We start from the raw sequence: 100,509 nt of genomic DNA, 5'->3' as shown, positions 1-100,509 counted from the left end.
GGGTCTGGTCGGAACCGTAGGTGAACCCGCCATTGAGGAAGTCTTGCTGCTTGGGCAGCTTGCTCACCAGGTTCAGGCTGCCGCCTGCCGAACCGCGTCCGCCGAAGGAGGAGTTCGGGCCTTTGCTGACCTCTACCGATTCGATGTCGAAGATTTCACGGCTCTGGCCGCCGGTGTCGCGCACGCCGTCGAGGTAGGTATCGCCCTGGGCGTCGAAGCCACGGATGAACGGACGATCGCCCTGGGGGTTGCCGCCTTCACCGGCACCGAAGGTAATCCCCGGAACGGTACGCAATGCATCTTGCAAGGAGGTCGCAGCGGTGTCCTTGAGCACTTGCTGGGGAATCACCGTGACCGACCTGGGGGTATCCACCAGCGGAGCGGTGTACTTCTGCGAGGATGCCTTCTCCACCTGATAGGACGTCGAGTCCTGCGCTTCACCGGTAATGCTGGTGGCGTCCAGGGCAATCGCCTTGCTCGGGGCTTTCTGGTTGGTGTCTTCGGCGGCCTGGACCATATGGCCTGCGGAGCCGGCGGTGATCGCCACGCCAATCGCAGAGGCCAGCAGGCGCGGTGAACTGACAGCGGACAGTGGTTGTTGACGTGACATTTTTATTCCCCTCCCCAGGGATTTGAGGCGGCGGAATATAGGGGATGAAAGTATTGGTTATCAATTGCGAAACATTACTATTCGCACCAAATTTACATTCTTTACAATTTATCTTTACGGTTTTTTCAGTCTCGTTCGTCCCTTGGGTTTTACACAGTCAATAAGAATCAATATCATTGGCGGTCTTTTGGTTCTCAGGTACCTGGCCATGCTGCTGCACATTCCTGGCGTATTCACCCGTGATGAAGTGGGGCGCATTCGTGAAGCCCTGGAGCAGGCCGATTGGGCGGATGGCAAGATCACCGCCGGGTACCAGTCGGCCAAGGCCAAGCACAACCTGCAATTGCCCGAAGGGCACCCGCTGGCCCAGGAGATCGGCGCGGCGATGCTGGACCGGCTGTGGAAGAACCCGTTGTTCATGTCCGCCGCCTTGCCGCACAAGGTGTTCCCGCCGCTGATCAACTGCTACACCGCCGGTGGCAGCTTCGACTTCCACATCGACAACGCCGTGCGCCAGCCCAAGGGCAGCCCGGAGCGGGTGCGCACCGACCTGTCGTCGACCCTGTTCTTCAGCGACCCCGAGGACTACGACGGCGGCGAGCTGGAGATCCAGGACACCTACGGCCTGCAGCGGGTCAAGCTGCCGGCGGGGGACATGGTGCTGTACCCCGGCACCAGCCTGCACAAGGTCAACCCGGTGACCCGCGGCGCCCGCTACGCTTCGTTCTTCTGGACCCAGAGCCTGGTGCGCGAGGACAGCCAGCGGGCCTTGCTGTTCGAAATGGACGGGGCGATCCAGGAACTGACCCGGGACATGCCCGACCATCCTTCACTGATCCGCCTGACCGGCACCTACCACAACCTGCTGCGTCGCTGGGTCGAGGTGTAAGCCGTGACTTTTCAACTTCGCCGCGAGGAATTCCTCGACGGCGCGCAACTGAGCGCCATGCTCGAAGAGAGCCCGGCCCGTGCCGCCCAGGCAGTGCTGGTTGCCGCTTCCGAGGGCTTGCTGGAGGCCCAGGCATTGCTGGGGCAGATCCTCCTCGACGGTCGGGGCATTCAGCAGGACCCGCCCCTGGCCGTGCGCTGGTTCGAGATCGCCGCGCAGCGCGGGCACCTGATGGCGCGCAACATGCTCGGGCGCTGCCTGGAGCATGGCTGGGGCTGTACGGCGGATGCCGCCTTGGCTGCCGGGCATTATCGCCAGGCGGCCGAAGCGGGGCTGGACTGGGGCTTGTACAACTACGCCAACCTCCTGGCCACCGGCCGCGGCGTGGTGCAGAACCATGTCCTGGCCCTGGCCTGCTACCGCCGTGCGGCGGACCTTGGGCATGCCAAATCGATGAACCTGCTGGGGCGCTACCTGGAGGAAGGTCTGGTCTGTCCGGCGGACCCTGATGCGGCCCGGGACTGGTATCGGCGCTCGGCCGAAGGCGGGGATTTTCGCGGGCAGTTCAGTTACGCCGCAGTGCTGGCCGATGCCGGGCGTGTTGGCGAGGCGGTGGAGTGGCTGCAACGGGCCCTGGCCGGCGGCAACCTGAATTTCCTCCGGGTGGCCTGCGCCGCGCTGCTCAATGCCACGCACCCGGAGATTCGCGAACTGGCTCTGGCCTATCAGCAGCGCGCAGCGCAATTGGGTGATGAGCGGGATGTAGAGCGGCTTGCTGTCTTGGCTTAAATCACTATGATTCAAAACAAATCGCTTTTAATCATTCTGATGCAGGTCTTGCCTCATGCCCTCGACAAAAGTACTGACCGCTCATATTCCCTTGGATCTGGCTGATAAGGTCGATCAACTGGCTTCTCGCCTGGAGCGCTCCCGTGCCTGGATCGTGAAGCAAGCGTTGGTGGCCTGGGTTGACCAGGAAGAAGAGCGCCGCCGACTGACGCTTGAGGCCTTGGCAGATGTTGATGCTGGAAGGGTTGTCGATCATCAGTCAGTGCAGGCTTGGGCGGAGAGTCTGTCTGGCGACAACCCTCTACCGTTACCGCAATGAGACAGCTGCAATGGACGAGCAAGGCCTTGTCCGATCTGGCTCGGCTTTTTGAGTTTCTCGCCCAGGTCAATCGCTCCGCTGCTGCTCGGACCGTGCAATCTCTCGTACAGACTCCAGATACTCTTCTATATAACCCTCGATTGGGGGAACAGTTGGAGGAGTTCAAACCAAGGGATGTTCGACGACTGCTGGTGGGGCATTACGAGATACGTTATGAGATTCAAGGCATGACCTTGTCCATCCTGCGTATTTGGCATACCCGGGAAGATCGTTGAACCGTTGAGCCACGCTCATAACAAAGCCCATGACACGTCATGGGCTTTTTCTTACCGCTGGCAGCTCAAGGCTTGCCGCTGCCGTCAGACGTAGAAGGCCTTCAGCGGTGGGAAGCCGTTGAATTCCACGGCGCTGTAGCTGGTGGTGTAGGCACCGGTGGACAGCCAGTACAGGCGGTCGCCGATGGCCAGGTTCAGCGGCAGGCCGTACTTGTAGTTCTCGTACATGATGTCGGCGCTGTCGCAGGTCGGACCGGCGATCACCACTTCTTCCACTTCACCTTTCTTCTCGGTCCAGATCGGGAACTTGATGGACTCGTCCATGGTTTCGATCAGGCCGGAGAACTTGCCCACGTCGGTGTACACCCAGCGCTCCACGGCGGTGCGGGATTTGCGCGCCACCAGCACCACTTCACTGACCAGGATGCCGGCGTTGGCGATCAGCGAACGGCCAGGCTCAAGGATGATTTCCGGCAGTTCGTCGCCGAAGTCTTCCTTGAGGAAGCGGATGATTTCCTCGGCATAGGTTTCCAGGCTGTTGGTGCGGGTGATGTAGTTGGCCGGGAAGCCGCCACCCATGTTGATCAGCTTGAGGTGGATGCCGTCTTCTTCCTTGAGGCGCTCGAAGATCACTTTGACCTTGGCGATCGCCGCGTCCCAGACGCTGATGTCGCGCTGCTGGGAGCCGACGTGGAAGGACACGCCGTAAGGCACCAGGCCCAGGTCGCGGGCGAGGATCAAGAGGTCCATGGCCATGTCGGTCTGGCAGCCGAATTTGCGCGACAACGGCCAGTCGGCGGTGGTCGAGCCTTCGGTGAGGATGCGCACGTAGACCTTCGAACCCGGGGCGGCCTTGGCGATGTTGCGCAGGTCGGCTTCGGAGTCGGTGGAGTACAGGCGCACGCCCTTCTCATAGAAGTAGCGGATGTCCTTGGATTTCTTGATGGTGTTGCCGTAGCTGATGCGGTCGGGGCTGACGCCCTGGTTCAGCACTTTGTCCAGTTCGTAGATCGAGGCGATATCGAAGCTCGAGCCCTTGTCACGCAGCAGGTCGATGATCTCGACGGCCGGGTTGGCCTTGACCGCGTAGTAGACCTTGGCGAATTCGAAACCGGCGCGCAGGTCGTCGTAGGCCTGGGCGATCATCTGGGTGTCGATGACCACGAACGGGGTTTCTTGCTGGTCGGCGAAGGCTTTCATCTTTTGAAAGGTTTCGCGCGCGAAATAGTCTTCGACGTTAATCGACATGCGTTGGAAGCTCCTACTGGCAAACATTGATCATCAATGGGTGTAAGGAGGTGTCATGAATGACTCCTCCTAGTGAACGTCCTCCGTATCCCCACTTTGGTTCGCCTACTTCCCAAGGCATGTCGCCGAAAGCAAAAAGGCCATGGGAAATCTGCCCTTGGCCTTGCTGTCTCGTCGTCAGTACTTGAGCCGGATGGATCGTTTCCAGCATGGACGTTCGGCGCGAACTTTAGGCGGTGAGGGGGCTGAGATCAACAAAAAATGTCGCGTTTTTGCACTTGTCTGACGTGCGTTATCGACACCTCTCTTTGTAGCCGACTCAGATGACGGACAGATGTTCCCGAAGAATTCCCGGGTGTTAAAAATACCTGCACGTTCGACGCCTTTGTCTACCTGATCACCGTAAACAACGAAGTCGCCAACATCGGCGACGTTGCCTGCGAAACGCTCCATCAGAGGGTCATTTTGATCATTGCGGCCCCTGCTTGACGTGGCCGCGACAGGTCCGGGTGTTCATATTTCTTGCCGCCCCCGTAGGAGCCGGCTTGCCGGCGAAAAAGGCCCTTGAACCTTGCGCAGTTCTGGCGGGCGCCTTTGCTGGCAAGCCAGCTCCTGCGGGGGAGGGCTGTGGCTATCAGGCAGAGGCTGTTTCCGCGGGGGAAACGATGCTGGTCTTGGCCCCTCGCGAACGTCCGGAGCTCAGGTAGGCCGCAATGGATTCCTGGGTCACCTCGCCGAGGAACACCCGCTCGGCGTCCATCACCGGCAGCCATGAGCGGTTGAACTCGTACATGCGCGACAGCAGGATGCGCAGGTGTTCGTCGTAGGCTGCGGTGGCGTTGAACTCGCGCAGGTACTGCTGGCAGGTGCCGGTCTGACGATGCAGGTCACGGCGGCGTACATAGCCCAGGGCCTTGTTCTCGGCGCAGGTCACCACCACGTAGCGGCGGTCGTGCTCGTCCATCAGTTCCAGGGCCTCTGCCACCGGGGTTTCCGGGCTCACCGACGGCGCGTTGTCGGCGGCGTCCTCGGCCTTGACCAGCAACAGGCGTTTCAAGGTGCTGTCCTGGCCGACGAAGTTGCTGACGAAGTCGTCCGCCGGGTGCGCCAGCAGGGTGTCCGGGTGGTCGATCTGCAGCAGTTTGCCGGCACGGAAGATGGCGATCTTGTCCCCCAGCTTGATGGCTTCGTCGATGTCGTGGCTGACCATGATCACAGTCTTGTTCAGCGCCCGCTGCATCTCGAAGAACTCGTTCTGGATCATCTCGCGGTTGATCGGGTCCACGGCGCCAAAGGGCTCATCCATCAACAGCAACGGAGCATCGGCCGCCAGGGCGCGGATCACCCCGATGCGTTGCTGCTGGCCCCCGGACAGCTCCCGTGGGTAGCGGTGCAGGTACTGCTTGGGTTCGAGCTTGATCATGCTCATCAGCTCGCGGGCTCGGTCGTGGCATTTCTGCTTGTCCCAGCCCAGCAGCTTGGGCACCACCACGATGTTTTCCTCGATGGTCATATTGGGGAACAGGCCGATCTGCTGGATCACGTAGCCGATGTTGCGGCGCAGGGTCACTTCATCCAGGTCGGTGGTGTCTTCGCCGTTGATCAGTACCTTGCCCGAGGTGGGCATGATCAGGCGGTTGATCATCTTCAGGGTGGTGCTCTTGCCGCAGCCCGAAGGTCCGAGGAACACGCAGATCTCGCCTTCGTTGACGGTCAGGCTTACCGAGTCGACGGCTTTGACATCTTTGCCGTTGCTGCGAAAGGTCTTGGTCAGGTTTTGAAGTTCGATCATTTCAGGAGTCCTTTTGGAGTCAGCGTGCGTTGCAGCCATTGCAGAAGCAGGTCGGCGAAGATGGCCAGGAGACTGACCAGCACCGCGCCGACGATCAGCATCGACATGTCGCTGCGGCTGATGGAAGCAAGAATGAGTACGCCCAGGCCGCCGGCGCCGATGGTGGCGGCGATGGTCATGACGCCGATGTTCATCACCACCGCGGTGCGGACCCCGGCCAGGATTACCGGCACCGCGATCGGCAATTCGACCATGCGCAGGCGCTGGCCGAAGGTCATGCCGATGCCCCGGGCGGCTTCACGGATGCCCGGTTCGACGCCGGTCAGCGCCAGGTAGGTGTTGCGCATGATCGGCAGCAGGGAATAGAGGAACACCGCGGTGATCGCCGGCAGCGGGCCCAGGCCTTGGCCGAACTTGGAATAGAACGGCAGCAGCAGGCCGAACAGCGCGATGGACGGAATAGTCAGCAGTACGGTGGCGCTGGCCTGCAGAGGGCCGGCGAGGGCGGGGAAGCGGGTCATCAGCACGCCCAGCGGTACGCCGAAGACGATGGCCAGGGTGACGGCGATGCCCACCAGGGTGATGTGCTGCCAGGTCAGTTGCAGGACTTGGGCCCAATCGAGATGGGAAAAGGCGTTCAGGAATTCCATGTCTTCTCCTCTTTAGTTGATCGGGTGCTGGCGCAGGAAATCTGCGGCCACGGCGGAGGGGCTTTCGTGGTCGACGTCGACCCGCGCGTTCAGCTGGCGCATGGTTTCATCGTCGAACAGCGCCGCCAGCGGCTTGAGCTCGGCAGCCAGTTGCGGGTGGGCGTCGAGGTAGACCTGACGCACCACGGGAGCGGCGGTGTAGTCCGGGAAGTAGTGCTTGTCGTCGTCCAGCAGTTTCAGCTTGAAGGCGTTCAGGCGCCCGTCGGTGGTGTACACCAGGCCGGCAAACACCTGGCCATTGCGCAGGGCGGTGTAGACCAGGCCGGCGTCCATCTGCCGGGTGTTCTTGCGGGTCAGGGCCATGTCGTAGAGCTTGACCATCCCGGCCATGCCGTCGGAACGGTTGGCGAACTCGGTGTCCAGGGCCACCAGACGGTTTTCCTTGGTGTTTTCGGCCAGGGCCTGGGTCAGGTCGCTGATGCTGTTGATCTGTGGATGTTCCTTGGCCACGTTTTCTGGCAGCGCCAGGGCGTAGGTGTTGCTGAACTTGGACGGCGACAACCAGACCAGGCCTTTTTTCGCGTCGAGTTCTTTCACTCGGGCGTAGGACTGTTCGCTGTCGAGTTTTTCGTCCACATGGTTGTAGGCCACCAGGGACACACCGGTGTATTCCCAGATGAGGTCCAGTTGCCCGCTTTCCTGGGCGCTACGCGCCAGGTTGCTGCCCAGCCCGCCGGTGACACGGGTGTCATAGCCCTTGCTGCGCAGGTACTGGGAGGTGATTTCCGCCAGCAGGGTCTGTTCGGTGAAGACCCGGGCACCAATGCGGATCAGCGGTTTTTCCGCGGCTTGAGCCAGTCCGGCGAGGAGCAGGACGCAGCCGAGTATCAGGCTTGTTTTCTTCATGTCATTTCCTTGGCTGAGGCCGGCTTAAGAAGGTCGCAGACCACGTTCCAGCCAGAGGCGGCTGGCCAGGGTCACCAGGCCGTCGAGGAGCAGGGCCAGCAAGGCGGTACAAGCGGCGCCGAGCAGCAGTTGCGGCTGATTGTTCAGGGCGATGCCGGGGAAGATCAGGCTGCCCAGGCTGTTGGCACCGATCAAAAAGGCCAGGGGCGCGGTGCCGACGTTGATCGCCAGGGCCACCCGCACGCCACCGACGATGATCGGCACGGCGTTGGGCAGTTCAACTTTCCACAGCACCTGGCGCGGGGTCATGCCGATGCCGACGGCAGCTTCCTTGAGTGAACCCTGGACGTTTTTCAGACCTTCGAAGGTGTTGCGCACGATGGGCAGCAAGGAGGCGAGGAACAAAGCGAAGATGGCCGGCCCGGCGCCGATGCCAAGGATCCCCAGGGCGATGGCCAGGACGGCCAGAGGGGGAACGGTGTTGCCAATGTTGAAGATTTGCATGAAACGTTCGGCGCGCCCGACCATCGAGGGTCGGCTGAGCACAATGCCGGCGGGGACTCCCACCACCAGGGCGGCGAACATTGAAGCGAGTACCAGGTACAGGTGGGCTTGCAGGTAAAACAACAGATCGTCGCGGTAATGTTCGATCGTACTGATGCCGATCCAGTGGACCAGCAGGGCCAGGAGGGCGATTACCGCAGCGCCTCCTATCAGCCCTTTGCCATAGCGAATAGCCACAGGCGGACTCCTTTTTGTCGGTCGGCGGGCACTTTCCCGTGTGGCAGGGCCATTCCTGGCTGCCGGGAAAATACGCGCGAAAAGCAGCTCGTCGAGCGCCGGCAGAGCGGCGGGTGAACGAGCCATGAGCGCAGCTTCGTCAAGCTAACTTGCTGATATTTCAGCCCCTGACGACAGCGCGTGACAGGGGAGTGGACGTCTCCACGTTTTAAAAGGTTCCATAATTGGCAGCATTTAGCCACCGTTAATCTGCCATCCGGTCGCCCGGGCGACGGGGGCAGCTGTGGCCCGCAAGGCTATGTCTGGGCTATAATCTGCGCCCTTTTTTGATCACCGCCAGGCGATTTCCCATGACCCAACAGGCCGCCGAAGTCGCGAAACGCCGCACTTTCGCCATTATTTCCCACCCGGATGCGGGTAAGACCACCATCACCGAGAAGCTGTTGCTGATGGGCAAGGCCATTGCGGTGGCGGGTACGGTCAAATCGCGTAAGTCCGACCGCCACGCCACTTCCGACTGGATGGAGATGGAGAAGCAGCGGGGTATTTCCATTACCACGTCGGTCATGCAGTTCCCCTACCGCGAACACATGATCAACCTGCTGGACACCCCCGGCCACGAAGACTTCTCGGAAGACACCTACCGCACCCTGACCGCGGTGGACTCGGCGCTGATGGTGCTCGACGGCGGTAAGGGCGTTGAGCCACGGACCATCGCCCTGATGGACGTCTGCCGCCTGCGGGACACGCCGATCGTCAGCTTCATCAACAAACTCGACCGGGACATTCGCGATCCGATCGAACTGCTGGACGAGATCGAAGCGGTCCTGAAGATCAAGGCTGCGCCCATCACCTGGCCGATCGGTTGCTACCGCGATTTCAAGGGTGTGTACCACCTGGCGGGCGACTACATCATCGTCTACACCCCGGGCCACGGCCACGAGCGCACCGAAACCAGGATCATCGAGAAGCTCGATTCCGACGAAGCCCGCGCCCACCTGGGTGACGAATACGAGCGCTTCATCGACCAGCTGGAGCTGGTACAGGGCGCCTGCCACGAGTTCAACCAGCAGGAATTCCTCGACGGTCACCTGACCCCGGTTTTCTTCGGTACCGCCCTGGGCAACTTCGGTGTCGATCATGTGCTCGACGCCGTGGTCGACTGGGCGCCGTTGCCGTTGCCGCGGGTGGCCAACGAGCGCACCGTGGCGCCCCAGGAAGAGAAATTCAGCGGTTTCGTGTTCAAGATCCAGGCGAACATGGACCCCAAGCACCGCGACCGTATCGCCTTCATGCGCATCTGCTCGGGCAAGTACGAGAAGGGCATGAAGATGCGCCACGTGCGTACCGGCAAGGACGTGCGCATCGGTGACGCCCTGACCTTCTTCTCTTCCGAGCGTGAGCAGTTGGAAGAGGCCTATGCCGGCGACATCATCGGCCTGCACAACCACGGCACCATCCAGATCGGCGACACCTTCACCGAAGGCGAGGCCCTGGGGTTCACCGGGATCCCGCACTTCGCTCCGGAACTGTTCCGCCGCGTGCGCCTGAAGGACCCGCTCAAGTCCAAGCAGTTGCGCCAGGGCCTGCAACAGCTGGCCGAAGAGGGCGCGACCCAGGTGTTCTTCCCGGAGCGCAGCAACGACATCATCCTCGGCGCCGTCGGTGTGCTGCAGTTCGATGTGGTGGCCAGCCGCCTGAAAGAAGAATACAAGGTCGAGTGCTCCTACGAGCCGATCACCGTGTGGTCAGCGCGCTGGATCGACTGCAGCGACAAGAAGAAGCTGGAGGAATTCTCCAACAAGGCGGTGGAGAACCTCGCCCTCGACGGCGGTGGCCACCTGACCTACCTGGCCCCGACCCGGGTCAACCTGGCGTTGATGGAAGAGCGCTGGCCGGACGTGAAATTCCGCGCCACTCGCGAACACCACTAAGTTCGCCGGTCACCCCGAGCCCCGCTGTGCAGACAGCGGGGCTTTTTTTTACCCGATGGATTCCCCGATCGGTTTGGCACCTCTCCCTGTAGGCGCTGGCTTGCCAGCGAAAAGGGCAAACGGAACGCAACACAAGCCATGGCCTGTAAAGGCAATGGCCGCGGGTCTTTCGCCGGCAAGCCGGCTCCTGCGGGTTGCGGTGTTTTCGGGGGCTGGACGCCGTTAGTCGGAAGGGCCTGGCAGGTTGGGCTATCGATAGCCTGCTATCTGGAAAAGCCGGGATATCGGGACTAGGTTTCAGTCAGTGCTGCGGCCACTGCAGGGCAGGGCTAGCAGCCTTCGATGATTCACCTACGTAAGGATGGAATCGGCTATGAGAATTTTCCAACGCGTTGTGCTGCTGATCAAAGTGCTGGTGATGCTGTCGTTGGGTACCTCGGCGGCCTGGGCCCATAACCTGATGCAGGTCAGCGAGCCCGGTTACTCCTCTACCAAGAGCATGCCGGTGCAGATGTTGGCCAAGTCCGAGTCGGAGCCGGGCGATGAAGGGCAGGGCGGCAGCAAGGGCGACGATGACCAGACCACCGATGATGACGATGATGGCGAAAGCCAGGGCTGAGAGGTTTTTCGGAGGTAAAAAAAACCTCTCCAGCCGGACTGATGCGCAATCCTGAAGGAGAGGGGGTTGGAACAGGCTTCAAGCGCCTTCGGCGGTTCTGCGAAGGCGCTTTTTCATTGGCGCTTCAGACGACGAACTGCTCGGCGAAATGGCAGGCCACCTGACGGCTGTCGAGCTGGCGCAGGGCCGGCTCTTCCTTGCTGCACAGCTCGGTGGCATAGGGGCAGCGCTTGTGGAAGGCGCAGCCGGGCGGCGGGTTCAGCGGGTTGGGCAGCTCGCCGACGATCTTGATCTTCGGCTTGTCCGGGTCCGGGTGAATGGTCGGGGTCGCCGACAATAGCGCCTGGGTGTAAGGGTGCAGGGGACGGGTGTAGATGTCCTCCTTGGGGCCCATTTCCACCGGCCGGCCGAGGTACATCACCAGCACCTGGTCGGCGACGTGGCGCACCACTGCGAGGTTGTGGGAGATGAACACGTAGGCAGTGTTGAACTCCTGCTGCAGGTCCATGAACAGGTTCAGCACCTGGGCCTGGATCGATACGTCCAGGGCCGAAGTGGGTTCGTCCGCCACCAGCACCTTGGGTTGCAGCATCATGGCCCGGGCCAGGGCGATGCGCTGGCGCTGGCCGCCGGAAAACATGTGGGGGTAGCGCTGGTAGTGCTCGGGGCGCAGACCCACTTGCTTCATCATCGCCTGGACCTTTTCCCGCCGCTCGGCCGCCGACAGCTTGGTGTTGATCAGCAGCGGCTCGGCCAGCTGATCGCCAATCTTCTGCCGTGGGTTGAGCGAGGCGTAAGGGCTCTGGAACACCATCTGCACATCTTTGCGCAGTTGCTTGCGCTGGGCCTTGTCAGCGCCGGCGACTTCCTGGCCGGCGATTTTCAGCGAGCCCGACGAGGGTTCTTCGATCAGGGTCAGGGCCCGCGCCAGGGTCGACTTGCCACAGCCGGACTCGCCGACCACGGCCAGGGTCTTGCCGGCTTCCAGCTCAAAGGACACGCCGTTGAGGGCGCGCACGGTGGCGTGGCCCTTGAACAGGCCTCGGGACACTTCGTAGTGACGGGTCAGGTCGCGGGCGGTAAGAACGACGGCCATTACGCCACCTCCTGATTGAGCGGATAGAAGCAGCGCACCAGGCTGGCGGCTTTCGGATCAAGGCTGGGGCGCTGCTGGCGGCAGCTGTCCTGCACATAGGGGCAGCGCGGCGACAGCAGGCAGCCCTGGGGCCGGTCGTAGCGACCGGGAACGATGCCCGGCAGGGTCGACAGGCGCGAGGCGCCCAGGCTGTGCTCGGGAATTGCCGCCAGCAAGGCTTCGCTGTAGGGGTGGGCCGGGATGTCGAACAGTTCTGGCACCTGGCCCACTTCCACGGCCTGGCCGGCGTACATCACGCACACCCGCTGGGCGGTCTCGGCGACCACGGCGAGGTCGTGGGTGATCAGCACCAGGCCCATGTTCTGCTCTTTCTGCAGGTTGAGCAGCAACTCCATGATCTGCGCCTGGATGGTCACGTCGAGGGCGGTGGTGGGTTCGTCGGCGATCAGCAGCTTGGGTTCGCCGGCAATCGCCATGGCGATCGCTACCCGTTGGCTCATGCCGCCGGACAGTTGGTGCGGATAGGCATCCATGCGGCTTGCGGCGCCGGGGATCTCGACCTTCTCCAGCAGTTCGATGGCGCGCTTGCGGGCTGCCTTGCCGGACATCTTCAGGTGCAGGCGCAGCACTTCCTCGATCTGGAAGCCCACGGTGTAGCTGGGGTTGAGGGCGGTCATCGGGTCCTGGAAGACCATGGCCAGGTCCTTGCCGACGATCTGCCGGCGCTGGCGGGCGCTGAGCTTGAGCATGTCGCGGCCGTCGAAGCTCAAGGCATCGGCGGTGACGATGCCGGGGTGCTCGATCAGGCCCATCAGGGCCATCATGGTCACCGACTTGCCGGAGCCGGACTCGCCGACGATGGCCAGGACTTCGCCCTTGTCGACCTTGAGGTCGAGGCCGTCGACTACTGGCACGGCGGTGGCGTCGCCGAAGCGGACATTGAGATTCTTGATTTCTAGCAATGACATGGGAATCTCCTCAGGCGGCGTTCTTGAGTTTCGGGTCCAGCGCATCGCGCAGGCCGTCGCCCATCAGGTTGATTGCCAGCACGCTGAGCAAAATGGTCAGGCCGGGCAGGCTCACCACCCACCAGGCGCGTTCGATGTAGTCGCGGGCCGAGGCCAGCATGGTGCCCCACTCGGGGGTCGGCGGTTGCACGCCGAGGCCGAGGAAGCCCAGGGCGGCGGCGTCGAGAATCGCCGAGGAAAAGCTCAGGGTGGCCTGGACGATCAACGGCGCCATGCAGTTGGGCAGCACGGTGATGAACATCAGGCGCGGCAGGCCGGCACCGGCCAGGCGGGCAGCCGTCACGTAGTCGCGGTTCAGCTCGCCCATGACCGCGGCACGGGTCAGGCGCACATAGGACGGCAGGGACACCACGGCGATGGCGATCACGGTGTTGATCAGGCCTGGGCCGAGGATGGCGACGATGGCCACGGCCAGCAGCAGGGACGGCAGGGCCAGCATGATGTCCATCAGGCGCATGATGGTCGGGCCCAGCAGGCGCGGGAAGAACCCGGCGAACAGTCCGAGGAGGATCCCCGGGATCAGCGACATCACCACCGACGACAGGCCGATCAGCAGCGACAGGCGCGAACCCTGGATCAGTCGCGACAGCAGGTCGCGGCCCAGCTCGTCGGTGCCCAGCAGGAATTGCATCTGTCCGCCTTCAAGCCAGGCTGGCGGCGTCAGCAGGAAGTCGCGGTATTGCTCGCTGGGGTTGTGCGGGGCGACCCAGGGCGCGAACAGCGCGCAGAAGACCACCAGCAACATGAACATCAGTCCGGCCACTGCGCCCTTGTTGCGGGAGAAGTGCTGCCAGAATTCTTTGTACACGGACGGATAGAGCAGGCTTTGATCGACTGCTACTGAGGGAGTTTGAGTGCTCATTAGTCTTGATCTCAGCGCTGGTGACGGATGCGTGGGTTGGCAAAGCCGTAGAGGATGTCCACCACGAAGTTGACCATGATCACCAGGCAGGCGATCAGCAGGATGCCGTTCTGCACCACGGGATAGTCCCGGGCGCCGATGGCTTCGATCAGCCACTTGCCGATGCCCGGCCAGGAGAAGATGGTTTCGGTCAGGACCGCACCGGCCAGCAGGGTGCCGACTTGCAGGCCGACCACGGTCAGCACCGGGATCAGCGCATTGCGCAGGCCGTGGACGAACACCACTCGCGCCGGCGACAGGCCCTTGGCCTTGGCGGTGCGGATGTAGTCTTCACGCAGCACTTCGAGCATCGAGGAGCGGGTCATCCGGGCGATCACCGCCAAAGGAATGGTGCCCAGGACGATGGCCGGCAGGATCAGGTGGTGCAGGGCGTCGAAGAAGGCCCCGGTGTCATCGGCCAGCAGGGTGTCGATGAGCATGAAGCCGGTCCTGGGCTCGATGTCGTAGAGCAGGTCGATGCGCCCGGATACCGGGGTCCAGCCCAGGCTGACGGAGAAGAACATGATCAGGATCAGGCCCCACCAGAAGATCGGCATCGAGTAACCGGTGAGGGAGATGCCCATCACCCCATGGTCGAACAGCGATCCTCGCTTCAGGGCGGCGATCACCCCGGCCAGGAGCCCGATGACACCGGCGAACAACAGGGCGGCCATGGACAGTTCCAGGGTCGCGGGGAACAGCGAGGTGAATTCGCTCCAGACACTGGTGCGCGTGCGCAGGGACTCGCCCAGGTCTCCGTGGGCGAGCTTGCCGATGTAGTCCAGGTACTGGGCGTACAGCGGTTTGTTCAATCCAAGGCGTTCCATTGCCTGGGCATGCATCTCAGGGTCGACCCGACGTTCGCCCATCATGACTTCCACGGGATCGCCGGGAATCATGCGTATCAAGGCAAAGGTCAGCAAGGTGATGCCGAAGAATGTGGGGATCAACAACCCCACACGGCGGGCAATAAAACTAAACATCTTCTGAAGTACCTCAGTCAGCCGGTTAGGCGTTCCTGCCGCCCCTGGGGTCAGGGGCGGAGGGCGTTTCTTATTACTTCACTTGGGTGGTAGCGAAGTTGTTCGTGGTCAAGGGACTGATGTGATAGCCCTCGACGTTCTTGCGCATGGCGGTGAACATTTTCGGATAGGCCATGGGAATCCATGGCTGGTCCTGGTCGAACACCAGCAAGGCTTTTTCATAGAGCTCTGCACGCTTGGCAGGTTCAGATTCGCCCCGGGCCTGATCGATCAGCTCCTGGAACGACTTGTTGCACCAGCGGGCGTAGTTTTCGCCGTTCTTCGCCGCGTCACAACTCAGGTTCGGGGTCAGGAAGTTGTCCGGGTCACCGTTGTCTCCGGCCCAGCCGGCCGACACCATATCGTGTTCGCCGTTTTTCGCACGCTTGAGCATCTCGCCCCACTCCATGACGCGGATGTCGAGCTTGAGGCCGATTTTTGCCAGGTCGGCTTGCATCATCTGGGCGCCGAGCAGTGGGTTGGGGTTGGTTGGGCCGCCGCCATTGCGAGTGAACAGGGTGATCACCGTGCCTTCCGACACACCGGCTTCCTTGAGCAGGGCGCGTGCCTTGTCGAGGTCGCGGGGCGGGTTCTTCAGGCTGGAGTTGAAGCCCAGCAGGGTCGGCGGATAAGGGCCGGTGCCTACCAGGGCATTGCCCTTGCCGTACAGGCTGTTGACGTAGGCTTCCTTGTCGAAGGCGATGTCGATGGCTTTGCGCACCCGCACATCGCTCATGTATTTGCGGGTGGTGTTCATGGCGATGTAGGCGGTGGTCATGGCCGCCAGTTCGTCGACCTTGAGGTTGGTGTCGGCCTTGATGCTGGGAATGTCATCGGGCTTGGGATAGAGGGCGATCTGGCATTCGTTGGCCTTGAGTTTCTGCAGGCGCACGTTGTTGTCGACGGTGATCGCCAGTACCAGCGGGTCGGCCGGTGGCTTGCCGCGGAAGTAGTCGGGGTTGGCCTTGAAGCGTACCTGGGCGTCCTTGGCATAGCGGGTGAAGATGAAGGGGCCAGTGCCGATGGGCTTGCTGTTGAGGTCGGCGGTCTTGCCTTCCTTGAGCAGCTTGTCGGCGTACTCGGCCGGGAAGATCGACGAGAAGGCCATGGCGATGTCGGCCAGGAAAGGGGCTTCGCGACGGGTCAGGGTGAAGACCACGGTGTGGTCGTCGGTCTTCTCGACGCTTTTGAGCAGTTCCTTGAAGCCCATGCTTTCGAAATAGGGGAAGCCCACGCTGGACTTGTCATGCCAGGGGTGCTTCGGGTCCAGCTGGCGCTGGAAACTCCAGAGTACGTCGTCGGCATTCAGGTTGCGGGTCGGGGTGAAATAGTCGGTGCTGTGGAACTTGATGTCGTTACGCAGGTGGAAGGTGTACTGCAGGCCGTCCGGGCTGATGTCCCAGGATTCGGCCAGGGCCGGCTGGATATCCGTGGTGCCTGGCTTGAAGTCCACCAGGCGGTTGAAGATGGTTTCCGCCACTGCATCGGCCGTGACTGCTGTCGTGTACTGGACCATATCGAAGCCTTCCGGGCTGGCTTCGGTACAGACCACCAAGGGCTTGGCTGCCGCGCCCAGGGCGACGCTCAGCAGGGCGGCGCCAACGGCCGCTTTCAGGGGAAGCATTTTCATCAGTTACCCTCTGCAATCGATTGAACCAGATTAGCTTGAATGGCGGATTCGTCATGAATCCGCCCTTCAACTGGTGGCTTAGAGAATATTGAACGGGATGGTGGTCACCAGACGGAACTCGTTGATGTTGCCGTCGGCCTGGTTCTCGCTCGCGCGGTGGGTGGTGTAGGTGGCACGGATCGCGGTGGCTTTCAGGGGGCCGCTCTGTACGGCGTAGGAAGCACCGATGCCGTATTCGTAGTGGTGCTCGCCGTCCATGGTGCGTACGCCATAGACCGTACCGTCTGCCTTGACCCCGCTGTAGGCGGTGCCGTTGTAGTGGGTACCGTCGATGCCCCAGCCACGGGCCTGGTAGATGTTGAACTTGAGGCCGGGCACGCCGTACTCGGCCATGTTCAGGCCGTAGGCGATCTGGAAGGATTTCTCGTTCGGGCCGTTGAAGTCCGAGAGCAGGGAGTTGGCCAGGTAGATGCCGTTGGTTTCGTGCAGGTAGTCGAAGTACTCGTTACCGTTGATTTCCTGGTACGAGAAGGTCAGGCTGTGGGCCTGGTGGGTCAGCCCCAGGGACAGCGAGTAGGTGTCGTTGTCGATCTCGCCCATCTTCTTCTTGCCGGTATCGACGGTCTTGTAATAGTTCAGGCCGGTGGTCAGGCTCAGCACCGAGCTGTCGCCCAGCTCGTGGGTGGCGCCGAAGTAGTACTGGTTCCAGAAGTCTTCCACCTTGGAGGCGTAGAGGCTGGTCTTCAGGCTTTTCAGCGGCTGGTAGTTGGCGCCGACCAGGCTTACGCGATCGGTCTCGGCACCGTTGCTGTTGTACTCGGAGCTGAACTTGGACAGGCTCTGTTCGGTCCGTGGCGATACCCGGTCGAAGCTGCCGGCGTCGAACGACAGGTTGTTGAACTCTTCGCTGTGGATGCTCACCCCTTCAAAGCTCGAAGGCAGCGGACGGTTGCCGATGACGTCGACGATCGGCGTGCTGAAGTTCTGCCGGCCGGCGGTCAGGGTGGTGTTGGACACGCGGAACTTGACGTTGGCCAGGCCCAGCTTGCTCCACTGGCCCACGGCGTCGCCGTCGGAGTGGGTCAGGGTGCGGTTGTTCTTGCCGGCGATGTCCTTGCGGTCACGATCCAGAGCAATAGCGTTGTAGGCGGCGACTTCGGTGCTGACGCCCACGGTGCCTTCAGTGAAACCCGAGGTGTAGTTGAGGATAGTGCCCTGGACCCAGTTGATACGGCGAGGGGTCGAGGTATCTACACCATTGTGCTGGTACGAAAAACGGTCGTTACGACGCTTCAGCTCGTTGGCGTACCAGTTGCGCGTGGTACCCGACAGGCTCTGCCCTTCGATAAAACCCTTGGTCTCAGCCTGGGCACTGGTGGCGTTCAGTTCAGTCGGGACGAAGTCCTGGCTGACATTCTCCGCATAGGCCGTGGCGGTGATGCTACTGATAGCCAAGGCTAACAATGCGCTGCTGCTCAGTTTCATGGGTGACGCTCCTTTGCTTTCTTTTTTAAATGCCGGTTTTTTTGGGCCGGCTGTTTTTTGGAACTCATTCAAGGCATCGCAAACGTTTGCATGGGGCTTGTTCACCAAATTCAGGCAAAGCGTCTGCGTGAGGGCGAAAATCGCCCTCAGGGTTTTGGCTCACGGTTATGGGGCTAGGCTGACACCCGAGAAGTTGTTGCGGCCGAAGGGACTGACCTTGAAACCTTCGACTTTCGCGCTCAATGGCTGGTTGATTGTCGAGTGGGCCACGGGGGTGATCGGCACTTGCTGCTTGAGCAATTGCTGGGCCTGCTGGTAGAGCGCGGTGCGCTGCCCAATGTCGGTGACGGCCTTGGCCTGCTTGACCAGCTTGTCGTACTGCGGGTCGCACCACATGGAGTAGTTGTTGCCACCGATGGCGTCGCAGCTGTACAGGGTGCCGAGCCAGTTGTCGGGGTCACCGTTGTCGCCGGTCCAGCCGATCAGGCTGATGTCGTGCTCGCCGTTCTTGGTGCGCTTGATGTACTCGCCCCATTCGTAGCTGACGATCTTCACCTTGAGGCCGATCTTCGCCCAGTCGGATTGCAGCATCTCGGCCATCAGCTTGGCATTGGGGTTGTACGGGCGTTGTACGGGCATCGCCCAGAGGGTGATCTGCGTGCCTTCCTTGACCCCGGCGGCCTTGAGCAGCTCACGGGCTTTTTCCGGGTTGTAGGGGGCATCCTTGATGGTTTCGTCGTAGGACCACTGGGTCGGCGGCATGGCGTTGACCGCCAACTGGCCGGCGCCCTGGTAGACGGCGTTGAGGATGCTGGCTTTGTTCACCGCCATGTCCAGGGCCTGGCGCACTTCGAGGCGGTCGAAGGGTTTGTGCTGCACGTTGTAGGCGATGTAGCCGAGGTTGAAGCCGGGTTTCTCGATGACCTGCAGCTTTGCGTCGCTCTTCAGCGCGTCGATGTCCGCGGGGCGTGGGTGCAGGGTCACCTGGCATTCGCCGGCGCGCAGTTTCTGCACGCGCACCGAGGCGTCGGTATTGATGGCGAAGATCAGCCGGTCAAGCTTGACCCGGCTCGGGTCCCAGTAGTGTTTGTTGGCGGTGTAGCGAATCTGCGAGTCTTTCTGGTAGCGCTGGAACACGAACGGCCCGGTGCCGACGGGTTTCTGGTTGATCTGGCTGGGGGTGCCGGCCGCGAGCAGTTGCTCGGCGTACTCGGCGGAGAGGATTGCAGCGAAACTCATGGCCAGGTTCTGGATGAACGCGGCGTCCACGCTGTTCAGGGTCATGACCACGGTCAGCGGCCCGGTCTTCTCCACCTTGGCGATGTTCTTGTTCAGGCTCATGCCGGTGAAATAGGGGAACTCCGTCGGGTAGGCCTTACGGAACGGGTGTTCGGCATCGAGCATGCGGTTGAAGGTGAACAGCACATCGTCAGCGTTGAGGTCGCGGCTCGGCTTGAAATACGCGGTGCTGTGGAACTTCACCCCTTCGCGCAGGTGGAAGCTGTACTGGAGGCCGTCCTCGGAAATATCCCAGCTCTTGGCCAGGGCGGGCACCACATTGGTCGCGCCCTTTTCGAACTCCACCAGGCGGTTGTACAGCGGCTCGGCTGCATCGTTGTCGGTGGCGGTGGTGTATTGCGCGGTATCGAAGCCTGCCGGGCTGCCTTCGGAACAGAACACCAGGCTACGGTCTGCGGCGGCACTGAACGAATTGGCGGCCAGCAGGCCAGTGCCCAGCAGGGCCGAGAAAATCAGGGAATGACGCATGACGCTCCTTCTCCATTTTTATTGTGATGATCAATGGACCATGGCTCCTTCCTGGAACCTGAACAGGTCACTGATGCCAACCCATGGCTTGCAGCAAATGCCCGCCGGCAGACGCAGGTTTGCCTCACGTCGACCCTAGGGATCGAGGGCTGGGCCGTACATGCGTTGAACCTGAAAGCCTTGTAGGAATCGGCCCTAAACTCGGTAACCCCCGTACTGAAGGACGGTGTTTCGAAAATGCGGGCGGATTCTTCCGGTGCGGGCCGGTCAAACAACGGCGACGTCAGGGACGCCGCCGTTGCATAACCTTATTTGCCGATGCTCACGCCGTAGAAGGAGTTCAAGCCAAAGGGGCTGATCTTGAAGTCCTGCACGTTGGCGCGCATGGGTTGGAACACCGTCGAGTGTGCGATAGGTGTCATCGGGACTGCATCTTTGAGGATGTGTTGCGCCTGCTTGTACAGCTCGGTGCGTTTGGCCACGTCCGAGGTGGACTTGGCTTGCTTGATCAGCGCGTCGTAAGGCTTGTCGCACCATTTCGAGAAGTTGTTGCCGTTCATGGCGTCGCAGCCGAACAGGGTGCCGAGCCAGTTGTCGGGGTCACCGTTGTCGCCGCTCCAGCCGATGATCATCGCCTGGTTCTCACCGCCCTTGGAACGCTTGATGTACTCGCCCCACTCGTAGCTGACGATGTTCACCTTGAGGCCGATCTTGGCCCAGTCGGACTGCAGCATTTCGGCCATCAGCTTGGCGTTCGGGTTGTACGGACGCTGTACCGGCATGGCCCACAGGGTGATCTGGGTGCCTTCCTTGATGCCGGCTTCCTTGAGCAGCTGCTTGGCTTTCTCGGGGTCGTACTTGGCATCCTTGATGGTGGTGTCGTAGGACCACTGGGTCGGCGGCATGGCGTTGACCGCCAGCTGGCCGGCGCCCTGGTACACCGAATCGATGATCTGCGGCTTGTTCACCGCCATGTCCAGCGCCTGGCGCACCTTGAGGTCGGCCAGCGGGTTGGCGTCGGTGCGGCCCTTGAGCACCGGCATCACGTTGTAGGCGATGTAGCCGAGGTTGAAGCCTGCCTGTTCAGGCATCTTCAGGGTCTTGTCTTCCTTGAGGGCCTTGAGGTCGGCCGGACGCGGGAAGAGGGTGACCTGGCATTCGTTCTTCTTCAGCTTCTGGATGCGCACCGACGGGTCGGTGGTGATGGCGAAGATCAGGTTGTCGATCTTCACGTCTTCAGGCTTCCAGTAGTCCTTGTTGCCGGTGTAGCGGATGTTCGAGTCTTTCTGGTAGCTCTTGAACACGAAGGGGCCAGTGCCGATCGGCTTCTGGTTGATGTCGCTGGCCTTGCCTTCCTTGAGCAGCTTGTCGGCGTACTCGGCGGACTGGATCGAGGCGAAGCTCATGGCCAGGTTCTGGATGAACGCAGCGTCCACGGTCTTCAGGGTGAACTTGACGGTCTTGTCGTCGACTTTCTCCACCTTGGTGATGTTGGTGTCCATCCCCATGTCGGTGAAGTACGGGAATTCGGTGGGGTACGCCTTACGGAAGGGGGTGTCCTTGTCGATCATGCGGTTGAAGGTGAACAGCACGTCGTCGGCGTTGAAGGTACGAGTCGGGGTGAAGTACGGCGTGGTGTGGAACTTGACGCCTTCACGCAGGTGGAAGGTGTAGCTCAGACCGTCGTCCGAGATGTCCCAGCTGGTGGCCAGGCCTGGAATCACTGCGGTGCCGCCACGTTCGAACTGGCTCAGGCGGTTGTAGAGGGTTTCGGCTGAGGCGTCGAAGTCGGTTCCGGTGGTGTACTGGCCAGGGTCGAAACCGGCTGGGCTCCCTTCAGAGCAGAACACCAGGTTAGTCGCCGCTTGGGCGAAGGGTGCGCTGGCGAGTAGGCCGGCGCTGACTAAAAACGGAAGGACTGCTTGTTTGAACATGGTGGCCTCATGATTTGTTGTCATTTTTGGTGTAGAGGGCGACCTTGTGAGTCGACCCATCGATACTTATGCAGGCCCCATACCCAATGCAAGATGCAGGGCCGACACAAGTCTCAAAGAGTGGAACGGACGTACAAGAATGACGCATTTGTATAAATTTTGACGCATTTGACCGTTTGCGCAGGGTTTTTATGCTGCATTTGCCGCCCTGTTAGGAGGCGCGCCGCAACCGTAGCGCTCCCCGCTGGTGCGCCGCTGCTGGCGCTGGCCGGCGGTGTTTGCGGGCGTTGCACGGCCTTGCTTTCCTTGCGCACAGGGCTGGCGTAATTGCCTGGCCGAGTGAGGCAGGGCGACTGGGATGCACAGAGCGTAGGCAACGAATGCCCGGGTGTGGGCTGGCGTTGGCGGGGAAACAGCATATCGTCGGCGACGTTGGCGTCGCGGTACGCAGTAAAAGCGCCGGCGTGGAGGTTGCTGGTGGCGCGTGATCGCGGGGTGCTGAGGATCAGACCAGCTGTCTGCCAAACCTGAAGCGAAAAGGTCTTACGCATGCAAACCTCATTTCTTCTTTTTCTAGGGCATACCTGAGGATTGGCCTTGTGGGCCATGGCAACTCGCCTATTCATGGGGAGTGGATGCAGCCCCATGGACCCTGTGCGGCGACGGCGATCGCTTTTTGTGTTCTTGGTTGTCGATTCGCCGATGCCGAAATTAAGTCATGCTGAAATCAGGGTCAACGAAAATTAAGCGTGACTAACATTTCTCCTTGCGCAAAGGCTTGTCATCGAGGTCAGTCAGGCTTTCATGGGGTGGGCTCAGGCCGCCGAATGGTCATCGAACAGGCCCATGGTCGTAACGGTCAGGACTTCCGCCGGACCGTTGCCGACGTTGGCCAGGCAATGCTGCTTGGTGGCGTCGAAGTGCACCGAGTCGCCGGCGCCGAGGGGGTATTGGCGGCCCTCGATGGTGTAGATGATCTGTCCCGAAAGGACGTAGGAGAACTCCGAACCGTCGTGGGAAATTAGTTCCGATTGGTAGCCCACGGAGATGTTCATCTTCACCGCGTTGATCAGGTTGCCAGGAAAGGAACTGGACAGTCGCTCGTAGGCCAGTGGCTGGCCTTCGATGGTGTAGCGCACTCGCTTGCCGTCGTGGGAGTCGGGTTGTACCTGGGTCGGCTGGTCGAACAGGGCGTTTAGCGGAACGTTCAGGGACTTGGCGATATTGACCAAAGAAGAGATAGAAACACCGGTGAGATTGCGCTCGGCCTGGGAGAGGAAACTGGCGGTAAGGCCGGATTCACTGGCAATTTGGCGCAGGGTTTTCTTGGCGGCGCGACGATAGCGGCGCAGGCGTTCGCCGATGCGGTCTGCGGTCATTGAAGAGACTCTTATAGGAAAGGAGTTGTTAACCCAACGGACGTCAATGACGCCTGGCAGGTGCAATACCAAGGTTCGTCACTTTAGCATCACCGATGCAGCGAACTCATGCCTGCGGCGCTGAGTTCCCCGGTTTGGGGTGAAATGGTTGGTAACGAAAAACGGCGGTAACCTCAGCTTCATGCTGAAGGTTACCGCCGTTGGGGGAGGCTGGGAAAACTTTATGGCATCAACACTTCGATGGCGCCATCGGCCGTCATGCTGACCTGGCTGGTACCGGCTTCCACTTCCGGGGTTACCGGCGCCGAATCCATGCTGGCGGCTTTCATCATCATCGGCGCACGCAGGTAGGGCTGTGGATAACCGTTGCTGTTGAGGTTCAGGTTGACGATCTTGTAGCCCTTGCCGCCCAGGGCCTCGGTGGCCAGCTGCGCGCGGGCCTTGAACGCCTTGACCGCATCCTTGAGCAGTGCGTCTTCGCTGGCCTTGCGGGTCGGATCGGCGATGGCGAAGTCCATGCCGCCCATTTTCAGGTCCGTCAGCAGCTCGCCGGTGAGTTTGGACAGGGCGGCAAAATCAGCACTTTCCAGGCGCAGCTCGGCACGTTCGCGCCAGCCGGTGATCTTCTGGCCCTTGCCGTCGTAGATCGGGTAGCTGTTGCGGCTGCCCTGGCGCAGGGTCACGTCCTTGACCTGGCGTGCCTGGCCCAGGGCCTTGTTCATGGTGGTGGTGACTTCGGCGGCCAGCTTGGCCGGGTCGGTGTTCTGCGACTCGCTGTAGAGGGTCACGATCATCAGGTCGCGTGCCACTTCCTGGCTGACTTCAGCGCGCAGGGAAATCTGGTTGTAGTGCAGTTCATCGGCGGCCAGGGCGGGCAGGCTGGTGAGAGTGCCGACGCTGAGGGCGAGAAGGGCGACGCTACGACTGAATTGCTGCATGGAAACTCCTTGAGTGCGATCTGCAAGCCTAAGGTTCGCGCCTGCGTGAGCGATAAGACTCTAGCTTTTATTCCTCGTTGCAGCCCATTACAACTTTGATACACATCAGCCCTCTCTTGCTTCAAGGCTTGAAGCTTGTAGCTTAAAACCAGCCGCTTGCCGCAGCTTTTCCTGTGGCGCTTTGCCGCAGTTTTGCCTGTGCCGGGGGCTGCTTGGTTATACTCCCGGCGATTGCCCTGGAGCGCTCATCAGGAGAGCTCATGCTCGCCCCCGTAAAATTGCTGTCCGCGACCCGTCAGAACCTCTGGCGCCTGACCTTCATCCGCACCCTGGTGCTGGCTGCCCAGGCCGGTTCGGTGGGGATCGCCTATTGGCTGGACCTGCTGCCGCTGCCCTGGCTGCAGCTTGCCATCACGCTGATCTTCTCTACGGTGCTCTGCGCCTTCACCGCCATTCGCCTGCGTACCTCATGGCCGGTGACGGAGCTGGAATATGCCCTGCAATTGGCTTGTGACCTGTTTATCCACAGCGTACTGCTGTATTTCTCCGGCGGTTCCACCAACCCCTTCGTCTCCTATTACCTGGTGCCCCTGACCATTGCCGCGGTGACCTTGCCCTGGCGCTACTCGGTGGTCCTGTCGGGAATTGCCCTGACCCTCTATACCCTGTTGTTGGCGCGCTTCTACCCCTTGCAGACCTTCCCCATCGCCCGGGAGAACCTGCAGGTCTATGGCATGTGGCTGAGTTTTGCCCTGGCCGCCGCAGTGATCACCTTCTTTGCCGCGCGCATGGCCGAAGAGCTGCGCCGCCAGGAAGAACTGCGGGCGATTCGCCGCGAAGAAGGGCTGCGTGACCAGCAACTGCTGGCCGTGGCAACCCAGGCCGCCGGCGCTGCCCATGAACTGGGCACGCCGCTGGCAACCATGAGCGTGCTGCTCAAGGAAATGCGCCAGGACCATCCCGATCCGCTGTTGCAGGATGACCTCAGCGTGCTTCAGGACCAGGTCAAGCTGTGCAAGGAAACCCTGCAGCAACTGGTGCGCGCCGCTGAGGCCAATCGGCGTCTGGCAGTAGACATGCAGGACGTCACCCAGTGGCTGGACGAAGCCTTGAATCGCTGGCACCTGATGCGTCCCGAGGCCAGCTATCGCTTCCACCTGCTGGGCGAAGGGCCGATACCACGCCTGGCGCCACCCCCAGATTTGACCCAGGCCCTGCTCAACCTGTTGAACAATGCAGCCGATGCCTGCCCCGAGGGCCTGGAAGTGCGCCTGGACTGGGACATGGAAAATATCACCATCAGTATTCGTGACCACGGCCCCGGAGTACCCTTGGCTATCGCCGAGCAGATCGGCAAACCGTTTTTTACCACCAAGGGCAAAGGCTTCGGCCTGGGCCTGTTTTTGAGCAAGGCCAGCGTGACCCGTGCTGGCGGCTCAGTGAAACTCTACAGTCACGAGGAAGGCGGCACGCTCACCGAGCTGCGCCTGCCCCGTGCGGCCCGAGGAGACGACCATGAGTGAAGAGATCCAAGTCGAAGGCGAGGAACTGCCGCATCTGTTGCTGGTGGATGATGACGCTACCTTTACCCGCGTGATGGCCCGTGCCATGAGCCGCCGTGGCTTTCGTGTCAGTACCGCAGGTTCTGCCGAGGAAGGCCTGACCATCGCCCAGCAGGATCTGCCGGACTACGCGGCACTGGACCTGAAGATGGACGGCGACTCCGGCCTGGTGCTGCTGCCCAAGCTGCTGGAGCTGGACCCGGAAATGCGCGTGCTGATCCTCACCGGCTACTCGAGCATCGCCACTGCGGTGGAGGCGATCAAGCGCGGTGCCTGCAACTACCTGTGCAAGCCGGCGGACGCCGATGACGTGCTGGCCGCGCTGCTTTCCGAACACGCCGACCTGGACACCCTGGTGCCGGAAAACCCGATGTCCGTGGACCGTCTGCAGTGGGAGCACATCCAGCGCGTGCTGACCGAACACGAAGGCAACATCTCCGCCACTGCCCGGGCCCTGGGCATGCATCGCCGCACTTTGCAGCGCAAATTGCAGAAACGTCCGGTCCGTCGCTGAATCGCGACTGAACGAATGTCCGCTGGACGTCGTGAAAAAGCGTGCCGATCTACTATGATCGGCTCAACGCTTGCCCTCTCCCAATCGAGCCTCAACGATGAATCAGAACGCTGAATACTCTGCGGTCAACGATGCTGTGCGCGGGCAATTCTTTCGCCGGGTCTGGGCCATGACCACGCCCTACTGGCGCAGTGAAGAGAAGGGCAAGGCCTGGCTGCTGCTGATTGCCGTGATTGGCCTGTCGCTGTTCAGCGTGGCGATCTCGGTGTGGATCAACAGCTGGTACAAGGACTTCTACAACGCCTTGCAGAAGAAGGACGAAGCGGCGTTCTGGCACCTGATCCTGTATTTCTGCGGCATTGCCGCGGTGGCGATCCTGGGGGCGGTGTACCGCCTGTACCTGACCCAGATGCTGACCATCCGCTGGCGGGCCTGGCTGACCGAGAAGCACTTTGCCCGTTGGCTGGGCAACAAGAACTACTACCAGCTGGAGCAGGGCGGCTACACCGACAACCCGGACCAGCGGATTTCCGAAGACCTCAACAGTTTCACCAGCAATACCCTGTCCCTGGGCCTGGGGCTGATTCGCAACGTGGTCAGCCTGGTGTCGTTCTCGATCATTCTCTGGGGCGTGTCGGGCAGCATCGAGGTACTCGGCTACACCATTCCCGGCTACATGTTCTGGTGCGCGCTGGTGTATGCCGCCGTCGGCAGCTGGCTGACCCATCTCATCGGCCGCCGCCTGATCGGCCTGAACAACCAGCAACAGCGCTTCGAGGCCGATCTGCGTTTCTCCATGGTGCGGGTCCGCGAGAACGCCGAAAGCATCGCGCTGTACGACGGCGAGAAAAACGAGAACCAGCGTTTGAGCAGTCGTTTCGGCAAGGTCTGGCACAACTTCTGGGACATTATGAAGGTGTCCAAGCGCCTGACCTTTTTCACCGCCGGTTATGGCCAGATCGCGATCATCTTCCCCTTCATCGTTGCGGCGCCCCGTTATTTCGCCGGCAAGATCGAGCTGGGCGAGCTGATGCAGATCAACTCGGCTTTCGGCAACGTCCAGGAGAACTTCAGCTGGTTCATCAGCGCCTATTCGGACCTGGCGGCCTGGCGCGCCACCTGTGACCGTCTGCTGAGTTTTCGCCAGGCCATGAGCGACAACGAGGAGCGTCCGCCGGCCATCGATGTGCAGCATCAGGGGGAGCAATTGCAGGTGCGTGACCTGGGCCTGGATCTGGCGGATGGCCGTCATTTGCTGGCCGGGGCGCAGATGACCGTGAACCCTGGCGAGCGCCTGATGCTCAGTGGCCGCTCCGGCAGTGGCAAGAGCACCTTGTTGCGGGCGATGGGGCGGCTGTGGCCTGCCGGGCAGGGGAGCATCCTGTTGCCGGCCCAGCGTTACCTGTTCTTGCCGCAAAAGCCGTACCTGCCCATTGGCAGCCTGCGTGAAGCCTTGAGTTATCCACAGTCCGGCGACAGCTACCCCCAGGAGCGCTACGAGCAGGTCCTGGAAACCTGCCGCCTGCCCCATCTGGTAGCACGCCTGGATGAGCACAATCACTGGCAGCGCATGCTGTCTCCAGGCGAGCAGCAGCGCCTGGCGTTTGCCCGGGCACTGCTCTATGCGCCGCAATGGCTGTATATGGACGAGGCCACTTCGGCCATGGATGAGGAAGATGAAGCGACCTTGTACCAGGCACTGATCGACCAGTTGCCGGGCTTGAGCATCGTCAGCGTCGGCCATCGCAGCAGCCTCAAGCGTTTCCACCCGCGGCATATCCGTATCGACCAGGGGCATCTGGTGGATCAGGGCCTGACGGCCTGAGTGATAGCTTCGCTCAGGCCGCCACAGGCTGTTGCCTGACCTGTGCTCGCAGGCGTTTGCCTAGGGCTTGCGCAACGGTGCGCCAGGGAACAGGTACAGCACTAGATTGCAGGAGGGTACGAGGTGGCCCGCTTGCGGGCCATCCGGCGCCTGCAACAGGGGCGGGTAGGCCTGGATCAGGACGTATGCAGGATCGTGCGATCTACCCTCACGGCCAGCTGGCCGCTCCCCGGCTTGGCGTTGAAGGCCACATTGCCTTGCTCATCCACGCGAGCCCGGGCAATGGGGGCGCCATTGAGCAACAGCTCCAGAGGTGCGTCCTTGAGGGATTGGCCCGAGGCCAGTTGCAGTTTCAGGTTGATAGCCATGGTGATCTCCTTGTCAGGCGTTGCTGTCGATGAAACGGTTGGCGTTCTTGTCGATGGAGCCGATCAGCTCCGGCGAGCCGCCGCGGAACTGGCGGAACACATTGCGCCCGGTGGCGCTGCTGTTGCTGGTGCCGGCCGGGATTGCCAGGGTCGGCTGGAAGCTGTCGCTCAGTTCCACATAGGCTGACCAGGGACCAATGTAGGACTCGTTCAAGCCGTTGGTTTCGCTCAGCGCATAACGCACGCCATGACCCGGCAGCCAGTTGGGCTCACTGGGGGTGTGGCTTTGCCAGCCGTCGGCCAGCACCACGGGTACAGCGCTGGGGGTCTCCAGGTAGCCCGCCGGCTTGTTCGGGCTGTAGTTCTGCAGCAGCAGGTAGGTGCTCCAACCCCACCAGTTGTCGATGGTCTTGCTGTCGTTGAGGTTGTTGACGTCGCTGCGGCGCAGCACCTTGTTGCCACTCATCACGAACAGCGGTGAAAAGTTGCCGGTTTTCGCGGCATTCAGGTCCGGCAACGCTTTCAGTGCTGCATAGCTGCCCGGAGCCGGGAGGCTGCCGCTCAGGTAGCTGGCAAAGACTTCGTCTGCCGAGCTCTGCACGGCAAGCTTCACTTGCTGGCGATTGCGATGGTCGACGCTGTCGAAGTAGCGCTTGTCGCCATAGGCATGCCAGCGCTCGCCCTGGGCGTTGCTGACGTCGAGCCCGAACTTGCTGTCTTCGTCGTGCATGAAACGGGTGATCAGCGAGCCCAGGTCGCTGGGAGTGACCACCGCCGCCAGCTGTTTGCGCGGTACACGCACATGGCCCGCGGAAAACAGGTCCGTGAGGAAGTGGTCGGCGAAGGCGTTCATCGCGTAGGCCAGTTCCAGTTGCTTGTCGTCGGCACTCTTGCCCGCCAGTACCGCTTGCTGCAGGGCTGCCGTGTGCCCGGCGATGTAGGCGGCCACTGCCCATTCGCCAAAGTGGTCGGCGTTGTTGGCCGCGAGCTTCAGGTAGCGGCCCAGTGGGAACAGGGCGGAGACCAGGCTGCCCCCGCCGGTGATCTTGTTCCACTCTTCGGACAAGGTGTCGCCCAGGGCGTCATAGGCTTCGTGAGGTTGCTTGCCGTCGCGGATCGCCTGGTTGGCGGCGAGGATTTCCTTCTGCATCACGGCGAGGATCTGCCGGGCTTCGTCTTTGGCCGCTGGCAGCACGGCAAGGGAATTGAAAGCCGCGCTAAAGCGTTGCACGCGCTCGACCGGTGTCGCGCCCTCGCAGATCGGCTGGTCGGGAATGCCGTAGAAATCGCCGCCCAGGGCAACCACCTGGCCATAGGTCAGGGCCAGGCCGTTGGGCAGGTGCAGCTCGACCTGCCAGGCGGGAATGGCCGGTGCATCCTTGACGAAGCGCAGCAGGGTGCTGTCACCGATGGCGGTGTGTTCGCCACCCTCGAAACGCAGTTGTGGCCCAGCGAGTTTTTGCACGGCGCGGGGCAGGCCCTCCGGGCGGTGGTACTTGATGGTGTGATGGCCGTCGGCGACCAGCACCAGGGTGTCGCCATCGCCCGAGATGGCAATGCCCTGTTCGCTGAACAGGCGGTCCAGGTCGGCAATGATCTTGCCGGCATGTTGCGGTTGTTGCTTGTGTGCAGAGAGTCCTGACATTTCTAGCTCCTTGATATGTCATGGGGATACTGTGGATTTAACTGTATATATATACAGTTGTTATCGATAATAGATGAAGACTTTGCGCCGTCAAGAGGGGAATGATCTGTTCCTGTAACCAGTGTCGCGAAAGGTGTTTGCGCAGCAGCGAATCCGGCTTGCTTCGCCGGGCCAGGAGGCCGCCCGGAGTCGCAGCCGCAAACCTTGGGCGAGCGGCCTCCCGGGCCAAGCAAGATCAGGCGGTAGCCTGTGGATTGGATTATCATTAGCGCCCTAACGACAGGCTCTGGATTCATTCGCGCATGCTGGCCATTTTCTTCGAGACGCTGACGATCACCGCGCCCGTCTTCGCCATGCTGTTTCTTGGGCTGCTGCTCAAGCGGGTAGGGTGGATCAACGACAACTTTATCCACACCGCCTCGGCACTGGTGTTCAACGTCACCATGCCGGCCCTGCTGTTTCTGGGGATCGTGCATGCGGATCTGCACTCTTCGTTGAAGCCTGGTGTGCTGATCTATTTCTCCGTGGCGACCCTGGCGTGTTTTGCCCTGGCCTGGGCCTGGGCCATCTGGCGTTGCCCGCAAGCCGATCGCGGGATCTACACCCAGGGGGCGTTTCGCGGCAATAACGCGATCATCGGCCTGGCCCTGGCGGCGAGCATGTACGGCGACTACGGCATCTCCCTGGGGGCGGTGCTCGCGGCCCTGGTCATCCTCTTTTACAACACCTTGTCGACCATCGTCCTGGCGGTCTACAGCCCGGTGATCAAGTCCGATCCCTGGAGTATCTTCAAGAGCGTGATCAGCAATCCGCTGATTGTCAGCGTGCTGGTCGCGGGGCCGTTCGCCTATTGGCAGATCGGCCTGCCCGGCTGGCTGGAGACCTCGGGCAAGTACCTGGCGCAAATGACCCTGCCCCTGGCCCTGATCTGCATTGGCGGCACTTTATCCATTGCAGCCTTGCGCAACAGTGGCGAGTTGGCGATGAGTTCGAGTTTGCTGAAGATGGTCAGCCTGCCAGCGCTGGCGACCTTTGGCGCGTGGTTGTGCGGGTTTCGCGGAGCGGAGTTGGGGATCCTGTTCCTGTATTTCGGCAGCCCCACCGCGGCGGCAAGCTTTGTCATGGCCCGGGCGGCCAATGGCAATCACGAGTTGGCGGCGGCGATCATCGTCATCACCACGGTGATGGCGGCGCTGACCACCAATATCGGGATCTTCCTGTTGCAGTGGGGCGGCTGGATCTAAGGCCGCGCGCCGGCCGAGCGGTTCCTGCGCCGTGGGGCAGGAACCGCAGGCTGTTCATTGCGGCGGCTGATAGGCGTCAATCACTTCCTGGGCTGCGCGGAACGCATCGATGGCCGCCGGCACGCCGGCATACACCGCGCAATGCAGCAGTGCCTCGCGAATTTCCTCCACGCTGCAACCGTTGTTCAAGGCGCCGCGCACGTGGCCTTTCAGCTCCTGGGGGCATTTCAGCGCCGTCAGGGCCGCGAGGGTGATCAGGCTGCGGGTTTTCAGTGGCAGGCCGTCACGGTTCCACACCCCGCCCCAGGCATGTTCATTGACGAAGTCCTGCAATGGCTGGGTGAATTCGGTGGCGTTGTCCAGGGCACGATCGACAAACGCGTCGCCCATCACCTGACGACGCATCTGCACTCCGCTTTGCTTGTTCTCGCTCATGGCGTTTCTCTCTTGTGTTGGCGGCGCCAGGCCCGTAGCGAACTGAACAGCAGAAACGCCACCAGCGCTGGCAGGACGAAAAACAGCATCAAGTGTTCCAGCTTGCCCGCCAGGGGCATGCCGGTGGTGAAGGACACCACGTGCAGTCCATAGGCCAGGTACAGGCCGAGAAACAGCAGGCCCTCGGCGCGGGTCACGCGGTACCCCGAATAGAACACCGGCAGGCACAATACCGCGACGCCGAGCATCACCGGCAGATCGAAGTCCAGGGCATTGGGCGAGACCGAGAGCGGTGTCGGCGCCATCAGGGCGGTGAAGCCCAGCACCCCCAGCAGGTTGAACAGGTTGCTGCCGATAATGTTGCCCACGGCAATCTCTCGCTGGCCACGCGAGGCGGCCAGCAGCGAGGTGGCCAGTTGCGGCAGCGAAGTACTGACGGCTATCACCGTCAACCCCATGACCCGCTCCGACAGCCCCAGGTCGTCGGCCACGGTGACCGCGGCTCCCAGCAGCAGATGCCCGGCCAGAACCAGCAGCCCCAGGCCGAGGAGCACCAGGAGCATGCTGCTGAACCGGGGCAAGAAGCTGCGCTGGCCGGCAGGGGCGGGGGAGTGAGGGCGCTGAGCGTGCTTGGACTGGCGCAACAGCAGCACCAGGTACAGCGCCAGGGCCGCCAGCAGGATCAGGCCGTCGGCTGGCGTGAGGTGTTCGTTGTAGGCCAGGACATAGACCAGCAGGCTGGCGCCGATCATCAGCGGGATGTCCAGGTGCACCAGTTGCCGGGACACCCGCAGGGGGATGATCAGGGCCGAGAGGCCAAGGGTCACCAGGATGTTGAAGATGTTGCTGCCAATCACGCTGCCCACGGCGATGTCGGTGTTGTCGGCCAGGGTCGCTTGCAGGCTGATGGCCATCTGTGGCGCGCTGCTGCCGACGGCAACGATGCTCAGGCCGATGATCAGCGGACGCACATGCAGGCGCGCGGCCAGGCGTATGGCGGCGCGTACCAGCAGCTCGGCACCGGCGATCAGCAGCACCAGGCCGCAGATGAGCTGGATCAGGCTGAGCAGGGGCAGTTCGGCGAAGGCGGTAATGGCGCAGGCTCCGTGGGTCAGTCGCTGAGGGCTTGGACGCGTACTTTTGCGGTACCGCTGCGCAGCATGCCCAGTTGTTGGGCGGCGGCGCGGGACAGGTCGATCAGGCGGCCGCGGGTATGGGGGCCACGGTCGTTGATGCGAACCACGACGCTCTGGTCGTTGCCCAGGTTGGTGACTTGCACCCGAGTGCCGAACGGCAGCTCGCGGTGGGCCGCGGTGAGGCCGTTCTGGTCGAAGGCTTCGCCGCTGGCGGTGCGCTTGCCGTGATGGCGGGCGCCGTAATAGGAGGCAGTGCCGGTTTCGTCATAACCCCGAGGGTCGATGAGGTGGTTGCTGGCACAGCCGCAGAGCAGAGCGAGCAGGGCGCTAGTGGTTACCAGACGCTTCATTCATTGGCTCCGATGGTCGATGCAGAGAGCGCGGTTGCTCTCGTCGTCTGTCTGGCTGACCGCAAACCGGCGAATGCGTTCCTGAAAGGAGTGCGTGGGACGAGAGCGGGCCTCCCCATCACCAGGAAGGCGCCTGCGGAGGGCGCCTTCTGGTTGGGTTGCAATCAGCCTTCGAGCTTGCTTTTCAGCAGTTCGTTGACCTGTTGCGGGTTGGCCTTGCCCTTGGACGCCTTCATCGCCTGGCCGACGAAGAAACCGAACATCTTGCCGCGTTTGGCCTCATCGGCAGCGCGGTATTGTTCGACCTGCTCGGCGTTGGCCGCGAGCATTTCGTCCAGCACCGCGGAGATCGCGCCGCTGTCGGTGACTTGCTTGAGGCCGCGCTTGTCGATGATCTCATCGCTGCTGCCTTCACCATTGGCCATGGCTTCGAACACGGTCTTGGCGATCTTGCCGGAGATGGTGTTGTCCTTGATCCGCAGGAGCATGCCGCCCAGCTGTTCGGCCGATACCGGTGCCTGGTCGATTTCCAGGCCCTGCTTGTTCAGCAGGCTGCCCAGCTCAACCATGACCCAGTTGGCCGCGAGCTTGGCGTCGCCGGCGATGCGGGCGACCTGCTCGAAGTAGTCGGCTTGCTCACGGCTGGTGGCCAGCACGCTGGCGTCGTAGACCGAGAGGCCGAACTGTTCCTGGAAGCGCTCGCGTTTCTGCGGCGGCAGTTCCGGCAGGGTGGCGCGTACCTGGTCGAGGAAGCTGTCCTCGATGACCACGGGCAGCAGGTCCGGGTCGGGGAAGTAACGGTAGTCGTTGGCTTCTTCCTTGCTGCGCATCGGACGGGTCTCGTCCTTGTTCGGGTCGTACAGGCGAGTCTGCTGGATCACCTTGCCGCCGTCCTCGATCAGTTCGATCTGGCGACGGATCTCGCTGTTGATCGCCTTCTCGATGAAGCGGAACGAGTTGACGTTCTTGATTTCGCAGCGAGTGCCGAACTCGGCCTGGCCCTTGGGACGGATCGAGACGTTGCAGTCGCAACGCAGGGAGCCTTCGGCCATGTTGCCATCGCAGATGCCCAGGTAGCGCACCAGGGCGTGGATCGACTTGACGTAGGCCACGGCTTCCTTGGCGCTGCGCATGTCAGGCTCGGAAACGATTTCCAGCAGCGGCGTACCGGCACGGTTCAGGTCGATGCCGGTGGCACCGCTGAATTCTTCGTGCAGGCTCTTGCCGGCGTCTTCTTCCAGGTGCGCGCGGGTGATCCCGACGCGTTTTACCGTGCCGTCTTCCAGGGGGATGTCCAGGTGGCCCTTGCCGACGATCGGCAACTCCATCTGGCTGATCTGGTAGCCCTTGGGCAGGTCCGGGTAGAAGTAGTTCTTGCGGGCGAACACGTTGTGCTGGCCGATCTCGGCATCGATGGCCAGGCCGAACATCACGGCCATGCGCACGGCTTCCTGGTTCAGCACCGGCAGCACGCCGGGCATGCCCAGGTCGATCAGGCTGGCCTGGGTGTTGGGCTCGGCACCGAAGGCGGTGGAGCTACCGGAGAAAATCTTCGACTGGGTGGTGAGCTGGGTATGAATCTCCAGCCCGATCACGACTTCCCATTGCATGTGTGTCTCCTCAGAAGCCGGTTGGGGTGCGGGTGTGCCAGTCAGTGTTGAGCTGATACTGGTGGGCAACGTTCAACAGGCGACCTTCCTGGAAATACGGCGCGAGCAACTGCACGCCCACCGGCAGGCCATCGACGAAACCTGCAGGCATGGACAAGCCCGGCAGACCGGCGAGGTTGGCGGTGATGGTGTAGACGTCTTCCAGGTACGCAGCGACCGGGTCGCTGCTCTTGGCGCCGAGCTTCCAGGCCGGGTTGGGCGTGGTCGGGCCGAGGATGATGTCGACTTCATTGAAGGCGCTCATGAAGTCGTTCTTGACCAGGCGCCGGATCTTCTGCGCCTTGAGGTAGTAGGCATCGTAGTAGCCGGCGGACAGCGCGTAGGCGCCGACCATGATCCGGCGCTGCACTTCGCTGCCGAAGCCTTCGCCACGGGAACGCTTGTACAGGTCCTCGAGGTTGCTCGGGTTGTCGCAGCGGTGACCGAAGCGCACGCCGTCGAAACGCGACAGGTTGGAGGAGGCTTCTGCCGGGGCGATCACGTAGTAGGCGGGAATCGCGTGCTGCATGTTCGGCAGGCTGATTTCCTTGATTACCGCGCCGAGCTTCTCCAGCTCCTTGATGCTGTTGTGGATCAGCTCGGCGATGCGCGGGTCGAGGCCGGCGCTGAAGTATTCCTTCGGCACGCCGATGCGCAGGCCCTGCAGCGAGCCATTGAGGCCGGCACTGTAGTCCGGCACCGGTTCATCGATGCTGGTGGAGTCGTTCGGGTCGAAGCCGGCCATGCCTTGCAGCAGGATCGCGCAGTCTTCGGCAGTGCGGGCCAGCGGGCCACCCTGGTCGAGGCTGGAGGCGTAGGCGATCATGCCCCAGCGGGAAACGCGACCGTAGGTCGGCTTCAGGCCGGTGAGGTTGGTGAAGGCGGCGGGCTGGCGGATCGAGCCGCCGGTGTCAGTGGCCGTGGCGGCCGGCAACAGGCGCGCGGCAACGGCGGCGGCGGAGCCACCGGAAGAACCACCCGGTACGTGTTCCAGGTTCCACGGGTTTTTCACCGCGCCGTACCAGCTCGATTCGTTGGCCGAACCCATGGCGAATTCGTCCATGTTGGTCTTGCCCAGGGTCACGGCCCCGGCAGCGGCCAGCTTGGCAACCACGGTGGCGTCGTAGGGCGCCTTGAAATTGTCGAGCATCTTCGAGCCGCAGCTGGTGCGGATGCCCTGGGTGCAGAACAGATCCTTGTGAGCGATCGGTGCGCCCAGCAGGGCACCGCTCTCACCGTTGGCGCGACGGGCGTCGGCGGCCTTGGCCTGGCTCAGCGCCAGGTCCTGGGTGAGGCTGATGAAGCTGTTGATCTGCGGATCCAGCTGAGCGATGCGCGCCAGCAGGGTCTGGGTCAGTTCTTCGGAGGAAAACTTCTTGTCGGCGAGTCCGCGGGCGATCTCGGCCAGAGTCATGTGATGCATTGCAGGCTCTTTCCCTTTAGTCGATGACTTTCGGAACCAGATACAGGCCGTTTTCGACCGCTGGCGCGATGGACTGATAGGCCTCGCGGTGATTGGACTCGGTCACAACGTCTGCGCGCAGGCGCTGGCTGGCTTCCAGAGGGTGGGCCAGGGGCTCGATACCGTCGGTATCGACTGCCTGCATTTCATCCACCAGCCCGAGAATGCTGTTCAGGGCCGAGGTGATGTGTGGAAGATCGCCTTCATTGAGCTTGATGCTGGCCAAATGAGCGATTTTTTCCACGTCGGAGCGTTCAAGCGCCATGGGATTCTCCAGTGGAAAACAAAAACGGATTTCGTCCGCGTGTTAGATTGTCGGAACACTACCGCATTTCTACGGTCTTATGGCCGCGATTGTGGGGGTTGGTGCACAGAAAAGCGGCCAATTTAACATATTGGCGCCTTGCCCAAAATCCCTGTCGTTGTTAGAGTTTGCCGCACTTTTTTACCCACGCGTTGCCTAGGGTCCCTTTCCCATGTTCAAGAAACTGCGTGGCATGTTTTCCAGCGATCTTTCCATTGACCTGGGCACTGCCAACACCCTTATTTACGTGCGCGAGCGCGGTATTGTCCTGAATGAACCATCGGTTGTGGCCATTCGGACCCACGGTAATCAGAAAAGTGTTGTCGCGGTTGGTGCTGAGGCCAAGCGCATGCTCGGTCGTACCCCGGGCAACATCGCAGCCATTCGTCCGATGAAAGACGGCGTGATCGCCGACTTCAGCGTCTGCGAAAAGATGCTGCAGTACTTCATCAACAAAGTTCATGAAAACAGCTTTCTGCAGCCCAGCCCTCGTGTGCTGATCTGCGTTCCATGCAAGTCGACCCAGGTTGAGCGTCGTGCCATCCGTGAATCGGCCCTTGGCGCCGGTGCTCGTGAGGTGTTCCTGATCGAAGAGCCGATGGCTGCTGCGATCGGTGCCGGCCTGCCGGTGGAAGAGGCCCGCGGCTCGATGGTCGTGGACATCGGTGGCGGTACCACTGAAATTGCCCTGATCTCCCTGAACGGTGTGGTCTACGCCGAGTCCGTACGTGTGGGCGGCGACCGTTTCGACGAAGCCATCATCACCTACGTGCGTCGCAACTACGGCAGCCTGATCGGTGAGTCCACCGCCGAGCGCATCAAGCAGGAAATCGGTACGGCCTACCCGGGCGGCGAAGTGCGTGAAGTCGACGTGCGTGGCCGTAACCTGGCCGAAGGCGTGCCACGTGCCTTCACCCTGAACTCCAACGAAGTGCTGGAAGCTCTGCAAGAGTCCCTGGCAACCATCGTTCAGGCGGTGAAGAGCGCCTTGGAGCAATCGCCTCCGGAATTGGCTTCGGATATCGCCGAGCGTGGCCTGGTGCTGACCGGTGGTGGCGCCCTGCTGCGCGACCTGGACAAGCTGCTGGCCCAGGAAACCGGCCTGCCGGTGATCGTCGCCGAAGACCCGCTGACCTGCGTTGCTCGCGGCGGTGGCCGTGCATTGGAAATGATGGACAAGCACACCATGGACCTGCTCTCCAGCGAATAACTTCGCTGCGGGGTCTATGCTGATGCGCCCACAGGCAGCACTTTGCAGTGCTGCCTGTGGCGTTTATCTTCTGTCAATCTGCATCCAGGCCGGTTTGATGCCGTATGAATAAACACAACATTTGCCTGGGAGGAGCGGCTTATTAAACCGCTTTTCGCCAAGGGCCCCTCATTAGGCGTACGCCTCCTGGTGCTGGTCGTACTCTCGGTCGCACTGATGGTGGTCGATGCCCGCTTCACACTGCTCAAGCCAGTGCGTAGCCAAATGTCGCTGGTGTTGATGCAGTCCTACTGGATCACCGACCTGCCGCAGCGGCTATGGCAAGGCGTGGCCAGTCAGTTCGGCAGTCGTACCGAGCTGGTCGCCGAAAACGAAAAACTCAAGACCGAGAACCTGCTGCTGCAGGGGCGCATGCAAAAGCTCGCGGCCCTGACCGAGCAGAACGTGCGCCTGCGCGAATTGCTCAACTCCTCGGCGCTGGTCAACGAGAAGGTCGAAGTGGCCGAGTTGATCGGCATGGACCCGAACCCCTTCACTCATCGCATCATCATCAATAAAGGCGAGCGCGATGGGGTGTTCCTCGGCCAGCCGGTGCTCGATGCCCGCGGCCTGATGGGCCAGGTGGTCGAGCTGATGCCTTATACCTCGCGCGTGCTGCTGCTCACCGACACCACCCACAGCATTCCGGTGCAGGTCAATCGCAACGGCCTGCGCGCTATCGCCAGCGGCACCGGCAATCCGGAACGTCTGGAGCTGCGTCACGTGGCCGATACCGCCGACATCAAGGAAGGCGACCTGCTGGTCAGCTCCGGCCTTGGCCAGCGCTTCCCTGCCGGTTACCCGGTGGCCACGGTCAAGGAAGTGATCCATGACTCCGGCCAGCCCTTTGCCATTGTGCGGGCAGTGCCCACCGCCGCCTTGAATCGCAGTCGCTACCTGCTGCTGGTGTTCAGCGATCCGCGCACCGCCGAAGAGCGGGCCAATGACGCGGCTCAGGCTCAGGAAGCCCAGGACCAGCAGGGCGGCAGTGCCGGGCCTGTGGTACCGGCCACGGTGCCCAAGCCTGCGGTGGCACCTGCGGCGAACGCGGCACCTGCTGCTCCGGCTGCAGCGCCAGCGACCCCGGTCAAGCCCGCGGCCCATGCTCCGGCCAAGCCGGTCAATAAACCTGTGGTGAAACCTGCGGCTGCCAAACCACCGGCAGCGGCCCCGGCCACCACCGGAGGAAGAGAATAATGGCGGGCAGTACCTATTCACGTAATGGCTGGATCGTCTGGCTGACGTTCCTCATCGGCTTGTTGCTCAGCGTCTCGCCGTTGCCCCAGTTCATGGAGATCCTGCGCCCATTGTGGCTGGCCCTGTTGCTGGCATTCTGGGCCCTGGCCCTGCCGCACAAGGTCGGCATGGTCACCGCCTGGTGCCTGGGGCTGGCCGAGGATGTGCTCTACGGCACGTTGCTGGGGCAGAACGCCTTGATCCTGACCCTGATCACCTTCCTTGTACTGTCCTTGCAGCAGCGCCTGCGGATGTTCCCGATGTGGCAGCAAAGCCTGGTGATCCTGGTGATCTTCGGCCTGGCGCAACTGGTGCAACTGTGGCTCAGCGCCCTGACCGGCAATCGCCAGCCGACCCTGGCCCTGGTCCTGCCGGCCCTGGTCAGTGCCTTGTTGTGGCCTTGGGTCAGCTTTGGCCTGCGGGGCCTGCGTCGGCGTTTCAAAATCAATTAATCCGGTCAGGCATTGGCCCGCACCTCGACAGGGAGATGTCTTGATGAATCGGCTTTACCTCGCTTCCGGTTCGCCTCGTCGCCGTGAACTGCTCACGCAGATCGGCGTGCCCTTCACCGCCATCAGCGCGGACATCGATGAAACCCCGCTGGCCGACGAATCCCCAGCCACTTATGTCGAGCGCCTGGCCCGCGGCAAGGCGGCGGCCGGTCGTGCGTTGATCAGCAGCAGCGATTCCCAGGCTCCGGCCTGCGTACTGGGGGCCGATACGGCCGTGGTGCTGGAGGGGCGGATTCTTGGCAAACCCCTGGATCAGGCGGATGCCCAGGCCATGCTCATGGCGCTTTCGGGGCGTGAGCACGAAGTGCTGACGGCCATTGCTCTGCTCGACGGCGAACGCTGCGAGTCACTGGTTGTGCGCAGCCTGGTGCGTTTTCGCCCGGTCTCGGTGGCGGAGGCGGCCGCCTACTGGGCCAGTGGCGAGCCTCGTGACAAGGCCGGTGGTTATGCGATCCAGGGGCTTGCGGCGGTGTTTGTGGCAGGGCTCAATGGCAGTTATTCCGCCGTGGTCGGCTTGCCGGTGTGCGAAACCGCAGAACTGCTGGGCCATTTCGGCATACCCTGTTGGCAAAACCTTCCAGTGCGCTAAGGCGCCGTACCCGACTGATGCGGCCCTCTATGAACACGCCTGAACGAGACACTGCCATGAGTGAAGAGATTCTGATCAACATCACGCCGATGGAATCACGGGTGGCGGTGGTGGAAAACGGCGTGCTGCAAGAGGTCCACGTCGAGCGGACCCAGCGTCGCGGCATCGTCGGCAACATCTACAAGGGCAAGGTGGTCCGCGTGTTGCCGGGCATGCAGGCGGCGTTTGTCGATATCGGCCTGGATCGCGCGGCGTTCATCCACGCTTCGGAGATTTCTACCCGCGAAGGCACGGCCGTCGAGAGCATCAGTGCCCTGGTGCACGAAGGGCAGAGCCTGGTGGTGCAAGTCACCAAGGACCCCATCGGTTCCAAGGGCGCACGCCTGACGACCCAGTTGTCGATCCCTTCCCGCTACCTGGTGTACATGCCGCGCACCGCCCACGTCGGGATCTCGCTGAAGATCGAGGACGAGGCCGAGCGCGAGCGCCTGAAGCAGGTGGTCAGCGATTGCGTGGCCCAGGAGGGCATCAAGGAGGCCGGCGGATTTATCCTGCGCACCGCCGCCGAAGGTGCCGGGGTCGACGAGATCATGATGGACATTCGCTACCTGCGAAGGCTCTGGGATCAGATCGGTGCGCAGATCAAGACCATTGGCGCACCGAACGTGATCTACGAGGACCTGGGGCTGGCGTTGCGCACCCTGCGCGACCTGGTGAGCCCGAAGATCGAGAAAATTCGCATCGACTCCCGGGAAACCTTCCAGAAGACCACGCAGTTCGTCGCCGAGCTGATGCCGGAAATCGCCGATCGCCTGGAGCACTACCCGGGCGAGCGGCCGATCTTCGACCTGTACGGCGTCGAGGATGAAATCCAGAAAGCCCTGGAGCGCAAGGTGCCGCTCAAGTCCGGCGGCTACCTGGTGGTGGACCCGGCGGAAGCCATGTCGACCATCGACGTCAACACCGGGGCGTTCGTTGGTCACCGCAATCTTGAGGAGACCATCTTCAAGACCAACCTCGAGGCTGCGACCGCCATTGCCCGGCAACTGCGTCTGCGCAACCTGGGCGGGATCATCATCATCGACTTCATCGACATGGAAGATGAAGAGCATCAGCGCCAGGTCCTGCGCACGCTGGAAAAGCAGCTGGAGCGCGACCACGCCAAGACCAACATCATCGGCATCACCGAACTTGGCCTGGTGCAGATGACTCGCAAGCGCACCCGGGAAAGCCTTGAACAGGTGCTGTGCGAACCCTGCAGCAGTTGCCAGGGACGGGGTAAGTTGAAGACTCCGGAAACCGTCTGTTACGAAATATTCCGTGAAATCCTGCGTGAGGCCCGGGCTTATCAGGCAGAAGGGTATCGAGTGCTGGCCAATCAGAAAGTGGTGGACCGACTGCTGGACGAAGAGTCGGGCAACGTTGCGGAGCTGGAAGGTTTTATCGGCCGGACCATCAGGTTCCAGGTCGAAACCATGTATTCCCAGGAACAATATGACGTGGTGCTGCTCTGATTCCGCGTGTTGTACATGACTGGAAACGGCTGGCTTCAGCTTTTTGCATGACTTTTGCCCTGGGAGCCAACTGAAATGGAGCGGCTGATTCGCCTGTTCACCACGCTGACACGCTGGGGGCTGGGCCTCTGCGCGCTGGCACTGGTGGTGACGGCCTTGTACGTCAGCCTGGGCCGGGAACTGACTCCGCTGGTGGCGGAGTATCAGGCCGAGGTCGAGGCCAAGGTCCAGCAGGCTGTGGGCCTGCCGGTGCACATCGGCAGCCTGGAGGGCCGCTGGAGCGGGCTATCGCCCGTGTTGCTGGCCCACGACGTGATGGTCGGCGAGGGCGCCAATGCCTTGCGCCTGGATCAGGTCAGCGTGGCGCCGGACATGCTGGCTAGCCTGCTGGCCCGCGACCTGAGAATCGGCCGCCTGGAGCTCAGCGGCCTGAGCCTGAGCCTCAAGGAAGGCGCGGACGGTCAATGGCAGCTCGAAGGCCTGCCGGTGCAGAACGACCAGCCGATGGACCCCGAGCAACTGCTGACCCGCTTGCAGCAGGTGGCGGAGCTGTCGCTTCTGGACAGCCAGGTCAGCTTGCTGCCGCAGAATCACCAGCCTATCGCCCTGACCTATGTCGGACTCAACCTGCGCACGGGCCCCAGCCGCCAGCGCCTGGACCTGCGCCTGACCCTTCCGGATGGCCAGCCCCTGGCCCTGAACCTGCGCAGCCGAGTGCGTGCCAATGCCTGGCGTGATGGCCAGGCCGATCTGTACCTGAGCTTGCCGCAAAGCGATTGGTCGCGCTGGCTGCCAGCCGGTCTGACCCAGCAGTGGAAGCTGTCCGAGCTCAAGGCCGGTTGCGAATTGTGGTTGAGCTGGGGCAAGGGCACGGTGCAAAGCGCCGCGTTGCGCCTGAATGCGCCGCAGTTCACCGGTGCTTATGCCGACCGCACGCCGGTCAACCTGAAGAACCTGGCCCTGAATGCCTACTTCCAGCGCAGTGAGCAGGGCCTCAAGGTACAACTCGATTCCCTGGCTCTGAATCTCGGTGAGACGCGCTGGGAGTCTCGCTTGCAACTGCAGCAGAGCAAGGCCGGCGATCCGGCGGATGAGTTGTGGCAACTGCAGGCCGATCGCCTGGACCTGGCGCCGATCACGCCGATCCTCGATGCGCTGGTGCCCTTGCCGGAAGGCCTGGCCACGACCATCGATCACCTGAAGGCGACTGGCGGGCTGCGCAACGTACTGCTCGACTACCGCCCCCAGGCGACCGGCGACCAGCGCCTGAGCTTTGCCGCCAATCTTGATCGGGTCGGCTTCGATGCCTATCACGGTGCTCCGGCAGCACGCAATGTCAGCGGCAGCATCAGTGGCGACCTGGGCAAGGGTGAGCTGCGCATGGACAGCAAGGATTTCTCCCTGCACCTGTTCCCGATTTTCGCCAAGCCCTGGCAGTACATCCAGGCCAACGCAACCCTGACCTGGAAGCTGGACAAGGACGGCTTCACCCTGATTGCTCCCTACCTGAAGGTGCTGGGCGAAGAGGGCAAGATCGCTGGTGATTTCCTGATTCGCCTGCATTTCGACCACACTCAGGAAGACTACATGGACCTGCGGGTCGGCCTGGTGGAGGGTGATGGGCGCTATACCGCCAAGTACCTGCCCCAGGTACTCAGCCCGGCCCTGGACCAGTGGTTGCGCACGGCGATTCTCAAGGGCGCGGTGGACCAGGGCTTCTTCCAGTACCAGGGGTCACTGAATCACGATGCCGTCGAGGCGGCCCGCAGCATCAGCCTGTTTTTCAAGGTGCACGATGCCGAGCTGGCATTCCAGCCGGGCTGGCCACACTTGAGCAAGGTCAGCGGCGATGTGTTCGTCGAAGACAGCGGTGTGCGCATCGTCGCCAGCAAGGGGCAGTTGCTGGAGACCCAGGTGCGCGATGTGTTCGTCAACATTCCCCATGTACCAGCCGGGCAGAGCAGCCACATGTTCATCGACGGCGCCTTTGCCGGCGGCCTCGGGGACGGGCTGAAGATTCTGCAGGAGGCGCCGATCGGTACCGCCTCGACCTTTGCCGGCTGGCAGGGCGAAGGTGACCTGCAAGGCAAGCTGAACCTCGACATCCCGCTGGTCAAAGGTGAAGAGCCGAAGATCGTGGTGGATTTCAAGACCGACAAGGCGCGCCTCAAACTCAGTGAGCCCGAGCTGGAATTGACTCAGCTCAAGGGCGATTTCCGCTTCGACAGCGCCAGGGGCCTGAGTGGCGAGGGCATCAGCGCCCAGGCTTTCGACCGGCCGGTGACGGCGCAGATTTTTGCCGACGGCAAGCCGGGCAAGGCCAATACGCGAGTGGTTGCCAAGGGCCAGGTCACGGTCAAACGGCTCACCGACTGGCTCAAGGTCAGCCAGCCGCTGCCGGTGTCCGGCGAAGTGCCCTATCAGTTGCAGCTGAACCTCGATGGCGCCGACAGCCAATTGATGGTCAGCTCCAGTCTCAAGGGCGTGGCGGTGGACCTGCCAGCACCCTTCGGCATGCCGGCCAGCACCGGGCGCAACAGTGTGTTCCGCATGACCCTGCAAGGGGCCGAGCGACGTTACTGGTTCAATTACGGTGAGTTGGCCGACTTCACTTTTGCGGCGCCCAGCGGCAAGTTCTCCGAGGGCCGGGGCGAGTTGTTCCTCGGAAATGGCACCGCTTTGCTGCCCACGGTCAAGGGCTTGCGGGTACGCGGGATCCTGTCCGAGCTGGACGTCGAGCCCTGGAAGGCCCTGGTGGACCGCTATGCCGGGCAGGACCCGGGAGGCAGTGCCAAGCAGTTGCTCAGCAGTGCGGATTTCAAGGTCGGCAAGCTCAGTGCCTTCGGCACCACCCTGGATCAGGTCAACCTGCTGCTGACGCGCAAGCCCAGTGCCTGGGAGCTGCAGATCGACAGCCAGCAGGCCAAGGGCAGCGTCGGCATTCCTGATGCCAAGGCGACCCCTCTGGCTATCAACATGCAGTACGTGCGCCTGCCGGCGGTCGATCCTGCGGCGCAGACCGACGAGAACGCCCCCGACCCGCTGGCGTCGGTGGACCCGAGGAACATTCCGCCGCTGGATATTTCCATCGCCCAGCTGTTCCAGGGCCCGGACTTGATCGGGCGCTGGGCGCTCAAGGTGCGGCCGACGGCCAAGGGCATGACCTTCAACAGCCTGGACCTGGGGCTCAAGGGTATGCAGTTGCAAGGTGAGGGCGGCTGGGAAGGCCTGGCCGGTGCCAGCAGCAGTTGGTACCGCGGCCGGATTGGCGGCAAGAACCTGGCGGATGTGCTCAAGGGCTGGGGGTTTGCGCCGACGGTAACCAGTGAGGATTTCCATCTGGACGTTGATGGCCGCTGGCCGGGCTCGCCGGCCTGGATCGGCCTCAAGCGTTTCTCCGGCAGCCTGGATGCGACCTTGCGCAAGGGCCAGTTCGTCGAGGTTGACGGGAGCGCCCAGGCGTTGCGAGTGTTTGGCCTGCTCAACTTCAACTCCATCGGTCGCCGCCTGCGCCTGGACTTCTCCGACCTGTTCGGCAAGGGCCTGAGCTATGACCGGGTCCGCGGTGTGCTGGCGGCGAGCAATGGCGTGTACGTCACTCGCGAGCCCATCACGCTGACCGGGCCGTCGAGCAATCTGGAGCTCAATGGCACCCTGGACATGGTCGGGGATCAGGTGGACGCCAAGTTGCTGGTGACCTTGCCGGTGACCAACAACCTGCCGATTGCCGCGCTGATTGTCGGGGCACCCGCCGTGGGCGGCGCCTTGTTCCTGATCGACAAGTTGATCGGTGATCGCGTGGCGCGCTTTGCCAGCGTCAAGTACAACGTCAAAGGCCCGTGGAAAGAGCCGAAAATCACCTTCGACAAGCCGTTTTGAGAATCCTCGATTCGCGCCCATGGAGTAGCATGGCGGCCTACCCAATACGGAGTGCGCCATGTCTCTTGCAGTGATTCAAATGGTCAGCCAGAGCGATGTGCTGGCCAATCTGCTGCAGGCCCGGGGCCTGCTTGAACAAGCTGCTGCCGCCGGTGCGCGACTGGCGGTGTTGCCGGAAAACTTCGCCGCCATGGGCCGCCGCGACATGGCCGCCATTGGTCGCGCGGAAGCGCTCGGCGAAGGGCCGATCCTGCCCTGGTTGAAACAGGCCGCCTGCGACCTCAAGTTATGGATTGTGGCCGGCACCTTGCCCTTGCCACCAGCAGGACAGCCCGAGGCCAAATCCAACGCCTGTTCGTTGCTGGTGGACGACCAGGGACAGTTCGTGGCGCGCTACGACAAGCTGCACCTGTTCGATGTCGACGTGGCGGACAATCGCGGACGCTATCGCGAATCCGATGACTATGCTCATGGAAACCATGTAGTGGTGGCGGATACACCGGTGGGGCGCCTGGGGCTGACGGTCTGTTATGACCTGCGCTTTCCCGAGCTGTACAGCGAACTGCGGGCTGCCGGGGCCGAGTTGATCACCGCGCCTTCGGCCTTTACCGCCGTGACCGGTGCCGCCCATTGGGAGGTGCTGATTCGCGCCCGGGCCATCGAGACCCAGTGCTACCTGCTGGCGGCGGCCCAGGGCGGGGTGCATCCGGGCCCACGGGAAACCTACGGCCATGCGGCGATCGTCGACCCATGGGGGCGGCTGCTGGCACAACAGAATCAAGGTCAGGGCGTGCTGCTGGCCGAGCGCGACAGCAGCGAACAGGCGTCCATTCGGGCGCGGATGCCGGTGTTCAGTCACCGGCGCATTTTCTCGCAAGGCGTCCAACGACTTGCATAAGTACGACGAATTTAAGGCCAAAGCATATGAGCGGGTTGTTGTCCTCAGTCAGTGAACACCTTCTAGCCCCTGGCGGCGTGACCATCGAAAGCCTGCAGGGCGTGCTGGGGGATCTGGCCGGCCCGGGCATCGATGCCGCCGACCTGTATTTCCAGGGACAGATTTCCGAGTCCTGGTCCCTGGAGGACGGAATCGTCAAGGAAGGCAGTTTCAACCTCGACCAGGGTGTCGGGGTGCGCGCTCAGTCCGGTGAGAAGACCGGCTTTGCCTACAGCAACGCCATTACCCTGGAAGCCCTGGGACTGGCGGCCCGTGCGGCCCGTTCGATCTCCCGGGCCGGGCAGAACGGTACTGTGCAGGCCTTCACTTGCCAGGATGTGGCGCAACTCTATGGGCCGGACAACCCCCTGGAAGTCATGACCCGTGCCGAGAAGGTCGAGCTGCTCAAGCGTGTGGACGCGGCAACCCGGGCTCTGGACCCGCGTATCCAGCAGGTCAGCGTGAGCATGGCCGGGGTTTGGGAGCGGATCCTGGTGGCTTCCACCGATGGCGGCCTGGCGGCGGATGTACGGCCGCTGGTGCGCTTCAACGTCAGCGTCATCGTCGAGCAGAACGGCCGTCGCGAGCGCGGCGGCCACGGCGGCGGCGGGCGTACCGACTACCGCTATTTCCTTGGTGAAGACCGCGCCATGGGCTATGCCCGTGAAGCGTTGCGCCAGGCTCTGGTTAATCTCGAAGCGATTCCGGCGCCGGCTGGCACCTTGCCAGTGGTGCTGGGTTCGGGCTGGTCCGGAGTGCTGCTGCACGAAGCCGTGGGCCACGGCCTGGAAGGCGACTTCAATCGCAAGGGCAGTTCGGCCTACAGCGGGCGCATGGGCGAGATGGTTGCCTCCAAGCTGTGCACCATCGTCGACGACGGCACCCTGGCCGGGCGTCGCGGCTCCTTGAGCGTGGACGATGAAGGCACCCCGACCGAATGCACCACGCTGATCGAGAATGGCGTGCTCAAGGGATACATGCAGGACAAGCTCAATGCCCGCCTGATGGGCGTGGCCCGCACCGGCAACGGTCGTCGCGAGTCTTACGCGCACCTGCCGATGCCGCGCATGACCAATACCTACATGCTGGGTGGTGAAAGCGACCCGGCGGAAATCATCGCTTCGGTGAAGAAAGGCATCTATTGCGCCAACCTCGGTGGTGGCCAGGTGGACATCACCAGCGGCAAGTTCGTGTTCTCCACCAGCGAGGCCTACCTGATCGAAGACGGCAAGATCACTGCGCCAGTCAAGGGCGCGACCCTGATCGGCAATGGCCCCGAGGCCATGAGCCGGGTGTCGATGGTGGGCAATGACCTGTCCCTGGACAGCGGCGTCGGTACTTGCGGCAAGGACGGGCAATCGGTGCCGGTAGGCGTCGGCCAGCCGACCCTGAAGATCGATGCGATCACCGTCGGGGGAACAGGGGCGTAAGAGAGGGGCGTGCCGGGTGAGTTGCTGGGCAACTCACCCTTGGAGGGCTCAGCGCAGGCCGCGTTGAGTCTCGTCCAGCTCGCGAATGTACTTGAAGATTTTACGGCTGGAGGCCGGCGCCTTGTTATGGGCCACCTCATGCTGGGCCTGACGGATCAGGGAGCGCAGTTGCTGGCGATCGGCTTCCGGGTAGTCGTTGACGAACTTTTCCAGCACGTCGTCCCCGCCGCCGATCAGGCGGTCACGCCAACGTTCCAGGTTATGGAAGCGTTCGTTGTACTGCCGGGTGGAGGCATCGAGTTGATCAAGCAGTTGCAGAATCGCGTCGGTGTCCTGGTCCCGCATCAGCTTGCCGATGAATTGCAGGTGGCGTTTACGGGCGATATGGGCGACGTGCTTGGGTGCATCCGCCAGGGCCCGGCGCATGGCGTCGGTCAAGGGCAGTTTGGCCAGCAAGTCAGGCTTGAGAGTGGTAAGGCGCTCGCCGAGATCAACCAGAGCATGCAGCTCGCGTTTGACCTGGGATTTGCTTTTCTCCCCATCGAGGGAGTCGTCGTAAGAATCAACCATGGTGGCAGTCCGCAAAGAAACGCCGCCATGATAACCAGTCTAGGGCCGCTTGTCCGGCCCGGTCGCTCGCCGGCCTTAATCGAAAGCAGAATTTGAGTGGAGAACACCATGAGTGCAGCACAAAGCGTCGGCCCACAGGCTTTGCCGGCCCTGCAGGAGCAAGTCGAGCAGATCATCGCCGAGGCCAAGCGCCAGGGAGCCAGTGCCTGTGAAGTGGCGGTATCCCTGGAGCAGGGCCTGTCGACCTCGGTGCGCCAGCGGGAAGTGGAGACCGTGGAGTTCAACCGCGACCAGGGCTTTGGCATCACCCTGTATCTGGGCCAGCGCAAAGGGTCGGCCAGTACTTCCGCCAGCGGCCCTGAAGCCATCCGCGAAACCGTGGCCGCGGCATTGGCCATTGCCAAGCACACCTCCGAAGACGAAGCCTCGGGTCTGGCCGATGCGGCATTGATGGCCCGTGACCTGCAGGATTTCGATCTGTTTCACGCCTGGGACATCACCCCTGAACAGGCCATCGAGCAGGCCCTGACCTGTGAGGCGGCGGCGTTTGCCGCGGATGCCCGGATCAAGAATGCCGACGGCACCACCCTGAGCACTCACCAGGGCTGCCGGGTGTATGGCAACAGCCATGGTTTCATTGGCGGTTATGCGTCCACTCGCCACAGCCTGAGCTGCGTGATGATCGCCGAGGCCGAGGGGCAGATGCAGCGTGACTACTGGTACGACGTCAACCGCCAGGGGCAATTGCTGGCTGATCCGGCGAGCATTGGCCAGCGCGCCGCCCAGCGTGCCGCCAGTCGCCTGGGCGCGCGCCCGGTACCGACCTGCGAGGTGCCGGTGCTGTTTTCCGCGGAACTGGCCGGTGGGCTGTTCGGCAGCTTTCTCGGGGCGATCTCCGGCGGCAATCTGTATCGCAAGTCGTCGTTCCTGGAAGGCGCCCTGGGCCAGCAACTGTTTCCCGAGTGGCTGACCATCGATGAGCGTCCGCACTTGATGCGCGCCATGGGGAGCTCGGCTTTCGATGGCGATGGCCTGGCGACTTACGCCAAGCCATTCGTCAAGGACGGTGAACTGGTGTCCTATGTGCTGGGCACCTACTCCGGGCGCAAGCTGGGCCTGCCAAGTACTGCCAACGCAGGCGGTGTGCACAACCTGTTCGTCACCCACGGCGATGAAGACCAGGCGGCCCTGCTGCGTCGCATGGGGCGTGGCCTGCTGGTGACCGAGTTGATGGGGCATGGCCTGAACATGGTCACCGGGGATTATTCGCGCGGCGCCGCAGGGTTCTGGGTGGAAAACGGCGAGATCCAGTTTGCGGTGCAGGAAGTGACCATTGCCGGCAATCTGCGGGACATGTTCAAGCAGATCGTCGCCGTGGGCAGCGACCTGGAACTGCGCAGCAACATCCGCACCGGTTCGGTGCTGATCGAACGCATGACCATCGCCGGCAGCTGAGCGGTACGGCGGGAATAAACAACGCGTCACCGTCGCCGGTGGCGCGTTTTTTTATGCCTGGGCTTTTCCGATCCTGGCAGGGGGGAGGGGCGTGCGTGCCAGATGTCCAATCGTGTTTCCGCTCCCGCGGCTGTCCCCCTTGAGTGGACAGAAATCATACAAGCCAGATTGATTTGATTCTCAATATCATTTAATAATGAAAATCATTATTCAATGAGCCCAGGTCATGAGTTCTGCCTTGCACGAGCAGCCTTACCTCGAAAGCTGGCGCTGGATGAGCCGCCAGATCCGTTGCGCACTGGAACCGGACGAGCCCCGTCTGATCGAGCATTACCTCGCCGAAGGCCGCTACCTGGCGTGTTGCACCGCCATGTCAGCCTGGACTGTCGCCGAAACCTCCTTTCGTTTGTTGATCGATACCGCTACCGATACCGCATTGCCCTGGCATTGGCGCAGCCAGTGCCTGGACCAGGCCTGGCGCCCGCTTCGCGACATGGAGCGATTGTCACTGTGCCAATGCCGGCTCAAGCGCTGGCAAAGCCATGCCTGGCAGCTGGCGACCTGCTCGCTGCTGCCTTCCATTCCCCTGATAGAACTGGTGCAAGGATTTCCCGATGAGTAATACCCGTATCGAACGCGACAGCATGGGCGAACTGCAGGTACCGGAACTGGCCCTGTACGGCGCCCAGACCCAGCGCGCGGTGGACAACTTTCCCATCAGCGGCCAACGCATGCCGGCGGCCTTCATTCGGGCCCTGATCCTGGCCAAGGCGGCCGCGGCCCGGGCCAACGTCGAACTCGGGCAGATCAGCGAAGCCCAGGGCAAAGCCATCGTCGATGCCGCCCAGGGCCTGCTGGAGGGCGACTTCATGCAGCACTTCCCGGTGGATATCTTCCAGACCGGTTCCGGTACCAGTTCCAACATGAACGCCAATGAAGTGCTGGCCACCCTGGCCACGCGCCTGCTGGGCGAGCCGGTCAACCCCAACGACCACGTCAACTGTGGCCAGAGCAGCAACGACATCATCCCGACCACCATCCACGTCAGCGCAGCTTTGACGCTGCACGAGCAACTGCTGCCGGCACTGGTGCACCTGGTGGAGGTCATCGAGCGCAAGGCGGTGCAGGTCCATCCCTTCATCAAGACCGGCCGTACCCACCTGATGGATGCCATGCCGGTGCGCATGAGCCAGGTGCTGGAAGGCTGGGCGCAGCAGCTCAAGGCCAACATCAGCCACCTGCAGGATCTGCTGCCGAGCCTGCAATCCCTGGCCCAGGGCGGCACCGCCGTAGGAACCGGGATCAACGCCCACCCGGAATTCGCCGGGCGTTTCAGCCAGCAACTGAGCAAGCTGACCCAGGTGCAATTCACGCCGGGCAAGAACCTGTTCGCCCTGATTGGCTCCCAGGACACCGCCGTGACAGTGTCTGGGCAGCTCAAGGCCACGGCCGTGTCATTGATGAAGATCGCCAACGACCTGCGCTGGATGAACTCCGGCCCATTGGCGGGGCTGGGTGAAATCGAGCTGGAAGGCCTGCAGCCGGGCTCCTCGATCATGCCGGGCAAGGTCAACCCGGTGATTCCGGAAGCCACGGCGATGGTCGCCGCCCAGGTTATCGGCAACGACAGCACCATCACTGTGGCCGGGCAATCGGGCAACTTCGAACTCAACGTGATGCTGCCGATCATCGCCCAGAACCTCTTGAGCAGCATCGAGTTGCTGGCCAACTCCAGCCGCCTGCTGGCGGACAAGGCCATCGCCAGCTTCAAGGTCAATGAGCCCAAGCTCAAGGAAGCGCTGTCGCGCAATCCGATCCTGGTCACGGCCCTGAACCCGATCATCGGCTACCAGAAGGCCGCCGAGATCGCCAAGACCGCCTACAAGCAAGGTCGCCCGGTGATCGACGTGGCACTTGAACACACCGACCTGCCACGCAGCCAGCTGGAGATCCTGCTGGATCCGGAAAAACTCACCGCGGGCGGCGTGTAACCCTCGACACCGCTTTGGAGGCTCACCATGGAGCACTGGAAACGCACGATCGAAAGGGCCAACCGCCTGTTCATGCAAGGCGAACTGGTGGATGCCCGCGAGTTCTACCTGCAGGCGCTGGCCCTGGCCCAGGTGTTGTTCGAGCGCTGGTCGAATCCCGACGAAGCGGTGGCAGCCTGTGTGATCTCCCATCACAACCTGGCAGACCTGCATTTGCGCCTGAACCAGCCGGAGGAGAGCGCGGAATACCTCTGTGCGATCCACCAGCGTCTGTTGCAGACCATGCAGGACAGCCGCCTGCCCCTGGCACTGCGGGAGGCCGCCCTGCGCCAGAGCAGCAAGACCTACGTCGAGCTGCTCAACTTCATCGGTGACCACGGCGAATACCCCCGTACTCACCGCTTGCTGGACAGCAACGTCGCGCGCTTGTCCCTGGACAGCGCGTCCCCCGACAGCCCCTTACATGGAGTGCACTGATATGTCCTTTACCTTGCCTGCCTTGCCTTACGCCTACGACGCCCTGGAACCGCACATCGATGCGCAAACCATGGAGATTCATTACAGCAAGCACCACCAGACCTACATCAACAACCTCAATGCGGCGGTGGAGGGCACCGAGTGGGCAGGCTGGGAGGTGGAAAAACTGGTGGCCAGCGTGCAGTACTTGCCGGAGCAACTGCGCGCTGCGGTGATCAACCAGGGGGGCGGCCATGCCAACCACTCATTGTTCTGGGCGGTCATGACTCCCGCCGGTGGTGGCAAGCCGGATGGCCCGCTGGGCCAGGCGATCGAGCAGCAGTTGGGCGGTTTCGAGCGGTTCAAGGAGTCGTTCACCAAGGCTGCGTTGACCCGTTTCGGCAGTGGCTGGGCCTGGCTCAGCGTGACCCCGGAGAAAAAACTGGTGGTGGAGAGCAGCGGCAACCAAGACAGCCCGCTGATGAATGGCAATACCCCGATTCTCGGCCTGGACGTGTGGGAGCACGCCTACTATCTGCGTTATCAGAACCGTAGGCCGGAATACATCAATGCCTTCTACAACGTGATCAATTGGCCGGAAGTTGCCCAACGCTACCAGGCCGCGATGGCCTGATCCTCTCCCTCAAAACAAGATCTAAGGCCGACTATGGGCACTGAAACACTGGCGATCAGCAGCGGACGGATGTTTCGTTATGCCTTCGGTTCGCTGTTGCTGTTGGCGGGCACCGCATTGCTGGTGGCTCAAGGGCTGAGCTGGCTTGACCTGGAGCCACGACTGCTGCGTGCATTGCAGGGTGGATCTATCTGCGCCCTGGGCACGGCGCTGGGGGCGGTCCCGGTGCTGGTGATCCGCAGGATGCCAATCGCCGTGAGTGACACTCTGCTGGGTTTCGGTGCTGGTGTGATGCTGGCGGCGACGGCGTTTTCACTGATCGTTCCCGGCATTGCCGCCGCCCAGGACCTGGGGTTGTCTGCCTGGGGTTCCAGCGGTCTGATCTGCTTCGGCATCATGTTGGGAGCCTTTGGTCTGTTTCTGGTGGATCGCAAAGTTTCCGGGGGCTGCCCGGAGGTCCTGGTAGGGACGCCGGAGCATCCGGTGATTGCCCCGCGCATCTGGCTGTTTGTGTTTGCGATCATTGCCCACAACATTCCGGAAGGGATGGCGGTGGGGGTGTCGGCCGGCGGTGGCATGCCCGATGCGGACAGCCTGGCCATGGGCATTGCCCTGCAGGACGTACCGGAAGGCCTGGTGATTGCACTGGTGCTGGCGGGGGCGGGAATGTCGCGGGTCAAGGCGTTCCTGATCGGTGCGGCTTCAGGTCTGGTGGAGCCGGTCTTCGCCCTGTTGTGCGCATGGCTGGTAAGCCTGGCGGAGTTGCTGTTGCCATTGGGCCTGGCCCTGGCCGCGGGTGCCATGCTGTTGGTGGTGACTCACGAAGTGATTCCCGAGTCGCGGCGCAACGGGCATGAGAAGTTGGCCAGCCTTGGCTTGTGTATCGGTTTCTGCCTGATGATGGTGATGGACACGGCACTCGCCTGAGTGCCTTGTGGCGAGCGAGTACCCGGTTCGGGGTTACTCGCCTTCGTCGAAGAAGTTGTTGATCAGTGCCACCAGCGCGTCCAGCGCTTCCTGTTCCTGCTCGCCTTCGGTTCTCAGATGGATCTTGGTGCCCTTGCCGGCGGCCAGCATCATCATGGCCATGATGCTCTTGCCGTCGACCATGGATTCCGGGGTCCTGCCGGCGCGGATCTGGCAGGGGAACTGGCCGGCCACGCCGACAAATTTGGCTGAGGCTCGGGCATGCAGGCCCAGTTTGTTGATGATCTCAATTTCCAGAGCTGGCATCGCGGGGTAGATCCTTTCAGCTAAGGTCGCGGTGGCGAACCTGGACGTTCTTCAGGGGTTTTTGCAGGACCTGGCCCAGGCGTTCGGTCAGGTACACGGAACGGTGGTGTCCACCGGTGCAGCCGATGGCGATGGTCACATAGGCGCGGTTGCTGGCGGCAAAGCGTGGCAGCCACTTGAGCAGATAGCTGGAGATGTCCTGGAACATTTCCTCGACATCGGGCTGCGCGGCCAGGTACTCGGCCACCGGGGCGTCCAGGCCGGATTGAGCGCGCAGTTCGGGTTTCCAATATGGATTGGGCAGGCAGCGCACATCGAACACCAGGTCGGCATCCACCGGCATGCCGCGCTTGAACCCGAAGGACTCCACCAAAAACGCGGTACCGGGCTCGGGCTGGTTCAGCAGCCGCAGCTTGATGGTGTCGCGCAGTTGGTAGAGGTTCAGATTGGTGGTGTTGACCTTGAGGTCCGCCAGATCGACGATCGGCCCCAGCAACTGGGTTTCATCGTGGATGGCTTCTGCCAGCGAACGGTTGGCACTGCTCAGAGGGTGGCGGCGACGGGTTTCCGAGAAGCGCTTGAGCAGGGTCTCCTCGTCGGCGTCCAGATAAAGCACATCGCACTGGATGTGCCGGCTGCGCACTTCTTCGAGCAACTCGGGGAAACGCGACAGGTGGCTGGGCAGGTTGCGTGCGTCGATGGACACCGCCACCAACGGTTGGGCCAGTTCGGTGTGAATCAGCGCGCGTTCGGCAAGCTCGGGCAGCAGCCCGGCCGGCAGGTTGTCGATGCAGTAGTAGCCGTGGTCCTCGAGAACATCGAGGGCGGTGCTTTTACCTGAGCCGGAGCGGCCGCTGACGATGATCAAGCGCATGATTACTGACCGTTTTGCTCGTCCAGGACAACCTGATACAAGGCTTCGTTACTGGTGGCACTGCGCAGCCGATCACGAACTTCCTTGCGATCGAGCATGCTGGCGATCTGCCGGAGCAGCTCCAGGTGTGCATCGGTGGCCGCTTCCGGGACCAGCAGGACGAACAGCAGGTCCACCGGTGCGCCGTCGATGGCGTCGAAATCGATCGGAGCGTCCAGGTGCATCAAGGCACTGATGGGCGACTCGCAGCCTTTGAGGCGGCAGTGGGGAATGGCGATGCCGTTGCCAAAACCGGTGGATCCCAGTTTTTCACGGGCAATCAAGCTCTCGAAGACATCCTGCATCTCCAGATCAGGCACTTCGCGGCTGATCAGGTTGGCAATTTGTTCGAGGGCGCGTTTTTTACTGCCGCCCGGCACGTTCACGAGGGAACGGCCGGGGGTCAGGATGCTTTCAAGTCGGATCATGGGAGGGGAGTGTTAGCGACCCGTACCTTGGAGAAGGTGGAGTTGCTTTTCCTTATGCTTTTTCAGTTGGCGGTCAAGCTTGTCGGTGAGCAGGTCAATTGCGGCATACATATCGTCATGTTCTGCATTGGCGACGACCTCCCCACCGTGGATGTGCAGGGTGGCTTCGATTTTCTGCTTGAGCTTCTCGACAGCCATGGTGACCTGCACATTGGTAATCTTGTCGAAGTGGCGCTCCAGCCGGTCGAGTTTTTCGCCGATGTAGACGCGCAGGGGTTCAGTCACTTCGAGTTGGTGTCCACTGATGTTGACTTGCATACAGCTTCTCCTTCGTTGCCAGTGCATAACGCGGCAGGCTGGGTTGCCTGCCACCTAGACTGTGTCCGAACCCGCTGCGCCTGAATGCGGCCCGGAAGGTTCGGCACACCCTGAAACGCTGTGGCCAGCCCGGCGGCTACATCAACCGCTTGCGTTCGCTCGAAGGCGCGATCCCAAGGGATTCGCGGTACTTGGCGACGGTGCGACGGGCTACCTGAATGCCTTGTGCCTCCAGTAAACCAGCGATCTTGCTGTCACTCAACGGCTTTTTCTGATTTTCCGCCGCGACCAGTTTTTTGATGATTGCGCGGATCGCCGTGGACGAGCATTCACCGCCTTCAGAGGTGCTGACGTGGCTCGAGAAAAAGTATTTCAGTTCATATATGCCCCGTGGGGTATGCATGAATTTCTGCGTGGTCACCCGGGAAATCGTCGATTCATGCATGCCCACCGCTTCAGCGATGTCATGCAGAACCAGGGGCTTCATGGCTTCATCGCCGTACTCGAGGAAGCCGCGCTGGTGCTCGACGATCTGGGTGGCAACCTTCATCAGGGTTTCGTTGCGGCTCTGCAGGCTCTTGATGAACCAGCGGGCTTCCTGCAACTGGTTGCGCATGAAGGTGTTGTCGGCACTGGTATCGGCACGGCGAACGAAACCGGCGTACTGCGCGTTGACTCGCAGGCGCGGTACGGATTCCTGGTTCAGCTCTACCAGCCAGCGCTCGTTGTCCTTGCGCACGATGACGTCCGGGACCACGTATTCAGCTTCACTGGATTCGATCTGCGAGCCGGGGCGCGGGTTGAGGCTTTGCACCAGCTCGATGACCTGGCGCAACTCGTCTTCCTTGAGTTTCATGCGGCGCATCAACTGGCTGTAGTCGCGGCTGCCCAGCAGGTCGATGTAGTCGCCGACCAGGCGCTGTGCTTCGGTCAGCCAAGGGGTTTTCGCCGAGAGCTGACGCAACTGCAGCAACAGGCATTCGCCCAGGTTGCGGGCAGCGATGCCGGCCGGTTCGAATTGCTGGATGCGGTGCAGGACGGCTTCGATCTCGTCCAGCTCGATATCCAGTTCAGGATCGAAGGCTTCGAGAATCTCCTCGAGGGTCTCCTCGAGGTAGCCCTGGTTGTTGATGCAGTCGATCAGGGTCACGGCGATCAGGCGATCGGTGTCCGACATCGGTGCAAGGTTCAACTGCCAGAGCAGGTGGCTCTGCAGGCTCTCGCCAGCCGAGGTGCGGGTGGTGAAGTCCCACTCGTCATCATCGTTGCTCGGCAGGCTGCTGGCGCTGGTCTGGTAGACGTCTTCCCAGGCGGTATCCACCGGCAGTTCGTTGGGAATGCGTTCGCTCCACTCGCCGTCCTCGAGGTTGTCCACCGTGGGGGCGGCTTCCTGGTAGGAGGGTTCCTGGATCTCGGTATTGGGTTTGGACTCGGGGTTGTCGGCCAGGGGGTCGCTGTTGTCGAAGTCGTCGCCTTCTTCCTGGCGTTCGAGCATCGGATTGGACTCCAGGGCTTCCTGGATTTCCTGTTGCAGGTCCAGGGTCGACAATTGGAGCAGGCGGATGGCCTGTTGCAGCTGCGGTGTCATCGTCAGCTGCTGGCCCATTCTCAGGACTAGCGATGGTTTCATGGCAGGGGCTTAACACCTTATTTGCCGGCGCGCATGCGCCATCCACTACAGGGCGCCGGAGCGCCAAACATAAGCAAATTATATGCCTGAAACTGAAGTGTTTGCCTAGAGCGCGGTAACAATAAAATTTGTAGGGTTTATTGTTCCCGGCGCTCTGGCGTCTAGCCCTACACCTCAGCCCTTACAGGCGGAACTCATGGCCCAGATAGACTTCCTTGACCAGTTCATTGGCCAGGATGGTCTCGGAATCGCCTTCAGCGATCAGTTGCCCGTCGTTGACGATGTAGGCGGTCTCGCAGATGTCCAGGGTTTCCCGGACGTTGTGGTCGGTGATCAGCACCCCGATGCCCTTGGCCTTCAGGTGGTGGATGATCTGCTTGATGTCGCCGACCGAGATCGGGTCGACACCGGCGAAGGGTTCGTCCAGCAGGATGAACTTGGGTGCGGTGGCCAGGGCCCGGGCGATCTCCACTCGGCGGCGTTCGCCACCGGACAGGCTCATGCCGAGGTTGTCGCGGATATGGTTGATATGGAATTCCTGCAGCAGGCTTTCCAGTTCCTGGCGACGGCCGGCCTTGTCGAGTTCCTTGCGGGTCTCGAGGATGGCCATGATGTTGTCGGACACCGAGAGCTTGCGGAAGATCGAGGCTTCCTGGGGCAGGTAGCCGATACCGGCACGGGCGCGGCCGTGCATCGGCTGGTGGCTGACATCCAGGTCGTCGATCAGGACGCGGCCCTGATCGGCCTGGACCAGGCCGACGATCATGTAGAAACAGGTGGTCTTGCCGGCACCGTTGGGGCCGAGCAGGCCGACGATCTGCCCGCTGTCGATGGACAGGCTGACATCACGCACGACCTGGCGGCTCTTGTAGCTCTTGGCCAGATGCTGAGCTTTCAGAGTTGCCATTACTGGGCCTTTTGCTCGTCGGTTTTCTTTTTCGGCTGGATGACCATGTCGATCCGCGGACGTGGCGCGGTGACCGAGCTGCCATTGGCGCGACCGGCGTTGGCCACTTGCTTGACGGTGTCGTAGACGATCTTCTCGCCTTCGGTGGTGTTGCCGTCGTTGATCACCTTGGCCTTGTCGATCAGTACGATGCGGTTCTGCTGGGCATGGTACTGGATGGTCACGGCGTAGGCCTGGACCGGCTTCGGATCGGTCTGCTTCTGCAGTTGCTCGAAGTACGCCAGGTTGCCCACCGACGTCACCACGTCGATCTCGCCGGTCTTGGACCGGGTGATGGTCACGGTGTTGCCGGTGATCTTCATCGAGCCCTGGGTGATGATCACGTCGCCCCTGTAGGTGGCCACGCCGTTCTTGTCATCGAGCTGGGCGTCGTCGGCCTGGATGCGGATGGGCTGTTGGCTATCGTTCGGCAGAGCCCAGGCGCTCACGCTTCCCAGTGCTGCGCCCAGACTGAGCAAAATAGGGAGGGTTTTAACGAGCCTCATACTGTCCTCTTACGTTCGATAGCAGGTTCATCCTGCCGTCTTTCAAATACGCTTTCATTCCCTTGGCCGTAGTCACGCCGCCGGCGCCGTCGATTCTAACGGCTTGCTCGGTCTGCGCATATTGCTTCTGCGGGAATACTGTCATGCGGGTGGTGGTGATCAGCAGATTGCGGTTGTGCTCGTCGGTGCGGGACACCCGTACCGAATCGATCAGCTCGACTTCGGTGCCGTCCGGATTGACCTCGCCGCGCTCGCTCTGGACGTGCCAGGGAAAGGTGGTGCCACGGTACATCTGCAGATCCGGCTTGGTCAGCAGGGTCACTTCGCTGGATTTGACGTGCTCGACCTTGTCCGAGGTCATTTCGTACTGCAGTTTGCCGTCGGGCAGGTACTGCACGCTGCGGGCGTTGATCACGTAATAGTCGATGGCGCTTTCGTCGACCTGGGCCACGGGCTTGTCGAGGAAGCGTTCGGGGCTGATGTTCCAGTAACCGACCGCCGCGAACAGCAGGGCGATGGTTCCGAAGACCAGAATGTTGCGAATCTTTTTGCTCAGCATGGTCGGGCTCTATAAGTAAGCGGCATTGGCTGCTTCAAGGCGATCCTGGGCACGCAGGATCAGCTCGCAGAACTCCCGGGCAGCGCCTTCGCCGCCACGGGCAATGGTGACGCCATGGGCATGTTCGCGGACAAAGCCTGCCGCGTTGGCGACCGCCATGCCCAGGCCGACGCGGCGGATCACCGGCAGGTCGGGCAGGTCGTCACCTAGGTAGGCGACCTGTTCATAGCTTAGGTTGAGTTGGGCAAGAAGTTCGTCCAAAACCACCAGCTTGTCTTCACGGCCCTGGTACAGGTGAGGAATCCCCAGGTTCTTGGCCCGGCGCTCCACCACCGGGGTCTTGCGCCCGCTGATGATCGCCGTCTGTACGCCGGCAGCCATGAGCATCTTGATGCCCTGGCCATCGAGGGTGTTGAAGGTCTTGAATTCACTGCCGTCTTCGAGGAAGTACAGGCGGCCGTCGGTCAGGACGCCGTCGACGTCGAACACCGCCAGCTTGATGTGTTTGCCGCGTTGCAGCAGGTCGGTACTCATTACATGACTCCCGCGCGCAGCAGGTCGTGCATGTTCAAGGCGCCGATCGGCCGGTCTTCCTTGTCCACCACCACCAGGGCGCTGATTTTATGGTCTTCCATGATTTTCAGGGCTTCAGCGGCCAGCATGTCGGCACGGGCAGTCTTGCCATGAGGGGTCATGACCGAGTCGATGGTGGCGTGATGAATATCGATGGCGCGATCGAGGGTGCGACGCAGGTCACCGTCGGTGAAGATCCCGGCCAGACGGCCATCGGCCTCCAGAATCACGGTCATGCCCAGGCCCTTGCGGGTCATTTCCATGAGCGCGTCCTTGAGCAGGGTGCCGCGCTGCACCTGCGGCAGGTCCGAGCCTTCGTGCATGACGTTCTCGACCTTGAGCAGCAGCCGGCGGCCCAGGGCGCCTCCCGGGTGGGAGAATGCGAAGTCTTCGGCGGTGAAGCCGCGGGCTTCCAGCAGGGCCACGGCCAGGGCGTCGCCCATGACCAGTGCGGCGGTAGTCGAGGACGTCGGTGCCAGGTTCAATGGGCAGGCTTCGTGCTCGACATGAACGTTGAGGCTGACATCGGCAGCCTTGGCCAGCGGCGACTCCGGGTTGCCGGTGAGGCTGATCAACTGGATGCCCAGGCGCTTGATCAACGGCAGCAGAGTGACGATTTCGTTGGTCGAGCCGGAGTTGGAGAGGGCCAGGATCACGTCGTCGCGGGTGATCATGCCCATGTCGCCATGGCTGGCTTCGGCGGGATGCACAAAGAAAGCCGTGGTTCCGGTGCTGGCCAGGGTAGCTGCAATCTTGTTGCCGACGTGCCCGGACTTGCCCATGCCGACCACGACCACGCGGCCTTTGCTGGCCAGAATCATCTCGCAAGCGCGTACGAAATCTGCGTCGATATGGGGCAGCAAGCCTTCTACTGCTTGAAGTTCGAGGCGGATGGTGCGTTGTGCTGATTGAATCAGGTCGCTGGATTGGCTCATGTCTGAAATCGTATAGCCCGATGAAAAGGCGGCGATTATAGCGGTAATGAACAAATCCCTCACGCAAGTTCGTCAGACTTTGCCCAAGGCGCCTGAGCAATCTTCCGGTTTTGCCTGTCGTAGACCTGAACGTTCACGGCTTCGGCCTTGGGGGCTCCGTATCAGCAGTGATATAGTTCGCCGCCAGTTCGGCCTGCGCAGGGGCACGTGCTCCCGGCAGGGAGCCAAGCGTCCGAGTGAAAGGCTGCATCGCAAGGAGTTTAGATGAGTGCCGATAACGCCTACGCGGTCGAGCTGAAGGGATTGTCCTTCAAGCGCGGTGCGCGCAGCATTTTCAATAATGTGGATATCCGTATTCCGCGGGGCAAGGTCACCGGCATCATGGGGCCTTCCGGCTGTGGGAAAACCACCCTGTTGCGCTTGATGGGCATGCAGTTGCAGCCCAGCAGCGGCGAAGTGTGGGTGAACGGCCAGAATCTACCGACCCTTTCACGCAGCGATCTGTTCGACGCACGCAAGCAAATGGGCGTGCTGTTCCAGAGCGGCGCACTGTTCACCGACCTGGATGTGTTCGAGAACGTGGCCTTTCCGCTGCGGGTGCACACCCAGCTGCCCGATGAAATGATTCGTGACATTGTCCTGCTCAAGCTGCAGGCGGTGGGGCTGCGCGGCGCTGTCGACCTGATGCCCGATGAGCTGTCCGGTGGCATGAAGCGCCGTGTCGCCCTGGCCCGGGCAATTGCCCTGGACCCGCAGATTCTGATGTATGACGAGCCGTTCGTAGGCCAGGACCCCATTGCCATGGGGGTCCTGGTGCGCCTGATCCGCCTGCTCAATGACGCCCTGGGCATCACCAGCATCGTGGTTTCCCACGACCTGGCGGAAACCGCGAGCATTGCCGATTACCTCTATGTCGTCGGTGATGGCCAGGTATTGGGCCAGGGAACTCCTGCCGAACTGATGGACTCCGACAATCCGCGTATTCGTCAATTCATGAAGGGCGATCCTGACGGCCCGGTACCGTTTCACTTTCCAGCGCCGGATTACCGCGCAGATCTTCTGGGGAAGCGCTGATGCGCAAAATATCGCTAATCGAGAGGGTTCGCCTCTTCGGTCGCTCAGGCATCGATGTCCTGGCGGTACTGGGGCGTTCCACCCTGTTCCTGTTCCACGCCTTGCTCGGGCGCGGCGGCATCGGCGGCGGCTTCGGCCTGCTGGTCAAGCAATTGCACTCAGTGGGCGTGATGTCCCTGGTGATCATCGTCGTGTCCGGGATCTTCATCGGCATGGTGCTGGCGTTGCAGGGCTTCAATATCCTTTCCAGCTACGGTTCGGAGCAGGCGGTCGGGCAGATGGTGGCCCTGACCTTGCTGCGGGAGCTGGGGCCGGTGGTCACTGCGCTGCTGTTCGCCGGGCGTGCCGGTTCGGCGCTGACCGCGGAGATCGGCAACATGAAGTCCACCGAGCAGCTCTCCAGCCTGGAGGTGATCGGCGTCGACCCGCTCAAGTACATCATCGCCCCGCGCCTGTGGGCCGGCTTCATTTCCCTGCCGTTGCTGGCGATGATCTTCAGCGTGGTGGGCATCTGGGGCGGATCCTGGGTGGCTGTCGACTGGCTGGGGGTCTATGAGGGCTCCTACTGGTCGAACATGCAGAACAGCGTGACCTTCAGTGGCGACGTGCTCAATGGCGTGATCAAAAGCATTGTTTTCGCGTTTGTAGTGACCTGGATTGCCGTATTCCAAGGCTACGACTGTGAGCCCACTTCAGAGGGGATCAGCCGTGCCACTACCAAGACCGTGGTGTATGCCTCGTTGGCCGTACTCGGCTTGGACTTTATTCTGACCGCCTTGATGTTTGGAGATTTCTGATGCAAAACCGCACCCTGGAAATCGGTGTCGGCCTTTTCCTGCTGGCCGGCATCTTGGCTTTGCTGTTGCTTGCCCTGCGCGTCAGTGGCTTGTCTCCGACCGCGAGCACCGATACTTATAAACTTTATGCCTACTTCGACAATATCGCCGGTTTGACGGTCAGAGCTAAGGTGACCATGGCCGGTGTGACCATCGGCAAGGTCACGGCGATCGATCTGGACCGTGACAGTTTCACCGGCCGGGTGACCATGCAACTGGAAAAGCGTGTGGATAATCTGCCGACCGACTCCACTGCATCTATCCTGACTGCTGGCCTGTTGGGTGAGAAATACATCGGCATCAGCGTGGGCGGGGAAGAAGCCTTGCTCAAGGATGGTGGAACCATCCACGACACCCAGTCGTCGCTGGTACTGGAGGACCTGATCGGTAAATTCCTGCTCAATACCGTTAGCAAAGACGCCAAATGAGGAGTTTTTCGATGATCTCTATCTTGCGACGTGGCCTGTTGGTGCTGCTGGCGGCCTTGCCGTTGCTGGCCAGCGCGGCGAGCGCGCCTTCCGCGCATGATCTGGTGCAGGACACGACCACCCGTCTGCTCGCGGACTTGGCGGCCAATAAAGAGAAGTACAAGCAAAGCCCGAGCGATTTCTACAATGCCTTGAACAGCATTGTCGGTCCGGTGGTGGATGCCGATGGCATTTCCCGCAGCATCATGACCGTGAAGTATTCGCGCAAGGCCACGCCGGAGCAGATGGCGCGCTTCCAGGAAAACTTCAAGCGCAGCCTGATGCAGTTCTATGGCAACGCACTGCTCGAGTACAACAACCAGGGCATCAGCGTCGGCCCGGCCAAGGATGAAAGCGGTACCCGTACCAGCGTCGATATGCAGGTCAAGGGCAACAACGGGGCGATCTACCCGGTGTCCTATACCCTGGAAAAGATCAGCGACGAGTGGAAAGTGCGTAACGTGATCATCAACGGTATCAACATTGGCAAGCTGTTCCGTGATCAGTTCGCCGACGCCATGCAGCGCAACGGCAACAACCTGGACAAGGCCATCGACGGCTGGGCTGGCGAAGTGGCCAAGGCCAAGGAAGTCACTGAAGACGCTGCACAAAAGGCTGCGCAATGAGTGCATCGGGCGTACGCCTCGGTGATGCCGGGGAGTTGTTGATCAGTGGCGTGCTGGACTACCGCAGCGGCCCGGACCTGCGCAAGCAGGGGCGGGCGCTGATCAAGTCCAGCCAGGCGCCGGCGGTGGTGCTGGACTGTTCGGCAGTGGAGAAATCCAGCAGTGTCGGCCTGGCCTTGCTGCTGGCCTTCATGCGTGATGCCCAGGCCCTTGGCAAATCGGTGAGCGTTCGCGCGCTACCCGAGGGCATGCGGGAAATTGCCGAGGTGTCCGGGGTCACCGAGATCCTCACCCAGCCCTAGGCTATTGCGAAAACGGGTTGCACATCGAGCTCGCTGGGCTGACAACAGGCCCGGCGAGTGCATATAAAGAGCCCGATAACCCTCATCTATACAGAAGCCCCCCGTCAGAGTCCTGCTATGCGGGGTTCGCAGGCGCGGGGCTTTTTTGTATGATGTCCGACCCGTGCGCACAGGGCGCCGATTGAGGTTGAGCATGCAGGCCAACGAAGTGAAGAGCTTTCTTGAGGGAAAGCTGCCCGGAGCTCAGGTAGAAGTTGAGGGCGAAGGCTGCAACTTTCAGCTGAACGTGATTAGCGACGAACTGTCGGCCTTGAGCCCGGTGAAGCGTCAGCAGAGCATCTATGCCCATTTGAATCCATGGATTGCCGATGGCAGCATCCATGCGATCACCATGAAATTTTTCAGCCGCGCGGCCTGGGCCGAGCGCACCTGAGCCCAAGGGCGTCGAGACTGTTATGGATAAATTGATTATTACCGGCGGCGTTCGTCTTGATGGCGAGATCCGCATTTCCGGGGCCAAGAACTCCGCGCTGCCAATCCTGGCGGCAACCCTGCTGTGCGATGGCCCGGTCACCGTGGCCAACCTGCCGCACCTGCACGACATCACCACCATGATCGAGCTGTTCGGTCGCATGGGCATCGAGCCGGTGATCGACGAGAAGCTTTCCGTCGAGATCGACCCGCGCACCATCAAGACCCTGGTGGCGCCCTACGAGCTGGTGAAGACCATGCGCGCCTCGATCCTGGTGCTGGGCCCGATGGTTGCCCGTTTCGGCGAAGCCGAAGTGGCCCTGCCTGGCGGTTGCGCCATCGGTTCACGTCCAGTGGACCTGCACATCCGTGGCCTGGAAGCCATGGGCGCAGTGATCGATGTCGAAGGCGGCTACATCAAGGCCAAGGCGCCTGAAGGCGGCCTGCGCGGTGCGAACTTCTTCTTCGATACCGTGAGCGTGACCGGTACCGAGAACATCATGATGGCCGCTGCCCTGGCCAAGGGCCGCAGCGTGCTGCAGAACGCCGCTCGCGAACCTGAAGTGGTCGACCTGGCGAACTTCCTGATCGCCATGGGCGCGAAGATTTCCGGCGCCGGCACCGACACCATCACCATCGATGGGGTAGAGCGCCTGCACTCGGCAGTCTACAAAGTCATGCCCGACCGGATCGAAACCGGCACCTACCTGGTGGCCGCAGCGGTCACCGGCGGCCGGGTCAAGGTCAAGGACACCGATCCGACCATCCTTGAAGCCGTACTGGAAAAACTCAAGGAAGCCGGCGCCGAGGTCACCACCGGCAGCGACTGGATCGAGCTCAACATGCACGGCAAGCGGCCCAAGGCGGTCAACGTGCGTACCGCTCCGTACCCGGCATTCCCGACCGACATGCAGGCGCAGTTCATTTCCCTGAACGCGATTGCCGAAGGCACCGGCGCTGTGATCGAGACCATCTTCGAGAACCGCTTCATGCACGTGTACGAGCTGCACCGCATGGGCGCCAAGATCCAGGTCGAAGGCAACACCGCGATCGTCACTGGTACCGAAATCCTCAAGGGTGCGCCCGTCATGGCCACCGACCTGCGGGCTTCGGCCAGCCTGGTGATCTCGGCCCTGATGGCCGAAGGCGATACCCTGATCGACCGCATCTACCACATCGACCGTGGCTACGAGTGCATCGAAGAGAAACTGCAGATGCTCGGCGCGAAAATCCGCCGCGTACCGGGCTAGTGGCCCTGGGGGCACAGGGAGGTGCCCACACCGATTCAGTTCCACGTCGAGCCTGTCATCAGGCTCGACGCATGTCTGGCGCCATTTGCGTCCGGGCATCAGTCGCCGCATAAGGACTTACGTTACTCATGTTGACCATCGCACTGTCCAAGGGCCGTATCCTCGACGACACGCTGCCGCTTCTGGCTGAAGCGGGCATCGTGCCAACCGAGAATCCGGACAAGAGCCGCAAACTGATCATCCCCACGACCCAGGACGATGTACGCCTGCTGATCGTGCGTGCCACCGACGTGCCGACCTATGTCGAGCATGGCGCCGCCGACCTCGGGGTAGCCGGCAAGGACGTCCTGATGGAGTACACCGGCCAGGGCCTGTACGAGCCCCTGGACTTGCAGATTGCCCAGTGCAAGCTGATGACCGCCGGTGCCATCGGTGCGCAGGAGCCCAAGGGCCGCCTGCGGGTGGCGACCAAGTTCGTCAACGTGGCCAAGCGTTACTACGCCGAGCAGGGCCGTCAGGTAGACATCATCAAGCTCTACGGCTCGATGGAGCTGGCACCGTTGATCGGCCTGGCAGACAAGATCATCGACGTGGTCGACACTGGCAATACCCTGCGGGCCAATGGCCTGGAACCTCAGGAACTGATCGCCACCATCAGCTCCCGCCTGGTGGTCAACAAGGCCTCCATGAAGATGCAGCACGCGCGCATCCAGGCCTTGATCGATACCCTGCGCAAGGCAGTGGAATCGCGACACCGCGGCTGACTCACATGCGTGGCCCTGAGCCGCGCCCATCTATCCGCGTCATAGCCAGAATCCTCAGGTGCCCACGCGGATGGCTTGGTAGTCTTGCGGCGCCTGAGTTTTGCAAAATCCAGCTTGTCCTTTTGTGCACTCGCCAATCAATGAGGCCTTCGCTATGACCGCTCCCACTGCAATTCGCCGACTCAACGCTGCCGACCCGGATTTCGCCCAGCATCTGGATCATCTGCTGAGCTGGGAAAGTGTCTCTGACGACTCGGTCAATCAGCGGGTGCTGGACATCATCAAGGCGGTACGCGAGCGCGGCGACGCGGCGCTGGTGGAGTTCACCCAGCGCTTCGATGGCCTGGAAGTGGCCTCCATGGCCGACCTGATCCTGCCGCGCGAGCGCCTGGAGCTGGCCCTGACGCGGATTACCACCGTGCAGCGCGAAGCCCTGGAAAAAGCCGCGGCGCGGGTGCGCAGCTACCACGAGAAACAGAAACAGGACTCCTGGACCTACACCGAGGCCGACGGCACGGTGCTCGGGCAGAAGGTCACGCCGCTGGACCGCGCCGGCCTGTATGTGCCGGGGGGCAAGGCATCCTACCCGTCCTCGGTGCTGATGAACGCGATCCCGGCCAAGGTCGCGGGCGTCACCGAAGTGGTGATGGTGGTGCCGACCCCCCGTGGCGAGGTCAATGAACTGGTGCTGGCCGCCGCCTGCATCGCCGGGGTCGACCGGGTGTTCACCATCGGCGGCGCCCAGGCCGTGGCCGCGCTGGCCTATGGCACCGAAAGCGTGCCCCAGGTGGACAAGGTGGTCGGCCCGGGCAACATCTATGTAGCCACCGCCAAGCGCCACGTGTTCGGCCAGGTGGGTATCGACATGATTGCCGGTCCGTCGGAGATCCTGGTGGTCTGCGATGGGCAGACCGATCCGGACTGGATCGCCATGGACCTGTTCTCCCAGGCCGAGCATGACGAAGACGCCCAGGCGATCCTGGTCAGCCCGGATGCCGAGTTCCTCGACAAGGTGGCCGCGAGCATCGCCAAGCTGCTGCCGACCATGGAGCGCGCCGAGATCATCAACACCTCGATCAACGGCCGTGGCGCCCTGATCAAGGTCCGCGACATGCAACAGGCCATCGAAGTGGCCAACCGCATCGCTCCCGAGCACCTGGAGCTGTCGGTGGCCGACCCGCAGGCCTGGCTGCCGCAGATTCGCCACGCCGGGGCGATCTTCATGGGCCGTCACACCTCCGAAGCCCTGGGCGACTACTGCGCAGGCCCGAACCATGTGCTGCCGACTTCCGGAACCGCGCGTTTCTCTTCGCCGTTGGGCGTGTATGACTTCCAGAAGCGCTCGTCGATCATCTTCTGCTCCGAGCAGGGGGCGTCCGAGCTGGGCCGCACCGCCTCGGTGCTGGCCCGAGGCGAGTCGCTGACCGCCCATGCCCGCAGCGCCGAATACCGTATCGTCGACGACCAAGATCAGGGGCAATGAACATGAGCAAATTCTGGAGTCCGTTGGTCAAGAACCTGGTGCCCTACGTACCGGGCGAGCAACCCAAGCTGACCAAGCTGGTCAAGCTCAACACCAATGAAAACCCCTACGGTCCCTCGCCCAAGGCCCTGGCGGCGATGCAGGCCGAGCTCAACGACAACCTGCGTCTGTACCCCGATCCCAACAGTGACCTGCTCAAGCAGGCAGTGGCCAGCTACTACGGAGTGCAGGGCAACCAGGTGTTCCTCGGCAACGGCTCCGACGAAGTCCTGGCGCACATTTTCCATGGCCTGCTGCAGCAGCAACTGCCACTGCTGTTCCCGGACATCAGCTACAGCTTCTATCCGGTGTACTGCGGCTTGTACGCTATCGATTTCGAAGCGGTGCCCCTGGACCAGCAGTTCCAGATCCGCGTGGCCGACTACGCCAAGCCCAACGGCGGGATCATCTTCCCCAACCCGAATGCGCCCACCGGCTGCCTGCTGGCCCTGGACGCGGTCGAGCAGATTCTCAAGGCCAGCCCGGATTCGGTGGTAGTGGTCGACGAAGCCTACATCGACTTTGGCGGCGAGAGTGCCATCTGCCTGGTGGATCGCTACCCGAACCTGCTGGTCACCCAGACCCTGTCCAAGTCCCGTTCCCTGGCCGGGCTGCGGGTGGGCCTGGCGGTGGGGCATCCGGACCTGATCGAGGCCCTGGAGCGGGTCAAGAACAGCTTCAACTCCTACCCGCTGGATCGCCTGGCGATCGTCGGCGCGGCAGCAGCCTTCGAGGATCGCGAATACTTCGCCAAGACCTGCCAGCAGGTCATTGACAGCCGCGAGTGGGTCGTAGCGCAACTGCAGGCCAAGGGTTTTGAAGTACTGCCATCGGCGGCCAACTTCATTTTCGCCCGGCACCCGCAGCACGACGCGGCGGGCCTGGCGACCAAACTGCGTGAGCAAGGGGTGATCGTGCGTCACTTCAAGCAGGAACGGATCGCCCAGTTCCTGCGCATCAGCATTGGCACGCAGGAGCAGAACCAGGCCCTGATCGACGCTCTGGGAGAGCTCTAAGCCGCAAGCCGCAAGCTTCTAGCTAGAAACTTGCCGCTTGCAGCTGCTGCCCCCGGCAGCCCTCATTCGTGATGCGGCTGGCCAAGGAAGGTCAGGGAGCTGAACAGTCCGCGGGAGGCTACATCGGGGTTGTCCTTGAGGGGCACTTCGACTTGCGCGGCAATCACGTTCAACCCCTCGTTGCGCACCACCACCTGGGCACGGCCCTGGGCATCGGTCTCGGTGCTCAGGGTGTTCGGTGCATTGCGGTAGTCACCCACCAACTTCACCCCTGCGGCGGGCTGGCCATCGAGCAGCACCCGCACCGGCAGGCTGTTGCCTGGCCCCACCAGCAGCGGGTCGGTCTCGGGAATGATCACCAGCTTGAGCTGATCAAGCTTGGGCAGTTTTGCCGCGGGCTGATAGATCGCCAGGCTGTACTTGAAGGTCTGGGTCGACTCGATGGCATCGGGCACTTTGCTGCGGCCCAGGTTGACCCAGCGCTTGTCTGCGGTTTGCGACCACATGCCATTGTCGAGTGCGACCGCAAGGGTCGCAGGCGGTTTGAGCGGCTGCAGGCGCGCATGGTCCGCCAGGCGCTGTACTGTCACCGGGATCATTTTTGCGCTGCTGTCGTAGGCCCAGGCCCCGCTGATCTTCTGTGCCTTGAAGGCATCATCCTCGGCGCCATGGCCGTAGATCACCTCGATGTTGCCTCGTCGTTGTTCAGTCCACAGGCCATGGGCCGAGGCCTGGCTGGCGTTCAAGACGCCCAGCAGTCCCAGCAGGAAGATTGATTTGCGCTGTTGCATGGGGATTCCCTTCTACAGGTTGAGTGTCAGGCTGACGGTGAAGTTGCGCGGTTCGCCGGGGTTGACCCAGTAGTTGCTGTAGGAACGCTCGTAGTACTTCTCGTCGAACAGGTTATTCAGGTTCAGGCCCAGGGTCAGGCTGTCGCTGGCCTTGTAGTGGGCCAGCAGGTCCAGGGTGCGATAGGCCGGGAGTTCGAAGCGGCCACCCGCCTCGCCCGAGCGATCACCGACATAGGTCAGGGCCGCGCCGATATCCGAGCCTCGCAGCAGGCCGTGCTGGAATTCGTAGACCCCGAGCAGGCTGCCGCTGTGCTTGGCCACTCCGAGAATTCTGCTGCCGGCGGGGATCGTCGGATCGCCCTTGGTGACTTCGGCATCGATCAGCGCGTAGGCGCCTATCACTCGCACGGCGTCGGTCAACTGGCCGCTGAACTGCAGGTCGAAGCCCTGGCTGCGGGCCTTGCCCATGGCGCGGCTGGAGTCGGTGCCGGGGTCCAGGGCCAGAACGTTTTCCTTGTCGATGTGGAAGGCGGCGAGGGTGGCGCTCAGGCGCTCGTCGAACAGTTCGCTCTTGATGCCCACTTCATAACCTATGCCCTCTTCTGGCTTGAACGACTTGCCGCCGGCATCCAGCCCGTTGTTGGGTTTGAACGAGGTGGAGGCGTTGGCGAACAGGCCCACTTGCGGGGTCAATTGGTACAGCAGGCCGGCGCGCTGGGTGAGGGCGTCGTGGGTCTGGCGGCTGCGGTTGCCGTTGGTGTGATCGTCGATCCTCTGCTCGAAATGCTCGAAGCGTGCCCCGAGCATGCCTCGCCAGCGCTCGGTGAAGATGATCTGGTCCTGCAGGTTCAGTGCCTGGCTGTGCACCTGCTCGAAGAAGTCGCTGCCCGAGCGTTTGCCGTTGGGCTTGGGCTGCCCGTAGATCGGGTCGTAGATGTCGATCGGGTAGGTGCCCCCGGCGATGGTGGTGACCCGTTCGTTCTTGCGGTAGTTCTCGTATTCGCTGCCGATCAGCAACTGGTGCTGCCAGCTGCCAAGGTCGAACAGGCCATGCAGCTCCAGCTGGGTGATGCTGTCGTGCCAGTTGTTGTCCCGTTCGCGGTAGCGTCGGTTGACCGTGTGCAGGTTACTGTTCAGCGGGCGCGATTCCGAGGCAAAGCCCCACAGCTTGCCTTCCTTGTAATGGCTGGCCAGGCGCAGCTTCCAGTTGTCGTCGAGGTGATGCTCCAGCGTCGCCTGGAGCAGGTTGTTGTGGTTGTCGATATTGCCGTCGTTGGGTTCGCCAAGGAAGGTCGAGCGGGATACGCCGCTCCAGCGATTGTCGGGCGCGACGATGCCGCGATCGAAAGTCGAGCTATGACGCACGAACTCGCTTTCCAGCAGCAGGCTGGTGTCCGGATTCAATTGCCAACTGAAGGAGGGGGCGACCAGCACTCGGCGGCTGTCCACGTGGTCGCGGAAGCTGTGGTTGTCCTCCACCGCCAGGTTGACCCGTGACAACAGCTGGCCTTCGGCGTCCAGTGGGCTGTTGAGGTCCAGGGCGGTTCGGTAGCGATCCCAGCTGCCGGCGCTGGTCTGCAAGGTGGCGAAGGCTTCGGGTTGGGGTTTCTTGGTCACGATGTTGACCGTGCCGCCCGGGTCGCCGCGGCCGTAGAGGCTGGCAGCCGGCCCCTTGAGCACTTCGATGCGCTCGATGGTGGCGGCGTCCGGGGTACTGGGATAACCCCGGTTGGCGCTGAAGCCATCCTTGTAGAACTCCGAGGTGGTGAAACCACGGATGCTGTACTCATACAAGGTCAGGCCGCCGAAGTTGTTCTGCTTGGAAACGCCACCGGCGAACTCCAGGGCGCGCTCGACATTGCCGCTGCCCAGGTCCTTGAGCACGCTGGCGGGGATCACGCTGATGGACTGCGGGATATCGCGGATCGCCGTATCGGTCTTGGTGGCGCTGGCCGAGCGCGTGGCCCGGTAGCCCTTGACCGGCCCCGTTGCGGATTCGTATTCGGTACTGATACGGGTGGTTTCGAGTTCGAGGGGCCGGGGCTCTTCAGCGAGCAGGGGATCGGCCAGCAGGCCCAGGGCCAGGCCTGCCAGGGGAAGTATTGTTCGGGACGTCATGGGGCTGTTCCAATAGCGATATTGAAACAATATAACATGACTAATGAGAGTGTATGCTTTTAGCCCGGCCTGGCCGGGCGCAGCGTCACTCTTCTTCTTTGACCGGCGCGGGCGGTGGCCGTAGACCGATTTCCGCGGTCAGCTTGAGTTCCTTGCCGTTGCGCATCACCTGGATCGCGACTTTCTCGGTGGGCTTGATCCGCGCCACCTGGTTCATCGAACGGCGGCCATCACCGGCAGGTTCACCGTCGATGCTGAGGATCACGTCACCCAGTTGCATGCCGGCCTTCTGTGCCGGGCCATCACGGAAGATACCGGCCACGACGATGCCCGGGCGTCCGGCCAGGCCGAAGGACTCCGCCAGCTCCTGGGTCAGGGGTTGTACTTCGATGCCCAGCCAGCCACGGATCACTTGGCCGTGCTCGATGATCGACTTCATCACCTCCATGGCCAGCTTGATCGGGATGGCGAAGCCAATGCCCTGGGAGCCGCCGGACTTGGAGAAGATCGCCGTGTTGATCCCGGTCAGGTTGCCGTTGGCGTCCACCAGCGCGCCACCGGAGTTGCCCGGGTTGATCGCGGCGTCGGTCTGGATGAAGTCTTCGTAGTTGTTCAGGCCCAGCTGGTTGCGCCCGGTGGCACTGATGATGCCCATGGTCACGGTCTGGCCGACGCCGAACGGGTTGCCGATGGCCAGCGCGACGTCACCGACGCGCACGTTTTCCGAGCGCCCGACGGTGATCGACGGCAGGTTCTTCAGGTCGATCTTGAGCACTGCCAGATCGGTTTCCGGGTCGCTGCCGATGACTCGGGCCAGGGTTTCACGGCCGTCCTTGAGCGCTACCACAATCTGCTCGGCACCGGAGGTCACGTGGTTATTGGTCAGCAGATAGCCTTCGGGGCTCATGATCACCCCGGAGCCCAGGCTTGACTCCATGCGCTGCTGCTTGGGCAGGTTGTCACCGAAGAAACGCCGGAACTGCGGGTCTTCGAACAGCGGATGAGCGGGTTTGTTGATGACCTTGGTGGTGTACAGGTTGACCACCGCAGGCGCCGCGATCACCACCGCATCGGCGTAGGACACCGGGCCCTGCTGGGTGCTGGTGGTTTGCGGAGCTTGCTGCAGGTTGACGTCCAGGCTGGGCAGGCCGACCCATTGCGGGTAACGCTGGATGATCAACAACGCGATAAGCACGCCGGCCAGTAGCGGCCAGCCAAAAAAACGCAGAGCCTTGAGCATTGAGCAAGTCCTGGGTGGTTACGAAGGGCTGCGCACGGCCCATAATGTCGCGCATTATACGAGGCCGCGCGCGCCTCTGAACGGGATATTTAGGAGTCTTTTATGGCCGTTGCCCTGAGCACACTGGTGGAAGAAGCGGACCGCTACCTGGGCAGTTCACGCATCGCTGACTATTGCCCCAATGGCCTGCAGGTGGAAGGGCGGCCGCAGGTCATGCGCATCGTCAGCGGCGTCACAGCCAGCCAGGCGCTGCTGGACGCGGCAGTGGAGGCCAAGGCCGATCTGGTGCTGGTGCATCACGGCTACTTCTGGAAAGGCGAGAACCCCTGCATCACCGGCATGAAGCAGCGTAGGTTGAAAACCCTGCTCAAGCACGACATCAGCCTGCTGGCCTATCACCTGCCCCTGGACCTGCACCCGGAGGTGGGCAACAACGTGCAGTTGGCCCGGCAGCTGGAGATTACCGTCGAAGGCCCGTTGGACCCGGAAAACCCCAAGATCGTCGGCCTGGTAGGGTCGCTCGGCGAGCCCATGACCCCGCGGGACTTTGCCCGCCGGGTACAGGAAGTCATGGGCCGCGAGCCCTTGCTGGTCGAAGGCAGCAAAATGATCCGCCGGGTCGGCTGGTGCACCGGTGGCGGCCAGGGCTACATCGACCAGGCGGTGCAGGCCGGCGTCGACCTGTACCTGAGCGGCGAAGCCTCGGAGCAGACCTTCCACAGCGCCCGGGAAAACGACATCAGCTTCATTGCTGCCGGTCACCACGCCACTGAACGTTATGGCGTCCAGGCCCTGGGCGACTACCTGGCCCGGCGCTTCGCCCTGGAGCACCTGTTCATCGACTGCACCAACCCAATCTGAGCCCATGCGGGAGCCGGCTTGCTGGCGAAAAGATCTTCAGCCTTGAGGTGCGCCCGTAAGCGCCTTCGCTGGCAAGCCAGCTCCTACGCCGGCCTTTGGCTCAGGGGCTTTGGCGCCTAACCGGGCGGTATATTCATATATCGTTTCGTTCTAGTTGGCGTCCTGATTAGAAGCAGGTCGCTGTGCTAGCATGCCCCGCTCGAACACGGCCCGATGGCCGTCCATAAGAAAGCTTTCGTGAGTAGCCATGGTCGACAAACTGACGCATCTGAAACAGCTGGAGGCGGAAAGCATCCACATCATCCGCGAGGTGGCCGCCGAGTTCGACAACCCGGTGATGCTGTACTCCATCGGTAAAGACTCCGCCGTGATGTTGCATCTGGCCCGCAAGGCGTTCTTCCCCGGCAAGCTGCCGTTCCCGGTGATGCACGTCGACACCCAGTGGAAATTCCAGGAAATGTACAAGTTCCGCGACCGCATGGTCGAGGAACTGGGCCTGGAGCTGATCACCCACGTCAACCCGGATGGTGTGGCCCAGGGCATCAACCCCTTCACCCACGGCAGTGCCAAGCACACCGACATCATGAAGACCGAGGGCCTCAAGCAGGCCCTGGACAAATACGGCTTCGATGCCGCCTTCGGTGGTGCTCGTCGCGATGAAGAGAAGTCCCGCGCCAAGGAGCGCGTCTACTCGTTCCGCGACAGCAAGCACCGCTGGGACCCGAAGAACCAGCGCCCCGAGCTGTGGAACGTCTACAACGGCAAGGTCAACAAGGGTGAGTCGATCCGCGTGTTCCCGCTGTCCAACTGGACCGAGCTGGACATCTGGCAGTACATCTACCTGGAAGGCATCCCGATCGTGCCGCTGTACTTCGCCGCCGAGCGGGAAGTGATCGAGAAGAACGGCACCCTGATCATGATCGATGACCAGCGCATCCTCGAGCATCTGTCCGATGAAGAGAAAGCCCGCATCGTCAAGAAGAAAGTACGTTTCCGTACCCTTGGCTGCTACCCGTTGACGGGCGCGGTGGAGTCCGAGGCCGAGAGCCTGACGGACATCATCCAGGAAATGCTCCTGACGCGAACTTCCGAGCGCCAGGGCCGGGTCATCGACCACGATGGCGCAGGCTCGATGGAAGACAAAAAACGTCAAGGGTACTTTTAAGCTTCAAGTTACAAGCGACAAGCTGCAAGTTAGAAGCGTGATGCGTAGCTTGCAGCTTGATGCTTACAGCGGGTTGCTGTGAGCCAGCATCGAGTGACTCGTCATGGACTTCGAGAAACTGGTTGTTTGGCAGAGAAGCAAGGCTCTGGCGGTAGATATCTATAGAGAGATGGCACGATGTGAGGACTTTGGTTTCAAGAATCAAATCACTCGCTCGGCACTCTCGGTGCCCTCCAATATCGCTGAAGGTATGGAGCGACGTAGTGCCAGGGAGAAATGCTGGTTTCTCTGGATTGCAAAAGCTTCCAACGGGGAGTTGCGCACGCAGATCATCGTCGGCAGTGAGATTGCCTACATAGCAAAGCCGCTGGCTGAAAATTGGATTAAAGAAACTCGCGAGCTTTCCAAAATGCTCTGCGGCTTGATCAAAAAAATTTCTGACTAGCTGTACGCCGACAAGCTTGCCGCTTGAAGCTTACAGCTTGGAGCTTGAACGCTATGAGCCATCAATCTGATTTGATCAGCGAGGACATCCTCGCTTACCTGGGCCAGCACGAACGTAAAGAGCTGCTGCGCTTTTTGACCTGCGGCAACGTCGACGACGGCAAGAGCACCCTGATCGGGCGCCTGCTGCACGACTCGAAGATGATCTACGAAGACCATCTGGAAGCCATCACCCGGGACTCGAAGAAGGTCGGCACCACCGGTGACGACATCGACCTGGCGTTGCTGGTGGATGGCCTGCAGGCCGAGCGCGAGCAGGGCATCACCATCGATGTCGCCTACCGCTACTTCTCCACCGCCAAGCGCAAGTTCATCATCGCCGACACTCCCGGCCATGAGCAGTACACCCGCAACATGGCCACCGGTGCTTCCACCTGCGACCTGGCGATCATCCTGGTGGACGCCCGCTACGGCGTGCAGACCCAGACCCGCCGCCACAGCTTCATCGCCTCTTTGCTGGGCATCAAGCACATCGTCGTGGCTATCAACAAGATGGACCTCAAGGACTTCGATGAAGGCGTGTTCGAGTCGATCAAGGCCGACTACCTGAAGTTTGCCGAAGGCTTGAAGATGCAGCCTACCAGCCTGCATTTCGTCCCCATGTCGGCGCTCAAGGGCGACAACGTGGTGAACAAGAGCGAGCGTTCGCCGTGGTACCGCGGGCAGTCGCTGATGGAGATCCTCGAGACCGTGGAAGTGGCCGGTGACCGCAACTTCACCGACCTGCGTTTCCCGGTGCAGTACGTCAACCGTCCGAACCTGAACTTCCGTGGCTTTGCCGGCACCCTGGCCAGCGGCGTCGTGCACAAGGGCGACGAAGTCGTGGTGTTGCCGTCGGGCAAGAGCAGCCGGGTGAAATCCATCGTCACCTTCGAAGGCGAGCTGGAGCAGGCCGGTCCCGGCCAGGCCGTGACCCTGACCATGGAAGACGAGATCGATATCTCCCGTGGCGACCTGCTGGTGCACGCTGATAATGTGCCGCCCGTGACCGACAGCTTCGAAGCCATGCTGGTATGGATGGCCGAAGAGCCGATGCTGCCGGGCAAGAAGTACGACATCAAGCGCGCCACCAGCTACGTGCCGGGCTCGATTGCCAGCATTGTCCACAAGGTCGATGTGAACACCCTGGAAGAGGGCGCGGCCAGCGCGCTGCAGTTGAACGAGATCGGCAAGGTCAAGATCAGCCTCGATGCGCCGATCGCCCTGGACGGCTATGAAAGCAACCGCACCACTGGCGCGTTCATCGTCATCGATCGCTTGACCAACGGCACCGTCGGCGCGGGCATGATCATCGCCCAGCCAGTGGCCCATGGCAGCGCCACCCATCATGGTCGGCAGGCCCATGTAGCCACTGAGGAGCGCGCCCAGCGCTTCGGCCAGCAGCCGGCCACGGTATTGTTCAGCGGCCTGTCCGGCGCGGGCAAGAGCACCCTGGCCTATGCCGTGGAGCGCAAGCTGTTCGACATGGGGCGTGCGGTGTTCGTCCTCGATGGCCAGAACCTGCGCCATGACCTGAACAAGGGCCTGCCCCAGGACCGTGCCGGGCGTACCGAGAACTGGCGGCGTGCGGCTCAGGTGGCCCGTCAGTTCAACGAAGCCGGCCTGCTGACCCTGGCGGCCTTCGTGGCGCCGAGCGCCGAAGGCCGCGAACAGGCCAAGGACCTGATCGGCAAGGAGCGTCTGCTGACGGTCTACGTCCAGGCATCGCCTGCGGTGTGCGCCGAGCGTGATCCACAGGGCCTGTATGCGGCCGGCGGGGACAACATCCCGGGCGAGTCCTTCCCTTATGACGTGCCGCTGAATGCCGACCTGGTGGTCGACACCCAGTCGCTGTCCCTGGAAGAGAGCGTCAAGCAGGTGCTGGATCTGCTGCGTACTCGCGGCGCGATCTAAGCCACGCAAGCAGCGCCAGGCTCAAGCTGGAAGCTGCAAGAAAAAGCCCGCAGTCGAGTGATCGGCTGCGGGCTTTTTTGTGCGCTTCAGATAGCGTTCGCCGGCCAGCCGGCTCCTGCGGACCTCTGTGCAGGAGCTGGCTTGCCAGCGAAGAGGCCCTCAGGGTTTGGCCGGATACTCCCGATGCAGCACTTCCAGCAGCGCATCCTTGGCCAACCACTGCTGGTTGATCCAGGCCTGGAATTCCTGACGATAGGCGGTGTCCTGCTCGTAGTTCTTGCCAATGAACTGCGCTGGAATCCGCACTTCCTCAAAACGCACCACCACCTCCTTGACCTGGCCGCACAGCAGGTCCCAGAAACCGGGGCGGCCGGCTGGGTAGTGGATGGTCACGTCGATGATCGATTGCAACTGCTCGCCCATGGCATCCAGGACAAAGGCGATGCCACCGGCCTTGGGCTTGAGCAGGTAACGGAATGGCGACTGCTGCTGGGCGTGCTTGGCTTCGGTGAAGCGTGTGCCTTCGACGAAGTTGAAGATGCCCACCGGGTTGTTGCGAAACTTCGCGCAGGTATTGCGGGTGGTTTCCAGGTCCTTGCCCTTTTTCTCCGGGTGTTTTTCCAGGTAGGCCTTGGAGTAGCGCTTCATGAAGGGAAAGCCCAGGGCCCACCAGGCCAGGCCAATCACCGGTACCCAGATCAGTTCCTGCTTGAGGAAGAACTTCAGCGGGCGGATGCGCCGGTTGAGCACGTACTGCAGGACCATGATGTCGACCCAGCTCTGGTGGTTGCTGGTGACCAGGTAGGAGTGCTGGTAGTCCAGGCCCTCCAGGCCGCTGAGGTGCCAGCGGGTGCGGCACACCAGCTTCATCCAGGCCTTGTTGTTGCTGATCCAGGCTTCATGGGTGTGGTTCATCAGCCAGTGGGTAAAGCGCTGGGTGAGGGCGAAGGGCAGAGCCTTGAAGATCGCCACGCAGAACAGGAACGAGCACAGCAGGATGGTGTTCAGCGCCAGGAGCAGCGAGGCGATGATCCCGCGTACGGCAGCAGGTAGAAATTCCAGCATTTAGACATCCATAGGTCGGTTGGCGGCTTGAATTGCAGTCAGGGCGATGGTGTAGACGATGTCGTCCACCTGGGCGCCGCGGGGCAGGTCGTTCACGGGCTTGCGCAGGCCTTGCAGCATCGGCCCCAGGCTCACGCAGTCGGCGCTGCGCTGCACGGCCTTGTGAGTGGTGTTGCCGGTGTTCAGGTCGGGGAACACGAACACCGTGGCCTTGCCCGCCACCTGGCTGTTGGGGGCCAGCTGCCGGGCAACGTTCTCGTTGGCTGCGGCGTCGTACTGCAACGGCCCATCGATCAACAGCGAACGCTGGGACTCGTGGGCCAGCAGGGTCGCTTCGCGGACCTTTTCCACTTCTTCGCCGCTGGCCGAATCACCGCTGGAGTAGCTGATCATTGCCACTCGCGGGGTGATGCCGAAGGCCGCCGCCGAGTCGGCGCTCTGCAGGGCGATCTCCGCCAGTTCGCTGGCGCTGGGGTGCGGGTTCATCACGCAGTCGCCGTAGACCAGCACCTGCTCGGGGAACAGCATGAAGAACACCGAGGACACCAGGGTGCAGCCCGGGGCGGTCTTGATCAGTTGCAGGGCCGGGCGGATGGTGTTGGCGGTGGAGTGGATGACCCCGGATACCAGGCCGTCCACTTCATCCAGGGCCAGCATCACCGTGCCGATCACCACCGGGTCTTCCAGTTGCTGCTCGGCCATGGGCGCGTTGAGGCTCTTGCTCTTGCGCAGGGCCACCATGGGTTCGACGTAGCGTTCGCGGATCAGGTCCGGATCGAGGATCTCCAGGCCTTCCGGCAGTTCGATACCCTGGGCCCGGGCCACGGCGTGCACGTCTTCCGGCTTGGCCAACAGCACGCAGCGGGCAATGCCCCGGGCCTGGCAGATGGCAGCGGCCTGCACGGTCAGGGGTTCGCTGCCCTCGGGCAGGACGATGCGCTTGTTGGCTTCCTGGGCCCGCTGGATCAACTGATAGCGGAACACCGCCGGCGACAGGCGCATTTCCCGCGGGGTGCCGCAGCGCTGGTGCAGCCAGTTGGCGTCCAGGTGGCTGGCGACGAAGTCGGTGATGATTTCCGCACGCTCGCGGTCATCGATGGGGATTTCCTTGTTCAGGCCGTTGAGCTGGTTGGCGGTGTCGTAGGAGCCAGTGCTCACCGACAGCACCGGCAGGCCGGCGTTGAAGGCGCCACGGCACAGCTCCATGATCCGTGGGTCGGGCAGGGTGTCGCTGGTCAGCAGCAGGCCGGCCAGGGGCACGCCGTTGATGGCCGCCAGGCTCACCGCAAGGATGATGTCGTCGCGGTCGCCCGGGGTCACCACCAGTACTCCGGGCTTGAGCAGCTCCACGGTGTTGCGCATGGTGCGGGCGCAAATGATGATCTTGGTCATGCGCCGGCTTTCGTAGTCGCCGGCGTTGAGCACCTGGGCGCCCATCAGGTCGGCCACATCGCGGGTGCGCGGGGCGTTCAGTTCCGGCTGGAAGGGAATGCAGCCCAGCAGGCGGAAGTCACCGCTGCGCAGCAGCGGCGAGTGTTCCTTGAGGCGGGCGGAAAACGCCTCCATGCTTTCGTCGGTGCGCACCTTGTTGAGGATCACCCCCAGCACTTTCGGGTCCCGGGGGCCGCCGAACAACTGGGCCTGCAACTCGACTCGCCCGGACAGTTCGGTGAGCACTTCGTTTTCCGGCGCGGACACCAGGATCACCTCGGCATCCAGGCTTTTCGCCAGGTGCAGGTTGACCCGGGCGGCATAGCTGGCGCTGCGGGTCGGCACCATGCCTTCGACGATCAGCACGTCCTTGCCGATGGCCGCCTGCTGGTACAAGGCGATGATTTCTTCCAGCAACTCGTCCAGCTGGCCGTCGCCGAGCATCCGCTCCACCTGGGCCAGGCCCAGGGGTTGCGGTGGTTTCAGGCCGTGGGTGCGGGCCACCAGCTCGGTGGAGCGCTCGGGGCCGGTGTCGCCCGGGTGAGGCTGGGCAATGGGCTTGAAGAAGCCGACCTTGAGGCCGGCCCGTTCCAGGGTACGCACCAGCCCGAGGCTGATGGAGGTCAGACCCACACCAAAATCGGTGGGCGCGATAAAAAAAGTTTGCATGCGAATTCTCAAGAAGGTGCATGGCAAGGGCGACGGTCTTTGGCCGTCTGCCTGCTAGTCAGACGCTTAGGTTATCGTTTCCCGCGTCTTGAGCACACCAGCCGCAAGCAAAGGGCTGGCCTATTTTTTCTGCCCGCCGCTGTGGGTCCAGGACCCAGGCACGGGATTGCCAGGGCGGCTGGTGACGCAGGTGCTGGGTGTGCCCGCAGGACAGTTCAGCCACCCAGTGGCCGTGCTCATCCTGATGAAAACCGCAGATTGTCGAGTGTTTTTTCGCTTTCCGTTTGTCCGGGTTCCGTTCGCTTTCGAGCGATTGCTTCGCTAAACTTGGACGTTCTTCATTCTTATGCAAAAGGTCCCGCCCCATGCTGATCGCCGCCAATAAGGCTGTCTCCATCGACTATACCCTCACCAACGACGCTGGTGAGGTCATCGACAGCTCTGCCGGCGGCGCCCCGCTGGTTTACCTGCAAGGTGCAGGTAACATCATTCCTGGCCTGGAAAAGGCTCTGGAAGGCAAGCAGGTCGGTGACGAACTGAAGGTTTCCGTTGAACCTGAAGATGCCTACGGCGAATACGCTGCCGAACTGGTCAGCACCCTGAGCCGCAGCATGTTCGAAGGCGTTGACGAGCTGGAAGTGGGCATGCAGTTCCACGCTTCTGCTCCGGACGGCCAGATGCAGATCGTGACCATCCGCGACCTGGACGGCGACGACGTCACCGTCGACGGTAACCACCCATTGGCCGGCCAGCGCTTGAACTTCCAGGTCAAGATCGTTGCCATCCGTGACGCCAGCCAGGAAGAAGTCGCTCATGGCCACGTCCATGGCGAAGGTGGCCATCAGCACTGATTTCTGCGCTAAGCTCAAGTTTGCTGGAAAGGCGCCCGAGGGCGCCTTTTTAGTCCGTGGCTTTTGGCTGTACTGTCGAGAGGCTGTTTTCTGTAAGAACACAGGAATTTGGAGTTCGTCATGAGTGCTTTTCACGACCTTAAATTGAAAGCCCTGGATGGTCAGGAGCTGCCGCTCGCGCCCTTCAAGGGGCATGTCGTGCTGGTGGTCAACGTCGCCTCCAAATGTGGTCTGACACCACAATATGCGGCGTTGGAGAATCTCTATCAGCAATACAAGGGCCAGGGATTCAGCGTGCTGGGCCTGCCTTGCAATCAGTTCGCGGGACAGGAGCCGGGCACCGAGCAGGACATCCAGGAGTTCTGCAGCCTCAACTACGGGGTGAGTTTTCCCTTGAGCAGCAAGCTTGAGGTCAACGGTCCCGAGCGTCATCAGTTGTACCGTCTGCTGGCGGGCGAGGGGGCCGAATTTCCGGGGGACATCACCTGGAACTTCGAAAAATTCCTGGTGGGCAAGGACGGCCGGGTCTTGGCGCGTTTCTCGCCACGCACTGCGCCGGATGATCCCACTGTGGTCCAGGCGATCGAGAAAGCGCTGAGTTGAAGCCATCGCCGGGCGCATTCGCCCGGCCCGTTTCTACTGCCTGTCCAGCGCCGCTTCCATGCGGCGTTTTTGCATCTAAATCACTCAGATCAATAATGCTGTGCAGTGCGTGGGCGGATGAATATTATCCTCATCATAAGTGCGCCGGAACCTGCTTCCGGCGTGGCCCTGTGCGTCGTTCATCGACCCCAGCCTTTTTTGCCGGAGTGCTGCATGCCTGTTCAAGCCCTGTTCAAACCCTTTCAACTTGGCGCGCTGGAACTGCCGAGCCGCGTGGTCATGGCGCCGATGACCCGTTCCTTCTCTCCGGGCGGAGTACCCAATTCCAAGGTCATCGAATACTACCGGCGCCGTGCGGCGGCGGGTGTCGGCCTGATCATCACCGAAGGCACCACCGTTGGGCACAAGGCTGCCAACGGCTACCCCAATGTGCCGCAGTTCTACGGTGAGGCGGCACTGGCCGGCTGGAAGAAAGTGGTGGACGCGGTCCATGCCGAAGGCGGCAAGATCGTTCCGCAACTGTGGCACGTCGGCAACGTTCGACGCCTGGGCACTGAGCCGGATGCCAGCGTGCCGGGTTATGGCCCGATGGAGAAACTCAAGGATGGCCAGGTGCTGGTGCATGGCATGAGTCACCAGGATATCCAGGACGTGATCGGCGCGTTCGCCCAGGCGGCCAAGGATGCCCAGAGCATTGGCATGGACGGTGTGGAAATCCATGGCGCCCACGGTTACCTGGTGGACCAGTTCTTCTGGGAAGGCACCAACCAGCGCACCGATGAATACGGCGGCGACCTGGCCCAGCGTTCGCGCTTCGCCATCGAGCTGATCCAGGCCGTGCGGGCCGCTGTCGGCCCGGATTTCCCAATCATCCTGCGTTTCTCCCAGTGGAAGCAGCAGGACTACAGCGCGCGCCTGGTGCAGACCCCGGAAGCCTTGGCTGCCTTTCTCAAGCCCCTGGCGGATGCCGGTGTGGATATCTTCCACTGCTCGACCCGGCGCTTCTGGGAGCCGGAATTCGAAGGCTCCGAGCTGAACCTGGCAGGCTGGACCCGCAAGCTCACCGGCAAGCCCACCATCACCGTGGGCAGCGTCGGCCTGGACGGCGAGTTCCTGCAGTTCATGGTCAACACCGACAAGGTGGCGCAACCGGCCAGCCTGGAAAACCTGCTGCAGCGCCTGAACAATGACGAGTTCGATCTGGTGGCCGTGGGCCGTGCACTGCTGGTGGATCCGGACTGGGCGCAGAAAGTCCGTGACGGGCGTGAGCAGGATATCCTGCCGTTCAGCCGTGAAGCGCTGACGACCCTGGTTTAACTCCCGGCTCCGGGCGGCGAGGGGGGCAGCCCCCTTGCCGTGCCGAGTGTCTCTGCCGTGGCTCGGGGTGGGCTACCGGCTTCGATGACCCCTTCGTAATCCGCAGTTGGCGAGTGCTGGCAGGTACGGCGCAACTGATCCTCGAATTGCTCGATCACCGCAGCCCAGCCCTGGCGGCTGGCGTGCTGGCGGGCATTGAGGCGCACCCGGCGCAGGGTTTCCGCTTCTTCCAGCAGCCAACTGGCGGCGTCACAGAAGGCGCTCTCATCCCCGGGCATGGCCAGCACACCGTTATAGCCGTGGCGCATATGCTGGGCTGCTGCGGCCTGGTCGTAGGCCACTACCGCCAGCCCGGACGCCAGGGCTTCCAGCACCACGTTGCCGAAGGTTTCGGTCAGGCTGGGAAACAGGAACAGATCCCCACAGGCGTAATGGGCTGCCAGGGCTTCGCCACGCTGGCTGCCGCAGAACAAGGCGTCGGGCAGGCTTTTTTCCAGAGTGGCGCGCTGTGGCCCGTCGCCCACGACGATCAGTTTCATCCTGCGTTGTGGATAAGTCGCCTTGAGCTGCTCGAAACAGCGCTTGAGCAGGCCGAGGTTTTTCTCCGGGGCCAGGCGCCCGACATGAATCACCGCCAGATCGTCGTTGCCCAGGCCCCATGCGGCCCGCAGCTCATTGAGGCGTTTGGCCGGGTGGAACAACTGGCTGTCGACCCCCCGGGACAGCAGGGACAGTCGTTCGAAATGCCGGCGCTCCAGTTCCAGGCGCTGGCTGGCGCTGGGTACCAGGGTCAGTTGCGAGCGGTTGTGGAACCAGCGCAGGTAGTGGGTCAGCAAGCGGGTCAGCAATCCCAGGCCGTACTGGCTGGAGTACTGCTGGAAGTTGGTGTGGAAACCACTGACCACGGCGATGCCCAGGCGCTTTGCGGCGCGCAGCGCAGACAGCCCCAGCGGCCCTTCAGTGGCGATGTACAGCACATCCGGGCGCTGGCGCTTCCAGCGGCGCAACAGCTTGTGCATCGAAGACTGGCCCCATTGCAGGCCCGGGTAGCCTGGCAGCGGCCAGCCCCGGCACAGCAGCAGGGCCTCGTCGCTGCTGCGGCTCTGGTCACAACCCTGGCGCGGACGCACCAGTTCGACCTGATGGCCACGAGCCTTCAGGCCATCGCAGAGGCGGCCGAGGGTATTGGCCACGCCATTGATTTCCGGTGGGAAGGTTTCGGTGATCAGGGTGATGTGCAGAGCTGTCGTCATGGCCTCAGTCTCGGCTGAGGCCGTGTCGTCATTGTGACGTCAGGATGATGGATTTGTGACGGCGCAGGCCTTGGGCCCCGGGCGTTGCGCCGGGGCCCGATGTATTGACGCCGGAGGGCGCCGGAGCGGTGTTCAGTCGCGTTCCAGCGGCAGGTTTTCCGGGCCGCGCTCGCGCACCCAGAACAAGGTCGCGCCGGCCACGGCGGCCGGCATCATCAGGATGTTGATGAAGGGAATCATCAGCGCCAGATAGACGATGCCGCCGAAGCCCAGGCTCTGCCAGCGCTTTTCCCGCAGCCAGGCGAGCATGTCCTGCCAGCTCATCTTGTGGTTGTCCGCCGGGTAGTCGATGTACTGGATGGCCATCATCCAGATGCCGAACAGCAGCCACAGCGGGGCGGCGACCAGATTGACCACCGGAATCAGCGAAAGAATGAACAGGCCGATGGCCCGGGGCAGGAAGTAGCCGAGCTTGCGCAGTTCCCGGGACAGGGTGCGGGGGATCATGGCGATCAGTTCGCCCCAGCTGAATGGCGGGAAGTCGTCGGTGCCGCGGACCACGGTCTCGACCTTTTCCGATAGAAAACCGTTGAACGGTGCGGCAATGATGTTGGCCAGCATGGTGAAGGTGAAAAACACCATCAGCACCAACAACACCACGAACAACGGCCAGAGGATATAGCTGAGAAAACTCAGCCAGTCCGGCAGCGAGGGCATCAGGGCATCGACCCAGAGGCTGAACTGGTGACCGGCGAAATAGATCAATCCGACGAACAGCACCAGGTTGATTACCAGGGGCAGGAGCACGAACAGGCGCAGGCCGGGACTGAGGATCAGCTTCAGGCCTTCACGCAGGTATTGCGGGCCGGACAGGACGGGGGCGGGCATAGAGCGCTCCGAGCAAAAGGAAAACGCGCCGACCTTACCGACTTTGCTCAAGGGACGAAAGTGCGGTGAACAGGTCGACATCAACGGTAACAAAGACCCCTTCAAATAGGCCTTCTGAGGATAGAGACCGCCTATGAGCTGGATTGTTAAACCGTATTTCCTTAATCTTCGCCCCCTCTATACGCTTCACCCATTATTTTTTGGACGGGCGAGTTAAGGCCTTCCCCAAGGTTTCGCCGTCCTTTTTTATTGCAGCCGGCAATCCGGCGTTCCGCGCCAGGTCACCCGGGCCGGTCGAAAGGAGTGAGTCATGTCTGATGTACGTCATTCGCGTGTGATTATTCTCGGTTCCGGCCCTGCCGGTTACAGCGCTGCGGTGTATGCCGCCCGTGCCAACCTGAAGCCGCTGCTGATCACTGGCATGCAGGCCGGTGGCCAGTTGACCACCACCACCGAAGTCGACAACTGGCCCGGCGACGTGCATGGCCTGACTGGCCCGGCGCTGATGGAGCGGATGCGCGAACACGCCGAGCGTTTCGAGACCGAAATCGTCTTCGACCACATCAATGCCGTGGACTTCGCCGCCAAGCCCTACACCCTGACCGGTGACAGCGCGACCTACACCTGCGATGCGCTGATCATCGCCACCGGCGCCAGCGCCCGCTACCTGGGCCTGCCTTCGGAAGAAGCCTTCATGGGCAAGGGTGTTTCCGCCTGCGCGACCTGCGACGGTTTCTTCTATCGCAACAAGCCGGTGGCCGTGGTCGGTGGTGGCAACACCGCTGTCGAAGAAGCCCTGTACCTGGCCAACATTGCCAGCAAGGTCACCCTGATCCACCGTCGCGATACCTTCCGCGCCGAGAAGATCCTGATCGACAAGCTCAACGCCCGGGTTGCCGAAGGCAAGATCGAGCTCAAGCTGAACTCGAACCTGGACGAAGTGCTGGGCGAAGTGCTGGGCGACAACATGGGCGTCACCGGTGCACGCTTGAAGAACAACGACGGTAGCTTCGACGAAATCACGGTCGATGGCGTGTTCATCGCCATTGGCCACACTCCGAACACTTCGCTGTTCGAAGGCCAGTTGCAGCTCAAGGACGGCTACCTGGTCGTGCAGGGCGGCCGTGACGGCAACGCCACCGCCACCAGCGTCGAGGGCATCTTCGCTGCCGGTGACGTGGCCGACCACGTGTATCGCCAGGCCATCACCTCGGCCGGCGCCGGCTGCATGGCAGCACTGGACACCGAGCGTTACCTGGACGGCCTGCAGAACGCTTCGTTCTGATAGGCCCCCCATAAAAAAACCGGCGCAAGCCGGTTTTTTTATGGGTGTTGCACTGTAGGGGCCGGCTTGCCGGCGAAGAGGCCCTCAAGCCTTGCGCCGCCGGTGCTGACGCCTTCGCTGGCAAGCCAGCTGCTACAGGGACCCGCTCAGCGTCGGGTCAGCGGCTGCGCGCGGAACTTCACCCCGGCCAGGCCGTGGGCGATCAGGGCGCGGATGTTGCCGTGGTCAGTGCCTTGCGGGGTCGCCAGCACCGAGCGGTAGTGCTCGCCGAAGGCCAGCAGGGCTTCTTCGTCGCTGAGGCCTTCCAGCAGGGCCAGGCCCAGGGTCTTGCACGAGCCTTCGTTCTGCCCGGCCGCGTTCTCCACGCCGCCGTTGTCGAAGGCCTGGGGCTGGTAGTCATAGCCTGCGGCAACAAACGCCAGGGTGTCGGCGAAGGCGTGCTCGCCGCTGTTCAGGCTGGCGCGCAGGGTGTTCAGGTCAGTCATGGGGTTTTCCTTTGGCGAACGCCGCTTGCTGCTCGGCGCTGGCTTCTTTCTGGTAGAGATTTTTCCATTCGGCGTAGGGCATGCCATACACCACTTCACGGGCGTCATCGAGGCTGACCTCGATCTGGCGCTGGTCGGCTTCAGCCTTGTACCACTTGGACAGGCAGTTGCGGCAGAACCCGGCCAGGTTCATCAGGTCGATGTTCTGCACGTCCTTGCGGCTGTCCAGGTGGGCCACCAGGCGGCGAAAAGCCGCGGCTTCCAGCTCCAGGCGTTGTTGTTCGGTCATGGGGTCTCTCCGAGGCAAGTTTCAAGTTTCAAGCGGCAAGTAAAAATCGATCTGCTGTGCCTTGCCGCTTGCCGTTAACGACTTGCCGCTAATGTGATCGATACCGATTCGGCGAAGCGCAAAGCATGGGGCTTGTCGACTTCGACTTCGGCGTACTGCACCGAGGCATTGCTCATCACCAGGTCCAGCAGCTCCTGGGTCAGGCGCTCCAGCAGGGCGAAGCGGTTGCCTTCGACGTGAGCGATGATTGCCTTGGTGATGGTGCGGTAGTTCAGCGCGTGATCGATGTCGTTGTCGCGCACCGCATCCTGGGCGGCATACAGGATGGTCAGGTTGATCAGCACATCCTGCTTGTTGAGGATCTCTTCCTCGTTGATTCCGATAAAGGTCCGCAGGAGCAGGTCCTTGACTCGGATACGAGCCATTCCTGGCTGAAGTTGTGGCATTGCTACTTGCTCCGTCCAATCAATTGCAGGAATTCCTGGCGAGTGGTGCTCGAATCGCGGAAGGCGCCGAGCATCACCGAGGTGTGCATGGTGGAATTCTGTTTCTCGACGCCGCGCATCATCATGCACATGTGCTTGGCCTCGATCACCACCGCGACGCCGGCGGCCTGGGTCACGCCCTGGACTGCGTCGGCGATTTCCCGGGTGAGATTTTCCTGGATCTGCAGGCGCCGGGCGAACATGTCGACGATCCGCGCGATCTTCGACAGCCCCAGCACCTTGCCGGTAGGAATATAAGCCACATGGGCCTTGCCGATGAAGGGCAGCAGGTGATGTTCGCACAGTGAATACAGCTCGATGTCGGCGACTATCACCATTTCATCGCTGTCGGAGGCGAACAACGCGCCGTTGACGATCTCATCCAGCGACTGGCTGTAGCCATGACACAGGTACTGCATGGCCTTGGCCGCACGCTTGGGCGTGTCGAGCAGGCCTTCGCGCTCGGGGTCTTCACCGAGGCCCTTGAGGATCTCGCGGTAGTGCTGGGGCAGGGAAAGGCTCATGCAGCGTCCTCGCGGGGGGCGGTCTACTTGACGTGCCGCCCGCCGTTAACGGTCAGGGTGGTGCCGGTGACATAGGGGTTGTCCAGCAGATAGCGCAGGCTCTGGTAGATCACTTCGCTGCCGGGCTCGATGCCCAGCGCGGACTTGGCCAGGGTCTTGGCGCGGTACGCCGCGTCGTCGTCGGGGTTGAACAATAGCAGGGCCGGGGCGATGCCGTTGACCTTGATGGCCGGGGCGTATTTCGCCGCGAAGGACAGGGTCAGGCTGTCCAGCCCGGCTTTGCTGGCGCAATAGGCGATGTGCTTGCTGCTGCCCTTGCGGGTCACGTCGTCGCTGATGTGGATGATGTCCGCCGGGTTCGAGCGCCGCAGCAGGTCGGCACAGTGCAGGTTGATCAGGTAGGGCGCGAGCATGTGCACGCTGAACATCCGGGCGAAGGCGAGGCTTTCCTGGTCCGGGGACTCTTGCAGCCATTCCGAGGCATTGTGGACGATGGCCCGCAGGCAGTCGGTATGAGCTTTAAGCTCGGCGATCAGCGCCAGGATCCCGGCCTCGCTGGAGAGATCGGCGAACAGCAGGGTCGCGCCTTTGTCGCGCAGGGTTTCAAGGCCAGGGCGCTGGCTGCGGTAGGTGACGATCACCGGCTGCCCGTCTTCCAGCAGGCGCAGGGCGCAATGCAGGCCGACACGCTGGCTGGCGCCGGTGATCAGGATCGGGGCAGGAGAGGTGTTCATGCAGGGCTCGTGTCGCGGGTAGAGCAAAACTATACCAGCGCGCGGCGGGCTGTGCCTGTTGTGCGCAGGTGGGCGCTTGGGGCCAGCCGCTGGCTGCTTGAGGGCAGCGGCCGGCTGGCCGGCGAGGTCAGGGGTTCTGGGTCGAGGGCGCGGCCGGCAGGGCCCGCACCGGGGTGCTGTTGAGCCAGTTGGCCAGCAGCCGGGTGGACAACGGGATAAAGAAGTAGACCATCAGCGGGGTCAGCGCCAGGGTGCTGACGAACACCCGGGGCAGCAGGCTCAGGTCGTTGAGCAAGGGGCCGAGGACGAAGTTGAACAGCAGCGACACCGGGAAGAATGCCAGCCAGATGGCCACGGCCTGTTTCCAGCGTGGTGGTCGCTGTCCCGCGGCACCGAACCAGCCATCGATGCCGCTGACCCGGTGTTCCGAAGGGTAGGCGAACAGGTCGCTGCCCCGGGCCAGCCAGGCGGTGCGCGAGGCGGAGTGCTCCCAGGTGTGCAGGGTGTGTTCGTCGGCGAAGCGGAAGATGATCTGGAATTCGTCATCGTCGGGCGGTGGCGCGAGGACGCCGGAGCCCAGGTAGCCGGGAAAGTCGGTGGCCAGTTGCTCGCCTTCGCGCAGCCAGGCGATCAGGTCCTGGTAACGGCCGTCGGCAACGCGCCGGGCAACCATCAGGGTGACGGGTGAGGTAGACATTATGTATCTCCGTAAAACCAATGCGCTGCCTGGGTAAGGCAGGCGCTTGACGAGGCACCGGGGTGTTGGGCCGCATCTGAACCAAGCAAGGATTATTCCTGATTGGCGCGTTCGTACCAATGACAGCGGTCGGTTTTCTCGCGCTTGAAGCATCGGCACCTGGGGGGAGTAGAATGACCGCCACTTTGTTTACCGGTGTTTTCTCCTCCAGATGCCCGTCATGACTGAACTTGCCCCTGCCACTCACGCCCCAGCCCCGGTCCCTGAGGACGAGCTGTTTCCGATCCGTGAAGTGGCGCGCCTGACCGGTATCAACCCGGTGACCCTGCGGGCATGGGAGCGACGCTACGGTCTGATTCAGCCGACACGCACCGAAAGTGGGCATCGCTTGTATTCCATGCACGATGTTGAGGCGGTGCGCGAGATCCTGGGCTGGATCGAGCGCGGCGTGGCCGTCAGCAAGGTGGGCAAGATCCTCGCCAAGAGCCGGGCCGCCCAAGCGCAGGCCAAGCTCCCGGCGGAGGATGGCCAGCAGGCTGAATACGCTCAGTGGCGTGATCAGTTGCAGCGGGTGGTGGCGGCCTTCGATGAGGACCAGCTGGAGCGCCTCTATGGCCAGATATTTTCCAGCTACGCCCTGCCGGTGGTATTTCAGGGCATCTTCCTGCCGTTGTGGAAGCAGTTGCTGCAGGATCGGGAAGCTTTCGGCCAGACCAGCGAATGGGTGTTCCTCGATGGTTTTCTTCGGGCGCGGATCACTCAGCGGCTGCTGTTGCAGCGGGCCACCCAGCATCGGCAGCTCTTGCTGGTGGCGCTCAACGACCAGTGCCGTGAACTGGAGTTGCAGGTCGCGGCACTGATGCTGGGGCATGACCAGGTTGGCGTGCGCTTGCTGGGCCCGGGTGTGCCGCTGGATGAGTTGACCCTGGTCTGTGAAAAGCTCAAGCCGATGGCCCTGGTGGTGTTCTCCAACCATGCGCCGAATGCGGAGTTGCCCAAGCGTCTCAAGCGCCTGGCGCTGACCCTGGATTGCCCGCTGATGCTGGCCGGAGATGCATCGGAACTGGCCCAGGACAGTCTGGCCGACTCACCGGTGGCGTGCCTGGGCAGTAGCGGGCGTCTGATGTTGCAGCGTTTGCGCGGCGCTCTTTGAGACGACCGGCGGTATGACGCTCATCGGCTGAGGTGCAGGCCGGGCAACTGAAGGTGTGGCGCGTCAGGCATGCAGGGCCGGATGGCTGTGACGGTGCTCCTGCAGGATGAACTGGCGCAGGCGCTCGGTTTCTTCCAGGTCGCGCTGATCCAGCCGATAGGCATAGAAGCCGGCCTCGGTCTGGCGTTCGAAGCGCCCATGCAAGGCTATCCGCTCATAGCCCGAAGGGCTGAACCAGAGGGCGAACTGCTTCGGTGGCCGGGTCCGGTTGCGGATCTCCAGCAGCACTCCCTTGAACGACACTTCACGCACCCACAGGCGTCCTGGCTGGCCCTTGATGTTCTCCAGGGCCACCGGTGTGTCCAGCGCCAGGCGCCAGGGCCGGATCATCGGCCCGTCCTCGAAGATGCTCGGCACCCCCAGGCGCAGGTGCAGGGCGTGGAATTCGTCCTCCTCCAGGTACAGGGGGAAGGTCATCTGCTGATTGTCGAAATGGGCCTGAAGGGTGACCTTCTCGTTGGCCGCCAGCCGGGTCAGCAGATCACGGATCTGCGCGCCGCCATTGACCAGCAGGCTCGATGTCGCATCCCGCACATTGAGTTGCGGGTTGTGCTGCATGGTCTGGATGAAGTCCAGCTCATCCTGAGTGAGGAGGGCGTCACGCTGCATGATGGGGCTCGAAGGGTGGAAAGACAGATCGGCGGGGGATATCCCTACAGACCGCGAGTTTCATGGTTTATTAGCGCCGTTGGTCGCCTTGAGGACAGCCAGCTCGGCTCGGGTTTCAGCCAACTGCTGCTCCAGCTGAACCAGGCGCTGTTGCGCCTTGATCTGCACACTGACGTCTTTTTGCACGCCGATGAAGTAGGTCAGTTGGTCGCTGTCGTTGAACACCGGGGTGATCGACAGCTCGTTCCAGAAGTGGCTGCCGTCCTTGCGGTAGTTGCGCAACACTTCGCGACACGGCCGGCCCTGGCGCAGGGCCTGGCGAATCACCTCCAGCCCCGGCTGGTCGCGGTCCCCGGACTGCAGGAAGCGACAGTCCTGGTACAGCACCTCGTCGGCGCTGTAGCCGGTCAGCCGCTCGAAGGCCGGGTTCACGTAGATCACGATGTTGTCCTCGCCTTCCTGTTCGGCGACCACAATCCCGTCGTTGGAGGCGTTGATCATGCGTTGCAGCAGATGCGCGTTGATCATCCCAAAAATTCCGCTATCGATCAGCAAAGGCTGGATTCTAAGGCTGGCTGGCCAGTTATCCACAGGGTCTTTTCAGAGCCCTGGCCGGCAGAAAAGGGATTTTACTCCGTAGCTGTTAATATCCCAGTCTTTTAGTCAGCTTCAGGAACAGATTGATGAAAGTCGCCATCCTTTCCGGCTCGGTGTACGGCACGGCTGAAGAAGTCGCCCGGCATGCCGCCAAGATCCTCAACGCCGCAGGTTTCGAGGCCTGGCACAACCCGCGTGCGACCCTGGCCGAGGTCCAGGCTTTCGCCCCGCAGGCGCTGCTGGCCGTGACCTCGACCACCGGCATGGGCGAGCTGCCGGACAACCTGCAACCGCTGTATTCGAGCATTCGCGATCAGTTGCCGGCTGCCTGGCGCGGGTTGCCGGGGGCGGTGATCGGCCTCGGCGATGCCAGCTACGGCGATACCTTCTGCGGCGGTGGCGAACTGATGCGCGAGCTGTTTGCCGAACTGGGGGTTCAGGAAGTCCTGCCGATGTTGCGCCTGGACGCCAGCGAAAGCGTGACCCCGGAAGCCGATGCCGAGCCCTGGCTGGCCGAGCTGGTCAGTGCACTGCGGGGCTGACCGGCTGCTCCCGTAGCAGCGCCAGCCAGGCTTGCGCTGCCTTGGACAGGTAGGCGCCCTGACGCCAGATGAAGGCAATGTCCCAGCGCAGGTAGGGCGGGGCCTTGAGCGTCAGGCGCACGACTCCGGGCCGCACCAGGCTGCGGGCCACCACACTGGGCAGCAGCACCACGCCCTGGCCGGCCGCCACCAGTGCCGCAAGAAAGTCCGCCTGGCCGCTGCGGCCGCCTTCCCTGGGGGTGAAACCCACCTGCTGGCAGGCCTGGAGCAGGCGGTCGTTGAGTACAAAGCTGCGCTGGTACAGGAGGAAGGGCGTGTCTGCCAGTTCCTCCAGGCGTACCTGGGCGTTCATGGCCAGTGGATGGTCGGCGGGCAGCAAGGCATCCAGCGGCTCATCGCAAAAGGGCTGATAGGCGAACGCCGGGTCTTTGGGGGTCAGGCTGCCGCCCAGTTCCAGCTCACCGTTGCGCACCGCCTGCTCGACATTCAGGCTGCCGCCTTCGAGCAATTGCACCTGGATGTTCGGATAGCGCCGCCGGTATTCGGCGAAGCGGCTGGCAAACAGCGCGTCGCCGCCCATCAGCGGCAGGCCCAGGCGCAACTCGCCGCGGGTCAGCTGGCTCAAGTCATCCAGTTCACTGAGCAATTCATTGCGCAAGTGCAGCATCCCTTCGGCCCGCTGCAGCACCACGCTGCCTGCGGCCGTGAGGTGAATGTGCGAGCCCTGGCGCTCCAGCAGGGGCGTGCCGAGGCTCTGTTCCAGTTGCGCGACCTGCTTGCTGACCGCCGACTGGCTGATGTGCAGGGTTTTGGCCGCCTGGGTGAAACCGCCCTGGCGGATCACTTCGGCGAAGCTGCGAAGCTGTTTGAAATCCATGGTGGTAATTCCAGATTGGAATGGTTTCCAGTCTAACAATTCGCTTCGGTGATGGTGGGGCATTACCTAAAATAAGCCCCTGAGAGGAACCGATCCGATGAATATTTCCACCTGCAAACGCCTGGCCCGCCTGATCTGTGAACTGGCGGTGCTGCTGGGTATCTACTTTCTCGGTTGTCAGTTGGCCGCCTGGCTGCCCTGGCCGATTCCCGGCGGGGTGGTGGTGCTGGCCCTGTTGCTGCTGGCCTTTGCCCTGGGCTGGGTCCGGCCGGCGGCCCTGCAATCGGGCGCGGGGCTGTTGATGGCGGAGATGCTGCTGTTCTTCATCCCGGCATTGATGAGCTTGCTCGATTACGGCGGCCTGCTGCGTGAGGAGGGCTGGCGGATCCTGCTGGTGATCGGTGTCAGCACCCTGCTGGTGATGCTGGTGACCGCACTGACGGTGGAACTGGTCTGTCGCTGGAGGATGCGCCATGAAGCTTGAGCTGATGCCGATGTTCTGGCTGGCCCTGACCCTGGTGGCCTACCTGTTCAGCCGCTGGATCTACCGGCGCACCGGGCGCTACCTGCTGTCGCCACTGATTCTGGTGCCGGCGCTGTTGCTGGCGATCGCCGTGCCGCTGCACACCGCCTACGCCGAATACGCCGCCAACACCCACTGGCTGATGCTGGTGCTGGGGCCGGTGACTGTGGCCTTTGCCATTCCCATCTGGCAGCAGCGGCAGTTGCTGGCGCGCCACTGGTCGGCCTTGTTGCTGGGCATGCTGGCGGGCAGCGTGGCGTCCATCGGCAGCTCCTTCTGGCTGGCCAAGGCCCTGGCCCTGGACAGTTCGGTGACCCTGTCCCTGGTGCCACGTTCCATCACCACGCCTTTCGCCATGCCCCTGGCCCATGACTTGGGAGGCGTGCCCGAGCTGACCGCGGTGTTCGTGATGTTCACCGGGGTGCTGGGCGCCATGCTCGGTGGCGTGCTGCTGCGTTGGCTGCCCCTGCGCAGTGCCCTGGCCCGAGGCGCGCTGTTTGGCGTCGGGGCCCATGGTGCCGGGGTCAGCCGGGCTCATGAAGTGGGGGGCGAGGAGGGCTCGGTGGCGGGGTTGGTAATGGTCCTGACCGGGCTGCTCAACCTGTTCGCAGCACCTTTACTGGCGTCGATGCTTTGACGTGAAACCCGCGTTCCAGAGCCTGACACCGGGCTGACCCGCAAGGTCATCAAGCTGGCTGCCAATGCAACTCCGTGCCGGGCTCAGGCTGACTAGACTCTCAAGGTCCTCTCATCCAATAAGAACCATCACCGAGGTCCTTGCCGTGAGCCCAGCCCCCGTTCAATCGACACCGAGTGTACAAAACCAGGTCAGTGCCATCGAATGGCAAACCCGTGTGGACCTGGCAGCCTGCTACCGCCTGGTGGCGATGCACGGCTGGGACGACCTGATCTTCACCCACATTTCCGCCAAGGTGCCGGGCACCGACGACTTCCTGATCAACCCGTTCGGCATGATGTTCCACGAGATCACCGCCTCCAGCCTGGTGAAGGTCGATCAGGATGGCCGCAAGCTGATGGACAGCCCCTACGAGATCAACCCGGCGGGCTACACCATCCACAGTGCGATCCATGCGGTGCGTCACGACGTGCTGTGCGTCCTGCACACCCACACTGCGGCCGGGGTCGCGGTGTCTGCGCAGAAGCAGGGCGTGTTGCCCATCAGCCAGCAGTCGCTGCTGGTGCTCGCGAGCCTGGGCTATCACCCCTATGAGGGCGTGGCGCTGAACCCCGAGGAGAAGGTCCGGCTGCAGGCGGACCTGGGCGACAACGGTTTCCTGATGCTGCACAACCATGGCCTGCTGACCTGCGGTGCGAGCATCTCCGATACCTTCCTGATGATGTTCATCTTCCAGCGGGCCTGCGAGATCCAGGTGCTGGCGCAGAACGGCGGCGCCGAGCTGATCGCCATTCCTGCGCCGATCCTGGCCGGGGCCAAGGCGATGATCGCCGGGGTCACCCGCAGTGCCCAGGGCGTGGGCGGCGTGCTGGCCTGGCCGGCGCTGCTGCGCAAACTCGATCAACTCGACCCGGGTTATAAACGCTGATGCCTATTGCCGAGATCCCCCTGAGTGTCTGGCGCAAGAGCGGGCAGGACTTCGTGTTTGCCGGCCAGACTCTTCGTTACTGGGTGGCGGGCCAGGGTGAGCCGCTGCTGTTGATCCACGGATTTCCCACGGCCAGCTGGGACTGGCATTACCTGTGGCGCCCCCTGGCCCGGCGCTATCAGGTGATCGCCTGCGACATGCTCGGCTTCGGAGATTCGGCCAAGCCCCTGGACCATGACTACAGCCTGCTGGAGCAGGCGGACCTGCAGCAGGCGCTGCTGGCCCACCTGGGTGTCGAGGAACCGGTGCACCTTTTGGCCCATGACTACGGCGACAGCGTCGCCCAGGAACTGCTCGCCCGGCACTATGAGCAACGGATCGAGATCGCCAGCTGTGTGTTTCTCAATGGTGGTCTGTTTCCGGAAACCCACCGCCCGGTGCTGACCCAGAAGCTGTTGCTCAGCCCCCTGGGCTGGATGCTCGGGCGCGCTTTCAGCCGGCAGGGCCTGGCGAACAGCTTCCGGCAGATATTCGGCCCCCAGACCCGCCCCAGCGAGACGGTCCTGGATGACTTCTGGAGCCTGGTGGAGCGCAACAACGGGCCACGGATCCTGCACAAGCTGATCGGTTATATCCCCGAGCGTCGAGTCCAGCGCGAGCGCTGGGTCAGTGCCATGCAGCGCGGCGGGGTGCCGCTGCGGGTGATCGATGGGGCCCAGGATCCGATCTCCGGGGCGCACATGGTGGAGCGCTACCGACAATTGATCGCCGAGCCGGACACGGTGCTGTTGCCGGGCATCGGCCATTACCCGCAAATCGAGGCGCCCTTGCTGGTGCTCAAGCATTACCTGGGGTTTCGCGACAACCTCATGGCGCCCGCGTGCCAGGCGGTGGGCACCTGACAGTGCCCGAAGGCCAGCGGACGGCCTCCTGGAGCTAAGGCCGCAGGATTTGCCTGCCCCGGGCAGACGGCGGTCTTGAGCGGTCGCCAGTGATTATCCCGCTGTCTTATCGCGCACCATTCAGGCCCGGACGTTTTTATTGTGACCGGCGAACGGCTGCCTGACACTCGACTGAATGCCCCTTGGCCCTGCTGGAGTTTGCTATGAGTGAGTCTGTGCGCTTGGAAGATAAAGTGGTGATCATCACCGGAGCCGGCGGTGGCCTGGGCCGGGCCCATGCGTTGCTGTTCGCCCGGCATGGCGCCAAGGTACTGGTCAATGACCTGGGAGGCTCGGCCCAGGGCGAAGGCGCCAGAGCTTCGGCGGCGGATCGGGTGGTGGCAGAGATCCGCGAGGCCGGTGGCATTGCCGAGGCCAACCATGATTCGGTCACCGACGGCGCGCGGATCGTCGAGAATGCCCTCGACGTGTTCGGTCGGGTCGATGTGCTGGTCAACAACGCCGGCATCCTGCGGGACAAGACCTTCCACAAGATGGACGATGCCGACTGGGACCTGGTGTACCGGGTGCATGTCGAGGGCGCCTACAAAGTCACCCGCGCGGCCTGGCCGCACCTGCGTGACCAGGCCTACGGGCGAGTGATCTTCACGGCCTCCACCTCGGGCATCTACGGCAATTTCGGCCAGTCCAACTACGGCATGGCCAAGCTGGGCCTGTACGGCCTGACCCGGACCCTGGCGCTCGAAGGGCGCAAGAACAATATCCTGGTCAACGCCATCGCCCCCACGGGTGGTACGCGGATGACCGAAGGGCTGATCCCGCCGCAGGTGTTCGAGCAGCTCAAGCCGGAACTGGTGAGCCCGTTGGTGGTGTACCTGGGCAGTGAGCAGTGCCAGGAAACCTCCGGGCTGTTCGAAGTGGGCGGTGGCTGGATCGGCAAGGTGCGCTGGGAGCGCAGCCTGGGAGCCGGTTTCGACCCGCACCAGGGGTTTTCACCGGAGGATGTGGCCGCCCATTGGCAGCAGATCTGTGACTTCGAGGGCGCGTCCCATCCCAAGGACAATATCGAGGCCTTGAAGGAGATGATGCAGAATCTGCAAAAGTACGCCCTCTGAGGCGGGCGTCATCCCTGCTCCAGATCCTGTCCATGGTCTTGACGGACAGCACTAGCAGCGGCCTTTGCAACGGGTTTTCCAGTACTGGAAAACCTGCCCGCCGGACCTTCAGGGCCGGCGGTTTTACTCCTGCGGCGTTCGTCTCTATGCTCGACGGTCATCGAATGAAAAGGGAGTATTTCAAATGTACGAATCCAAGGACCAACCCATATTGTCGCGGCTGCTTTTTTTCCGCCGCATGTGCATGCATGGCCTGGTGGTCCTGGCACTGATCGGTTTCTCGATTCTGCTGGGGATCAGCGGCCTGCTGTACTTCGAACAGGATGTATCCCTTCACGACGCGGTCTTCGACGCCGCCATGATCCTCGGTGGGATCAGCCCCATCAACATGCCGGAAACCCCCGGCGGCAAGCTGTTCTTCGCCAGCTACGGGCTTTATACCAACCTGGTTTTCGCCGCCACCCTGGGGTTGATCCTGTCGCCGGTCGCCCATCGCCTGCTGCATAAGTTTCATTACGACGAGGCGGATGACGAAACCCCCTAGATGAAACTCCCCCGACTCTTTTCCAGGCATAAAAAAGGCCGCTGCAAGAGCAGCGGCCGAAGTAAGACGTTAGATCAAGGAGCTACAAAACCAACGTCGGTGAACCTGGGGTAGCGGCTTGAATCTGAAGCATTTCAAGCCTGCTGGAACAGTGTGCGGAAACTATCGTGGCCGATACTTTCTCTGGTCATGGCGCCTGGCTGTTTGCCGTGACTGCGAGGCAAGAATAAGCCCGGGACGGCCAGGGAAAAATAGCGAATCAGGACAAGGACTGTTACAACTTGAGCAACAGTCGCCCCAGCTCCCTCCCTGTATCTATGGGTTTGATGAATCTGTATCCAGCCGCTGGATACTCCCTGAGCGGCCCCGATGGCAAGGGCACTCATCCTTTTGAGCGACAGCTCGAATACCTCCTTGGTGCGCTTATCGACCGTGGTACCCCGGCAGTAGGGTGAGGCTTCCTGTCACTCACCGGGGAAGACGCATGACAAGAATAACAATGCGCGCCATCTTCACACCGCAGACGCTGGCTGTTGCGGTGGCGCTAGGCTGCAGCACCCAGGCTCAGGCGGTTTCGTTCACCATCGGGGAAATCGAAGGGCAGTTCGACTCGTCACTGTCCGTGGGCGCCAGCTGGGGCATGCGCAACGCCGACCGGGATTTCGTCGGCACGGTCAATGGCGGCACGGCGCAGTCGTCCACGGGGGACGATGGGCGGTTGAACTTCAAGAAGGGCGAGACCTTCTCCAAGATCTTCAAGGGCCTGCACGACCTGGAGCTCAAGTACGGTGATACCGGAGTCTTCGTACGCGGCAAGTACTGGTACGACTTCGAGCTCAAGGATGAAGACCGCGAGTTCAAGCCCATCAGCGACCACAACCGCAAGGAAGGAGCCAAATCCTCGGGTGCGCAGATCCTCGACGCCTTCGTCTACCACAACTACTCCATCGCCGATTTGCCGGGCACCGTGCGCGCCGGCAAACAGGTGGTCAGCTGGGGCGAGAGCACCTTCATCGGCAACTCCATCAACAGCATCAACCCGGTGGACGTGTCGGCCTTTCGCCGCCCCGGCGCGGAAATCAAGGAAGGCCTGGTGCCGGTGAACATGCTGTTCGCGTCCCAGGGCCTGACCAACCAGCTGACGGTAGAGGGCTTCTACCAGTTGGAGTGGGACCAGACCGTGGTGGACAACTGCGGCACCTTCTTCGGCAACGACGTGGTGGCCGATGGCTGCACCACCGGCTACACCGTCGGCAGCCCGGCAGTCGCGCCCCTGCAACCGGTGGCCGCCGCCTTTGGCCAGGGGTTCCAGGTGACCCGCGAAGGGGTGATCCTGCCCCGTGGCGGCGACCGCGATGCCCGTGACTCCGGGCAATGGGGCGCGGCCCTGCGCTGGCTCGGCGATGACACCGAGTACGGGCTGTACTTCATGAACTACCACGCTCGCAGCCCGGTGGTCAGCACCACCACGGCCAACGTCAGCCTGGCAACCCTGGGCGCCATTGCCGGCGCTGCCAACGGCATCGCCCCGGGCTCCGGCAGTGGCCTGGTGCAAAGCGTGATGCTCGGCCGCGGCCAGTACTACCTCGAGTACCCGGAAGACATCC

103 protein-coding genes are annotated in these 100,509 nt (G+C 62.3%); 51 read left to right on the top strand and 52 right to left on the bottom strand.

Annotation, left to right across the window (positions count from 1 at the left end; genetic code table 11):
* Positions 1 to 610, bottom strand: a 610-nt coding sequence (locus tag U873_RS0131470) for a TonB-dependent receptor plug domain-containing protein (protein ID WP_025132039.1), incomplete at its 3' end; no start/stop codon positions are given.
* A gap of 208 nt (positions 611 to 818) precedes the next feature.
* On the opposite strand from U873_RS0131470, the gene U873_RS0131465 reads away from it, so the two are divergent.
* Genes U873_RS0131465 through U873_RS35595 form a run of 4 tightly spaced genes read left to right on the top strand, consistent with a single transcriptional unit; the run spans position 819 to position 2,882 of the window.
* Positions 819 to 1,499, top strand: coding sequence for a Fe2+-dependent dioxygenase (locus U873_RS0131465; RefSeq protein ID WP_025132038.1), 681 nt, complete (start codon positions 819 to 821; stop codon positions 1,497 to 1,499).
* Positions 1,500 to 1,502: 3 nt separating this feature from the next.
* Complete coding sequence (locus U873_RS0131460) at positions 1,503 to 2,288, top strand: tetratricopeptide repeat protein (protein ID WP_025132037.1); 786 nt, start codon at positions 1,503 to 1,505, stop codon at positions 2,286 to 2,288.
* A gap of 55 nt (positions 2,289 to 2,343) precedes the next feature.
* Positions 2,344 to 2,607, top strand: a complete 264-nt coding sequence (locus tag U873_RS0131455) for a CopG family ribbon-helix-helix protein (protein ID WP_025132036.1) — start codon at positions 2,344 to 2,346, stop codon at positions 2,605 to 2,607.
* Positions 2,604 to 2,882 carry a type II toxin-antitoxin system RelE/ParE family toxin gene (locus U873_RS35595; protein ID WP_081818739.1) on the top strand — a complete coding sequence of 93 codons (279 nt, stop codon included), beginning with the start codon at positions 2,604 to 2,606 and terminating at the stop codon, positions 2,880 to 2,882. The genes U873_RS0131455 and U873_RS35595 overlap by 4 nt, the downstream gene beginning before the upstream one ends.
* Before the next feature lie 84 nt (positions 2,883 to 2,966).
* Here the strand turns inward: U873_RS35595 and U873_RS0131450 are convergent, their stop codons facing one another.
* The 5 genes from U873_RS0131450 to U873_RS0131430 all read right to left on the bottom strand — a co-directional run bounded on the left by U873_RS0131450 (position 2,967) and on the right by U873_RS0131430 (position 8,219).
* Positions 2,967 to 4,130: a type III PLP-dependent enzyme gene (locus U873_RS0131450; RefSeq protein WP_025132035.1), complete on the bottom strand. Its 1,164-nt coding sequence runs from the start codon at positions 4,128 to 4,130 to the stop codon at positions 2,967 to 2,969.
* A 634-nt stretch (positions 4,131 to 4,764) separates the two neighbouring features.
* Positions 4,765 to 5,922: a betaine/proline/choline family ABC transporter ATP-binding protein gene (locus tag U873_RS0131445; RefSeq protein WP_025132034.1), complete on the bottom strand. Its 1,158-nt coding sequence runs from the start codon at positions 5,920 to 5,922 to the stop codon at positions 4,765 to 4,767.
* Positions 5,919 to 6,572 carry an ABC transporter permease gene (locus U873_RS0131440; RefSeq protein ID WP_025132033.1) on the bottom strand — a complete coding sequence of 218 codons (654 nt, stop codon included), beginning with the start codon at positions 6,570 to 6,572 and terminating at the stop codon, positions 5,919 to 5,921. The genes U873_RS0131445 and U873_RS0131440 overlap by 4 nt, the downstream gene beginning before the upstream one ends.
* Before the next feature lie 12 nt (positions 6,573 to 6,584).
* On the bottom strand, positions 6,585 to 7,478 hold the full coding sequence (locus tag U873_RS0131435; protein ID WP_025132032.1) for a glycine betaine ABC transporter substrate-binding protein: 894 nt from the start codon (positions 7,476 to 7,478) through the stop codon (positions 6,585 to 6,587).
* A gap of 24 nt (positions 7,479 to 7,502) precedes the next feature.
* Entirely contained in the window at positions 7,503 to 8,219 is a 717-nt protein-coding gene (locus U873_RS0131430) for an ABC transporter permease (RefSeq protein ID WP_025132031.1), read from the bottom strand.
* Positions 8,220 to 8,569: 350 nt separating this feature from the next.
* Between U873_RS0131430 and U873_RS0131425 the strand changes: the two genes are divergently transcribed.
* On the top strand, positions 8,570 to 10,153 hold the full coding sequence (locus U873_RS0131425; protein ID WP_025132030.1) for a peptide chain release factor 3: 1,584 nt from the start codon (positions 8,570 to 8,572) through the stop codon (positions 10,151 to 10,153).
* Between the two features lie 373 nt (positions 10,154 to 10,526).
* Complete coding sequence (locus U873_RS0131420) at positions 10,527 to 10,772, top strand: hypothetical protein (protein ID WP_025132029.1); 246 nt, start codon at positions 10,527 to 10,529, stop codon at positions 10,770 to 10,772.
* A 124-nt stretch (positions 10,773 to 10,896) separates the two neighbouring features.
* Here the strand turns inward: U873_RS0131420 and U873_RS0131415 are convergent, their stop codons facing one another.
* The 10 genes from U873_RS0131415 to U873_RS0131370 all read right to left on the bottom strand — a co-directional run bounded on the left by U873_RS0131415 (position 10,897) and on the right by U873_RS0131370 (position 23,952).
* On the bottom strand, positions 10,897 to 11,868 hold the full coding sequence (locus U873_RS0131415; RefSeq protein ID WP_025132028.1) for a peptide ABC transporter ATP-binding protein: 972 nt from the start codon (positions 11,866 to 11,868) through the stop codon (positions 10,897 to 10,899).
* The gene (locus U873_RS0131410) at positions 11,868 to 12,836 is read right to left on the bottom strand and encodes an ABC transporter ATP-binding protein (RefSeq protein WP_025132027.1); all 969 of its coding nucleotides are present in this window, start codon (positions 12,834 to 12,836) and stop codon (positions 11,868 to 11,870) included. The genes U873_RS0131415 and U873_RS0131410 overlap by 1 nt, the downstream gene beginning before the upstream one ends.
* A 10-nt stretch (positions 12,837 to 12,846) precedes the next feature.
* Complete coding sequence (locus U873_RS0131405; RefSeq protein WP_025132026.1) at positions 12,847 to 13,758, bottom strand: ABC transporter permease subunit; 912 nt, start codon at positions 13,756 to 13,758, stop codon at positions 12,847 to 12,849.
* An 11-nt stretch (positions 13,759 to 13,769) separates the two neighbouring features.
* Positions 13,770 to 14,780 carry an ABC transporter permease subunit gene (locus tag U873_RS0131400; protein ID WP_025132025.1) on the bottom strand — a complete coding sequence of 337 codons (1,011 nt, stop codon included), beginning with the start codon at positions 14,778 to 14,780 and terminating at the stop codon, positions 13,770 to 13,772.
* A 73-nt stretch (positions 14,781 to 14,853) separates the two neighbouring features.
* Positions 14,854 to 16,449 carry an ABC transporter substrate-binding protein gene (locus U873_RS0131395; RefSeq protein WP_025132024.1) on the bottom strand — a complete coding sequence of 532 codons (1,596 nt, stop codon included), beginning with the start codon at positions 16,447 to 16,449 and terminating at the stop codon, positions 14,854 to 14,856.
* A 78-nt stretch (positions 16,450 to 16,527) separates the two neighbouring features.
* Entirely contained in the window at positions 16,528 to 17,934 is a 1,407-nt protein-coding gene (locus U873_RS0131390; protein WP_025132023.1) for an OprD family porin, read from the bottom strand.
* Positions 17,935 to 18,099: 165 nt separating this feature from the next.
* Positions 18,100 to 19,701, bottom strand: coding sequence for an ABC transporter substrate-binding protein (locus tag U873_RS0131385; RefSeq protein ID WP_025132022.1), 1,602 nt, complete (start codon positions 19,699 to 19,701; stop codon positions 18,100 to 18,102).
* Between the two features lie 308 nt (positions 19,702 to 20,009).
* Positions 20,010 to 21,635 carry an ABC transporter substrate-binding protein gene (locus U873_RS0131380; protein WP_025132021.1) on the bottom strand — a complete coding sequence of 542 codons (1,626 nt, stop codon included), beginning with the start codon at positions 21,633 to 21,635 and terminating at the stop codon, positions 20,010 to 20,012.
* Positions 21,636 to 22,450: 815 nt separating this feature from the next.
* On the bottom strand, positions 22,451 to 23,014 hold the full coding sequence (locus U873_RS0131375; RefSeq protein ID WP_025132020.1) for a helix-turn-helix domain-containing protein: 564 nt from the start codon (positions 23,012 to 23,014) through the stop codon (positions 22,451 to 22,453).
* A 221-nt stretch (positions 23,015 to 23,235) separates the two neighbouring features.
* Positions 23,236 to 23,952, bottom strand: coding sequence for an SIMPL domain-containing protein (locus tag U873_RS0131370; RefSeq protein WP_025132019.1), 717 nt, complete (start codon positions 23,950 to 23,952; stop codon positions 23,236 to 23,238).
* A gap of 260 nt (positions 23,953 to 24,212) precedes the next feature.
* Here U873_RS0131370 and U873_RS0131365 point away from each other — a divergent pair, with 260 nt between their 5' ends.
* The 3 genes from U873_RS0131365 to U873_RS0131355 all read left to right on the top strand — a co-directional run bounded on the left by U873_RS0131365 (position 24,213) and on the right by U873_RS0131355 (position 27,853).
* On the top strand, positions 24,213 to 25,475 hold the full coding sequence (locus U873_RS0131365; protein WP_025132018.1) for an ATP-binding protein: 1,263 nt from the start codon (positions 24,213 to 24,215) through the stop codon (positions 25,473 to 25,475).
* Positions 25,468 to 26,028, top strand: coding sequence for a response regulator transcription factor (locus U873_RS0131360; RefSeq protein WP_025132017.1), 561 nt, complete (start codon positions 25,468 to 25,470; stop codon positions 26,026 to 26,028). The genes U873_RS0131365 and U873_RS0131360 overlap by 8 nt, the downstream gene beginning before the upstream one ends.
* 97 nt (positions 26,029 to 26,125) lie before the next feature.
* Positions 26,126 to 27,853, top strand: coding sequence for an ABC transporter ATP-binding protein/permease (locus U873_RS0131355; RefSeq protein ID WP_025132016.1), 1,728 nt, complete (start codon positions 26,126 to 26,128; stop codon positions 27,851 to 27,853).
* 176 nt (positions 27,854 to 28,029) lie between these two features.
* Here the strand turns inward: U873_RS0131355 and U873_RS0131350 are convergent, their stop codons facing one another.
* Together U873_RS0131350 and U873_RS0131345 are read right to left on the bottom strand one after the other, a co-directional pair.
* The gene (locus U873_RS0131350; protein WP_025132015.1) at positions 28,030 to 28,221 is read right to left on the bottom strand and encodes a hypothetical protein; all 192 of its coding nucleotides are present in this window, start codon (positions 28,219 to 28,221) and stop codon (positions 28,030 to 28,032) included.
* Positions 28,222 to 28,234: 13 nt separating this feature from the next.
* The gene (locus U873_RS0131345) at positions 28,235 to 29,866 is read right to left on the bottom strand and encodes a hypothetical protein (protein WP_025132014.1); all 1,632 of its coding nucleotides are present in this window, start codon (positions 29,864 to 29,866) and stop codon (positions 28,235 to 28,237) included.
* 302 nt (positions 29,867 to 30,168) lie between these two features.
* Between U873_RS0131345 and U873_RS0131340 the strand changes: the two genes are divergently transcribed.
* The gene (locus U873_RS0131340; RefSeq protein ID WP_025132013.1) at positions 30,169 to 31,110 is read left to right on the top strand and encodes an AEC family transporter; all 942 of its coding nucleotides are present in this window, start codon (positions 30,169 to 30,171) and stop codon (positions 31,108 to 31,110) included.
* A 54-nt stretch (positions 31,111 to 31,164) separates the two neighbouring features.
* On the opposite strand, the gene U873_RS0131335 is transcribed toward U873_RS0131340, so the two are convergent.
* The 6 genes from U873_RS0131335 to gatC form a co-directional block, all read right to left on the bottom strand.
* Positions 31,165 to 31,545 (bottom strand): carboxymuconolactone decarboxylase family protein, encoded by a 381-nt coding sequence (locus U873_RS0131335; protein ID WP_025132012.1) that lies wholly within the window; start codon positions 31,543 to 31,545, stop codon positions 31,165 to 31,167.
* Complete coding sequence (locus U873_RS0131330) at positions 31,542 to 32,606, bottom strand: calcium/sodium antiporter (protein ID WP_025132011.1); 1,065 nt, start codon at positions 32,604 to 32,606, stop codon at positions 31,542 to 31,544. Before U873_RS0131330 ends, U873_RS0131335 begins: the two co-directional genes overlap by 4 nt.
* Before the next feature lie 50 nt (positions 32,607 to 32,656).
* Entirely contained in the window at positions 32,657 to 33,031 is a 375-nt protein-coding gene (locus tag U873_RS0131325) for a septal ring lytic transglycosylase RlpA family protein (protein ID WP_025132010.1), read from the bottom strand.
* Positions 33,032 to 33,195: 164 nt separating this feature from the next.
* On the bottom strand, positions 33,196 to 34,641 hold the full coding sequence (gene gatB / locus U873_RS0131320) for an Asp-tRNA(Asn)/Glu-tRNA(Gln) amidotransferase subunit GatB (RefSeq protein WP_025132009.1): 1,446 nt from the start codon (positions 34,639 to 34,641) through the stop codon (positions 33,196 to 33,198).
* 10 nt (positions 34,642 to 34,651) lie between these two features.
* Positions 34,652 to 36,103 (bottom strand): Asp-tRNA(Asn)/Glu-tRNA(Gln) amidotransferase subunit GatA, encoded by a 1,452-nt coding sequence (gene gatA / locus U873_RS0131315; protein WP_025132008.1) that lies wholly within the window; start codon positions 36,101 to 36,103, stop codon positions 34,652 to 34,654.
* 16 nt (positions 36,104 to 36,119) lie between these two features.
* Positions 36,120 to 36,407 carry an Asp-tRNA(Asn)/Glu-tRNA(Gln) amidotransferase subunit GatC gene (gene gatC / locus U873_RS0131310; protein WP_022642307.1) on the bottom strand — a complete coding sequence of 96 codons (288 nt, stop codon included), beginning with the start codon at positions 36,405 to 36,407 and terminating at the stop codon, positions 36,120 to 36,122.
* A gap of 211 nt (positions 36,408 to 36,618) precedes the next feature.
* Here gatC and mreB point away from each other — a divergent pair, with 211 nt between their 5' ends.
* From mreB to tldD, 8 genes are all read left to right on the top strand, one after another.
* Positions 36,619 to 37,656 (top strand): rod shape-determining protein MreB, encoded by a 1,038-nt coding sequence (gene mreB, locus U873_RS0131305; RefSeq protein WP_025132007.1) that lies wholly within the window; start codon positions 36,619 to 36,621, stop codon positions 37,654 to 37,656.
* A gap of 141 nt (positions 37,657 to 37,797) precedes the next feature.
* Positions 37,798 to 38,892 (top strand): rod shape-determining protein MreC, encoded by a 1,095-nt coding sequence (gene mreC / locus U873_RS0131300; protein ID WP_081818738.1) that lies wholly within the window; start codon positions 37,798 to 37,800, stop codon positions 38,890 to 38,892.
* Positions 38,892 to 39,383 carry a rod shape-determining protein MreD gene (mreD, locus tag U873_RS0131295; RefSeq protein ID WP_011059252.1) on the top strand — a complete coding sequence of 164 codons (492 nt, stop codon included), beginning with the start codon at positions 38,892 to 38,894 and terminating at the stop codon, positions 39,381 to 39,383. The genes mreC and mreD overlap by 1 nt, the downstream gene beginning before the upstream one ends.
* A 43-nt stretch (positions 39,384 to 39,426) precedes the next feature.
* Positions 39,427 to 40,032, top strand: coding sequence for a nucleoside triphosphate pyrophosphatase (locus tag U873_RS0131290; RefSeq protein WP_025132005.1), 606 nt, complete (start codon positions 39,427 to 39,429; stop codon positions 40,030 to 40,032).
* A 56-nt stretch (positions 40,033 to 40,088) separates the two neighbouring features.
* Positions 40,089 to 41,546 (top strand): ribonuclease G, encoded by a 1,458-nt coding sequence (rng, locus tag U873_RS0131285; RefSeq protein ID WP_025132004.1) that lies wholly within the window; start codon positions 40,089 to 40,091, stop codon positions 41,544 to 41,546.
* 75 nt (positions 41,547 to 41,621) lie between these two features.
* Complete coding sequence (locus U873_RS0131280) at positions 41,622 to 45,425, top strand: YhdP family protein (RefSeq protein ID WP_025132003.1); 3,804 nt, start codon at positions 41,622 to 41,624, stop codon at positions 45,423 to 45,425.
* Positions 45,426 to 45,483: 58 nt separating this feature from the next.
* On the top strand, positions 45,484 to 46,323 hold the full coding sequence (locus U873_RS0131275; protein WP_025132002.1) for a carbon-nitrogen hydrolase family protein: 840 nt from the start codon (positions 45,484 to 45,486) through the stop codon (positions 46,321 to 46,323).
* 26 nt (positions 46,324 to 46,349) lie between these two features.
* Positions 46,350 to 47,792 (top strand): metalloprotease TldD, encoded by a 1,443-nt coding sequence (tldD, locus tag U873_RS0131270; RefSeq protein WP_025132001.1) that lies wholly within the window; start codon positions 46,350 to 46,352, stop codon positions 47,790 to 47,792.
* Positions 47,793 to 47,840: 48 nt separating this feature from the next.
* Here tldD and yjgA read toward each other — a convergent pair whose 3' ends face one another.
* Complete coding sequence (gene yjgA / locus U873_RS0131265) at positions 47,841 to 48,362, bottom strand: ribosome biogenesis factor YjgA (protein WP_025132000.1); 522 nt, start codon at positions 48,360 to 48,362, stop codon at positions 47,841 to 47,843.
* 108 nt (positions 48,363 to 48,470) lie between these two features.
* On the opposite strand from yjgA, the gene pmbA reads away from it, so the two are divergent.
* The 6 genes from pmbA to U873_RS0131235 all read left to right on the top strand — a co-directional run bounded on the left by pmbA (position 48,471) and on the right by U873_RS0131235 (position 53,825).
* On the top strand, positions 48,471 to 49,817 hold the full coding sequence (pmbA, locus tag U873_RS0131260) for a metalloprotease PmbA (protein ID WP_025131999.1): 1,347 nt from the start codon (positions 48,471 to 48,473) through the stop codon (positions 49,815 to 49,817).
* 226 nt (positions 49,818 to 50,043) lie between these two features.
* Positions 50,044 to 50,439 (top strand): hypothetical protein, encoded by a 396-nt coding sequence (locus U873_RS0131255; RefSeq protein WP_025131998.1) that lies wholly within the window; start codon positions 50,044 to 50,046, stop codon positions 50,437 to 50,439.
* Positions 50,432 to 51,808, top strand: a complete 1,377-nt coding sequence (locus U873_RS0131250) for an aspartate ammonia-lyase (RefSeq protein ID WP_025131997.1) — start codon at positions 50,432 to 50,434, stop codon at positions 51,806 to 51,808. Before U873_RS0131255 ends, U873_RS0131250 begins: the two co-directional genes overlap by 8 nt.
* A gap of 27 nt (positions 51,809 to 51,835) precedes the next feature.
* A complete protein-coding gene (locus U873_RS0131245; protein WP_025131996.1) occupies positions 51,836 to 52,285 on the top strand; it encodes a hypothetical protein in 450 nt (149 codons plus the stop codon).
* Position 52,286: 1 nt separating this feature from the next.
* On the top strand, positions 52,287 to 52,898 hold the full coding sequence (locus U873_RS0131240) for a superoxide dismutase (RefSeq protein ID WP_025131995.1): 612 nt from the start codon (positions 52,287 to 52,289) through the stop codon (positions 52,896 to 52,898).
* Between the two features lie 33 nt (positions 52,899 to 52,931).
* Entirely contained in the window at positions 52,932 to 53,825 is an 894-nt protein-coding gene (locus tag U873_RS0131235) for a ZIP family metal transporter (RefSeq protein ID WP_025131994.1), read from the top strand.
* Between the two features lie 33 nt (positions 53,826 to 53,858).
* Here U873_RS0131235 and U873_RS0131230 read toward each other — a convergent pair whose 3' ends face one another.
* The 10 genes from U873_RS0131230 to U873_RS0131185 form a co-directional block, all read right to left on the bottom strand.
* Positions 53,859 to 54,131 carry an HPr family phosphocarrier protein gene (locus tag U873_RS0131230; protein ID WP_025131993.1) on the bottom strand — a complete coding sequence of 91 codons (273 nt, stop codon included), beginning with the start codon at positions 54,129 to 54,131 and terminating at the stop codon, positions 53,859 to 53,861.
* A gap of 16 nt (positions 54,132 to 54,147) precedes the next feature.
* Entirely contained in the window at positions 54,148 to 55,005 is an 858-nt protein-coding gene (gene rapZ, locus U873_RS0131225) for an RNase adapter RapZ (RefSeq protein ID WP_025131992.1), read from the bottom strand.
* Between the two features lie 2 nt (positions 55,006 to 55,007).
* Positions 55,008 to 55,472 (bottom strand): PTS IIA-like nitrogen regulatory protein PtsN, encoded by a 465-nt coding sequence (ptsN, locus tag U873_RS0131220; RefSeq protein WP_011059267.1) that lies wholly within the window; start codon positions 55,470 to 55,472, stop codon positions 55,008 to 55,010.
* A gap of 12 nt (positions 55,473 to 55,484) precedes the next feature.
* Positions 55,485 to 55,790 (bottom strand): ribosome hibernation-promoting factor, HPF/YfiA family, encoded by a 306-nt coding sequence (gene hpf, locus U873_RS0131215; RefSeq protein WP_011059268.1) that lies wholly within the window; start codon positions 55,788 to 55,790, stop codon positions 55,485 to 55,487.
* A gap of 136 nt (positions 55,791 to 55,926) precedes the next feature.
* Positions 55,927 to 57,420 carry an RNA polymerase factor sigma-54 gene (locus tag U873_RS0131210; protein ID WP_025131991.1) on the bottom strand — a complete coding sequence of 498 codons (1,494 nt, stop codon included), beginning with the start codon at positions 57,418 to 57,420 and terminating at the stop codon, positions 55,927 to 55,929.
* Between the two features lie 181 nt (positions 57,421 to 57,601).
* Positions 57,602 to 58,327 (bottom strand): LPS export ABC transporter ATP-binding protein, encoded by a 726-nt coding sequence (gene lptB, locus U873_RS0131205; RefSeq protein ID WP_025131990.1) that lies wholly within the window; start codon positions 58,325 to 58,327, stop codon positions 57,602 to 57,604.
* Positions 58,327 to 58,872 carry a lipopolysaccharide transport periplasmic protein LptA gene (gene lptA / locus U873_RS0131200; RefSeq protein ID WP_025131989.1) on the bottom strand — a complete coding sequence of 182 codons (546 nt, stop codon included), beginning with the start codon at positions 58,870 to 58,872 and terminating at the stop codon, positions 58,327 to 58,329. The genes lptB and lptA overlap by 1 nt, the downstream gene beginning before the upstream one ends.
* On the bottom strand, positions 58,859 to 59,431 hold the full coding sequence (gene lptC, locus U873_RS0131195; RefSeq protein WP_025131988.1) for an LPS export ABC transporter periplasmic protein LptC: 573 nt from the start codon (positions 59,429 to 59,431) through the stop codon (positions 58,859 to 58,861). The genes lptA and lptC overlap by 14 nt, the downstream gene beginning before the upstream one ends.
* Positions 59,432 to 59,440: 9 nt before the next feature.
* On the bottom strand, positions 59,441 to 59,965 hold the full coding sequence (locus tag U873_RS0131190; RefSeq protein ID WP_025131987.1) for an HAD family hydrolase: 525 nt from the start codon (positions 59,963 to 59,965) through the stop codon (positions 59,441 to 59,443).
* Positions 59,965 to 60,939, bottom strand: a complete 975-nt coding sequence (locus U873_RS0131185) for a KpsF/GutQ family sugar-phosphate isomerase (RefSeq protein ID WP_025131986.1) — start codon at positions 60,937 to 60,939, stop codon at positions 59,965 to 59,967. Before U873_RS0131185 ends, U873_RS0131190 begins: the two co-directional genes overlap by 1 nt.
* A gap of 264 nt (positions 60,940 to 61,203) precedes the next feature.
* Here U873_RS0131185 and U873_RS0131180 point away from each other — a divergent pair, with 264 nt between their 5' ends.
* The 10 genes from U873_RS0131180 (at position 61,204) to hisC (ending at position 69,267) form a co-directional block, all read left to right on the top strand.
* Complete coding sequence (locus U873_RS0131180) at positions 61,204 to 62,013, top strand: ATP-binding cassette domain-containing protein (protein WP_025131985.1); 810 nt, start codon at positions 61,204 to 61,206, stop codon at positions 62,011 to 62,013.
* Positions 62,013 to 62,810 carry a lipid asymmetry maintenance ABC transporter permease subunit MlaE gene (gene mlaE, locus U873_RS0131175; protein WP_025131984.1) on the top strand — a complete coding sequence of 266 codons (798 nt, stop codon included), beginning with the start codon at positions 62,013 to 62,015 and terminating at the stop codon, positions 62,808 to 62,810. Before U873_RS0131180 ends, mlaE begins: the two co-directional genes overlap by 1 nt.
* Entirely contained in the window at positions 62,810 to 63,277 is a 468-nt protein-coding gene (gene mlaD / locus U873_RS0131170) for an outer membrane lipid asymmetry maintenance protein MlaD (RefSeq protein ID WP_011059277.1), read from the top strand. The genes mlaE and mlaD overlap by 1 nt, the downstream gene beginning before the upstream one ends.
* A gap of 11 nt (positions 63,278 to 63,288) precedes the next feature.
* On the top strand, positions 63,289 to 63,942 hold the full coding sequence (locus U873_RS0131165) for a phospholipid-binding protein MlaC (RefSeq protein WP_025131983.1): 654 nt from the start codon (positions 63,289 to 63,291) through the stop codon (positions 63,940 to 63,942).
* Complete coding sequence (locus U873_RS0131160; protein ID WP_025131982.1) at positions 63,939 to 64,244, top strand: lipid asymmetry maintenance protein MlaB; 306 nt, start codon at positions 63,939 to 63,941, stop codon at positions 64,242 to 64,244. Before U873_RS0131165 ends, U873_RS0131160 begins: the two co-directional genes overlap by 4 nt.
* Before the next feature lie 193 nt (positions 64,245 to 64,437).
* The gene (locus U873_RS0131155; RefSeq protein ID WP_011059280.1) at positions 64,438 to 64,677 is read left to right on the top strand and encodes a BolA family protein; all 240 of its coding nucleotides are present in this window, start codon (positions 64,438 to 64,440) and stop codon (positions 64,675 to 64,677) included.
* A 22-nt stretch (positions 64,678 to 64,699) separates the two neighbouring features.
* Complete coding sequence (gene murA / locus U873_RS0131150; RefSeq protein ID WP_025131981.1) at positions 64,700 to 65,965, top strand: UDP-N-acetylglucosamine 1-carboxyvinyltransferase; 1,266 nt, start codon at positions 64,700 to 64,702, stop codon at positions 65,963 to 65,965.
* Positions 65,966 to 66,093: 128 nt separating this feature from the next.
* Complete coding sequence (gene hisG / locus U873_RS0131145; RefSeq protein ID WP_025131980.1) at positions 66,094 to 66,729, top strand: ATP phosphoribosyltransferase; 636 nt, start codon at positions 66,094 to 66,096, stop codon at positions 66,727 to 66,729.
* Positions 66,730 to 66,883: 154 nt separating this feature from the next.
* Entirely contained in the window at positions 66,884 to 68,212 is a 1,329-nt protein-coding gene (hisD, locus tag U873_RS0131140; protein WP_025131979.1) for a histidinol dehydrogenase, read from the top strand.
* A 2-nt stretch (positions 68,213 to 68,214) separates the two neighbouring features.
* Positions 68,215 to 69,267 carry a histidinol-phosphate transaminase gene (gene hisC / locus U873_RS0131135; RefSeq protein WP_025131978.1) on the top strand — a complete coding sequence of 351 codons (1,053 nt, stop codon included), beginning with the start codon at positions 68,215 to 68,217 and terminating at the stop codon, positions 69,265 to 69,267.
* A gap of 62 nt (positions 69,268 to 69,329) precedes the next feature.
* Here hisC and U873_RS0131130 read toward each other — a convergent pair whose 3' ends face one another.
* From U873_RS0131130 to algW, 3 genes are all read right to left on the bottom strand, one after another.
* Entirely contained in the window at positions 69,330 to 70,058 is a 729-nt protein-coding gene (locus U873_RS0131130; RefSeq protein WP_025131977.1) for a DUF4198 domain-containing protein, read from the bottom strand.
* 12 nt (positions 70,059 to 70,070) lie between these two features.
* Positions 70,071 to 72,176 carry a TonB-dependent siderophore receptor gene (locus tag U873_RS0131125; protein WP_025131976.1) on the bottom strand — a complete coding sequence of 702 codons (2,106 nt, stop codon included), beginning with the start codon at positions 72,174 to 72,176 and terminating at the stop codon, positions 70,071 to 70,073.
* 85 nt (positions 72,177 to 72,261) lie between these two features.
* Positions 72,262 to 73,416 carry a Do family serine endopeptidase AlgW gene (gene algW, locus U873_RS0131120; protein WP_025131975.1) on the bottom strand — a complete coding sequence of 385 codons (1,155 nt, stop codon included), beginning with the start codon at positions 73,414 to 73,416 and terminating at the stop codon, positions 72,262 to 72,264.
* A gap of 102 nt (positions 73,417 to 73,518) precedes the next feature.
* Between algW and U873_RS0131115 the strand changes: the two genes are divergently transcribed.
* The 4 genes from U873_RS0131115 (at position 73,519) to cysN (ending at position 77,839) form a co-directional block, all read left to right on the top strand.
* The gene (locus tag U873_RS0131115; protein WP_025131974.1) at positions 73,519 to 74,277 is read left to right on the top strand and encodes a Nif3-like dinuclear metal center hexameric protein; all 759 of its coding nucleotides are present in this window, start codon (positions 73,519 to 73,521) and stop codon (positions 74,275 to 74,277) included.
* 247 nt (positions 74,278 to 74,524) lie between these two features.
* The gene (gene cysD / locus U873_RS0131110; RefSeq protein WP_025131973.1) at positions 74,525 to 75,442 is read left to right on the top strand and encodes a sulfate adenylyltransferase subunit CysD; all 918 of its coding nucleotides are present in this window, start codon (positions 74,525 to 74,527) and stop codon (positions 75,440 to 75,442) included.
* A gap of 103 nt (positions 75,443 to 75,545) precedes the next feature.
* Positions 75,546 to 75,887 carry a four helix bundle protein gene (locus U873_RS0131105; protein WP_025131972.1) on the top strand — a complete coding sequence of 114 codons (342 nt, stop codon included), beginning with the start codon at positions 75,546 to 75,548 and terminating at the stop codon, positions 75,885 to 75,887.
* A gap of 53 nt (positions 75,888 to 75,940) precedes the next feature.
* Positions 75,941 to 77,839, top strand: coding sequence for a sulfate adenylyltransferase subunit CysN (gene cysN / locus U873_RS0131100; RefSeq protein ID WP_025131971.1), 1,899 nt, complete (start codon positions 75,941 to 75,943; stop codon positions 77,837 to 77,839).
* Between the two features lie 159 nt (positions 77,840 to 77,998).
* On the opposite strand, the gene U873_RS0131095 is transcribed toward cysN, so the two are convergent.
* The 3 genes from U873_RS0131095 to U873_RS35590 are packed head-to-tail and all read right to left on the bottom strand — an operon-like array spanning position 77,999 to position 81,401.
* Positions 77,999 to 78,904 carry an acyltransferase gene (locus U873_RS0131095; protein ID WP_025131970.1) on the bottom strand — a complete coding sequence of 302 codons (906 nt, stop codon included), beginning with the start codon at positions 78,902 to 78,904 and terminating at the stop codon, positions 77,999 to 78,001.
* Positions 78,905 to 81,004, bottom strand: a complete 2,100-nt coding sequence (gene pta / locus U873_RS0131090; protein WP_025131969.1) for a phosphate acetyltransferase — start codon at positions 81,002 to 81,004, stop codon at positions 78,905 to 78,907. It abuts the gene before it with no gap.
* Between the two features lie 58 nt (positions 81,005 to 81,062).
* The gene (locus tag U873_RS35590; protein WP_081818740.1) at positions 81,063 to 81,401 is read right to left on the bottom strand and encodes a DUF3565 domain-containing protein; all 339 of its coding nucleotides are present in this window, start codon (positions 81,399 to 81,401) and stop codon (positions 81,063 to 81,065) included.
* Between U873_RS35590 and U873_RS0131085 the strand changes: the two genes are divergently transcribed.
* From U873_RS0131085 to U873_RS0131075, 3 genes are all read left to right on the top strand, one after another.
* Entirely contained in the window at positions 81,370 to 81,855 is a 486-nt protein-coding gene (locus tag U873_RS0131085; protein ID WP_025131968.1) for a peptidylprolyl isomerase, read from the top strand. The two genes, U873_RS35590 and U873_RS0131085, sit on opposite strands and share 32 nt — an antisense overlap.
* Positions 81,856 to 81,975: 120 nt before the next feature.
* Positions 81,976 to 82,458, top strand: coding sequence for a glutathione peroxidase (locus U873_RS0131080; protein ID WP_025131967.1), 483 nt, complete (start codon positions 81,976 to 81,978; stop codon positions 82,456 to 82,458).
* A 213-nt stretch (positions 82,459 to 82,671) separates the two neighbouring features.
* Entirely contained in the window at positions 82,672 to 83,775 is a 1,104-nt protein-coding gene (locus tag U873_RS0131075) for an NADH:flavin oxidoreductase (protein WP_025131966.1), read from the top strand.
* Here U873_RS0131075 and U873_RS0131070 read toward each other — a convergent pair.
* Both U873_RS0131070 and cysZ read right to left on the bottom strand, forming a co-directional pair.
* Complete coding sequence (locus U873_RS0131070; RefSeq protein ID WP_025131965.1) at positions 83,772 to 85,028, bottom strand: glycosyltransferase family 1 protein; 1,257 nt, start codon at positions 85,026 to 85,028, stop codon at positions 83,772 to 83,774. The two genes, U873_RS0131075 and U873_RS0131070, sit on opposite strands and share 4 nt — an antisense overlap.
* 132 nt (positions 85,029 to 85,160) lie before the next feature.
* Positions 85,161 to 85,916 (bottom strand): sulfate transporter CysZ, encoded by a 756-nt coding sequence (cysZ, locus tag U873_RS0131065; protein WP_025131964.1) that lies wholly within the window; start codon positions 85,914 to 85,916, stop codon positions 85,161 to 85,163.
* Between the two features lie 310 nt (positions 85,917 to 86,226).
* Between cysZ and trxB the strand changes: the two genes are divergently transcribed.
* Positions 86,227 to 87,201: a thioredoxin-disulfide reductase gene (trxB, locus tag U873_RS0131060; RefSeq protein WP_025131963.1), complete on the top strand. Its 975-nt coding sequence runs from the start codon at positions 86,227 to 86,229 to the stop codon at positions 87,199 to 87,201.
* A 146-nt stretch (positions 87,202 to 87,347) separates the two neighbouring features.
* On the opposite strand, the gene U873_RS0131055 is transcribed toward trxB, so the two are convergent.
* The 6 genes from U873_RS0131055 to U873_RS0131030 form a co-directional block, all read right to left on the bottom strand.
* Positions 87,348 to 87,686 carry a HopJ type III effector protein gene (locus U873_RS0131055; RefSeq protein ID WP_025131962.1) on the bottom strand — a complete coding sequence of 113 codons (339 nt, stop codon included), beginning with the start codon at positions 87,684 to 87,686 and terminating at the stop codon, positions 87,348 to 87,350.
* Positions 87,679 to 87,975: a DUF1244 domain-containing protein gene (locus tag U873_RS0131050; RefSeq protein WP_025131961.1), complete on the bottom strand. Its 297-nt coding sequence runs from the start codon at positions 87,973 to 87,975 to the stop codon at positions 87,679 to 87,681. Before U873_RS0131050 ends, U873_RS0131055 begins: the two co-directional genes overlap by 8 nt.
* Before the next feature lie 74 nt (positions 87,976 to 88,049).
* Complete coding sequence (folX, locus tag U873_RS0131045) at positions 88,050 to 88,421, bottom strand: dihydroneopterin triphosphate 2'-epimerase (protein ID WP_025131960.1); 372 nt, start codon at positions 88,419 to 88,421, stop codon at positions 88,050 to 88,052.
* 2 nt (positions 88,422 to 88,423) lie between these two features.
* Entirely contained in the window at positions 88,424 to 88,984 is a 561-nt protein-coding gene (folE, locus tag U873_RS0131040; protein WP_025131959.1) for a GTP cyclohydrolase I FolE, read from the bottom strand.
* A gap of 23 nt (positions 88,985 to 89,007) precedes the next feature.
* On the bottom strand, positions 89,008 to 89,718 hold the full coding sequence (gene folM, locus U873_RS0131035; RefSeq protein ID WP_025131958.1) for a dihydromonapterin reductase: 711 nt from the start codon (positions 89,716 to 89,718) through the stop codon (positions 89,008 to 89,010).
* Between the two features lie 127 nt (positions 89,719 to 89,845).
* Positions 89,846 to 90,415, bottom strand: a complete 570-nt coding sequence (locus tag U873_RS0131030; RefSeq protein WP_025131957.1) for an antibiotic biosynthesis monooxygenase — start codon at positions 90,413 to 90,415, stop codon at positions 89,846 to 89,848.
* 211 nt (positions 90,416 to 90,626) lie between these two features.
* Between U873_RS0131030 and U873_RS0131025 the strand changes: the two genes are divergently transcribed.
* Positions 90,627 to 91,568: a MerR family transcriptional regulator gene (locus U873_RS0131025; protein WP_025131956.1), complete on the top strand. Its 942-nt coding sequence runs from the start codon at positions 90,627 to 90,629 to the stop codon at positions 91,566 to 91,568.
* A gap of 63 nt (positions 91,569 to 91,631) precedes the next feature.
* Here U873_RS0131025 and U873_RS0131020 read toward each other — a convergent pair whose 3' ends face one another.
* Positions 91,632 to 92,237, bottom strand: coding sequence for a hypothetical protein (locus U873_RS0131020; protein ID WP_025131955.1), 606 nt, complete (start codon positions 92,235 to 92,237; stop codon positions 91,632 to 91,634).
* 60 nt (positions 92,238 to 92,297) lie between these two features.
* The gene (locus tag U873_RS0131015) at positions 92,298 to 92,765 is read right to left on the bottom strand and encodes a PAS domain-containing protein (RefSeq protein ID WP_025131954.1); all 468 of its coding nucleotides are present in this window, start codon (positions 92,763 to 92,765) and stop codon (positions 92,298 to 92,300) included.
* Between the two features lie 155 nt (positions 92,766 to 92,920).
* Between U873_RS0131015 and U873_RS0131010 the strand changes: the two genes are divergently transcribed.
* On the top strand, positions 92,921 to 93,376 hold the full coding sequence (locus U873_RS0131010) for a flavodoxin (RefSeq protein WP_025131953.1): 456 nt from the start codon (positions 92,921 to 92,923) through the stop codon (positions 93,374 to 93,376).
* Here the strand turns inward: U873_RS0131010 and U873_RS0131005 are convergent.
* Complete coding sequence (locus U873_RS0131005; protein WP_025131952.1) at positions 93,357 to 94,253, bottom strand: LysR family transcriptional regulator; 897 nt, start codon at positions 94,251 to 94,253, stop codon at positions 93,357 to 93,359. The two genes, U873_RS0131010 and U873_RS0131005, sit on opposite strands and share 20 nt — an antisense overlap.
* Before the next feature lie 97 nt (positions 94,254 to 94,350).
* On the opposite strand from U873_RS0131005, the gene U873_RS0131000 reads away from it, so the two are divergent.
* The 7 genes from U873_RS0131000 to U873_RS0130965 all read left to right on the top strand — a co-directional run.
* Positions 94,351 to 94,737, top strand: coding sequence for a CidA/LrgA family protein (locus U873_RS0131000; protein WP_025131951.1), 387 nt, complete (start codon positions 94,351 to 94,353; stop codon positions 94,735 to 94,737).
* The gene (locus tag U873_RS0130995) at positions 94,727 to 95,413 is read left to right on the top strand and encodes an LrgB family protein (protein WP_025131950.1); all 687 of its coding nucleotides are present in this window, start codon (positions 94,727 to 94,729) and stop codon (positions 95,411 to 95,413) included. Before U873_RS0131000 ends, U873_RS0130995 begins: the two co-directional genes overlap by 11 nt.
* A gap of 145 nt (positions 95,414 to 95,558) precedes the next feature.
* Complete coding sequence (locus U873_RS0130990) at positions 95,559 to 96,341, top strand: class II aldolase/adducin family protein (protein ID WP_025131949.1); 783 nt, start codon at positions 95,559 to 95,561, stop codon at positions 96,339 to 96,341.
* Entirely contained in the window at positions 96,341 to 97,243 is a 903-nt protein-coding gene (locus U873_RS0130985) for an alpha/beta fold hydrolase (protein ID WP_025131948.1), read from the top strand. Before U873_RS0130990 ends, U873_RS0130985 begins: the two co-directional genes overlap by 1 nt.
* A gap of 203 nt (positions 97,244 to 97,446) precedes the next feature.
* Positions 97,447 to 98,358 carry an SDR family oxidoreductase gene (locus tag U873_RS0130980; protein ID WP_025131947.1) on the top strand — a complete coding sequence of 304 codons (912 nt, stop codon included), beginning with the start codon at positions 97,447 to 97,449 and terminating at the stop codon, positions 98,356 to 98,358.
* A 184-nt stretch (positions 98,359 to 98,542) separates the two neighbouring features.
* Positions 98,543 to 98,902, top strand: a complete 360-nt coding sequence (locus U873_RS0130975; protein ID WP_025131946.1) for a hypothetical protein — start codon at positions 98,543 to 98,545, stop codon at positions 98,900 to 98,902.
* A gap of 484 nt (positions 98,903 to 99,386) precedes the next feature.
* On the top strand, positions 99,387 to 100,509 hold a 1,123-nt coding region (locus tag U873_RS0130965), incomplete at its 3' end, for a DUF1302 domain-containing protein (RefSeq protein ID WP_025131944.1).

Source organism: Pseudomonas sp. PH1b, from assembly GCF_000633395.1.
Classification (GTDB): Bacteria; Pseudomonadota; Gammaproteobacteria; order Pseudomonadales; family Pseudomonadaceae; genus Aquipseudomonas.
Note: the sequence above shows the minus strand (reverse complement) of the source record. Positions and strands in the feature narration are given on the sequence as shown.

Coding starts and splice junctions, on each gene's coding strand:
- U873_RS0131235 (WP_025131994.1), top strand. CDS start 52,932: ATGGGCACTGAAACACTGGCGATCAGCAGCGGACGGATGTTTCGTTAT.
- U873_RS0131465 (WP_025132038.1), top strand. CDS start 819: ATGCTGCTGCACATTCCTGGCGTATTCACCCGTGATGAAGTGGGGCGC.
- U873_RS0131105 (WP_025131972.1), top strand. CDS start 75,546: ATGGACTTCGAGAAACTGGTTGTTTGGCAGAGAAGCAAGGCTCTGGCG.
- U873_RS0131180 (WP_025131985.1), top strand. CDS start 61,204: ATGAGTGCCGATAACGCCTACGCGGTCGAGCTGAAGGGATTGTCCTTC.
- U873_RS0131185 (WP_025131986.1), bottom strand. CDS start 60,939: ATGAGCCAATCCAGCGACCTGATTCAATCAGCACAACGCACCATCCGC.
- U873_RS0131075 (WP_025131966.1), top strand. CDS start 82,672: ATGCCTGTTCAAGCCCTGTTCAAACCCTTTCAACTTGGCGCGCTGGAA.
- U873_RS0131160 (WP_025131982.1), top strand. CDS start 63,939: ATGAGTGCATCGGGCGTACGCCTCGGTGATGCCGGGGAGTTGTTGATC.
- U873_RS0130975 (WP_025131946.1), top strand. CDS start 98,543: ATGTACGAATCCAAGGACCAACCCATATTGTCGCGGCTGCTTTTTTTC.
- folM (WP_025131958.1), bottom strand. CDS start 89,718: ATGAACACCTCTCCTGCCCCGATCCTGATCACCGGCGCCAGCCAGCGT.
- U873_RS0131415 (WP_025132028.1), bottom strand. CDS start 11,868: ATGGCCGTCGTTCTTACCGCCCGCGACCTGACCCGTCACTACGAAGTG.
- U873_RS0131350 (WP_025132015.1), bottom strand. CDS start 28,221: ATGGCTATCAACCTGAAACTGCAACTGGCCTCGGGCCAATCCCTCAAG.
- cysZ (WP_025131964.1), bottom strand. CDS start 85,916: ATGCCCGCCCCCGTCCTGTCCGGCCCGCAATACCTGCGTGAAGGCCTG.
- U873_RS0131340 (WP_025132013.1), top strand. CDS start 30,169: ATGCTGGCCATTTTCTTCGAGACGCTGACGATCACCGCGCCCGTCTTC.
- folX (WP_025131960.1), bottom strand. CDS start 88,421: ATGCCACAACTTCAGCCAGGAATGGCTCGTATCCGAGTCAAGGACCTG.
- U873_RS0131365 (WP_025132018.1), top strand. CDS start 24,213: ATGCTCGCCCCCGTAAAATTGCTGTCCGCGACCCGTCAGAACCTCTGG.
- U873_RS0131000 (WP_025131951.1), top strand. CDS start 94,351: ATGAATATTTCCACCTGCAAACGCCTGGCCCGCCTGATCTGTGAACTG.
- U873_RS0130995 (WP_025131950.1), top strand. CDS start 94,727: ATGAAGCTTGAGCTGATGCCGATGTTCTGGCTGGCCCTGACCCTGGTG.
- U873_RS0130985 (WP_025131948.1), top strand. CDS start 96,341: ATGCCTATTGCCGAGATCCCCCTGAGTGTCTGGCGCAAGAGCGGGCAG.
- U873_RS35590 (WP_081818740.1), bottom strand. CDS start 81,401: ATGGAGACAGCCTTATTGGCGGCGATCAGCATGGGGCGGGACCTTTTG.
- tldD (WP_025132001.1), top strand. CDS start 46,350: ATGAGCGGGTTGTTGTCCTCAGTCAGTGAACACCTTCTAGCCCCTGGC.
- U873_RS0131440 (WP_025132033.1), bottom strand. CDS start 6,572: ATGGAATTCCTGAACGCCTTTTCCCATCTCGATTGGGCCCAAGTCCTG.
- U873_RS0131010 (WP_025131953.1), top strand. CDS start 92,921: ATGAAAGTCGCCATCCTTTCCGGCTCGGTGTACGGCACGGCTGAAGAA.
- U873_RS0131030 (WP_025131957.1), bottom strand. CDS start 90,415: ATGTCTACCTCACCCGTCACCCTGATGGTTGCCCGGCGCGTTGCCGAC.
- U873_RS0131025 (WP_025131956.1), top strand. CDS start 90,627: ATGCCCGTCATGACTGAACTTGCCCCTGCCACTCACGCCCCAGCCCCG.
- mlaE (WP_025131984.1), top strand. CDS start 62,013: ATGCGCAAAATATCGCTAATCGAGAGGGTTCGCCTCTTCGGTCGCTCA.
- U873_RS0131290 (WP_025132005.1), top strand. CDS start 39,427: ATGAATCGGCTTTACCTCGCTTCCGGTTCGCCTCGTCGCCGTGAACTG.
- U873_RS0131005 (WP_025131952.1), bottom strand. CDS start 94,253: ATGGATTTCAAACAGCTTCGCAGCTTCGCCGAAGTGATCCGCCAGGGC.
- cysN (WP_025131971.1), top strand. CDS start 75,941: ATGAGCCATCAATCTGATTTGATCAGCGAGGACATCCTCGCTTACCTG.
- U873_RS0131210 (WP_025131991.1), bottom strand. CDS start 57,420: ATGAAACCATCGCTAGTCCTGAGAATGGGCCAGCAGCTGACGATGACA.
- U873_RS0131450 (WP_025132035.1), bottom strand. CDS start 4,130: ATGTCGATTAACGTCGAAGACTATTTCGCGCGCGAAACCTTTCAAAAG.
- pmbA (WP_025131999.1), top strand. CDS start 48,471: ATGAGTGCAGCACAAAGCGTCGGCCCACAGGCTTTGCCGGCCCTGCAG.
- U873_RS0131385 (WP_025132022.1), bottom strand. CDS start 19,701: ATGCGTCATTCCCTGATTTTCTCGGCCCTGCTGGGCACTGGCCTGCTG.
- U873_RS0131395 (WP_025132024.1), bottom strand. CDS start 16,449: ATGAAAATGCTTCCCCTGAAAGCGGCCGTTGGCGCCGCCCTGCTGAGC.
- U873_RS0131085 (WP_025131968.1), top strand. CDS start 81,370: ATGCTGATCGCCGCCAATAAGGCTGTCTCCATCGACTATACCCTCACC.
- pta (WP_025131969.1), bottom strand. CDS start 81,004: ATGCAAACTTTTTTTATCGCGCCCACCGATTTTGGTGTGGGTCTGACC.
- rng (WP_025132004.1), top strand. CDS start 40,089: ATGAGTGAAGAGATTCTGATCAACATCACGCCGATGGAATCACGGGTG.
- yjgA (WP_025132000.1), bottom strand. CDS start 48,362: ATGGTTGATTCTTACGACGACTCCCTCGATGGGGAGAAAAGCAAATCC.
- gatB (WP_025132009.1), bottom strand. CDS start 34,641: ATGCAATGGGAAGTCGTGATCGGGCTGGAGATTCATACCCAGCTCACC.
- lptB (WP_025131990.1), bottom strand. CDS start 58,327: ATGGCAACTCTGAAAGCTCAGCATCTGGCCAAGAGCTACAAGAGCCGC.
- trxB (WP_025131963.1), top strand. CDS start 86,227: ATGTCTGATGTACGTCATTCGCGTGTGATTATTCTCGGTTCCGGCCCT.
- U873_RS0131070 (WP_025131965.1), bottom strand. CDS start 85,028: ATGACGACAGCTCTGCACATCACCCTGATCACCGAAACCTTCCCACCG.
- U873_RS0131240 (WP_025131995.1), top strand. CDS start 52,287: ATGTCCTTTACCTTGCCTGCCTTGCCTTACGCCTACGACGCCCTGGAA.
- U873_RS0131250 (WP_025131997.1), top strand. CDS start 50,432: ATGAGTAATACCCGTATCGAACGCGACAGCATGGGCGAACTGCAGGTA.
- U873_RS0131405 (WP_025132026.1), bottom strand. CDS start 13,758: ATGAGCACTCAAACTCCCTCAGTAGCAGTCGATCAAAGCCTGCTCTAT.
- U873_RS0131275 (WP_025132002.1), top strand. CDS start 45,484: ATGTCTCTTGCAGTGATTCAAATGGTCAGCCAGAGCGATGTGCTGGCC.
- U873_RS0131345 (WP_025132014.1), bottom strand. CDS start 29,866: ATGTCAGGACTCTCTGCACACAAGCAACAACCGCAACATGCCGGCAAG.
- mreB (WP_025132007.1), top strand. CDS start 36,619: ATGTTCAAGAAACTGCGTGGCATGTTTTCCAGCGATCTTTCCATTGAC.
- U873_RS0131115 (WP_025131974.1), top strand. CDS start 73,519: ATGGCCGTTGCCCTGAGCACACTGGTGGAAGAAGCGGACCGCTACCTG.
- U873_RS0131095 (WP_025131970.1), bottom strand. CDS start 78,904: ATGCTGGAATTTCTACCTGCTGCCGTACGCGGGATCATCGCCTCGCTG.
- U873_RS0131050 (WP_025131961.1), bottom strand. CDS start 87,975: ATGACCGAACAACAACGCCTGGAGCTGGAAGCCGCGGCTTTTCGCCGC.
- U873_RS0131055 (WP_025131962.1), bottom strand. CDS start 87,686: ATGACTGACCTGAACACCCTGCGCGCCAGCCTGAACAGCGGCGAGCAC.
- U873_RS35595 (WP_081818739.1), top strand. CDS start 2,604: ATGAGACAGCTGCAATGGACGAGCAAGGCCTTGTCCGATCTGGCTCGG.
- U873_RS0131435 (WP_025132032.1), bottom strand. CDS start 7,478: ATGAAGAAAACAAGCCTGATACTCGGCTGCGTCCTGCTCCTCGCCGGA.
- U873_RS0131245 (WP_025131996.1), top strand. CDS start 51,836: ATGGAGCACTGGAAACGCACGATCGAAAGGGCCAACCGCCTGTTCATG.
- U873_RS0131325 (WP_025132010.1), bottom strand. CDS start 33,031: ATGAAGCGTCTGGTAACCACTAGCGCCCTGCTCGCTCTGCTCTGCGGC.
- murA (WP_025131981.1), top strand. CDS start 64,700: ATGGATAAATTGATTATTACCGGCGGCGTTCGTCTTGATGGCGAGATC.
- U873_RS0131360 (WP_025132017.1), top strand. CDS start 25,468: ATGAGTGAAGAGATCCAAGTCGAAGGCGAGGAACTGCCGCATCTGTTG.
- U873_RS0131370 (WP_025132019.1), bottom strand. CDS start 23,952: ATGCAGCAATTCAGTCGTAGCGTCGCCCTTCTCGCCCTCAGCGTCGGC.
- U873_RS0131445 (WP_025132034.1), bottom strand. CDS start 5,922: ATGATCGAACTTCAAAACCTGACCAAGACCTTTCGCAGCAACGGCAAA.
- U873_RS0131400 (WP_025132025.1), bottom strand. CDS start 14,780: ATGTTTAGTTTTATTGCCCGCCGTGTGGGGTTGTTGATCCCCACATTC.
- U873_RS0131190 (WP_025131987.1), bottom strand. CDS start 59,965: ATGAGTACCGACCTGCTGCAACGCGGCAAACACATCAAGCTGGCGGTG.
- hpf (WP_011059268.1), bottom strand. CDS start 55,790: ATGCAAGTCAACATCAGTGGACACCAACTCGAAGTGACTGAACCCCTG.
- U873_RS0131255 (WP_025131998.1), top strand. CDS start 50,044: ATGAGTTCTGCCTTGCACGAGCAGCCTTACCTCGAAAGCTGGCGCTGG.
- mreD (WP_011059252.1), top strand. CDS start 38,892: ATGGCGGGCAGTACCTATTCACGTAATGGCTGGATCGTCTGGCTGACG.
- U873_RS0131280 (WP_025132003.1), top strand. CDS start 41,622: ATGGAGCGGCTGATTCGCCTGTTCACCACGCTGACACGCTGGGGGCTG.
- U873_RS0131020 (WP_025131955.1), bottom strand. CDS start 92,237: ATGCAGCGTGACGCCCTCCTCACTCAGGATGAGCTGGACTTCATCCAG.
- U873_RS0131165 (WP_025131983.1), top strand. CDS start 63,289: ATGATCTCTATCTTGCGACGTGGCCTGTTGGTGCTGCTGGCGGCCTTG.
- rapZ (WP_025131992.1), bottom strand. CDS start 55,005: ATGCGCTTGATCATCGTCAGCGGCCGCTCCGGCTCAGGTAAAAGCACC.
- U873_RS0131455 (WP_025132036.1), top strand. CDS start 2,344: ATGCCCTCGACAAAAGTACTGACCGCTCATATTCCCTTGGATCTGGCT.
- hisD (WP_025131979.1), top strand. CDS start 66,884: ATGACCGCTCCCACTGCAATTCGCCGACTCAACGCTGCCGACCCGGAT.
- algW (WP_025131975.1), bottom strand. CDS start 73,416: ATGCTCAAGGCTCTGCGTTTTTTTGGCTGGCCGCTACTGGCCGGCGTG.
- hisC (WP_025131978.1), top strand. CDS start 68,215: ATGAGCAAATTCTGGAGTCCGTTGGTCAAGAACCTGGTGCCCTACGTA.
- U873_RS0131230 (WP_025131993.1), bottom strand. CDS start 54,131: ATGCCAGCTCTGGAAATTGAGATCATCAACAAACTGGGCCTGCATGCC.
- U873_RS0131420 (WP_025132029.1), top strand. CDS start 10,527: ATGAGAATTTTCCAACGCGTTGTGCTGCTGATCAAAGTGCTGGTGATG.
- U873_RS0131410 (WP_025132027.1), bottom strand. CDS start 12,836: ATGTCATTGCTAGAAATCAAGAATCTCAATGTCCGCTTCGGCGACGCC.
- folE (WP_025131959.1), bottom strand. CDS start 88,984: ATGAGCCTTTCCCTGCCCCAGCACTACCGCGAGATCCTCAAGGGCCTC.
- U873_RS0130980 (WP_025131947.1), top strand. CDS start 97,447: ATGAGTGAGTCTGTGCGCTTGGAAGATAAAGTGGTGATCATCACCGGA.
- lptA (WP_025131989.1), bottom strand. CDS start 58,872: ATGAGGCTCGTTAAAACCCTCCCTATTTTGCTCAGTCTGGGCGCAGCA.
- U873_RS0131375 (WP_025132020.1), bottom strand. CDS start 23,014: ATGACCGCAGACCGCATCGGCGAACGCCTGCGCCGCTATCGTCGCGCC.
- lptC (WP_025131988.1), bottom strand. CDS start 59,431: ATGCTGAGCAAAAAGATTCGCAACATTCTGGTCTTCGGAACCATCGCC.
- U873_RS0131335 (WP_025132012.1), bottom strand. CDS start 31,545: ATGAGCGAGAACAAGCAAAGCGGAGTGCAGATGCGTCGTCAGGTGATG.
- U873_RS0131380 (WP_025132021.1), bottom strand. CDS start 21,635: ATGTTCAAACAAGCAGTCCTTCCGTTTTTAGTCAGCGCCGGCCTACTC.
- hisG (WP_025131980.1), top strand. CDS start 66,094: ATGTTGACCATCGCACTGTCCAAGGGCCGTATCCTCGACGACACGCTG.
- U873_RS0131355 (WP_025132016.1), top strand. CDS start 26,126: ATGAATCAGAACGCTGAATACTCTGCGGTCAACGATGCTGTGCGCGGG.
- gatA (WP_025132008.1), bottom strand. CDS start 36,103: ATGCATCACATGACTCTGGCCGAGATCGCCCGCGGACTCGCCGACAAG.
- U873_RS0131080 (WP_025131967.1), top strand. CDS start 81,976: ATGAGTGCTTTTCACGACCTTAAATTGAAAGCCCTGGATGGTCAGGAG.
- U873_RS0131390 (WP_025132023.1), bottom strand. CDS start 17,934: ATGAAACTGAGCAGCAGCGCATTGTTAGCCTTGGCTATCAGTAGCATC.
- mlaD (WP_011059277.1), top strand. CDS start 62,810: ATGCAAAACCGCACCCTGGAAATCGGTGTCGGCCTTTTCCTGCTGGCC.
- U873_RS0131015 (WP_025131954.1), bottom strand. CDS start 92,765: ATGATCAACGCGCATCTGCTGCAACGCATGATCAACGCCTCCAACGAC.
- cysD (WP_025131973.1), top strand. CDS start 74,525: ATGGTCGACAAACTGACGCATCTGAAACAGCTGGAGGCGGAAAGCATC.
- ptsN (WP_011059267.1), bottom strand. CDS start 55,472: ATGATCCGACTTGAAAGCATCCTGACCCCCGGCCGTTCCCTCGTGAAC.
- U873_RS0131125 (WP_025131976.1), bottom strand. CDS start 72,176: ATGACGTCCCGAACAATACTTCCCCTGGCAGGCCTGGCCCTGGGCCTG.
- gatC (WP_022642307.1), bottom strand. CDS start 36,407: ATGGCGCTTGAACGCTCCGACGTGGAAAAAATCGCTCATTTGGCCAGC.
- U873_RS0131155 (WP_011059280.1), top strand. CDS start 64,438: ATGCAGGCCAACGAAGTGAAGAGCTTTCTTGAGGGAAAGCTGCCCGGA.
- U873_RS0131425 (WP_025132030.1), top strand. CDS start 8,570: ATGACCCAACAGGCCGCCGAAGTCGCGAAACGCCGCACTTTCGCCATT.
- U873_RS0131130 (WP_025131977.1), bottom strand. CDS start 70,058: ATGCAACAGCGCAAATCAATCTTCCTGCTGGGACTGCTGGGCGTCTTG.